Annotated in this window: 93 protein-coding genes; 53 read left to right on the top strand and 40 right to left on the bottom strand. The window is 60.3% G+C overall.

From position 1 onward, the window contains the following. Positions 1–165 precede the first annotated feature (165 nt). The 3 genes from rpe to SIAM614_RS27285 form a co-directional block, all read right to left on the bottom strand. Entirely contained in the window at positions 166–837 is a 672-nt protein-coding gene (gene rpe / locus SIAM614_RS27295; RefSeq protein WP_006939558.1) for a ribulose-phosphate 3-epimerase, read from the bottom strand. A 120-nt stretch (positions 838–957) separates the two neighbouring features. Further along, complete coding sequence (locus tag SIAM614_RS27290; RefSeq protein ID WP_006939556.1) at positions 958–1,740, bottom strand: DUF2259 domain-containing protein; 783 nt, start codon at positions 1,738–1,740, stop codon at positions 958–960. Positions 1,741–1,826: 86 nt separating this feature from the next. Then, positions 1,827–2,792 carry a sodium:proton symporter gene (locus SIAM614_RS27285; protein ID WP_040441283.1) on the bottom strand — a complete coding sequence of 322 codons (966 nt, stop codon included), beginning with the start codon at positions 2,790–2,792 and terminating at the stop codon, positions 1,827–1,829. Between the two features lie 100 nt (positions 2,793–2,892). On the opposite strand from SIAM614_RS27285, the gene SIAM614_RS27280 reads away from it, so the two are divergent. Further along, positions 2,893–4,161, top strand: a complete 1,269-nt coding sequence (locus tag SIAM614_RS27280) for an NAD(P)/FAD-dependent oxidoreductase (protein WP_006939551.1) — start codon at positions 2,893–2,895, stop codon at positions 4,159–4,161. Between the two features lie 75 nt (positions 4,162–4,236). Here the strand turns inward: SIAM614_RS27280 and SIAM614_RS27275 are convergent, their stop codons facing one another. After that, complete coding sequence (locus SIAM614_RS27275; RefSeq protein ID WP_006939550.1) at positions 4,237–4,716, bottom strand: Lrp/AsnC family transcriptional regulator; 480 nt, start codon at positions 4,714–4,716, stop codon at positions 4,237–4,239. Positions 4,717–4,863: 147 nt separating this feature from the next. Between SIAM614_RS27275 and SIAM614_RS27270 the strand changes: the two genes are divergently transcribed. Then, positions 4,864–8,385 carry an indolepyruvate ferredoxin oxidoreductase family protein gene (locus tag SIAM614_RS27270; protein ID WP_006939549.1) on the top strand — a complete coding sequence of 1,174 codons (3,522 nt, stop codon included), beginning with the start codon at positions 4,864–4,866 and terminating at the stop codon, positions 8,383–8,385. A 136-nt stretch (positions 8,386–8,521) separates the two neighbouring features. On the opposite strand, the gene SIAM614_RS27265 is transcribed toward SIAM614_RS27270, so the two are convergent. Continuing rightward, positions 8,522–8,752, bottom strand: coding sequence for a hypothetical protein (locus SIAM614_RS27265; protein WP_006939548.1), 231 nt, complete (start codon positions 8,750–8,752; stop codon positions 8,522–8,524). 450 nt (positions 8,753–9,202) lie between these two features. Here SIAM614_RS27265 and SIAM614_RS27255 point away from each other — a divergent pair, with 450 nt between their 5' ends. Continuing rightward, entirely contained in the window at positions 9,203–10,288 is a 1,086-nt protein-coding gene (locus SIAM614_RS27255; RefSeq protein WP_006939546.1) for a DUF2336 domain-containing protein, read from the top strand. A 158-nt stretch (positions 10,289–10,446) separates the two neighbouring features. Beyond that, positions 10,447–12,858, top strand: coding sequence for a mechanosensitive ion channel family protein (locus tag SIAM614_RS33400; RefSeq protein WP_006939545.1), 2,412 nt, complete (start codon positions 10,447–10,449; stop codon positions 12,856–12,858). A gap of 117 nt (positions 12,859–12,975) precedes the next feature. On the opposite strand, the gene SIAM614_RS30910 is transcribed toward SIAM614_RS33400, so the two are convergent. Beyond that, a complete protein-coding gene (locus SIAM614_RS30910; protein WP_198137418.1) occupies positions 12,976–14,859 on the bottom strand; it encodes a caspase family protein in 1,884 nt (627 codons plus the stop codon). Positions 14,860–15,206: 347 nt separating this feature from the next. Between SIAM614_RS30910 and SIAM614_RS27240 the strand changes: the two genes are divergently transcribed. The 12 genes from SIAM614_RS27240 to SIAM614_RS27185 all read left to right on the top strand — a co-directional run bounded on the left by SIAM614_RS27240 (position 15,207) and on the right by SIAM614_RS27185 (position 27,576). Then, on the top strand, positions 15,207–15,773 hold the full coding sequence (locus SIAM614_RS27240) for a hypothetical protein (RefSeq protein ID WP_050789505.1): 567 nt from the start codon (positions 15,207–15,209) through the stop codon (positions 15,771–15,773). A 183-nt stretch (positions 15,774–15,956) separates the two neighbouring features. Continuing rightward, a complete protein-coding gene (locus SIAM614_RS30905) occupies positions 15,957–16,832 on the top strand; it encodes a glycosyltransferase family 17 protein (RefSeq protein ID WP_006939542.1) in 876 nt (291 codons plus the stop codon). A 67-nt stretch (positions 16,833–16,899) separates the two neighbouring features. Then, on the top strand, positions 16,900–17,232 hold the full coding sequence (locus SIAM614_RS32615) for a hypothetical protein (protein ID WP_006939541.1): 333 nt from the start codon (positions 16,900–16,902) through the stop codon (positions 17,230–17,232). 72 nt (positions 17,233–17,304) lie between these two features. Then, positions 17,305–18,183, top strand: a complete 879-nt coding sequence (locus SIAM614_RS27225) for a LysR substrate-binding domain-containing protein (protein WP_006939540.1) — start codon at positions 17,305–17,307, stop codon at positions 18,181–18,183. A gap of 208 nt (positions 18,184–18,391) precedes the next feature. Further along, positions 18,392–19,165, top strand: coding sequence for an amino acid ABC transporter substrate-binding protein (locus SIAM614_RS27220; protein WP_006939539.1), 774 nt, complete (start codon positions 18,392–18,394; stop codon positions 19,163–19,165). Between the two features lie 99 nt (positions 19,166–19,264). Beyond that, positions 19,265–19,945, top strand: a complete 681-nt coding sequence (locus tag SIAM614_RS27215) for an amino acid ABC transporter permease (RefSeq protein WP_006939538.1) — start codon at positions 19,265–19,267, stop codon at positions 19,943–19,945. After that, positions 19,942–20,697 (top strand): amino acid ABC transporter ATP-binding protein, encoded by a 756-nt coding sequence (locus tag SIAM614_RS27210; protein WP_006939537.1) that lies wholly within the window; start codon positions 19,942–19,944, stop codon positions 20,695–20,697. The genes SIAM614_RS27215 and SIAM614_RS27210 overlap by 4 nt, the downstream gene beginning before the upstream one ends. 315 nt (positions 20,698–21,012) lie before the next feature. Further along, positions 21,013–22,023, top strand: a complete 1,011-nt coding sequence (locus tag SIAM614_RS27205) for an ArsR/SmtB family transcription factor (RefSeq protein WP_050789506.1) — start codon at positions 21,013–21,015, stop codon at positions 22,021–22,023. A 1-nt stretch (position 22,024) separates the two neighbouring features. Then, a complete protein-coding gene (metF, locus tag SIAM614_RS27200) occupies positions 22,025–22,939 on the top strand; it encodes a methylenetetrahydrofolate reductase [NAD(P)H] (RefSeq protein WP_006939535.1) in 915 nt (304 codons plus the stop codon). 183 nt (positions 22,940–23,122) lie between these two features. Further along, entirely contained in the window at positions 23,123–23,407 is a 285-nt protein-coding gene (locus SIAM614_RS27195) for a hypothetical protein (protein ID WP_006939534.1), read from the top strand. Between the two features lie 78 nt (positions 23,408–23,485). Then, on the top strand, positions 23,486–27,214 hold the full coding sequence (gene metH, locus SIAM614_RS27190) for a methionine synthase (protein ID WP_006939533.1): 3,729 nt from the start codon (positions 23,486–23,488) through the stop codon (positions 27,212–27,214). A 218-nt stretch (positions 27,215–27,432) separates the two neighbouring features. Next, positions 27,433–27,576: a hypothetical protein gene (locus tag SIAM614_RS27185; protein ID WP_157140120.1), complete on the top strand. Its 144-nt coding sequence runs from the start codon at positions 27,433–27,435 to the stop codon at positions 27,574–27,576. 132 nt (positions 27,577–27,708) lie between these two features. Here the strand turns inward: SIAM614_RS27185 and SIAM614_RS27180 are convergent, their stop codons facing one another. Together SIAM614_RS27180 and SIAM614_RS27175 are read right to left on the bottom strand one after the other, a co-directional pair. Further along, a complete protein-coding gene (locus SIAM614_RS27180; RefSeq protein ID WP_006939531.1) occupies positions 27,709–28,350 on the bottom strand; it encodes a LysE family translocator in 642 nt (213 codons plus the stop codon). Positions 28,351–28,472: 122 nt separating this feature from the next. Continuing rightward, positions 28,473–29,159, bottom strand: a complete 687-nt coding sequence (locus SIAM614_RS27175) for an ArsR/SmtB family transcription factor (protein WP_006939530.1) — start codon at positions 29,157–29,159, stop codon at positions 28,473–28,475. A gap of 92 nt (positions 29,160–29,251) precedes the next feature. Here SIAM614_RS27175 and SIAM614_RS27170 point away from each other — a divergent pair, with 92 nt between their 5' ends. The 5 genes from SIAM614_RS27170 (at position 29,252) to SIAM614_RS27150 (ending at position 32,709) form a co-directional block, all read left to right on the top strand. After that, positions 29,252–29,584: an NIPSNAP family protein gene (locus SIAM614_RS27170; RefSeq protein ID WP_040441295.1), complete on the top strand. Its 333-nt coding sequence runs from the start codon at positions 29,252–29,254 to the stop codon at positions 29,582–29,584. Next, complete coding sequence (locus SIAM614_RS27165) at positions 29,581–29,925, top strand: antibiotic biosynthesis monooxygenase family protein (RefSeq protein ID WP_006939528.1); 345 nt, start codon at positions 29,581–29,583, stop codon at positions 29,923–29,925. Before SIAM614_RS27170 ends, SIAM614_RS27165 begins: the two co-directional genes overlap by 4 nt. A 10-nt stretch (positions 29,926–29,935) precedes the next feature. Beyond that, positions 29,936–30,856, top strand: coding sequence for a DMT family transporter (locus SIAM614_RS27160; RefSeq protein WP_006939527.1), 921 nt, complete (start codon positions 29,936–29,938; stop codon positions 30,854–30,856). A gap of 75 nt (positions 30,857–30,931) precedes the next feature. Next, complete coding sequence (locus SIAM614_RS27155) at positions 30,932–31,354, top strand: (R)-mandelonitrile lyase (RefSeq protein WP_006939526.1); 423 nt, start codon at positions 30,932–30,934, stop codon at positions 31,352–31,354. A gap of 212 nt (positions 31,355–31,566) precedes the next feature. Continuing rightward, positions 31,567–32,709 (top strand): FAD-dependent oxidoreductase, encoded by a 1,143-nt coding sequence (locus tag SIAM614_RS27150; RefSeq protein ID WP_006939525.1) that lies wholly within the window; start codon positions 31,567–31,569, stop codon positions 32,707–32,709. 6 nt (positions 32,710–32,715) lie between these two features. Here SIAM614_RS27150 and SIAM614_RS27145 read toward each other — a convergent pair whose 3' ends face one another. Both SIAM614_RS27145 and SIAM614_RS27140 read right to left on the bottom strand, forming a co-directional pair. After that, positions 32,716–34,164, bottom strand: coding sequence for an ATP-binding protein (locus tag SIAM614_RS27145; RefSeq protein ID WP_006939524.1), 1,449 nt, complete (start codon positions 34,162–34,164; stop codon positions 32,716–32,718). Continuing rightward, positions 34,161–34,889: a response regulator gene (locus SIAM614_RS27140; RefSeq protein WP_040441281.1), complete on the bottom strand. Its 729-nt coding sequence runs from the start codon at positions 34,887–34,889 to the stop codon at positions 34,161–34,163. The genes SIAM614_RS27145 and SIAM614_RS27140 overlap by 4 nt, the downstream gene beginning before the upstream one ends. Positions 34,890–35,123: 234 nt before the next feature. On the opposite strand from SIAM614_RS27140, the gene SIAM614_RS27135 reads away from it, so the two are divergent. The 3 genes from SIAM614_RS27135 to SIAM614_RS27125 all read left to right on the top strand — a co-directional run bounded on the left by SIAM614_RS27135 (position 35,124) and on the right by SIAM614_RS27125 (position 38,160). Beyond that, the gene (locus SIAM614_RS27135; protein WP_006939522.1) at positions 35,124–36,308 is read left to right on the top strand and encodes an EF-hand domain-containing protein; all 1,185 of its coding nucleotides are present in this window, start codon (positions 35,124–35,126) and stop codon (positions 36,306–36,308) included. Positions 36,309–36,498: 190 nt separating this feature from the next. Then, a complete protein-coding gene (locus SIAM614_RS27130; protein WP_006939521.1) occupies positions 36,499–37,497 on the top strand; it encodes a hypothetical protein in 999 nt (332 codons plus the stop codon). A gap of 195 nt (positions 37,498–37,692) precedes the next feature. Further along, on the top strand, positions 37,693–38,160 hold the full coding sequence (locus SIAM614_RS27125; RefSeq protein WP_040441292.1) for a GFA family protein: 468 nt from the start codon (positions 37,693–37,695) through the stop codon (positions 38,158–38,160). Positions 38,161–38,173: 13 nt separating this feature from the next. On the opposite strand, the gene SIAM614_RS27120 is transcribed toward SIAM614_RS27125, so the two are convergent. Beyond that, positions 38,174–38,551 (bottom strand): VOC family protein, encoded by a 378-nt coding sequence (locus tag SIAM614_RS27120; RefSeq protein ID WP_006939519.1) that lies wholly within the window; start codon positions 38,549–38,551, stop codon positions 38,174–38,176. Between the two features lie 132 nt (positions 38,552–38,683). Beyond that, positions 38,684–39,592, bottom strand: coding sequence for an ABC transporter substrate-binding protein (locus SIAM614_RS27115; protein WP_006939518.1), 909 nt, complete (start codon positions 39,590–39,592; stop codon positions 38,684–38,686). Between the two features lie 95 nt (positions 39,593–39,687). Here SIAM614_RS27115 and SIAM614_RS27110 point away from each other — a divergent pair, with 95 nt between their 5' ends. The 7 genes from SIAM614_RS27110 (at position 39,688) to SIAM614_RS27080 (ending at position 48,801) form a co-directional block, all read left to right on the top strand. After that, complete coding sequence (locus SIAM614_RS27110) at positions 39,688–40,677, top strand: FecCD family ABC transporter permease (RefSeq protein WP_006939517.1); 990 nt, start codon at positions 39,688–39,690, stop codon at positions 40,675–40,677. Then, on the top strand, positions 40,674–41,696 hold the full coding sequence (locus tag SIAM614_RS27105) for a FecCD family ABC transporter permease (protein ID WP_006939516.1): 1,023 nt from the start codon (positions 40,674–40,676) through the stop codon (positions 41,694–41,696). Before SIAM614_RS27110 ends, SIAM614_RS27105 begins: the two co-directional genes overlap by 4 nt. After that, complete coding sequence (locus SIAM614_RS27100) at positions 41,689–42,531, top strand: ABC transporter ATP-binding protein (RefSeq protein ID WP_006939515.1); 843 nt, start codon at positions 41,689–41,691, stop codon at positions 42,529–42,531. Before SIAM614_RS27105 ends, SIAM614_RS27100 begins: the two co-directional genes overlap by 8 nt. Before the next feature lie 41 nt (positions 42,532–42,572). After that, on the top strand, positions 42,573–44,069 hold the full coding sequence (gene xrtT / locus SIAM614_RS27095; RefSeq protein ID WP_006939514.1) for an exosortase T: 1,497 nt from the start codon (positions 42,573–42,575) through the stop codon (positions 44,067–44,069). Continuing rightward, positions 44,066–46,384 (top strand): VIT and vWA domain-containing protein, encoded by a 2,319-nt coding sequence (locus SIAM614_RS27090; protein WP_006939513.1) that lies wholly within the window; start codon positions 44,066–44,068, stop codon positions 46,382–46,384. The genes xrtT and SIAM614_RS27090 overlap by 4 nt, the downstream gene beginning before the upstream one ends. 66 nt (positions 46,385–46,450) lie before the next feature. Next, positions 46,451–47,173 carry a response regulator transcription factor gene (locus SIAM614_RS27085; protein ID WP_006939512.1) on the top strand — a complete coding sequence of 241 codons (723 nt, stop codon included), beginning with the start codon at positions 46,451–46,453 and terminating at the stop codon, positions 47,171–47,173. Then, the gene (locus tag SIAM614_RS27080; RefSeq protein ID WP_006939511.1) at positions 47,170–48,801 is read left to right on the top strand and encodes a sensor histidine kinase; all 1,632 of its coding nucleotides are present in this window, start codon (positions 47,170–47,172) and stop codon (positions 48,799–48,801) included. The genes SIAM614_RS27085 and SIAM614_RS27080 overlap by 4 nt, the downstream gene beginning before the upstream one ends. Here the strand turns inward: SIAM614_RS27080 and SIAM614_RS27075 are convergent. Next, positions 48,779–49,675 (bottom strand): LysR family transcriptional regulator, encoded by an 897-nt coding sequence (locus tag SIAM614_RS27075; protein WP_006939510.1) that lies wholly within the window; start codon positions 49,673–49,675, stop codon positions 48,779–48,781. The genes SIAM614_RS27080 and SIAM614_RS27075 overlap by 23 nt on opposite strands. Before the next feature lie 174 nt (positions 49,676–49,849). Here SIAM614_RS27075 and SIAM614_RS27070 point away from each other — a divergent pair, with 174 nt between their 5' ends. Beyond that, positions 49,850–50,470: a glutathione S-transferase family protein gene (locus tag SIAM614_RS27070; RefSeq protein ID WP_006939509.1), complete on the top strand. Its 621-nt coding sequence runs from the start codon at positions 49,850–49,852 to the stop codon at positions 50,468–50,470. 97 nt (positions 50,471–50,567) lie between these two features. Continuing rightward, positions 50,568–52,220 carry a pyridoxamine 5'-phosphate oxidase family protein gene (locus tag SIAM614_RS27065; protein WP_006939508.1) on the top strand — a complete coding sequence of 551 codons (1,653 nt, stop codon included), beginning with the start codon at positions 50,568–50,570 and terminating at the stop codon, positions 52,218–52,220. A gap of 14 nt (positions 52,221–52,234) precedes the next feature. Here SIAM614_RS27065 and SIAM614_RS27060 read toward each other — a convergent pair whose 3' ends face one another. Further along, entirely contained in the window at positions 52,235–52,615 is a 381-nt protein-coding gene (locus tag SIAM614_RS27060; RefSeq protein ID WP_006939507.1) for a VOC family protein, read from the bottom strand. A 707-nt stretch (positions 52,616–53,322) separates the two neighbouring features. Between SIAM614_RS27060 and SIAM614_RS27055 the strand changes: the two genes are divergently transcribed. Both SIAM614_RS27055 and SIAM614_RS27050 read left to right on the top strand, forming a co-directional pair. Beyond that, the gene (locus SIAM614_RS27055; RefSeq protein ID WP_006939506.1) at positions 53,323–54,453 is read left to right on the top strand and encodes a type III PLP-dependent enzyme; all 1,131 of its coding nucleotides are present in this window, start codon (positions 53,323–53,325) and stop codon (positions 54,451–54,453) included. Positions 54,454–54,463: 10 nt separating this feature from the next. Further along, positions 54,464–55,015, top strand: coding sequence for a GNAT family N-acetyltransferase (locus tag SIAM614_RS27050; protein ID WP_006939505.1), 552 nt, complete (start codon positions 54,464–54,466; stop codon positions 55,013–55,015). 171 nt (positions 55,016–55,186) lie between these two features. Here the strand turns inward: SIAM614_RS27050 and SIAM614_RS27045 are convergent, their stop codons facing one another. Further along, complete coding sequence (locus SIAM614_RS27045; RefSeq protein ID WP_157140118.1) at positions 55,187–55,717, bottom strand: hypothetical protein; 531 nt, start codon at positions 55,715–55,717, stop codon at positions 55,187–55,189. Between the two features lie 106 nt (positions 55,718–55,823). On the opposite strand from SIAM614_RS27045, the gene SIAM614_RS27040 reads away from it, so the two are divergent. From SIAM614_RS27040 to SIAM614_RS27030, 3 genes are all read left to right on the top strand, one after another. Then, complete coding sequence (locus SIAM614_RS27040) at positions 55,824–57,209, top strand: homospermidine synthase (RefSeq protein WP_006939501.1); 1,386 nt, start codon at positions 55,824–55,826, stop codon at positions 57,207–57,209. Between the two features lie 175 nt (positions 57,210–57,384). Next, positions 57,385–58,500, top strand: coding sequence for a helix-turn-helix transcriptional regulator (locus SIAM614_RS27035; RefSeq protein ID WP_006939499.1), 1,116 nt, complete (start codon positions 57,385–57,387; stop codon positions 58,498–58,500). Between the two features lie 346 nt (positions 58,501–58,846). Next, positions 58,847–59,374 (top strand): cytochrome b, encoded by a 528-nt coding sequence (locus SIAM614_RS27030; RefSeq protein ID WP_006939494.1) that lies wholly within the window; start codon positions 58,847–58,849, stop codon positions 59,372–59,374. Between the two features lie 47 nt (positions 59,375–59,421). On the opposite strand, the gene SIAM614_RS27025 is transcribed toward SIAM614_RS27030, so the two are convergent. From SIAM614_RS27025 to SIAM614_RS27015, 3 genes are all read right to left on the bottom strand, one after another. Continuing rightward, positions 59,422–61,248, bottom strand: a complete 1,827-nt coding sequence (locus tag SIAM614_RS27025) for an adenylate/guanylate cyclase domain-containing protein (protein WP_040441289.1) — start codon at positions 61,246–61,248, stop codon at positions 59,422–59,424. Between the two features lie 116 nt (positions 61,249–61,364). Beyond that, on the bottom strand, positions 61,365–63,179 hold the full coding sequence (locus tag SIAM614_RS27020; protein ID WP_006939489.1) for an adenylate/guanylate cyclase domain-containing protein: 1,815 nt from the start codon (positions 63,177–63,179) through the stop codon (positions 61,365–61,367). A 192-nt stretch (positions 63,180–63,371) separates the two neighbouring features. Further along, positions 63,372–64,910, bottom strand: coding sequence for a SulP family inorganic anion transporter (locus tag SIAM614_RS27015; RefSeq protein ID WP_006939488.1), 1,539 nt, complete (start codon positions 64,908–64,910; stop codon positions 63,372–63,374). Between the two features lie 686 nt (positions 64,911–65,596). On the opposite strand from SIAM614_RS27015, the gene SIAM614_RS27010 reads away from it, so the two are divergent. The 3 genes from SIAM614_RS27010 to SIAM614_RS27000 all read left to right on the top strand — a co-directional run bounded on the left by SIAM614_RS27010 (position 65,597) and on the right by SIAM614_RS27000 (position 68,700). After that, the gene (locus SIAM614_RS27010) at positions 65,597–66,340 is read left to right on the top strand and encodes a type 2 periplasmic-binding domain-containing protein (protein WP_157140117.1); all 744 of its coding nucleotides are present in this window, start codon (positions 65,597–65,599) and stop codon (positions 66,338–66,340) included. A gap of 117 nt (positions 66,341–66,457) precedes the next feature. Next, a complete protein-coding gene (locus tag SIAM614_RS27005) occupies positions 66,458–67,636 on the top strand; it encodes an aminotransferase (RefSeq protein WP_006939483.1) in 1,179 nt (392 codons plus the stop codon). A 35-nt stretch (positions 67,637–67,671) separates the two neighbouring features. After that, the gene (locus SIAM614_RS27000) at positions 67,672–68,700 is read left to right on the top strand and encodes an asparaginase (protein ID WP_006939477.1); all 1,029 of its coding nucleotides are present in this window, start codon (positions 67,672–67,674) and stop codon (positions 68,698–68,700) included. Between the two features lie 158 nt (positions 68,701–68,858). Here the strand turns inward: SIAM614_RS27000 and SIAM614_RS26995 are convergent, their stop codons facing one another. Continuing rightward, positions 68,859–69,308 carry a GNAT family N-acetyltransferase gene (locus SIAM614_RS26995; RefSeq protein WP_040441276.1) on the bottom strand — a complete coding sequence of 150 codons (450 nt, stop codon included), beginning with the start codon at positions 69,306–69,308 and terminating at the stop codon, positions 68,859–68,861. A 12-nt stretch (positions 69,309–69,320) separates the two neighbouring features. Here SIAM614_RS26995 and SIAM614_RS26990 point away from each other — a divergent pair, with 12 nt between their 5' ends. Together SIAM614_RS26990 and SIAM614_RS33395 are read left to right on the top strand one after the other, a co-directional pair. Continuing rightward, positions 69,321–70,121, top strand: coding sequence for a dimethylarginine dimethylaminohydrolase family protein (locus SIAM614_RS26990; RefSeq protein WP_006939475.1), 801 nt, complete (start codon positions 69,321–69,323; stop codon positions 70,119–70,121). A gap of 245 nt (positions 70,122–70,366) precedes the next feature. Beyond that, the gene (locus SIAM614_RS33395) at positions 70,367–70,495 is read left to right on the top strand and encodes a hypothetical protein (RefSeq protein WP_267871954.1); all 129 of its coding nucleotides are present in this window, start codon (positions 70,367–70,369) and stop codon (positions 70,493–70,495) included. Between the two features lie 589 nt (positions 70,496–71,084). Here SIAM614_RS33395 and SIAM614_RS26985 read toward each other — a convergent pair. After that, positions 71,085–72,455 carry a TIGR03808 family TAT-translocated repetitive protein gene (locus SIAM614_RS26985; RefSeq protein WP_081455365.1) on the bottom strand — a complete coding sequence of 457 codons (1,371 nt, stop codon included), beginning with the start codon at positions 72,453–72,455 and terminating at the stop codon, positions 71,085–71,087. A 181-nt stretch (positions 72,456–72,636) separates the two neighbouring features. Next, positions 72,637–73,110 (bottom strand): YHS domain-containing (seleno)protein, encoded by a 474-nt coding sequence (locus SIAM614_RS26980; RefSeq protein ID WP_006939472.1) that lies wholly within the window; start codon positions 73,108–73,110, stop codon positions 72,637–72,639. 203 nt (positions 73,111–73,313) lie between these two features. Here SIAM614_RS26980 and SIAM614_RS26975 point away from each other — a divergent pair, with 203 nt between their 5' ends. Then, positions 73,314–73,892 (top strand): TetR/AcrR family transcriptional regulator, encoded by a 579-nt coding sequence (locus tag SIAM614_RS26975; protein WP_006939469.1) that lies wholly within the window; start codon positions 73,314–73,316, stop codon positions 73,890–73,892. Positions 73,893–74,127: 235 nt separating this feature from the next. Here the strand turns inward: SIAM614_RS26975 and SIAM614_RS26970 are convergent, their stop codons facing one another. Together SIAM614_RS26970 and meaB are read right to left on the bottom strand one after the other, a co-directional pair. Further along, positions 74,128–74,739, bottom strand: a complete 612-nt coding sequence (locus SIAM614_RS26970; RefSeq protein ID WP_006939465.1) for a pyroglutamyl-peptidase I family protein — start codon at positions 74,737–74,739, stop codon at positions 74,128–74,130. Continuing rightward, complete coding sequence (gene meaB / locus SIAM614_RS26965) at positions 74,736–75,734, bottom strand: methylmalonyl Co-A mutase-associated GTPase MeaB (protein ID WP_006939463.1); 999 nt, start codon at positions 75,732–75,734, stop codon at positions 74,736–74,738. Before meaB ends, SIAM614_RS26970 begins: the two co-directional genes overlap by 4 nt. Positions 75,735–75,911: 177 nt before the next feature. Here meaB and SIAM614_RS26960 point away from each other — a divergent pair, with 177 nt between their 5' ends. Further along, on the top strand, positions 75,912–76,949 hold the full coding sequence (locus tag SIAM614_RS26960; protein WP_006939461.1) for a phytanoyl-CoA dioxygenase family protein: 1,038 nt from the start codon (positions 75,912–75,914) through the stop codon (positions 76,947–76,949). Between the two features lie 233 nt (positions 76,950–77,182). Here SIAM614_RS26960 and SIAM614_RS26955 read toward each other — a convergent pair whose 3' ends face one another. From SIAM614_RS26955 to SIAM614_RS26930, 6 genes are all read right to left on the bottom strand, one after another. After that, positions 77,183–77,773 carry a DUF1131 family protein gene (locus SIAM614_RS26955; protein ID WP_006939459.1) on the bottom strand — a complete coding sequence of 197 codons (591 nt, stop codon included), beginning with the start codon at positions 77,771–77,773 and terminating at the stop codon, positions 77,183–77,185. Positions 77,774–77,937: 164 nt separating this feature from the next. Next, entirely contained in the window at positions 77,938–78,519 is a 582-nt protein-coding gene (locus SIAM614_RS26950) for an LOG family protein (RefSeq protein ID WP_006939458.1), read from the bottom strand. A gap of 106 nt (positions 78,520–78,625) precedes the next feature. Beyond that, entirely contained in the window at positions 78,626–80,014 is a 1,389-nt protein-coding gene (locus SIAM614_RS26945) for a dipeptidase (protein WP_006939456.1), read from the bottom strand. A gap of 150 nt (positions 80,015–80,164) precedes the next feature. Beyond that, positions 80,165–82,072, bottom strand: coding sequence for a mechanosensitive ion channel family protein (locus tag SIAM614_RS26940; protein WP_006939454.1), 1,908 nt, complete (start codon positions 82,070–82,072; stop codon positions 80,165–80,167). A gap of 121 nt (positions 82,073–82,193) precedes the next feature. Next, positions 82,194–83,141, bottom strand: a complete 948-nt coding sequence (locus tag SIAM614_RS26935; protein ID WP_006939452.1) for a cation transporter — start codon at positions 83,139–83,141, stop codon at positions 82,194–82,196. 8 nt (positions 83,142–83,149) lie between these two features. Beyond that, positions 83,150–84,709 (bottom strand): helicase HerA-like domain-containing protein, encoded by a 1,560-nt coding sequence (locus SIAM614_RS26930; protein WP_006939450.1) that lies wholly within the window; start codon positions 84,707–84,709, stop codon positions 83,150–83,152. Positions 84,710–84,930: 221 nt separating this feature from the next. On the opposite strand from SIAM614_RS26930, the gene SIAM614_RS26925 reads away from it, so the two are divergent. Beyond that, the gene (locus tag SIAM614_RS26925) at positions 84,931–85,323 is read left to right on the top strand and encodes a DUF2780 domain-containing protein (RefSeq protein ID WP_006939448.1); all 393 of its coding nucleotides are present in this window, start codon (positions 84,931–84,933) and stop codon (positions 85,321–85,323) included. Positions 85,324–85,368: 45 nt separating this feature from the next. Further along, positions 85,369–85,776: a DUF4332 domain-containing protein gene (locus SIAM614_RS26920; protein WP_006939446.1), complete on the top strand. Its 408-nt coding sequence runs from the start codon at positions 85,369–85,371 to the stop codon at positions 85,774–85,776. Between the two features lie 213 nt (positions 85,777–85,989). Here SIAM614_RS26920 and SIAM614_RS33140 read toward each other — a convergent pair whose 3' ends face one another. Beyond that, complete coding sequence (locus SIAM614_RS33140) at positions 85,990–86,691, bottom strand: helix-turn-helix domain-containing protein (protein ID WP_006939443.1); 702 nt, start codon at positions 86,689–86,691, stop codon at positions 85,990–85,992. 498 nt (positions 86,692–87,189) lie between these two features. Between SIAM614_RS33140 and SIAM614_RS26910 the strand changes: the two genes are divergently transcribed. From SIAM614_RS26910 to SIAM614_RS26900, 3 genes are read left to right on the top strand one after another with little or no spacing between them, the layout of a single operon-like run. Beyond that, entirely contained in the window at positions 87,190–89,202 is a 2,013-nt protein-coding gene (locus SIAM614_RS26910; protein WP_006939442.1) for a methylmalonyl-CoA mutase family protein, read from the top strand. After that, on the top strand, positions 89,199–91,364 hold the full coding sequence (gene scpA, locus SIAM614_RS26905) for a methylmalonyl-CoA mutase (protein ID WP_006939440.1): 2,166 nt from the start codon (positions 89,199–89,201) through the stop codon (positions 91,362–91,364). Before SIAM614_RS26910 ends, scpA begins: the two co-directional genes overlap by 4 nt. A 37-nt stretch (positions 91,365–91,401) precedes the next feature. After that, on the top strand, positions 91,402–91,827 hold the full coding sequence (locus SIAM614_RS26900) for a GFA family protein (RefSeq protein WP_040441273.1): 426 nt from the start codon (positions 91,402–91,404) through the stop codon (positions 91,825–91,827). 9 nt (positions 91,828–91,836) lie between these two features. Here SIAM614_RS26900 and SIAM614_RS26895 read toward each other — a convergent pair whose 3' ends face one another. Next, positions 91,837–92,151: a hypothetical protein gene (locus tag SIAM614_RS26895; protein WP_006939436.1), complete on the bottom strand. Its 315-nt coding sequence runs from the start codon at positions 92,149–92,151 to the stop codon at positions 91,837–91,839. Between the two features lie 161 nt (positions 92,152–92,312). Here SIAM614_RS26895 and SIAM614_RS26890 point away from each other — a divergent pair, with 161 nt between their 5' ends. After that, the gene (locus SIAM614_RS26890) at positions 92,313–92,699 is read left to right on the top strand and encodes a YkvA family protein (RefSeq protein ID WP_006939434.1); all 387 of its coding nucleotides are present in this window, start codon (positions 92,313–92,315) and stop codon (positions 92,697–92,699) included. Here SIAM614_RS26890 and SIAM614_RS26885 read toward each other — a convergent pair. Both SIAM614_RS26885 and SIAM614_RS26880 read right to left on the bottom strand, forming a co-directional pair. Beyond that, complete coding sequence (locus SIAM614_RS26885; RefSeq protein ID WP_006939433.1) at positions 92,696–92,917, bottom strand: helix-turn-helix domain-containing protein; 222 nt, start codon at positions 92,915–92,917, stop codon at positions 92,696–92,698. The two genes, SIAM614_RS26890 and SIAM614_RS26885, sit on opposite strands and share 4 nt — an antisense overlap. 248 nt (positions 92,918–93,165) lie before the next feature. Next, positions 93,166–93,747 (bottom strand): hypothetical protein, encoded by a 582-nt coding sequence (locus SIAM614_RS26880; RefSeq protein ID WP_006939431.1) that lies wholly within the window; start codon positions 93,745–93,747, stop codon positions 93,166–93,168. A gap of 179 nt (positions 93,748–93,926) precedes the next feature. Here SIAM614_RS26880 and SIAM614_RS26875 point away from each other — a divergent pair, with 179 nt between their 5' ends. Then, a complete protein-coding gene (locus tag SIAM614_RS26875; protein WP_006939429.1) occupies positions 93,927–94,682 on the top strand; it encodes an outer membrane protein in 756 nt (251 codons plus the stop codon). Positions 94,683–94,784: 102 nt separating this feature from the next. Here the strand turns inward: SIAM614_RS26875 and SIAM614_RS26870 are convergent, their stop codons facing one another. From SIAM614_RS26870 to SIAM614_RS26850, 5 genes are all read right to left on the bottom strand, one after another. Further along, positions 94,785–96,140 (bottom strand): TRAP transporter large permease, encoded by a 1,356-nt coding sequence (locus SIAM614_RS26870; protein ID WP_006939428.1) that lies wholly within the window; start codon positions 96,138–96,140, stop codon positions 94,785–94,787. A gap of 3 nt (positions 96,141–96,143) precedes the next feature. Then, complete coding sequence (locus tag SIAM614_RS26865) at positions 96,144–97,478, bottom strand: TRAP transporter small permease subunit (RefSeq protein ID WP_006939426.1); 1,335 nt, start codon at positions 97,476–97,478, stop codon at positions 96,144–96,146. A gap of 96 nt (positions 97,479–97,574) precedes the next feature. Continuing rightward, the gene (gene dctP / locus SIAM614_RS26860; protein WP_006939425.1) at positions 97,575–98,681 is read right to left on the bottom strand and encodes a TRAP transporter substrate-binding protein DctP; all 1,107 of its coding nucleotides are present in this window, start codon (positions 98,679–98,681) and stop codon (positions 97,575–97,577) included. Positions 98,682–99,002: 321 nt separating this feature from the next. Next, a complete protein-coding gene (locus SIAM614_RS26855; protein WP_040441287.1) occupies positions 99,003–99,665 on the bottom strand; it encodes a haloacid dehalogenase type II in 663 nt (220 codons plus the stop codon). Positions 99,666–99,786: 121 nt separating this feature from the next. After that, a complete protein-coding gene (locus SIAM614_RS26850; protein WP_006939423.1) occupies positions 99,787–100,221 on the bottom strand; it encodes a VOC family protein in 435 nt (144 codons plus the stop codon). Positions 100,222–100,533: 312 nt separating this feature from the next. On the opposite strand from SIAM614_RS26850, the gene SIAM614_RS26845 reads away from it, so the two are divergent. Continuing rightward, positions 100,534–101,391 (top strand): branched-chain amino acid aminotransferase, encoded by an 858-nt coding sequence (locus SIAM614_RS26845; protein ID WP_040441285.1) that lies wholly within the window; start codon positions 100,534–100,536, stop codon positions 101,389–101,391. Between the two features lie 9 nt (positions 101,392–101,400). Here SIAM614_RS26845 and SIAM614_RS26840 read toward each other — a convergent pair whose 3' ends face one another. Together SIAM614_RS26840 and SIAM614_RS32810 are read right to left on the bottom strand one after the other, a co-directional pair. Then, the gene (locus SIAM614_RS26840) at positions 101,401–102,579 is read right to left on the bottom strand and encodes a YbfB/YjiJ family MFS transporter (protein WP_006939420.1); all 1,179 of its coding nucleotides are present in this window, start codon (positions 102,577–102,579) and stop codon (positions 101,401–101,403) included. A 221-nt stretch (positions 102,580–102,800) separates the two neighbouring features. Further along, positions 102,801–103,057, bottom strand: a 257-nt coding sequence (locus SIAM614_RS32810; protein ID WP_208984109.1) for a hypothetical protein, incomplete at its 5' end; no start/stop codon positions are given.

The following is a 103,057-nucleotide window of genomic DNA, read 5'->3' as shown; positions in this document are numbered from 1 at the left end:
CCCCCCCCCCCCCAACACCTCATCCTGAGGAAGGCCGGAGGCCTGTCTCGAAGGATGGGCCGCTTGCTCAACCTGTCACAGCGTCTTCGCTAAACAACAGCGGTTGCCTTAAAGGCACTTAACCTACGACGGTACCTGGGCACTCGATAACAACTAGCGCCGCCCTCAAGCCTCTTCCGCAGCCTTCCGGATCGCCGAGATATTGCCGGCATAGCTTTCCACCGTGCCGCCTTTGAAGACCGCTGAGCCTGCCACCAGAACATTGGCACCGGCTGCTGCGACGAGGGGGGCGGTTTCGGGGGTGACGCCGCCGTCGATTTCGAGATCGATCGGGCGGTCGCCGATCATCTGGCGGATGCGGCGGGTCTTTTCGACCTGGGACTGAATGAACTTCTGGCCGCCGAAACCCGGGTTCACCGTCATCACCAGAATGAGGTCCAGCCGGTCGAGAACATATTCGAGGACGCTTTCGGGTGTGGACGGGTTCAGCGAGACGCCGGCTTTCTTGCCCAGATTGCGGATAGCCTGCAGCGAGCGGTCGAGGTGCGGGCCGGCCTCGGCATGAACGGTGATGATGTCAGACCCCGCCTTGGCGAAGGCTTCCAGATAAGGATCGCAAGGGGCGATCATCAGGTGGGTGTCGAAGACCTTGTCCGTGTGCGGGCGCAGTTTGGCGATGACATCCGGGCCGAAGGTGATGTTCGGCACGAAATGGCCGTCCATGACGTCGAGATGGATCCAGTCGGCACCTGCTTCCACCACGTCGCGGACTTCCTGGCCGAGTTTGGAAAAATCGGAGGCGAGGATGGAGGGGGCAATCTTGATGTCGCGCGGCATGGCAAACTCCCGGACAGGCCAGACGGGCCGTTATCGTTCCGTTTCTGATGATGCCGCCGCGCTAGCACTTCTGGTGCGGGCGGGCAAGATGCCCGCGCCCACCTCAATCGGTTTAGACGCTCAAAGCCGGCCCGTTATCGCCAGATATCTGCGATCCGGCCCTTCGAAACCGAGGCTGTCCATCTGAATGAGGATGGCAAAGACCGGAGGGGCTTCGTCGGGAAAATGGGTAACGATGCGCTCGATCCGGTAGGCGAGCGGGCAGCGCCGGCTTTCGGGCAGGCTGTTGTCCTCGTTGAGGATGCGGGTGACGCCATTGTGGATCATGGTCAAGCGGAAGCCTTTGGTTTCGGCGCCGTAGCTCTGGCACTGGGCATTCGGCAACGGGTATTCCGACAGGGTGAGGTCGATTGGATCGTCACCTGACAGGAAGGTGACGCGCGGGGCGACAAGCATCTTGTGAGGATCGGAGGTCAGTTCCGTGCGTGGGTTGAATCCGATGGTCTGGCCTTTGCCGGCAATGGCTTTTTCCTGAAGCAGCGGCTGGGCGGCAAGACGGTTCTCCGCGCGTGTTTCGGACAAGGCATCGTCTGCCGCTTCACCCAGGCCGGTGTCGACATCCTTGCGCAGGCGGAAGGGCGACGGCGGCACCCAGGTGTCGCCGATCACGTCGACAACGAAGATTTCCGAATAGGGAAAGCCGGAGCCATCCTGCACGCCGTATTGTTCGAAGGCGAAGAAGTCGCCGTGTCTGGAAAAGCCGAGAAGCTGAAGCTCGGCAGTGTCTCCGGCAAGGGCTGCCGGAGCGAGGCCGGCACCAGCCAGAAGAAGCGTTGCGACACACAGGAGACGACGGCCTGCGGAAGCGGTCAGGGTTTTGACGGTGGATGGCAGAACGGGCACGGCGTTTTCCTCATGCGAGAAGTTTTGTCTGGCGAGATGCTTGGTCTGGCAAGGGGTAAGCCTAGCAGGTTTGCCTGTCAGCTGGGCTACGTCACAGTTTTGACGTTCAGACGGCAGAAAACGCGTACAAAGGGCTTCAGGAACAGCGGCAGGATATAGATCGGAAACTGGCCGACCGCGAACCAGAGCCAGGTGAATTCCGGAAGCGTGCCCCCAAAGGCGGCAACCATCAGCCCCATGTTGCGGGTGCCGCAGGTGTGGGCGATCGCGTAGGCGTCTTCCCGGGTGGCCGGTGAGAACAGCAGCAGGCTGAGCGCGATCTGCACCAGCGCAAGGCAGAAGGTGAGGGCGGTCAGGCCCAGCGTGAACAGCGGCTTTTCGGCAAAACTCGCCGCGACACCGTCCATCGCGGCGATCGCGAACACCAGGAGCAGAAGCACGTTGAGACCGCTGATGTGGTGGGACGAGCGTGCCAGACGCTCTTCACCGGCGAGTTTTCGAAAGGCAATCGAGACGGCAAAGGCACCGGCGAGCAGAAGCGAGAGCTGGACGGCAAGACCGCCGACGCTGAGAGGCAGCGCGGGCCCCAGGATCAATTCGCCGATGAAAGGGGCCGTCAGCGGGGTGATGATCAGGGCGGCAACGGAGAGCGCAAGGCTGAGGGTGCCGTCAAGGCCGAGCAGATAGATAAAGGCCGGAGCCGCCATCACCGGCGGCGCGGCTGTGGCGATGAACAGGGCCAGCATGACGTCAGGGCCGAGCGCCTGCAGGCCCGACAGATCGATCAGGAGCCAGGTCAACAAGGGAGCGCCCAGCATCATCCACAGGAGAGCGGCAATCAGAAGGCCCGGCCGGCGCAGGCGCATCCTTATGGCAAATGTGTCGACCCGCAAAAAGGCCAGGGTCAGCAGGCTGAAGACGGCAACGGTTAGGTAGGGCCGCATATAGGCCGAGAGGGCCGGCAAGGCCATGCCGATGAAAATACTCACAGCAAGGGCAGCGGTTCCGTTGCGCCCGATCCATGCCAAGCCTGCACCACACCATCGAATCATCTTAAGTTGTCCTTTGACCGCGAGTTGTGGCAGGCACTTCCGCGCCTCTTAAAGGATCCGGACCCTTGACGCCAGATATACGGCACGGTCCGGAACAGGCATGACAGCAAAAAACAGGCAAATGCAATCCTTCGACGTGATGGTGCTCGGTGCCGGTATCGTCGGCGTGTCGACGGCACTGCATCTGCAGCGGCTGGGCCTTTCGGTTGCCCTGATCGACCGCAAGCACCCGGGAGAGGAAGCTTCCTTCGGCAATGCCGGTATTGTCCAGCGCAATGGTTTTGTGCCGCATGCGGTGCCGACGCAGCCGCTGAAGCTTCTGGGGATCCTGTTCGGCCGCTCAAGCGCCGTTTCCCTGGATATCGCGACGGTGTTTCGCCTGCTGCCATGGCTGCGCCAGTTCCATGCCGCCGGAAGCGCGCGGGGTGTTGAAGCCTATTCACGGGTGGTTGCCCCGCTGCGTGCCTTCGCTGTCGAAGAACACCTGGATCTGGCACATGCAACCAATGCGGACCGCTTTTACCGCCAGGGGGGCTGGCTGCATCTTTACCGCTCGGACGCGGCCTTTCAGGCAGGCGATTTCGAACGGCAATACGCAAGGGTGTTCGGCGTTGCCTACCGGGAACTTTCGGCGGGCGAGATCGGATCTCTGGAGCCGGGCCTGTCAGCAAAGGGACTGAGAGGCGTGCATTGGCCAGAGAGCTGCTCGGTGTCCAATCCGGGTGCCGTGGTCGATGCCTTCTGGCGGAACTTTGTCTATGAAGGCGGCGGGTATTTTCGCGCTGATGCCCGGAAGTTAAAGCAGGAGCGCGGTGGCTGGGAAATCGAAGGGGAACTGGGAACGGTGTTCGCCCGCCAGGCCGTGGTCGCTCTTGGGGCATGGTCGACGGATCTGCTGGAGCGCCTCGGGGAAACTTATCCGTTTGCGGTCAAGCGCGGTTACCACATGCATTACCGGCCGCTGTCGGGGGCATCGCTGTCGCGTCCGGTGGTGGACGTCGAGAATGGCTTTGCCCTGACACCGACCGACAACGGCATACGGCTGACGACGGGTGTGGAGCTGGCCGAACGTGACGCCCCGCCCAACCCGGCAATCGTCAAACTGGCGAAGCGCCGGGCAGAAGAGCTCATTCCGCTCGGCCGGGCGTTGCAGGACCAGCCATGGCTGGGCAGCAGGCCGTGCCTGCCGGATTCTCTGCCGGTGGTCGGGCCGTCCGCGAAGTTTCCGGGGCTGTGGCTGAATTTCGGTCACGCCCACGACGGCTTCACGCTTGGGCCGGTCACTGGACGCCTGCTGGCCAGCATGATTGCGGGCAAGCAGCCATTCCTGGATCCGGCCGGACTGTCGCCGCTGCGCTTCGCCACGTGATCCGAAAGGCCGGATGTCAGGCGCGCTTCAGGTTGGAAGACAAACCTGAAGATGCGTGATTTGCGCAGTCAGAGGTCAGCTTTCGCGCAAGGGCAGGGCGACGGTGTCTTTCACCGTATTGACGACGATGCGCGACTGCACGTCGGAGACGAGCGTATTGTCCAGCAGCTTCAGGCGCAGAAAATTGTCGTAGGTTTTGATATCATCGGTCACGACCTTGATAAGGTAGTCGACGGCACCGGTGATGCGCTCGCAGGTAACGACCTCGGGCCAGTGATGGACCAGCTTGTCGAAGGTTTCCATGTTCTCGCGGCTGGGAACCGCAAGCTTGACGAAGGAATAGGCCACGAAGCCGAGCCCCACGGATTCGCGGTCGATAATCGCAGTGATCTGGCGGATGATTCCCTGTTCTTTCAGGCGCTTGATTCTGCGCCAGCAAGGGGTTTGGCTCATGCCCGCTTCCTTTGCCACTTCGGCGATGGAGAGCGAGGCATCCCGCTGCAGCACTCGCAGAACACGTATGTCCGACGGGTCGAGAAGATATTTATCTGTCATTGGATATTTTAGGAATTTTTATTCTGCCTCTGGGTGATTAGCCGTGACGATAGCACAGAAATTGCCTGAGAAAAGGATGATATTACCTTCTATGTGAGGTTGCCGCGCGGGGACATTGCCCCAGATGTCGGTTGAGGAGGAATTCGGATGAATGTGCACATGCCAACCGTAACCCTGGAAGACAAATATGTCGCCACGGAGGGACGGGTCTATCTGACGGGCATACAGGCGCTTGTCCGGCTGGCGCTCGATCGGGCGCGCCTGGATCAGTTGGCCGGCCTGAAGACGGGCGGCTTCATTTCCGGTTACCGGGGGTCGCCGCTTGCCGGTTACGACACCGAGCTGATGCGGGCCCACCGCCACCTGAAGGGATATGACGTCGTCTTCAAGCCGGGCGTCAACGAAGAGCTGGGCGCGACTGCCGTCTGGGGAAGCCAGAAGCTGCGCGGCGAGGGTGGTGTCGGACGGGCGACCGCTTACGATGGGGTCTTCGGGATCTGGTACGGCAAGGCGCCGGGTGTTGACCGTGCCGGTGACGCACTGCGCCAGGCGAATGCGTCGGGCACCGACCGCAACGGCGGGGTGCTTGCGCTTGCCGGCGACGACCACCTTGCAAAATCCTCGATCCTGCCGGCGCAGAGCGAGTTCTATTTCGAGCACGCGGAAATTCCGGTTCTGAACCCGGCCGACATTCAGGACGTTCTGGACTATGGCCTGCACGGGCTGGAAATGTCCCGGTTCACCAGCCTCTGGACGGCCCTGATCTGCGTGGCCGATACGATGGACGCTTCGGCGACCATCAACATCTCCCCGGACAGGCTGCGCATGGTCCGTCCGCTGGAAGGCGACCCGCGCAAGGACTATCACCAGAACCGCGATCTGCTTCTTGGCAACCGCCTCGAAACCGAGCGCCTGGTGCGTGACCTTCGCATCCCGGCAGCTCAGGCCTATGTGCGTACCAATGGTCTGGATCGTGTCACCTTCGGCACGAGAACCAATCCGAAATACGGCATCGTGGCGTCGGGCAAGGCCTACCGGGATCTGCTCCAGGCACTCGATCTGATGGACATTACCGAGGACTTTGCCAAGGCGCTGGGCCTTGGGGTCTACAAGGTGGCGATGAGCTGGCCGCTGGAGCCTCTCGGCCTGCGAGATTTTGCCCGCGGCGTCGAGCGCCTGCTGGTGGTCGAGCACAAGCGCGCCTTCATGGAAAGCCAGATCAAGGAGATTTCCTATCATTGGCCGGAAATGAGCCGGCCGGAAATCTGGGGCAAGCGCCGTCCGGACGGCACGCCGTTCCTGTCGGATGTGCTTGAGCTTTCCGTTGCCGAGCTGATCGAAGGCCTGATGACCTGGCTGCCGGAAGATGTGGTTTCGGAAGAAATGCGCGCCGTTGCCAACCGCATGACCAAGCAGGCCATGTGGGCCCAGGGCCATGCGGAACGCGCGGCCCGTATTCCCTACTTCTGTTCCGGTTGTCCCCATTCCACATCGACCAGGACGCCGGAAGGCTCGCGCTCGATGCCGGGAATCGGCTGCCATGCCATGACAGAAATGGCCGGCCGGACGACGGAAGGCCAGATCGCCATGGGCGGCGAGGGTATCCTTTGGGTCGGGCAGCAGCCCTTCTCCGGCGACAGCCACGTCTTTGCCAATGTCGGCGATGGCACCTATTTCCACTCCGGCATCCTGGCGATCCGTCAGGCGCTCGCCTCCAACGTGCCGATCACCTACAAGATCCTCTACAACGACGCGGTTGCCATGACCGGCGGCCAGAAGGTGGACGGCCAGCTGAGCGTGCCGCAAATCACCCGCCAGCTGGAAGCCGAAGGCGTCGAGCGCATCGCCATCGTATCGGAAAACCCCGAGACCTACGGCTCCTGGTCGCCGATCGCACCGGGCACCAAGGTGTATCATCGTGACGAGCTGATGGATGTGCAGACTGAAATGCAGTCCTTCAAGGGCGTGTCCGTGATTGTTTACGACCAGACCTGTGCCGCGGAAAAACGCCGCCGGCGCAAGCGCGGCCAGTTTCCTGATCCGGACATGCGCCTCTTCATCAACGACCGGGTGTGTGAAGGCTGCGGCGACTGCTCTGTGCAGTCCAACTGTCTGTCGGTCGAACCGCTGGCAACGCCCTTCGGTGAAAAGCGCGTCATCAACCAGTCGAGCTGCAACAAGGACTTTTCCTGCATCAAGGGGTTCTGCCCGTCCTTTGTCGAGATCAATGGCGCCGCGCTGAAAAAGCCGAAGAAGGCGGATATCGACATCGACACCCTGGTCGAGGCCCTGCCGCAGCCGACACTTGCCTCGCTTGATCGCACCTGGAATACGCTGGTGGCCGGTATCGGCGGCATGGGTGTGACCACCATCAGCGCCATCCTGGCGATGGCGGCCCATGTGGACGGCAAGCAAGCCTCCACGCTGGACATGACCGGCCTTGCCCAGAAAGGCGGCCCGGTGACGTCTCACGTGCGCTTTGCCGCCGGTAACAAGTCCATCGAGGGGCCGCGGGTTCCAGCTGCCAGCCTCGATCTTCTGATCGCAAGCGACATGGTGGTGGCCGCGAATGCGGATCAGCTCTCGCTTGCCCACCGTGGCCACACGATGACGGTTGCCAACTCCAAGGTAGCCCCGACTGCGGAATTCGTGCTGAAGCAGACGCTTTCCTTCGACGAAAAGCAGATGGACGACGCTTTGCGCAAGGCGTCCGGAACCTATCTGCCGGTCAACGCAGCCGATATTGCCGAGAAACTTCTGGGCGATGCCATCTACGCCAACATGCTGCTGGTCGGTATGGCGTTCCAGAGCGGCGCACTTCCGGTGTCGGATTATGCCATCGAAACCGCGCTGGAGCTCAATGGCGCTTCGGTGAAGAACAACATCAAGGCATTCCGGGCCGGCCGTGTGCTGGCCGCCGATCCGGAAAAGCTTCTGAAGGCGCTTCCACGCGAAGCCAAGCCGCGTGTCTTTACCGTTGACGAGAAGATCGCCTTTAACGCGCAGGAGCTGACCGCCTATCAGGACGCAGCCTATGCGCAGCGTTATCTGGATCTGGTCGGCAAGGTGAAGGCCGCCGATGAAGCGCATGGAACAGGCACGTTGCGCCTGACGCAGACGGTTTGTGACATGCTGTTCAAGCTGATGGCCTACAAGGACGAATACGAAGTTGCGCGGCTTTACAGCGATCCCGCCTTCAAACAGAAGATCGCGCAGCGCTTCGAAGATCCGAAAAAGCTGAAGGTTCATCTGGCGCCGCCGTTCCTCGCGCATCGCAAGGACCCGAAGACCGGCCGTCCGCAGAAGATTGCCTTCGGTCCCTGGATCTTCTCCGCCTTCAGCTTCCTGGTGAAGTTCAAGGGGATGCGCGGCAAGTGGTACGACCCGTTTGGCCGTACGGCGGAACGCAGGACCGAGCGCGCTCTGATCAGTCAGTATGAAGCTGATATTGCCGACATCCTCAAAAGGCTGCCGGAAGCCCAATACGGGCTGCTGGTGGAGCTCGCCCGGGTTCCCGATCTTGTCCGTGGCTTTGGTCCGATAAAGGATGCCAACATCGAAACGGCCGCTGAAAAGCGCCGTGTGCTGCTGGAGCAGCTCAACAGAAGCAACGATGGTGGTTCGGACAACAAGACCGGCACCAAGGAGTTTCTGGCAGCAGCCGAATAAAGGCTCACCAGAAAAGCAAAAACCGGCGCCGCAGGGTGCCGGTTTTTTTGTGCGTTTCTTGCTGCAGAGGCGCAGGTCAGGGAAGCGTGTGACTGGACACCCGCATCCCTGACATCGAGACGTGCCCGTCGATAGTCTAGCTGCAGGGGCCGCTGATGATCGGCCTGCGCCTGTTTTCCTCCCGGGCTCTCAAGCCGTTGTCGCTGAGAACGTCCTGCAACAGGTCGTCCGGAATGGGGTGGCGACGGGATGGCCGGGAAAGCAGATTGCCAAGCGACCGTCGCAGGAAGGCCACCAGCCGGGAAAGGCCTCGGGTTCTTGCTGGAAGTGCGGCGGCTGTGCGGGGAAAATGGAGGATGGAGGACATAGCAGTTTCCAATAAAGAAATGTCTTACTTTCTTTATTTGGGAGCTGTTTCGTGCTGCGTCAATAAGGAAAAGAAAATATTTCTTTATCCAACGATTGCGCCCAGACGCCGAAGCTCTTCAGGTGTCCTGAAGCTCGGTATGTGTGGTTCTGCAAGTCATTAATCCTGGTTGCCAGACCCGTTCATATTGGCTCTCGAAAAGTTTTTCCGGGAAAAAATATTCAGATTCCGATGCTGTGAAAAAAGCGGTTTCCAGGAAGTCGCTCCTGATAAAAGATATTATTTTTCAGTTAGATATGGTAGGTGCGTGCGATATAGTTAGAATTAATCTCGAGTTTTACAAAAAGACGATTACATTCTGGAAAAGCGCGTTTCGACCTTCTTTAAAACTCATCGTCATTTTCTGTACCAACGCCAAACCGGCACACTTGTGAAAATTGGTAATGAAACATGACTGAAGCGTTGAAAACAGAACTGGTAAACTTCTCGGAGCTGACCGGTGAAGCTGGCAGCGCCCGGAGGGCCGAACTGGCCCGGCATGTCGCCACCCTGTTTGCCCTGACCTCCGACCGCTGCTCAGACGAGCAGGTCGACATATATGACTCCGTTCTTCTGCGGCTTGTCGACATGGTGGAAGATGAAGTCCGCCGCTATGTTGCCGACCAGATGTCCAGCCTGAGGCGCGGCCCGGAAGAAACGATCCGCCGTCTGGCCGATGACGAGATCGAAGTGGCCGAGCCCATCCTGCTGCGCTCGACCGTGCTGCGGGAAGCCGATCTGATCAAGATTGCCGAAAAGCGCGGCAACGCGCATCGGTTCGCCATTGCACAGCGGGAGGTCCTGTCCGAAGAGCTGACCGACGTGCTGGTGCGCCGCGGTGATCTGAAGGTCAAGCGCAAGGTGGCCAGCAATGATGGCGCCTGCCTGTCGGATGCTTCGATCATGGCTCTGATCAGCGATGCGGCCTCGGATGCGACGCTGCAGCTCTCCCTGAGCGAGCGTGCGGATCTGGCTGAAGCCCATATCGCCAGCTTGATCTCGGTTGCCAGTGAAGAAGTTCGCCGGAAGCTGCATGCGGCCGGCCGGAGCCACGAAGCGGAGCGGGTTGAAGAAGCCGCCGACATCGCCGCACAGCGCATGTCCAACCAGTATTGGCTTGGCCGCTATGACTTCGAGACCGCACGCAGCCGTGTGATGCTGCTGGCAAAGCGCGGAATGGTCAATGAGGCGGCCTTGCGCCGGTTCGCCTCGGAAGACCGTTTCGCAGAGGCGGTTGCCACATTTGCTTGGCTGGTGAGATGCGGTGTCGAGGAAGTCAGCCACTGGATGGTGCGGCCGGATCCGGAGCCCTTCGTGATCCTTGCCAAGGCGTCCGGGTTCTCGTCCATCACCGTCGGTTCGCTGCTGTCCATCGGCCCGTGGCGTCACCGCCTGACACCGGACGTGCGCAGCGAAGCCATGTCCATGTTCGAGCGCATGACGATCGCCGAAGCCAAACGCAAGATGGCACATTGGAACAACACCGTTCTCAATTGATAAAATCCAGCAAGGCGCCTCCTGCCTGCTTGGGCCCGGTTCGAATGGATCGGGCCTTTTCTTTTTCTGCCTCGTCCGAAAGGCCGGTTTCCTTTCAATAGGCCCCGATCCATGCCAGAAATGAGCGGACATTTTTCGCGACTCGTCCTGGGGTTGATATGCGCTTTTCACACCAAACCATTCGCCGGTCCTGTCTGACCATCGGTGGCCGTGGGAGGCCCGGCAAGACGGTCTGTCTTCTGTGCGGTTTTCTCGCGCTGTTCCTGTGTCTGGGAGGTCTGCCGCCCGAAGCGCAGGCGCAGGGCATTCCCGGGCTGTTTTCCGGGGCGGCTTCCTCCAAAGCAGAAACAGGCACTGGCAGCGCGGCTGCCGACAAGACGGCAACTGGAGAAGCGCAGCCGGAAGCGGGCGGTGATGCCGCACCGGATGACGGCGCGGGAGCAGGAGCGAGCGCGCTTCAGACCGTGGACGAGTTCACGGACAATGCCGTCAAGGCCCGGGACGTTCTGAAGGCCATCGTCCAGAAGATTCCGGAGATCGAGGACGTGATGGTTGAGACCTTGCGCGCCCAGGGTGGCGAGCGGGGCCTTGGCTGGCTGCCGACGACACTCGTGGACATTCTGATTGCCGTGGTGCTGGGCCTTGTGGCATCGGCCCTGGTGAACCGCTGGGGCCGGCGGCAATTCGCGTCGTGGTATCAGCCGGATGCAACGACGCGTGCCGGCAAGATCATCTATCTTTACGCCCGTGCAATCCTGATGTTCATCGGCGTTGGGCTTTTCTTTGCAGTTGCAGCCGGTGTCTTTCTACTGATCGGAACCGGTATCGGGGCTTCCAACAAGACGGCGCTGGTGATCGTCGGGACCCTGGCGGTGTTTCTGGCTTTGCGGGTCGTCTGGCTGAACGTGCTGGCACCGGATGCGGAAGCCCACCGGCTGGTGGCGCTCTCCACCCAGGAGGCGCGGGGGCTCTACCGGGCGCTGCTCGCCGGTACTGCCATTTCCCTTGCGGCGGTTGCCTTCTGCCTCTGGATGGAACGGCTGGGCCTGTCGCCAGACGTTCATAAACTGGCGTTGATTGCGGCTTCCGCGCTGTCGATGGTCATCCTGTCCGGCATCGCGATCGTGTATCGCCAGGTGATTGCCCGTTTGATCCGGGGCGAGAAGGGCCCTGAAGCGCCACTCTGGCACAGGGTGCTGGCCGGTACGTGGCACTATATCGCCGTTGCGTATTTCTTTTTCGCCTGGGGTATCTCGGCGGTGCGTATCCTGCTCGACCTGCCGGATGCCGTCGGGCTGGTCGCTGCACCGCTGGAAGTGATGCTCATGGCGGCGGTGGCCTATGGCCTCTTGATCCTGGTTATCGACCGGGTCCTGCTGCCACGGCTGGACACGGCTGCCGAACAGGAAAAAATCGCTCAGGGCATCCAGCGCACCGAAACGGGCGAGGCCGACGAGCAGGACATTGCCAGCGCACTGGCGCAGGCGCGTGCGGAAGCCGCCGAACGGGAGGCGCGGCGCTCGCCGTTCCGCGATCTGTTCGACCGTGGGGCCACCATTCTCGTCGTGTTTACCTCGGTGGACGTGCTGGCGTCCAAATGGGGCTTGCCGCTGGCAGGCAGCGACTCGTTGATCGGGTCCTTCGTCGAGGTTCTGCTGGTCATGTTCCTCGGCTACATGGCCTATGAAGCCGTCAAGATCGTCATCGACCGGGAAATCGCGAAGGAAGCGCCGGCGGAAAAGGACGAGGAGGCGGAAGTCGGTGGAACCGGCGAAAGCCGGATTTCGACCTTGCTGCCGATCTTCCGCAATTTCCTGCTCATCACGATTGTCGTCATCGCTTCGATGGTGGTGCTGTCGCAACTCGGCGTGAACATCGCTCCCCTGTTCGCCGGTGCCGGTGTCGTCGGTCTGGCGGTCGGCTTCGGGGCACAGACCCTGATCCGGGATATCTTTTCGGGCGCTTTCTTTCTGATCGACGATGCGTTCCGCAAAGGGGAATATATTGATATCGGCACTGCCAAGGGCGTCGTTGAAAAAATCTCGATCCGGTCGATGCAATTGCGGCACCACCGCGGTGCTCTGACAACGGTTCCCTTTGGCGAGATACAGAAAGTGGAGAATTTTTCGCGCGACTGGGCCGTGATGAAACTTGCGTTCCGCGTGACCTACGACACCGACGTGGACAAGATGCGCAAGATCATCAAGAACTTCGGCAAGGAGCTGCTGGAAGACGAGTATTTCGGCCCCATGTTCCTGGCGCCGCTCAAGTCTCAGGGCATCATGTCGATGGAAGACAGCGCCATGATCGCGCGCGTCAAATTCACAACCAAGCCCGGCAAGCAGTTCGAGCTTCGCAAGGTCGTTTATGCTGGCCTGCGCGATCTGTTCGAAAAGAACGGCATCCGGTTTGCCCATCGGCAGGTGACCGTACGTGTTGCCGGGTCCGGCGACGAGGAAGAGACACTGTCGCCGGCAGCCAGGGAAGCTGCCGCGGCAGGGGCTGCCGCGGCAGGGATGTTGGGCGAGGAGGCTGGGGAAGGCGGCGAGGGAGCGGGGGACCGACTTTAGGCTGTGGTCCATGAGGAAGATCATTTGGTTTGAGGCTGACCAGTCCGGTTACTTCCGCAGGACGTGAAAAAGGCGTCATCCGCATCCTGGAAATCCGTATCAACCGCGACTAGTTTTCTACTCATCCGCATATTGAAAGAGCGCCTGCAGGGACTGGTCACCAATCTGGCCGTCAATCTTGCCTTGATAGACCCCGGCTTCCTTCAAACGGCGTTGTACCTCCTTGTTGAAGGACAGCGGGTAGGTGCCGGACCTGGTCAAGAACCAGAATTCCGCCTCGATCCTTCCGCCGGATTTCAGCGCTTTCATGAGCCAGTCGACGGCGATTTCCTGCCGATCGCTCTTGAATGTGCCATTCAGGTATTGAAGGGCGAGTTCCCGCATGGCAATCGGGTCGTCAGCCGCAGCGGCCTGTTCCAGCAGCTCCCGGGCCCGGTCGATGTTTTTGTCTCCGCCACGCCCTTTGAGATACATCCAGGCAAGGTTGGTTGCCGCCAGCCCGGCATCGTCCGATTCCAGCGCACGCTGGTACCAGTGGCGGGCCTTGAAATCGTTTTGCGCAACGCCTTCCCCCCTGTCATAGGCACCGGCGACATAAAACGCGGCTTCCGGATTGCCAGCTTCAGCGGCCTTTTGAAACCACTCGAACGCCTTCGCCTCGTCATAGTCGACAAGGTTGCCCTCGTTATAGCTATGCGCGAGCAGGGTCATGGCCCTGGCGTTGCCCAGACGGGCGGATTTCTGCAGAAGCCGCAGGGTTTCTTCCGGTTGCCATTCGACGCCCTTGCCAAGCTCATAGGCGACGGCCAGTTCGACCATGGCGTCGGTGTTGTTGAGTTCCGCCGCCTGGCGGTACTGACGGGATGCCTCGGCCTCGTTGCCCGAGCGGTCGAGGACCTGGCCGTAAAGCAGCCGGAGCTGGGCGGCGTTGGGAAAGAGCGCGACCGCATCAAAACAGGCTTGCACCGCTCCTTCGGGAACGCCGGGACCGATATCTGTGTTTTCGATCGCCAGGCACGTCTTCACCTGCGTTGAAGCTGACTGCCGCGCCCTGGCATTCTGGTTTTCCGAAATCGAGGGATGCTTGTGCCCGAGGGCTTTGTTCAGCAGTTTCAAGGCGTCCTTGGCGAATTGCCCGTCCGGATAGCGTTCCAGATAAAGCCGGACTTCCTCCGGCCTGTTGGCGTACCGGACGGCTTCCCACAGGGCTTCTTCGCTCGACGCAAGTTCCAGTTTGCCCTGTTCGGTGGGGTTGAATGTGAAATCCAGAACAAGGGATGAATTTTCCCAGGGTATCTGGGCACCTTCCGTGGTTTCAATCACATCAGTTCTCACCCGCCGCAGCATGCGGGCAACGTCCAGATCAGGGGTGGAAATATGCTTCAGCAGTGCCTTTGTGAAGGGGCTGTTTCCGTCGGTTCCGTCAAGGGCGACATTGCCCGGCTCCGTTGCATAGGCGATGAGTGTGCCTGGACCGGCATCGACCCGGGCGAGGCCCTGGCCCACCTCGACCGCTCTTGTGCCCATGGAGCGGGCCAGACCGGGCGCGAATGGATTGTCCCGGCAGGCGTCAAGCAGAATGATCCTGGTTATGGCCGAGCCGTCCATTTGTTGCAGGAGCGATTTGACGGCGATCAGCTCGGTGCTGATATCACTTTCTTCCTGCAGATGGGCATCAGAGGGAACCAGATAATTCTCGCCAGCGACTTGAATTCCGTGCCCGGCGTAGAAAAACAGTGCGACGTCGGCCCCTTCAAGGGATTTGGAAAACATCCGGATCGCTTCCAGAAATGAGGAGCGCTGCAGATTTTCCTGTTGCAGGACCTCAAAATTCAGGCCTTTCAGGGCTTCACCGAGTTTCCTTGCGTCGTTGACTGGGTTTTCCAGCGTGCTGGCCGAGGTATAGGCCCCGTTCCCCACGATCAGCGCGACGCGCTTTTCGGCATGTGCAGAAACCGTGAAAAGCAGGACGCTGAAAAAGATGAAAATTGATCTTGTCACGAGGCCGCGTTCGAAAAACACCTGACCACTCCCTGGCAAAAGGCTTCGTCAATCATTGCGTCAAACATGTGCGTCAATCATCTGTACTGGCGGAAATAAGGCCTCCGGAGTTCCTGAAATGGGAAACGAAAGCGCCAGCATCCGGATTTAAGCGGCTTCACGTTGCGGAAGCAAGCCAGTCGGAGGAGCTCTGCCGGCAGTAACAGGCCTCGCTTGCTCGCCTGGCGTGACATTCGGAACACTTCGCCTTGCCCTTGGTGTTTCGCAGGACAGAAAGTGACACTTGCGGCGAGACCGACATAATGGTGTGCTTCATTTGTCAGGTCGCCATCGTGAAGGGGGGAAGGATGCTGAAACAACTGCTTCTGGGAGGCGCGCTTGCCGCCGGTCTGTCGTGTCAGGTTCTGGCAGGCCCTCTGCAGGACAAGGTGGGCGAGGCCGAGGCGGCGCTTGAAGCGGGCAATGGCGGAGAGGCGATTGCCGTGATGCGGCAGGCCCTGTTCGACATCTGGTCCAAGGCGTCCCTCTCCATTCCCACCGCGCTGTTCGTCAGGGCTCCAGCCGATGGCTACGGCATCTATACGCCCAGAGCCGACGCGGCCTTTGCACCGGACGAGGCGCTGCGCATCTATCTGGAACCGGTCGGCTTTGACTGGAAGCAGCAGGATGGTCTTTACACATCCCTTCTGACAGTCGATTTCGACCTCGCCTCACCGGATGGCAAGGTGCTTGCCGGACAGAAGGGGTTTGGCCGGTTCGACTTCAAGAGCCATGTGCCCAACACCGAATATATGGCCAACCTGACGCTGAATGTCAGCGGGGCACCTTCGGGCGACTATGTGCTGGAACTCACCGTGAACGACGAATACAGCGGCAAGACAGCCAAGGTCCGGATGCCCTTCTCTATCAAGTAAGAGGGGCGGACATCAGGGCGAGGGGGAAGAGCAGGCGCATTTGTGCCCCAAGTGCGTGGACCTCTTGAATGAAATCCGATATCGGTCCCGGCAGGCACCAGAACGGGCCGGCGACGTCATGGACTGCGATCCGGCAGCCCGGCCTCACCGACGCCTTGCTGATCTAGGAAACCGGGCGCACGCATGAAGCTCTACGACTGTTTTGTCTTCCATAACGAATTCGACCTTCTGGAAATCCGCCTGCGGGAAATGGGCGACCAGGTCGATTATTTTGTGCTGGTGGAGGCAAACCAGACGCAACGTGGCGGTCCGAAGCCCTTCTATTTCGCGGAAAATCGCGAACGTTTTACACCCTGGGCCGACAAGATCATCGATCTTCAGATCGCGTTCCCCGATGAATTGCCACCAGCGCTCGGCGTTTACAAGAACAGGCGCAAGGCGGATTGGGAACGGGAGAACTATCAGCGCAATTGCATTGCGCGGGCGCTTGAGGAGTGCACGCCGGACGACTTGATCCTGCTGTCGGATGTGGACGAGATCGTGCGGGCGGACGTTCTGCAGAAGGTGCTGGAAGACAAGCTCTACAAGGGACGCTTGCTGGTGTTCGAACAGAGCCTGCACAAACACCATCTCAACCGCATCGTTCCGGGCAAGACCTGGCTGCTGGGCTCGCGGATGATCGAAAAAAAGTATCTGACAACGCCGCAGCAACTGCGCCGGACCAAGGCCCGGATGACGAAAAAGTCCTATGTGCCGGGGGTTGTCGCGCAGCCGCTTCTCAGGATCCGCAACAACAACCTGTCAGGCATCAGCCGCCCGGTGACAATCCTGCCCGATGCAGGCTGGCATTTTTCCTCGATGGGAGGCCTGGAAGCGTTCCGGACCAAGCTCAATTCCGTTGTCCACGGTCAGACCGTCGATACCAGCGACATCGAGAAGCTCTACAGCCGGGAACTTGTCGGCACCGCGCTTATCCCGCGCGACGGTCTGCCGGGCTGTGTGCGTGAGGGACGTTTCGATCACATGCTGGACCAAGGTCCCGCGCCTGCGAAAAACTGAGAAGTTCAGCCGAGTTCTGTCTGCGGTGTTCTGAAACCAGGACCGGCTCTGCAGGTGGGCGCAAGGTTTGCAGATCCGTCCGGCTTATTCCGAGATCCTGCAAGACACTGTCCGGCGCGTGCCAGTAAAGGTGCGCGCGCTCGGCATTGAACCGGCGCCGGGCCTGCCACGCAGCCATAGCCGACAGGATTGTTTCAAGCAGAGCTTTTATGTGACTTTTCCGATCACTCACATTGCGATTGCAAGCGGGTCTGTGCAACTGTGCGCAAGAGCTGTCGGGCTCGTCTTGACACCGCAAGACTTGCTTTCTGTTTTGAAAATCAATCAATTTCATGAGCTTCATACTCTTCGACGGAGTTTTGACCCCGGCACTATGACGGCGGAGGGCTTTGTCGCCTAAGGAGAAGTTCTCTTTTCTTTGTGAGTTATTTTCACATAATGGAGACGTGAGAATCGATCTGGGGACCTGGTCATGAAACTGCCGCCGCTATCCGCGCTGCCGGCATTCGAGGCGACTGTCCGGCTCGGGTCCATGAGTGCGGCTGCCGAGGAACTGGGCCGGACCCATGGCGCCGTCAGCAAACAGCTGGCCCATCTGAGCGAGCTGGCCGGTGTTGCACTGTTTCACAAGAGCGGGACCGGCGTTGCCCCGACGGCCGAGGGGCTGATGCTGGCAGAAGCCGTCCGGCCGGCACTGACCCGGCTGGAACATGCCTGGCACGATGTTCAGCGGCGGGCGGAAAGTCCGGAGCTCGACATTGCGGTCAGCGCAACTTTTGCCATGCGGTGGCTGATGCCGCGCATGCCCCGGTTCTATCAGCGCCATCCCGATGCCCAGGTCAATTTCCGCATGAACGGCAAGGTGCGCCTGACCAACTCCGATTTCGACCTGATGTTGACCTGGGACCGGCTGCGCTGGGAATTCGGCGAACGGAAGGACATCGTACGTCTGGGAGACGTCGCCTTTGGGATCGTGCATGCCCCTGGATTGAAGACCGAGCGCCGCGACAAGATCTTCAAGGTGCATAATCGCTGTGTGCAGCAACTGCCGGGCGATGTCTGGGGCGCTTACCAGCGCCAGACGGGGATTACCGTCGAAGCGGACAGCAAGACCGCCTATGAACACACCTTTCTGGTGATCGAGGCGACCCTTGCCGGTTTTGGAGCGGCCCTTGTCGAGCGGCGTCTGGTCGAGGAAGAACTTGCGGACGGCCGTCTGGTGGCCCCTTTTGGGTTTCTGAAGATCGAAAACGGCTTCGGCGCCATTCTGCCGGACCAAAGCCACCGCCACAGGCTGGCGGAGGCCTTCCTCGAGTGGCTGCGGGAAGAGGCGGCGACCACGCCGCTTTAGGATGTGGGCCAGCAAAAGAAAGGTGACGTCGGGGATTGCAGACCTGCGCGGTCGGCGCTGCTGCCGGTCTTCTGCCGCGTGCTGCCGATCCTTGAATTGGGAGCAAATTATTCTCCCTGTTCCGGTTTTTTCGGTCTTTCTTCTCCTGCATTCGCTTGCGCGTTCTGACACTAAGGCCGCTCACTCATCATGCCGGAAAGGAATTGATATGAGCTGGTTCAAAGCGATTGCTACGGCAGCAGTTCTGCAGGCGCTGACTTTTTCTGCCGCGCAGGCGGGCGAAAACCTGGATGCGATCAAGTCGGCGGGCGTCCTCAAGATCGGCACTGAAGGCACTTACGCGCCCTTCACCTTTCACGACGGGGAAGGCAAGCTGGTAGGCTTCGACGTCGAGATCGGCGAGGCGGTTGCCGAAAAGCTCGGCGTGAAGGCGGAATTCATCGAAGGCAAATGGGACGGGCTGATCGCCGGACTGGACGTCGAACGCTATGACGTGGTGATCAACCAGGTCGGCATTACCGACGCCCGCAAGCAGAAATACGATTTCTCAGATCCCTATATTGCTTCCAAGGCCGTGCTGATCGTTCGCGACAGCAATGACGACATCAAGGGATTCGAAGACCTGGACGGCAAAAAGGCGGCTCAGTCCTTGACCAGCAATTTCGGCAAGCTGGCGGTAGAAGCCGGTGCGGAACTGGTCGGGACGGACGGGTTCGACCAGTCCATCCAGCTGGTGCTGACGCGCCGCGCCGATGCCACCATCAACGACAGCCTGTCCTATCTGGACTTCAAGAAGCAGAAGCCGGATGCGCCGGTGAAAGTTGTCGCCGAGAAGGCGAATGCCGACCATTCCGGCATTCTCGTGCGCAAGGGGGACCCGGAACTGGTTGCCGCCCTGAATGAAGCTCTGGCCGACATCAAGGCGGACGGGACCTACCAGGCGATTTCCGACAAGTACTTCGGTCAGGACGTGTCCAACTGACATGAGGCGGCCCGGTACACACAGAGGTGACCGGGCGCCCATGCGAACAACGAACAGCGCTTGGCGTTCGCGCCGGGCGCGTTTTTTTGGAGCTTCATCGTGCCTCACTGGCTTCAATTGATGATCGATTCCCTGCCCACGCTTCTGTGGGCCGGGGTCAAGTTCACCATTCCGCTCACACTGCTGTCCTTTGCGCTGGGGCTTGGACTCGGTTTGACGACGGCCGTTACGCGCCTGTTTGCACCGCTGCCGCTGGTGCTGCTTGCACGGGGGTATGTCTGGGTCTTTCGGGGAACACCGCTGCTGGTGCAGCTTTTCGTGATCTTCTATGGTCTGCCCAGCATCGGCATTCTGCTGGATGCGTTTCCCGCCGCCCTGATCGGCTTCACGCTGAATGTGGGGGCGTATTCGTCCGAGATTATCCGCGCTGCGATTTCGTCCGTGCCCAAGGGGCAATGGGAGGCGGCGTTTTCCACCGGCATGACATGGCGCCAGGCTATGCTGCGCACGATCCTGCCGCAGGCCGGGCGCGTGGCGGTGCCACCGCTGTCGAACACCTTCATTTCGCTGGTCAAGGATACGTCGCTGGCCGCTGCCATCACGGTGCCCGAGCTATTCCAGTCGGCGCAGCGCATTGTTGCCACCACATATGAGCCGTTGATCCTCTACATCGAGGCGGCCCTGATCTATCTTGCCATGAGTTCCGTGCTTGCCTGGCTGCAGGAGCGGCTGGAAGTCCGGTTTGCGCGATATGGCGGCATGCTGGAGACCTCAAGATGATCGAGCTTTCCAATATCGAGAAAAAGTTCGGTGACGCGCTTATCCTGGACGATATCTCGCTGCGCTTTCCCGAAGGCAGCGTCACGGCGCTTGTCGGCCCATCCGGCGGCGGCAAGAGCACGCTGCTGCGCTGTATCAATCTGCTGGAGATCCCGACTTCCGGCAGTGTTCAGGTCGGCGATCACAGGATCACCTTCAAGCCAGGTGCGGCGGTGCAGCAGGCATCGGTTCAGAAGATCCGCTGTGAAACGGGTATGGTGTTCCAGAATTTTCAGCTCTTTCCGCACAGGACAGTGATCGAGAATGTGATGGAAGGCTTGCTGGTGGTTCAGAAATGGCCCCGTGAAAAGGCCCGGCAGCGGGCATTGGACCTGCTCGACAAGGTCGGCATGTCGCACAAGACCGATGCCTGGCCGGCGAATCTCTCCGGCGGTCAGCAGCAGCGTGTCGCGATTGCCCGCGCACTTGCGCCGTCGCCGAAGGTACTGCTCTGCGACGAGCCGACTTCCGCGCTTGATCCGGAACTGGCCGGTGAAGTGGTGGACGTGCTCGGCCAGTTGGCGCGGGAAGGGACCACGATGGTGATGGCGACTCACGACCTGCGTCTGGCATCGCAGATCGCCAATCACGTTGTCTTTCTGGAAGCAGGGCAGGTGGTGGAAACAGGGGACGCGGAGGCGATCTTCCGCAATCCCGAGCGTGAGCGCACCCGCCGTTTCGTTTCTTCCATCAACGCCGCGCAGACGCTTTAGGCCAGAGCTCGCGCTTCCGCAGAAGCGGGAGAGTGCCGGTCTGAAACCGCCGTGTAAAGCCCGGGCAGCCGCCCGGGTGCAGGCGAAGGGCGGCGACGGTGGTGCGCCGTTCACGAAGCTGCCCTGCTCCATTTGTTCCGATGTTCCTACTCGGTAGCTGGAAGCGGGCAGCTCGACTTTTCCTTCTCCCTGTTTTCCTCTCTGTCTCGATTTCGACGAATACGAACCAAACGGTGTCGCATTTGTTTTGATCGCTTGCATGGCGCTTCAGTTTCATATAAAGATATCTTTATATCGACATTGATGGCGAAGCAGATGACCGAAGAACAGACCCTGTCCGTTGACGATACCCTGGCCGCCCTGAGGGCGGTGGGTGAGGCAACGCGCCTGAGACTGATTGCGCTTCTGGCGGAAAGCGAGCTGACTGTGAAGGATGCGACTGCGATCCTCGGTCAGAGCCAGCCACGCATTTCGCGTCACCTGAAGCTGCTGGCCGAAGCCGATCTCATTCAGCGGTTCCCGGAAGGGGCCTGGGTCTACTACCGGCTGGCGGATGGCCCGGAAGGCCAGCTCGCCCGCGATCTTGTTGCCCGTATTTCCCGGGAAGACCCGGTGCTGGCTGCGGATCAGGAGCGGTTCCAGGCGATCCGCAAGGCCAAGGCGGATGAAGCCGCGGCATATTTCGCCGCCCGCGCGCTGACCTGGGACCGGGAACGCTCGCTGCATGTTTCGGAAGACGATGTCGAGACAGCGATGCGAAAGGCATTGGGCGACAAGCCGTTCCAATCGTTCCTCGATCTGGGCACAGGCACCGGCCGACTGCTGGAAGTGTTCGCCGACCAGTATGTCACGGCGCTCGGTGTCGATGCCTCGCATGACATGCTTGCGGTTGCTCGTGCAAATCTCGCCAAGGCCGGGCTGACAAACGCTCAGGTTCGCCACGGCGACGTTTACGCGCTGAACGTTCCGCCACGGTCGTTCGATGTCGTGGCGATCCACCAGGTGCTGCACTTCCTGGACGAACCGGCGAGGGCCCTCAACGAGGCCGCCCGTGCGCTGCGTCCCGGTGGCCGCCTTCTGATCATCGATTTCGCTCCGCATCAGCTGGAGTTTCTGCGCGAGAAACACGCGCACCGCCGTCTGGGCTTTGCCCATGATCAGATGGAGCGTTGGCTTGAAACGCTCGAACTGGACCTGGAACAGGTCACCGATCTTGTTCCGGGAGACGGCAATGACACCAACCTTACTGTAACCCTTTGGCTTGCGCGTGACCGCCGAATTGTCACCGACCTGCCTGCCCGAGACACGTCCCGAGAGGTCGCCTAACATGACAGCCTTTTCCAACCGCCGGTCTCATCAGGCCGCACCGTCGCCGATCACGGCTTCGTTCGAGTTTTTTCCGCCGAAGTCCGACAAGATGGCCGAGACGCTGTGGCAGACGGTGCAGCGGCTGGCGCCGCTCAGCCCGTCCTTCGTGTCCGTCACCTATGGCGCCGGCGGCTCTACCCGTGAGCGCACGCACCGCACCGTCGAACGGATCCTGAAGGAAACCGAGCTCGCACCGGCCGCGCATCTGACCTGTGTGGGTGCAGCGCGCAGTGAAATCGATACGATCGTCAAGGATTATTGGGATCTGGGTGTGCGCCATCTGGTGGCGCTGCGCGGCGACCCGCTCGACGGCATCGGCTCGCGCTATGTGCCTCACCCGGAAGGTTATGCCTATGCCTCCGATCTGGTGGAAGGCGTCAAGAAGATCGCCAATTTCGATATTTCCGTTTCCGGTTATCCGGAAAGACACCCGGAAAGCGGTAACTGGCAGAAAGAGATCGACAATCTGAAGCGCAAGGTCGATGCTGGGGCAGACCGGATCATCACCCAGTACTTCTTCGACAACGACCTGTTCGACGATTACCTGGATCGGATTGCGGCTGCCGGCATCAACATTCCGGTGATCCCGGGCATTCTGCCGATCCACAATTTCGAACAGACGATGGTGTTTTCCGCCAAATGCGGAACGTCCATTCCGCAGTGGCTGGCCCGGCGCTTTGCCGGTCTGTCCAATGACCCGGAAACCCGGAAGCTGGTCGGCGTTTCGGTTGCCTGCGAACAGGTGATGGACCTTGTCGACCGCGGCATCAACGACTTCCACTTCTACACCATGAACCGGGCCGACCTGACGTTCGCCATCTGTCACATGCTGGGCATGGGCAAGCCGGAAACCAAGGAAACCCTCGCAGCCTGAGGGACGCGAGGCAACCGGGCCGGGGACTGAACCGAGCTGGCGTTTTTTGAATGAGAGCGGGTTCCCCCACCCCTGGTCCTTTGCCCGTCATTGGGTCGGGGTCGGGGGGGCATCCGCGCAGCCGAGACAAGCTGCAGTGTTCGGAACAGGAATGGTCGGAAACAAAGCGGGAAGCGGAGCGAGATGATCAAGTTAAGCACTGCCGATGCCATTGAAACGACCGCTTATGCGGTGCTGCGGGAGAAGGGGTTCGAGCTTCATGTCGTTGACATGGGCGCGGACAAAAATCGTCTGATCGTCGCTTCAGACAAGGACCATGAGTTCCGAGGCCATTCGGCGCTCGAAATTCTGGGGCTGCTGGCCGTCTATGAGGCCCGCGGCGACGACTGGCACCCGACCGATGACGACGTTCACAGCCGCACCAAGTTCTGGGACGCCTCCTACAACGATACCGATCGCGATAGCTGACGCGCTGTCCGGTCGCCAATTTGAAATCGCGCCGGCCAGAGCCGGCCAAACCAACAGATATTTCCGGAAGGAAACCCCGTGATCAAGTCAGACGCCTTCGAGCGCCTCCGTGACCTCGCCAAGACCCGTATTCTCGTCCTTGACGGTGCCATGGGCACGGAAATCCAGCTTCTGAAACTGGACGAAGCGGCCTATCGCGGCGACCGCTTCAAGGACTGGCCGAGCGACATCAAGGGCAACAACGATCTTCTGAGCCTGACCCAGCCGGACGCGATCCGAAAGATCCATGTCGACTATCTGGAAGCCGGTGCCGACATCGTCGAGACCAACACCTTCTCCTCCACGACGATTGCCCAGGCCGATTACGGCATGGAAGAGCTGGCCTATGAGCTGAACTTCGAGAGTGCGAAACTCGCGCGCGAAGCCTGCGACAAGGTCATGGCGCAGGATCCTTCGCGGCCGCGCTTCGTGGCCGGTGCCCTCGGCCCGACCAACCGGACGGCATCGATCTCGCCAGATGTGAACAATCCGGGCTACCGCGCTGTTTCCTTTGACGATCTTCGCATCGCCTACGCCGAAGCCACACGCGGGCTCATTGCCGGTGGCGCGGATATCATCCTGGTTGAAACCATCTTCGATACGCTGAATGCCAAGGCGGCCTTGTTTGCCGTTGATGAGGTCTTCGAGGAAACCGGCAAGATCCTGCCGGTGATGATTTCCGGTACGATCACCGACCTTTCGGGCCGGACGCTTTCCGGTCAGACGCCGGAAGCCTTCTGGAATTCTGTCCGCCACACGAACCCGCTGACCATCGGCCTGAACTGCGCACTTGGCGCCAAGGAAATGCGCGCCCATGTGGACGAACTCGGCCGTGTTGCCGACACACTTGTCTGCGCCTATCCGAACGCCGGGCTGCCGAACGAATTCGGCGAATATGACGAGAGCCCGGAACATATGGCGGGCCTGATCGAGGAATTCGCCTCCGCCGGTCTCGTCAATGTTGTCGGCGGCTGCTGCGGCACCACGCCTGCGCACATCAAGGCGATCGCCGAGGCTGTTTCGGACAAGAAACCGCGCGAGATACCGGAAATCGACGTTCACATGCGTCTGTCCGGCCTGGAGCCGTTCGTGGTGACGAAGGAGACCAACTTCGTCAACGTCGGCGAACGGACCAACGTCACCGGCTCGGCCAGGTTCCGCAAGCTGATCAAGGAGGGTGACTACCCGACCGCGCTCGAGGTTGCCCGCCAGCAGGTGGAAAACGGCGCACAGATCATCGACATCAATATGGACGAAGGCCTGCTCGATTCCGAGGAAGCCATGGTCACGTTCCTGAACCTGGTGGCCGCCGAGCCGGATATCGCCAAGGTGCCGATCATGATCGACAGTTCCAAGTGGACGGTCATCGAAGCGGGTCTCAAGTGCATTCAGGGCAAGGGTGTCGTGAACTCCATCTCGATGAAGGAAGGTGAAGAAGCCTTTATCGAGCAGGCGAAGAAAGTCCGCCGTTACGGCGCCGCGGTCGTCGTCATGGCCTTCGATGAGAAGGGGCAGGCGGACACTTTCGAGCGCAAGACCGAGATCTGTGCGCGCTCCTACAAGATCCTGACCGAAAAGGTCGGCTTTCCGCCGGAAGACATCATTTTCGACCCGAACATCTTCGCTGTTGCCACAGGCATCGAGGAACACAATAACTACGGCGTGGACTTCATCGAGGCGACCGGCTGGATCCGCGAGAACCTGCCGCACGCCCATGTGTCGGGCGGCGTGTCGAACCTGTCGTTCTCGTTCCGCGGCAATGAAGCCGTGCGCGAGGCAATGCACTCTGTCTTCCTTTACCACGCCATCAAGCGCGGCATGGACATGGGCATCGTCAACGCCGGCCAGCTTGCGGTCTACAACGATCTGGAAACCGAGCTGCGCGAGCTTTGCGAGGACGTCGTCCTCAACCGGCGAAAGGACAGCACCGACCGGATGCTGGAAGCGGCCGAGCGCTGGAAAGGCGAGGGCGGAAAGAAAAGGGAAGCCGATCTCACCTGGCGCACCTTGGGTGTTGCCAAGCGCCTGGAACACGCGCTCGTTCACGGCATTGCCGATTACGTGGAAGAAGACACAGAGGAAGCCCGCCAGGCCTTCGACCGGCCTCTTCATGTGATCGAAGGCCCGCTGATGGACGGCATGAATGTGGTCGGCGACCTCTTCGGCTCCGGTCAGATGTTCCTGCCGCAAGTGGTCAAGTCTGCCCGCGTCATGAAGAAGGCGGTCGCCTATCTGATGCCGTTCATGGAAAAGGAAAAGGAAGAACTGGGCCAGACGGGTCATTCTTCCGCCGGCAAGATCCTGATGGCGACGGTGAAGGGCGATGTGCACGACATCGGCAAGAACATCGTCGGCGTCGTGCTTCAGTGCAACAACTTCGAGGTGATCGATCTCGGCGTCATGGTGCCGGCAGCGAAGATCCTCGATACCGCGCGTCAGGAAAAGGTCGACATGATCGGGCTGTCCGGCCTGATCACGCCGTCGCTGGACGAAATGTGCCACGTTGCCGCCGAACTGGAACGTGAAGGGCTCGACGTGCCGCTTCTGATCGGCGGGGCGACCACGTCCAAGATCCATACGGCGGTGAAGATCCACCCGAACTATGCCCGCGGACAGGCAATCTATGTCACCGATGCGGGCCGGGCTGTCGGTGTTGCCTCCAAGCTGATGAGCGAAGGCGGCCGCGCGCCATATTATGCCGATGTGCGCGCCGAATATGCAGATATTGCCGAGAAACATGCGGCCGGCCGGGGTGCGCAGCAGCGCACCTCGCTGAAAGCCGCGCGGGACAACGCCTTCAAGGCAGACTTCCAGGGCAAGCAGCCGGTGGCGCCGAAAAAACCGGGGACGACCGTCTTTGACGCGTTCCCGCTGGAAGAGCTCGTACCGTTCATCGACTGGACGCCCTTCTTCTCCACATGGGAGATCAAGGGCCGTTATCCGGCGGTGCTGACTGACAATCGCTATGGCCCGGCCGCAAGGGCGCTTTTCGACGATGCCCGGCGCATGCTGGACGAGATCGTGGAGAAGAAGCTGCTGACGGCACGCGGGGTCGCGAGCCTGTGGCCGGCCAACGCGGTTGGCGATGACGTGCGTGTCTTCACCGATGAGAGCCGCAGCGATACGCTGGCGACCTTCCACACGCTGCGTCAGCAGATGACACGGAGCGCGGGCGGCCGCGCCAATATCGCTCTCAGCGATTTCGTTGCGCCTGTGGACAGCGGAATTTCCGACTGGATCGGCGGTTTTGCGGTGACGGCCGGTCATGGCGAGGACGAGCTGGCGGCACGGTACGCCAGGGAGTCGGACGACTACAACAAGATCCTCTCCCAGGCTCTGGCGGACCGTCTGGCGGAAGCCTTCGCCGAGAAGCTGCACCAGATCGTGCGGACGGAGCTTTGGGGCTATGCGGCGGATGAGAGCCTGTCCATCGAGGACATCATCGCGGAAAAATACCAGGGCATTCGCCCGGCGCCGGGCTATCCGGCCCAGCCGGACCATACGGAAAAGGATACATTGTTCCAGCTGCTCGACGCTGAACGCCTGACCGGCATTCAGTTGACCGAGAGCAAGGCCATGCTGCCGGGCTCTTCCGTTTCCGGGCTCTACTTCGGCCATGCGGACAGCCACTACTTCGGCGTTGGCAAGATCGAAAAGGACCAGGTCGAGGATTACGCCGCACGCAAAGGTTGGGACCTGGCTTATGCCGAACGCTGGCTGGCTCCGATTCTCAATTACGACCCGGCCCGGATGGTCGCCGCCGAGTAATTTCGAAGCCTGTTTCCAGTTTGAAAACGATAGCCTCCCGCGTGCCGCATGCGGGAGGCTATTTAATTTCTGCAACGAATTAAATGACGTAAGAAAAATAACGCAAATTTTTGAGAATATGCACATTGTGCGCTCTTGTAATGTGCACGCAGTGCGCTAACATATGCTCTATCAGGTGAGTGCCGATCAAGGTTCTGCGCACACCAAAGGAGAAAAACATGACTGTGCAAATTGCCAAGATAATGCTGGTTCAGCATCGCCAGGACTACAACCGGGACCGCCTTGCGTGGTTGCCGTCACGGCTTTACCGCTCCTGGCGTGAAGCTCTGCCTAAGGTTCAGGAGACCATTCGGTCTCTTTGAGCTGGGCCGCACCCCGAATTTGGCCCCAAGAAGCAAGAACAAGATCACCGGGCGCCTCGTTAGCCCCAGGCGTCTGCCCACACTTCAAGAAAAGCCCGGCTTCGGCCGGGCTTTTTGTTTGTTGGCGGGGGATCAGGTTCTGCTGAGAAGGAGCTTCACGCCGGCAAAGGCGAAGAAGCATCCGAGCAAGGTCTGAATACCGCGACGGGCCTTGCCGTAGATCCTCACCATGAACGGGGTCGAGAATGCCAGCGCGTAGAGCATGTGGATTGCGGTGGACAGGAGGAAGGTCCCCAGGACGATGACCACGGCGACCCATCCAGGTGCCCCAGGCTGCAGGCCGAGCGAGATGACGGCGATCCAGGCCAGTGCGGCCTTCGGGTTGGTCATCTGAATAACGTATCCGCGGATCAGGTAACCGGCAGGGGAGCGCCTGCCGCCGGCAAGTTCCCGTGCGCTGGTATCCTGAGCGGAGCGGGCTGCCCGGAACGCCTTGAAGGCCAGCCAGAGCAGATAGAACCCTCCGGCGATCTTGATTGCCGTCAAGGCCGAAGCATAAGCCCCCAGCAGGGCGGAGAGCCCGAGCACCGTAAGGGTCGCCCACGTGAGCGACCCGAAGGCAACACCGAACGCCAGTGCGAGGCCGGACGTACGTCCAACGCTCATCGACGTTCCCATGACCGCGAGAACATTCGGGCCCGGGCTGAGAATTCCCAAGAGAAAGGCGGAATAGGCGAGAAGGATTCCAGGCAGATACGTCGAATACGGGTCCATTGCGATCTCCTTGAACGTTCATGGCGATCATAGGGAGCGAATGCAGGTAATTGCTTCGGTGATGGTCGAACTATGTGGGTCGGAAGGCACCACCCTCTGCCCGAGTTGCCTGTGGCCGCTCCCTAAACCTGAAACAGCTTCTTCAGCTCAGCCTCGCCTTTCGGCGAAACATGCACGATCCGACTGGAGGGTTCCTGGCGCAGCCAGCCGCTGTCGGTGAAGCGGGTGAGAAGCGCGGCACCCAAACCGCCAGCCAGATGGTTGCGCCGTTCGCTCCAGTCCAGGCATGCGCGACACAAAGGACGGCGGCTTGCAGAGAGCGTATCCAGATCAATGCCGATGCTTGAAACGAAGCCGGCCCCGTCGTCTGTCAGGGCGATGCCGCCCTTGTCCGTCGAGACGGCGAGGAACCCGCGCTTCTGCAGGCTGTCGAAAATGCGCACCGCCATATCGCCGGCCAGATGGTCGTAGCACACGCGGGCAGCCCGCATCTGCGGGTCTCTGGGGCCGGTACGCGTGCGCAGATGGCCCTTGCGGGCGGCAAGGCCCATGACGGCTTCCAGCACGGCCCCGACCTCCGGGCCTGCCAGGGTGAAATAGCGGTGCCGGCCCTGTTTGGCCTGGGTCAGCAAGCCGCCTTCCATCAGTTTCTTTAAGTGCGAGCTGGCCGTCTGGCCGGTGATGCCGGCTTCGGTTGCCAGTTCCGTCGCTGTCAGGGCCTTGCCGCTCAAAAGCGCACACAGGATGTTGGCGCGGGCCGGGTCGCCCATCAAGGCGCCGATGCGCGCAATGTCCGGTCCATCCTTCATCAGTCGCTCTCCATGGTTCGATCCGTGTCGAAGCATTGCAGACATGGGCCGTGTCACACAAGGCCATCGACACTAGCCTGAAGGAGATTTCGGTGATTACCTGTTTCATCCGCTATCACATCGACCCGACGAAAAAAGCAGCCTTTGAGCAATATGCCCGGAACTGGGGGCAGGCGATCCCGCGGTGCGGTGCGGATCTGATCGGCTATTTCGCCCCTCATGAAGGGTCGACAACGCTCGCATATGGCGTCTATTCCATCGAAAATCTTGCCGCCTATGAAGCCTATAGGGCGCGGCTTGCCGCGGATCTGCTGGGGCAGGAGAACTACGCCTTTGCCATGCAGGAAAAATTCATCTTGCGGGAAGACCGCACGTTTCTGAAACTGGCCTCCGCACCGCATGCCCTGGGAGAGAAACTCAAATGATTGCCGTCATCTTCGAAGTGATCCCGCATGCGGACAAGAAGCAGGCCTATCTGGACATGGCCGCCGAGATGAGGCCCCTGGTCGAACAGGTCGACGGGTTCCTGTCCGTCGAGCGGTTCCAGAGCCTCACCAATCCGGAAAAACTGCTTTCGGTATCCTTCTTCCGGGACGAAGCCGCGCTGAACGAGTGGCGTCAGTTGACCCAGCATCGCAAGGCACAGCGTGCCGGGCGGAACAGCTATTTCAAGGACTACCGGCTGCGCGTGGCGCAGGTGCTGCGCGACTATGGCATGGAGGAACGCGACGAAGCGCCTGCCGACAGCCGCGACGCGAACGGTTGAGCAGTCAGCCATGCCAAACAGATCGATCGAACTGGCGCTGCTGGGCGTGCTCGCCCTGCTCTGGGGCTCGTCCTACATGTGGATCAGCCTGGCGCTGCCATCCTTTCCCCCGGCGACGCTGATTGCCATCCGCGTGTTGCTTGCAGCGCTGGTGCTGCTGGCGATCATGGCCGCAAGGGGCATTCGCCTGCCGCTCGACCGGCGGAACTGGAAACAATTCTTCATCCAGTCACTGGTCAACAGTACGGGCCCCTGGCTGATGCTGGCCTGGGGGCAGCAATATGCCGGAACGGCGGTCTCCAGCGTGTTGAATTCAACCTCGCCGCTGTGGGTGTTCGTCTTTTCGTTTGTGTTGCTGAACCGGGGCGAAAGGCCAGGCACCCGGCAACTGACCGGTGCCTTGTTCGGTTTCGCCGGCATCGTGCTGATCGTCGGTGTCGGTGCGCTTGAGGATATCGGCAGGAACCTCGTGCCGCAGCTCGTTGTCCTGTTCGGCGCCGCGCTCTATGGCATCGCCGCCCTGCGTGGCCCGGTTTTTGCCGGGGTGCCGCCCATCGTGACGGCCGCCGGAACGCTCATCTGCGCGTCGGCCGTGCTTGTTCCGGGAAGCCTCGTCATCGACCGGCCCTGGCAGTTGACGCCGGATGCAACGGGTGTCGTCGCCGTGCTGACACTCTCCATTGCCTGCACCGCACTGGCCTTCCTGATCTACTTTCGTCTTTTGAACACGCTCGGCGCAATGGGAACAGCCAGTCAGGCCTATCTGCGCTCCGGTGTTGGCGTGTTCCTCGGCGTGGTATTTCTTTCAGAGACGCTGGATCTGGAAACCTTTGCCGGAATATGCCTTGCCATTTTCGGGGTTGTTCTGATCAACTGGCCACGTGCGGCGAAACGGCACGACGTTTCGGCTCCAGTACCTGCCTCCAAATGACATGGGTATCCGGCCGGCAGGAAACTGGACGGCCCAGCCCGCGCGCATGGTGGCAGAGAGTTGCGAGGAGGTGTCATGAGTGTCCTGACCGTTTTTGAGGCCGGTTCCCGGCCGTCACGACGTGCAAACCCGGACTATTTTACAGGAACGGTCTGGCAGGATCCGGTGATCGAGGCTCCCGCGCCTGCGCGGGTGCGTGCGCTGCAGGTCACATTCGAACCCGGTGCGCGTACCAATTGGCACACGCATCCTCTCGGGCAGACCCTTCAGGTGCTGCAAGGAGCAGGCTTCGTACATCTGTGGGGACAGGAAAAGCTGTCGATCCTGCCGGGTGATGTCATCTGGATCCCGCCGGGCGTCAAGCATTGGCATGGCGCCGGGCCAAATACGTCGCTAGTCCATCTGGCCATTCAGGAAGAGCTGGATGGATCAACGGCGGAGTGGCTGGAGCCGGTTGACGAGGCGACTTATGCCGGCGGCATTCAGGCACGGCGCTGAGGAAATCCAGCCGAGGTTTTCCCGGTTGCCGCAAATCGGCGCCGTCGCTTTTCGGCGTATGGCGTGATTGAACGGCTTCCCAAAAAGATCCCCTGACACCTTATTTTGAAGCAGGGGACAGGCAATGCGGGGCCTGCAAGACACACCGCATATTGTGCTGGCATGCAGACTCTGGTCAAAAAGGATGTTTCTTTTCGTAAAGTGATTGCCGGATGAACATAGCCATTGTCGGAGCCGGGATCGGAGGTCTGGCCACAGCCATTCTTCTGGAGCGTCTCGGTCACCGGATTTCCCTCTTTGAGCAGTTCCGCAAACCTGTTCCCATCGGTTCGGGCCTGATGATCCAGCCCGTGGGTCTGGAAGTGCTGAAAATGGCGGGGGTCGCGGACTCGGTCCTGAAACACGCGACGCCGGTGAAGCGGGTGCTCGGCAGGTCGGCGCAGACAGGACGGCGGGTTCTCGACGTCGACTATGGTGCGGTTCCGGGGCTTGGCATTCACAGGGCCGCGCTGTTTTCCGCGCTTTATGAAAAGGTGCTGACGCGCGCGCTTTACTGGCACACGGATTGCCGCATAACCGGTCATGAAGACGGCAAGCTCCGCTTTGGCGATGGCCGTTTTTCTGAGACCTTCGATCTGGTCATCGATGCGTCCGGTGCGAATTCGGTTCTGTCGCCTCTCCAGGCCCGGCCGCTGTCCTTCGGGGCAATCTGGGGAACGGTCGACTGGGTTTCGGACAGTTTGCCGGAGGATCACCTTTCCCAGCGCTATCGCCGGGCCGACTGCATGATCGGGGTGTTACCGGTGGGGCTCGTCCCGGGGCAGGTTCGGCGGAAGGGGGCGTTCTTCTGGTCTCTTCGCCAGGATTCCTATGAAGACTGGCTCAAAGGCGGGCTGCCGGCCTGGAAGGACGAGGCCTTGGCGCTCTGGCCCGAGGCCGGCCCGTTTCTGGAGCAGATCACCGACCCGGAGCAGATGACGATGGCACGTTACAGCCATGGCACCTTGCGCCAACCCTGGGGAGACAGGATTGCCTTCGTCGGCGATGCTGCGCACCGAGCAAGTCCGCAGCTCGGGCAGGGGGCCAACATGGCGCTTCTGGATGCAGCGGCCCTGGCGAAGGCGTTGGAAACCTTGCCGCTTGACCAGGCGTTACCTGCCTATGGCAAGGCCAGGCGCTGGCATGTTGGGGTGTATCAGGCTTTCAGCGCGATGTTCACGCCAGCCTATCAAAGCGACAGCAGGTTGCTGCCAGTCCTGCGCGACAACGTGCTGTTTCCGCTCAGCCGCATTCCGCCTGTTCCCTCGGTTCTGTCGCATCTGATTTCAGGAACGCTTGTGCCGCGCGGCATTTGATCCAATCTATTTGCCCGCCCCAAGAGGCAATCGGATATCGGCCTCAAGACCGCCCTCCGGTCGGTTCTTCAAGTCGATCCGGCCGCCGTGGGCATGGATGATCGACCGGGTGATCGCAAGCCCCAGCCCGATGCCGCCGGTTTCATCGTTGCGGGATTCTTCAAGCCGGACAAAAGGTTCGAAGACGTCCTTCAACCTTTCCTCGGGAATGCCCGGGCCTTCGTCCGTAATCCGGATGAGCGCTTCACCGGCGGATCTGGCCGCGTGAACCGAAACCCGATCTCCATAGCGGATGCCGTTTTCGATCAGGTTCCTGAGGGCCCGTTTGAGGGCCATCGGACGGCAGGGCAGCACGATGCGGCCTTCCGTTTCCACGGAACACTGGTGGCCAAGGTCCTGCTGGTCACCTGCAAGTGCCTCCAGAATTGCCCCAAGGTCTGCGTTTTCCGCGTTTTCCGTCTGGGCATCGTCCCGGGTGAAACGCAGCGCAGCTTCGGTCATCGCGGCCATTTCTTCCAGGGTTTCGATCATCTTGTCGCGGTTTTCCTCGTCCTCGATGAACTCAGCCCGAAGGCGCAGCGAGGTGATCGGGGTTCTGAGGTCGTGACTGATGGCGGCCAGCATCCGGGTCCGGTCCCTGACGAAACGGGTCAGGCGGTCCTGCATGTCGTTGAAGGCGCTCGTCAGGGAACGGACTTCGCTCGGTCCGCTGGGCGTCAATGGCTGCTGCTGCTCGCCGCGGCCGAATTTTTCGGCAGCCACGGACAGTTCCTTTAGCGGGCGGGTCACGCGGCGGACGGCAAAGCCGATTATCAGTACCATCAGCAGCACCGTTATCGACAGTTGTACGAGCAAAGGCAGAAAATCCCCAGCGGGCGGGCGGTAGCTGGTGGCGACATTTAGCCAGCGTCCGTCGCTCATCCGGATAGACAGCGACAGGTCTTCCGGCTTGTTCATGATCTTGCGCAGGTTCGAGGGACGTTCGTGCCGGGGCACATCACGCCATCTCGGCGGATCGTCATCATCATCCGCTTCGCGGCCGCGCGGTCCGCGCCTTTCGTCGGCAAGGATATTGAGATGTACGGTCTGGCCGTGTTCCAGCCGGTCGGCCATGTAGCCCTGCAGGCGTCTTTCGAAACGGGATTTACCTGGCGCGGGCGCCAGCGGCGTATCGCCAAGCCAGAAAACCGCGAACCGGCTGCTGCTTGCCACGAGGATCCGGTCCTGCAGGTTTGCGGGCGTGTCTTCCATCAGCTCCGCGAGGGAGACCGCGCGCGACAACAGGTTGTCGCGGGCCGCCGCCACGAGTGCGATGCGCCGCTCGTCCTGGAAGATCCATATACTGAATGCCTGCGCCGCGACGATTGCTGCAAGCAGCAGGATGATGAGCTGCGAGGCGAGGGTGCTCGGCCAGAGACGGGCGAGAATCGGGCGGGGCGTCGGGCTCGTCGTCATTCAGCCGGGTCTTTCACGTCGGCGGTGAACATATAGCCACCACCCCAGACGGTCTTGATCAGCTTGGGGTCCTTCGGGTCGATCTCGATCTTTCGGCGCAGACGGGAAACCTGGTTGTCGATGGACCTGTCGAAGACGGCGGGGGTTCTGCCGGTGGTCAGATCCATGAGCTGATCCCGGTTGAGCACCATTTTCGGACGCTTGAGGAAGGCGCACAGAAGTTGAAATTCACCGCTGGAAAGGGCCACGGACGTGCCTTCGGGATCCAGCAGTTCGCGCCGGGAGACGTTCAGCGACCAGCCGTCGAAATGAAGCCTGTCGTGTTCGATCGGATCGCGCTCCTTCGGCACAAGCGAGGTGCGGCGCAGGACGGCGCGAATGCGTGCCAGCAGTTCGCGGGGGTTGAACGGCTTGGTCACGTAATCGTCGGCACCGATTTCCAGACCGATCACCCGGTCCGTATCGTCCGCCATCGCGGTCAGCAGGATAACGGGCATGGAGCCGGTTTCCACCAGATGGCGGCACAGGGACAGTCCGTCTTCGCCCGGCATCATGATATCGAGCACGACAAGATCGATGGATGCGGCCTTCAGGGTCTTGCGGGCCTGTGCGGCATTTTCCGCCACCGTCGCGCGCAGGCCGTTCTTGATGAGGTAGCGTGCAAGCGTTTCACGGATGTCGCGGTGATCGTCCACCACCAGGATATGCGGGCTTGGATCGCTCAAGGGTCTCTCCAATCTGGCCGGCAAGGGATGCTGTCAATCCGGCCGGCGCTGTGATCCTTCTGTTTCTAGGGCAAAAATAGTCTCAGGAACGCGCTTGTGCGACCGGAACTTGTAACAAAGTGTGTCGCAGTGCCCATCCGGGACACATGGCGACACTTCGGGCCCATTCGGACGGTATTCCTGCGACAATTGCTGCCTACCTTCAGCTCATCAACGAACCAAGGAGTTGTTGGAATGAAACCGTTCAAGAAGATTGCAATTGCCGCCCTGGCTGCGAGCGTCGCGGGAACCGCGCTGACGGCCGGCCTGTCCGCTTCCGCCCAGAACGCGACTGCAAACCAGGACGGGGGGCAACGAATTCAACAGAACGACGGTCCGCGTCTTGCGTTCATGGATGGCCGCGGCGGTCCGGAACAGGGCTTCGGCCGGGGTCATGGCATGCGTGGCGGAAAGCAACGCGCCGAACGCCTGTTCGAACGTTTCGACGTCAACGAAGACGGCGTCATCACCAAGGCGGAAATCGAGGAAGTCCGGACACAGGAATTCGCATCGGCCGATACGGACGGCAATGGCGAGATCAGTCTGGAGGAATTCAAGGCCGCGTTTCTGACCCGTTCCAACGACCGCATGGTCAGGGCGTTCCAGTTCATGGATCGTGACGGCGATGGCACGGTAACCCAGGAAGAAGCGGATCTTCTGGCCAACCGCATGTTCAACATGCTGGACCGTGACGGCAATGGTTCCGTGGAGCGCGTTCGCGGCCCGCGTGGGCCTATGGCGGACGACGACGATCGCGGCCCGCGTGGCCCTATGGCCGGCGATGATGATCGTGGTCCGCGTCGCCCGATGGCCGCTGATGACGATCGCGGTCCGCGCCGCGAAAGGGCGGAGCGGGGCGAGCGCGGTGAACGCGGCGGACGTGGTGACAATGACTGGCGCGATGGCCGCCAGATGGGACGCGGTGGCCCCCATATGGAACGCGGCGGTCATGGCGGCCCGGGTGGCATGTTCCTGGCCATGTTCGACACCGATGCCGACGGCAAGGTGAGCCGTGAGGAATTCGATACCAGGCGCGCAGCGCTGTTCGCACTGGCCGACACGGATCAGAGCGGTTCCTTCACGCTTCAGGATTTCGGTCCGCTGTGGCTCGCGATCAACGAGAACCGTGTCGTTGACATGTTCCAGCGTGCCGATGCCGATGGAAGCCTGGGCATCACTGCCGAAGAACAGAAGAAACATCAGGACCGCATGCTGGAACACGCTGACCGCAACAACGACGGCGTGATCACCAAGGCCGACTTCAGAGGTGGTCGCAAAGGTGGCCACGGCCCGGACAGGGGCATGCACCGGGGTGACGGCTGGAAGCATGGCCGGGGTCCTGGCGAAGGCCAGGGTCCGGGGCAAGGTCGCCGTGGCTGATCTGGCGCTTAAGACCTGCAATCCTCCGGCCTGCTAGCCTGGCCGGAGTGGTTGACCGCCCAAGCGCCCCAATCCCGTGGGCGGGCAACAGAGAAGGGAGCCGTCCCTCGCGGCTCCCTTTTTCAATCTGCTTTAGAGGAACTTCAAGAAATGTCGGCAATAGTCGTTCCGGTTTTTCAAAGGGAACATCATGGCCAAACCGACATTGAACGATTTCGTGACTGCCCGAATTGCGGCGGGACATCTCAGCGAGGACGATGTCATCAACGTACGCCGCTACGTTTACGGCGACATGGCAGTGTCTCTGGAAGAGGGGGAGGCCCTGTTCCGACTGAACAATGCCAACATCAGCTATCACGACACCTGGTTTGAGCTCTTTCCCGAAGCGATCCTCGATATTCTGGTGCATCAGGCTAAGCCTGAAGGCTATGTCTCGGAGGACAAGGCCACCTGGCTGATCGACCAGATTCTGGCCGATGGCCACATCTGCGGCAAAACCGAACTGGACGCGGTGCTGCATGTGCTGGAGAAGGCCCGCGACGTGCCGGAGAAACTGGAGCAATTTGCCCTGCGGGCCGTGGCGGACAGTGTCATAGCCGGCGAAGGCCCGACGCGATCGGGAACACACCTGAAGCCGGGCGTCATCGCCGATGCTGAAGTAGAGCTGCTGCGCCGAGTGCTTTATGCGAGTTCCGGTAGCCGGGGTGTTGCCATTTCCAAGGCTGAAGCCGAAGTCCTGTTCGATCTGAACGATGCCACAGTGGAAGCGGAAAATGCCCCTGCCTGGTCGGAGCTCTTTGCCAAGGCGGTTGCAAATTTCGTGATGGCCATGTCCGGCTTCACGCCACCGCCCCGCAAGATTGCGCTTGAACGGGAAAACTGGCTCGAGCAACCGGGCGGATTTGACGGCGGCCTCGGTGGGTTTTTCAAGAAGATGTTCAGCGGCGGTGTCGGTGGCATTCGAGACGCATATGGCGACAAGCCGGACCCATTTGCCGCTCGTGGAAACGAATTGCTTGCGGAAATCGCTGCCAATGAGGTGGTGACGGAAGAGGAAGCGGCCTGGCTGGTCAACCGCATCGGCCGCGACGGCATATTGCATGAAAACGAAAAGGCGCTGCTGCGCTTCATCCGGGAGGAAAGCCCGAATATTCATCCCGCGCTCATGCCGCTTCTGGAAAAGGTCTGACAGAAAAGCAGACCGGCATCTGTAGCGCCGCCACATTCTGTCCCGGCTTGAGCCGGGGCTTGCCTTATCCGTTTTGTTTCGTGTGGTAGGCAACGCCGAGGCAACTCATTGAAGGGCCCTTGAAAACGGGTCCGTTGCCGTACAAGTTGCGGTTGCCGTTGGCTATAGGGCTAGCTGAACCAGATGGAGCCGGAAATGACACAACAGACTTTTTCACTCAAGGGAACGTGCCGTTGCGGTCACACGAGCTTCGAGATTTCCGCGCAGCCGCTGATCACCTCTGCCTGCCATTGCAGAGGGTGCCAGCAGATGAGTTCCAGCGCCTATTCCCTGACCGCGATCATGCCGGCCGACTCTTTCAAGGTGACGGAAGGAACGCCGGTTAAGGGCGGTTTGCAGGGACCTGAGGCGGAACATTATTTCTGCCCGGACTGCAAGACCTGGATGTTCACGCGCATTCCGGGCTACGACGAAATCGTCAATGTCCGCTCGGTCCTTCTGGAAGACCTTCGCTGGACAGAACCCTTCATGGAAACGATGACTGCCAACAAGTTGCCCTGGGTCGAAACGCCCGCAAGGCACCGCTACGAAGGCTTTCCGCCACCGGCTGACTTCATGAAGCTGATGGGCGAATTCGCCGCCCACCAGCAGGTGACCAGATAGCAGGTCGGTTTGGTCAGATTGCCTCCGCGACGTCGATCCGGTTGCCATCCGGATCGGCGAAGACGAAGGCTCTGAGGCCGTAGTCCTTGTTCTGGAGGCGTTTGACGATGCGCAATCCATGGCGCTCGCAGGCCCGGCAGGCGGCGTCGGCGTCGGACACCATCATGTGGGCCTGATTGAATGACGGAGCCCGGTAGCCTTTCTGGAGTGTCAGGTGCAATTCGGCTTCGTCCTTTTTCAGGATCATGAAGCCAACTGGATCGCCGTTTTCGAACACTTTTTCCAGGCCGAAAATGTCCCGGTAGAGCGCATGGGAACGTTCGATATCACTTACGCCAAGTGTTGCGGCGATGCGGCCGAGCCGCAGCCGCGAGGGAGTGTCGGAGGTCATGGCTTACCCTTCTTTTTTCAATGACGGACAGCAAGGAAGCCGGTCGGTGCCGGTGAGAACCCGCTGATCCGCAATCTCAGGGCGGTGCCTGTGTCGGAACGGCTTCCGCTGGAGCGGAAGCCGGATTGTTTTCTAGTCGAGACCGTAAATGCCGGCAATGTCCTGAAGCATCAGCTTTGCTGCCAGGATGCCACCGGCCGTGTTCCAGATCGCATCGCTGACCTGGTGCACCTTGCCGGCCTTGACGGCGGAAAGGGACTGCCACAGCGGATCGGCAAGCACTTCTTCTTCCAGGGACGTGCCTTTGCCATCGCCATTGTCATAGGTGAAATAGAAGATCCGGTCGCCATCCATGTCCGGAATGCTTTCCTTGCCGGTGCGGATAGCGAATTCTTCCACATTCTGGTTGGCCGGCCGGTGAAAGCCGATGTCTTTCAGAAGCACACCGGAAAAACTGTCGAGCTGATAGATGCGGATCTGGCCGGGAACGAAGCGGATCACCGAGACTTCCTCGTTGAGGTGGTCACCAAGTTTCTCCCGCAGTTCCGAGACAGACGCATCGTAATCGGCGATGGCTGCATCCGCTTCCTGCTCCTTGCCGAGGGCTTCGGCATATAGGCGGAAGTTGATCTTCCAGTCGCCGCGCAATTCCCTGGACATGACGGTCGGCGCGATGGCGGTCAACTGCGGATAGATTTCCTCGTGCCGTTGTTTGTTGGCCAGTATCAGATCCGGCTCGAGGGCCGCGACCAGTTCCAGGTTGATTGCGCTTTCCATGCCGACGGGTTCCGCGCCTTCCATGGCATCGGAAATGTGATCCCACCAGGGATCACCTTGCCAGGAGTTGGCTGCGCCCACTGGCGTTACTCCAAGTTCCAGCAGAGCTTCGGTGCCTTCATTCGTCAGGACGACAATCCGTTTCGGCGCGTCCGGCACCGTGACGGTGCCCATGCTGTCGGTGATGTCGCGGGCAAGAGCGGGGCTTGTCGCGAGCATCGCAAACAGGGGCAAGGCACACAGCAGGCGTGACCAGGTCTTCATTAGAATTCCTCCAAAAAGTTGACTATTTGCCTCCAGTATTAAATCCGTGTATGGACGGGCCGAAGATTTGTCAATCGGAGGAGAGAGGAAGGCGCATGAGGCGGACGGCGATTGCATTGTGTCTGGCGCTGTGTGCGGCTGTCGTCTTCAGTCTGCATGCCGGTTTGACGTTTTATACGCCTCAGACGGTCTTTGCCGCGCTTATGGGGGGCGAGGGCGCCGATGCGCTGATCGTGACGACGCTGCGTCTTCCCAGGACCGCAATCGGCGTGGTTTGCGGGGCTTCGCTCGGTCTGTCCGGCCTGCTGATGCAATCGGTCACGCGCAATCCGCTGGCCGAACCCGGCCTGCTCGGTGTCAATGCGGGCGGTGCGCTGTTCGTGACCTTCGGAGTGACGGTCTTCGGCGTGGCAAGCCTTGCCGGTATCGGCGTTGCGGCGGTGATGGGAGCGCTGGCGGCAACGGCCCTGGTGTTTTCGATTTCAGCGTCCACTGGCGGTGCAGGCAATCCGGCAACCACGTTGCTGGCCGGCTTTACCGTTGCCGCTCTGCTGGCGTCCTTCACGCAAACCTTGCTCCTGATCGATGAAACCGCACTCGAAACGCTGCTGTTCTGGCTGTCGGGCAGCTTTTCCGACCGGCCAATCGGGCTATTGCAACTCGGGGTGCCGCTGCTGCTCATTGGAGCCGTGGGCAGTTTCCTTCTGGCAACGCCTTTGGACGTGCTGCGTCTGGACGATGCCAGTGCCCGGTCGGTCGGGGTCAATGTTGGTGTGGTCAGGCTGGCAGCGCTTGGGCTTGCGGCCCTGCTTGCGGCAGGTGCGGTGGCCATGGCCGGGCCGGTGCTGTTTCTGGGGCTGGTTGCCCCGCATCTGGCGCGCCGCCTGACTGACGGCGCCTTGCCGTCGACACGGCAGTTGATCGTCCTCTCTCTTCTGATGGGAGCCCTGATTGCGGTTCTCGCCGATATTCTGGCGCGCATCATCGTTGCGCCGGGCGAAGCGCCGATGAGTGCCGTTCTTGCGCTCGTCGGTGTGCCGATGCTGATACATCTGCTGCACAGGCGGAAAGGGCTGGCGGCATGATGGCAGGCGTTTCCGCCCTCGTTCGGCTGCTGCCGGTCATGCTGCTCGTGTCTGTGCTGACGCTGGCAGCAACAGGCATCGGCTCCAGCTTCATGCCACCCGATCGCGTGGTGGCAGCCCTAGCCGGGCAGGGCAGCCGCATGGACGAGGTGATCGTCTGGACACTTCGCTTGCCCCGCGTCGCCCTTGCCATACTGGCAGGAGCCGCGCTCGCCCTTGCCGGTGCCTTGCTGCAGCGGGTCGTGCGCAACCCGATGGCATCGCCCTCCGTTCTGGGCATTACCGACGGCGCGGCGGTCGGCGTGGTGCTGTTCTTGTGGCTGTTCTCTGACCAGGCGAACAATCTGACCGTTTCCATTCACTGGCAGCCTCTGGCCGCCATTGCCGGGGCGGCGGCGTTCGGTGCCCTGGTGATTGCGCTTGCTTCTCTTGACCGGGGAAGCAGCAAGCCGCTGAAGATCATCCTGTATGGTATTGCCTTGGCCGCACTCGCCAAGGCAGCGGTCACTCTGCTGATCATTCTGGGCCCGGTCTACCGGGCCAGTCAGGCGCTGACCTGGCTGACGGGCTCTGTCGGAGCTGCGCATTGGCAGGATGTCCTTGCGGTTGGCCTCGGACTTGCCGCGGTCATACCCGTTTTGCTGCTGCAACGGCTCACCATCCGGCAGCTTGTGCTGGATCCGCAAAGTGCGGCCGTGAGCGGACTGTCGCTGGACAGGGCGCAGGTCTGCCTGCTGGCGGTTGCGGTTTTCCTGACAGCCATGGCGACGGCCCATGTCGGTGCCATCGGGTTCGTCGGTCTGGTTGCGCCGCATGTGGCGCGGATCTTTCACGGTCAGTTCCGGTCCGGATATCTGTTTTCCGTGGCTCTGACCGGGAGCTTCCTGGTGCTGGCGGCCGACACGCTTGCCCGGATCATCGCGCCGCCGCTGGAACTGCCCGCAGGCGCCCTGACCGCGCTCGTCGGTGCGCCGCTGTTTCTCTACCTGCTTGTAAAAGGACGGCAATCCCATGCCTGACACTCTGGCCAGTCTCGACCGTGTCAGCGCCGCTTATGATGGTGCTCCTGCGCTGAACGAGGTCTGCCTCGACCTGCCCGATGGCAGGATCATCGCCTTTTGCGGACCAAACGGCAGCGGCAAGTCGACGGCACTCAAAGTGATGCGCGGATTGCACCGGCCGGATGGCGGGACAGTGGAAATCGCGGGCAGGATGCTTGGTGACTGGACACAGAAAGATCTGGCGCGCCAGGTTGCCATGCTATCCCAGTCGCCCGACGCCCCGTCCGACCTTTCCGTCGGCGATCTGGTGCTGATGGGACGGTTCGCCCATCGCAGCCGGTTCGGCGGCCCGTCGGCCGCGGACAGGGCAGCCTGCGACCGGGCACTGGACATCACCGAAATGGCGGACCTGAAAGGCCGGGCGCTGGCGCAACTTTCCGGCGGCCAGCTCCAGCGGGCCTGGGTGGCCATGACACTGGCGCAGGATGCACCGCGGATCTTTCTGGATGAGCCGACCAATCATCTGGACATTGCCCATGCGTTTGAACTGCTGGATCTCGTCATGCACCTGAGCCGCTCCGAGAACCGAAGCTTCGTCATTGTTCTGCATGATCTCAACATGGCCATGCGTTATGCCGATCATGTGGTGTTGTTCGAAAAGGGACGGATTGCAGCCAATGGGCCGACGACAGAGGTCTTGACGGAGGAGATCATCTCTTCCGTCTTTGGGATCGACTGCAGGATCATGCCTCTGGACGGTCTGGAACGACCGGTCATCGTATCCTGGGGCAAAGCCTCCGGGGTGGGCGTTTCCGGGCAGGCGAGCGGCAAAATGCGCAAAATCTGCACATAGGCTGACAAGGGCCTGCAAGCGGGCTTGGCACAACAGGTGCCATGACCCGCCTGGCAAAATCTTCCCCGCCCTCTCTGGCCTTTCTCCTGGCCTCGCTGATCCTTGCCTATGAGCCGCTGCGCTGGCTGATCGGCACCTGGACCGATCCGTCCTATCCATCGACCGGCGCGCTCTATCTGGCCGCGCTGGCGGCTTTGGCGTTCTGGTCGCTGACGAGCCCGGTCCGGCAGAACTCGATTGGCCACAGGCAGATGGCCGTTCTGCTTCTGCTGGGTTCCGCGCTGATCCGGCTTGCAAGCCAGGTTCTGGCGATCAACGTGATCGGCGGAGTGGCGCTGGCAATCGATGTCTTTGCGCTGGCGACCCTGTTGCGAACAGGGGAGAGGCTGCGGGCCGTTTCGCCATTCTGGCTGTCCGTCCTGTTTCTGTTCACGCTGCCGGTCGAGCGCATTCTCCAGAGGCTGCTCGGCTATCCGCTGCAGGAACTGTCGGCAAAACTCTCCTGCGGCGGCCTTGGTCTTTTCTTTTCAGACCTTTCCTGTTCGGGCATCCGGATCGACCTTGCCGGCAAGGACGTTCTGGTGGACCTGCCGTGTTCGGGCACATCCGGGCTGATGCTGGCCATGGCCTTTCTGGTCATCCTGAATGCGCTTTACCGGCCGAACCTGCTGACGGCGGCGCTGTGGACCGGACTTGCACTGGGGCTGAGCCTCATCGGCAATTCCTTGCGCATTTCCTTGCTTGCCGTCGGCATTGCCTATCCAGGAAATGTCTTCGGGGCCGATGTCATGGCGCAGCCGCTGCACGACCTTATCGGCTATGTGACGCTTCTTCTGTCGATGGCTCCGGTGCTGGCTTTCTACAAGCCACGCCCCGCTGAGTGGAGAGCTTCCCGGGCTTTCTTCAATCTGCCGGTCATGTCGCGGCCCATGCGGAAAATGTGCGCTCTGGTGTTCCTGAGCCTTGCCCTTTTCATCGTCAGTCTGCCGCGGCAGGCCCTCGATGTGTCGGCTTCAACCCGGCCGCAACCTCTGCCTTTGACGCTGGCGGGTGAGGTCGGGGTCGACGAAGCCCTGTTGCCCATCGAGGAGCACTATTTCCGTCAATATGGCGGCCAAGCCCAGAAGCGGCGTTACGGGCCGATGGCCCTGACGCTGGTGCATACGTCCTCGCCGCTGCGCCACCTGCATGCGCCGGACGATTGCCTGCGCGGGCTCGGCTTCAACGTGACCTTCCTTGGTTCCCGTTTTGAACCTGTCCCGACAGCGCTCTACCGCGCCCGGTCGGAAACCGGAGGCGACTGGCGGGTTGCCGTCACATTCACATCCAGCACCGGTGAGACGACCCACAACGTCGCCGAGGCGATCTGGCTGTGGCTGAAGCGGCCCGGCACCACCTGGACCAGCATCCAGCGGATCACGCCCTGGACACTGGACGAGCCGCGACGCGCCGCCTTCGAGGCTGCTGCCGGGGCCGCGCTTGATCTCAACACCCGCACGTCCGGCATTGCCCCCGACCAAAAGGAGAAACGCATATGACGTTCCTGTCCAAATTGGCGTCTGCCAGGTCTCTAAAGTTAAATCTGGCAGCACCGCTGGTCATTGTCCTCGGCACGCTTTCAACGCTGCCAGCTTCCGCCGAGCCTGATCTCGACGATCTGTCGGGCACCGTGGTTGCCTCTGCTGGCGGCAAGGAGATCCATCTGCCGCTTCTGAAAGCCGATTACAGGGTCGAGGTTGACGGTGATGTCGCCCACGTGGAGCTGACGCAGACTTTCCTGAACCCGACCAAACTGCCACTCAATGCGACCTACCTGTTTCCACTGAACCAGAAGGCTGCCATCCACGCCATGCGGATGGATCTCGACGGCGAGACCATCGTGGCGCGGATGAAGAAGAAGGAAGATGCCGAAGCAACCTTCGAGAAGGCAAAACGGGAAGGCAAGGCCGCGGCCCTTCTGACGCAGCACCGGCCCAACATGTTTACCCAGGACATCGCCCATCTGATGCCTGGCCGCCCGGTGAAGGTGACGCTGGAATACGCCCAGAGCGTTCCCAAGATCGATGGCGCTTATGAGCTGGTGATGCCGATGGTGGTGGGGCCGCGTTATGAAGGGCCGGGCGCACAAGCCGTCCTCAAGCCGTCGCAGAACCTTGAGGACAAGCGTGGCGCTGAGGATGACGGTCCTGGATATGGCGACATTGAATACCCAAGGGACGGATCTGTCTCTGCTAAACCTGCAGCGTTCACGCACAGCGAAACAGTTTCCGGCTGGCAGATCGACAGGCTTCCGGCCTATCCCAAGGTCATCGGGCAGAACGCTCCAAAGGAAATCGATCCGAAACGGGTGTCGCTGGAGCTTGCTCTCAAGGCACCGATGCCTGTCTCGCGGCTGTCCAGCGATACCCATGCACTGGAGGTTTCCAGCAAGGGCGACATGCAGACAGTCCGCTTCAAGTCCGGCAGGGCCATCGACAACCGGGATTTCGTGTTGCGTTACGAGCTTGCCGCTCAGAGCGATGTCGCCGCCGGAGTCTCGTCCCGGTACGAAGCCGATGGTGGTGGTTATTTTTCGCTGCTGATCGAGCCGCCGAAACTGCCGGCCGAAGACATGATCGGCCAGCGCGAGCTTGTCTTTGTGCTGGATACATCCGGGTCCATGAGCGGTCAGCCGATTGAAGCGAGCAAGACCTTCATGACGGCGGCAATCAAGGCCCTGCGCCCGGATGATTATTTCCGCATTCTCCACTTTTCCAACGACACATCCCAGTTTGCCGGACAGGCTGTTCTGGCGACCGAACGAAACAAGCAGAAGGCCTTGAAGTTCGTGGCAGACCTTTCGGCCGGTGGCGGGACGGAAATCAACCAGGCCGTCAACGCCGCCTTCGACCAGGCGCAGCCGGACAACACCACCCGTATCGTTGTCTTCCTGACCGATGGTTATATCGGTGATGAGGCGACCGTGATCAAAAGTATCGCGAACCGCATCGGCAAGGCGCGCATCTATGCCTTCGGCGTTGGCAACTCGGTCAACCGGTTCCTGCTGGACGCGATGGCCACAGAGGGCAGGGGCTATGCCCGCTATGTCGCTTTGGGAGAAGACGCCGGCGAAGCGGCGGAAGGTCTTGCGGCAAACCTGAAGACGCCGCTACTGACGGACATTTCCATCGACTGGAACGGTCTCAAGGTCGAGGGACAGAGCCCGGCCCGGATTCCGGATCTGTTCGAAGGTGGCTCGGTGCGCGTGATGGGGCGATACACCGCCGGTGGCAGGCACACGATTTTCATCAACGGTCTGGTCAACGGCCATGCAGCCAGGTTGCCGCTTGAAATCGACCTGAAGTCCTCTGTCGATGGCAGTGCGGTTTCCAGCCGGGCCCTGCCATTGATCTGGGCGCGCGAGCAGATTTTCGACAAGGAGCGCGCCTATACGATCGGTGGCAGCACCGACACGCAGCTAAAGCAGGAAATCGTCGATCTGGGCCTGACCTATTCGCTCCAGACCCGGTTTACGTCCTTTGTCGCAGTCTCTGAAAAGGTGGTGAATGGCGCGCCGGCGACAGCCTCTCACCGAAACGTGCCCTTGCCGCAGGTTGCAGGCGTTTCGACCAATGCCTATCCGTCACTGAACCTTTCGGGCAGTTCCGCGCCGGAGCCGGAAGGCATACTGGGTGTCATGTTGGTTCTTCTGGCTGTGGCTGCCCGTTTCCGGCGTCAACTGGCAATTAGCTTCCGCAGATTGCGGGACAGGGTTCGGGGTTTCCGGTCCCGTGGTGAGGAGGCCAAGCCACGTGAGCTGGATCTTGCCTTGCCGCGCACATTGCGCCGCGATGGCTGGTGGCTGGAAACCTGACCCGCGCTTCGCTATTGGTAACGCTTCCGCAGGTAACTGCGGGAGCCATTTTTCGGGAAGAAACATTTGCCAGGTCAAACCATTCTTGTTGTCGATGACGACCCGCATATCCGGGACGTCATCTGTTTCGCGCTCCAAAAAGCGTCCTACGTGTTCGAAGTCGCCGCCGACGGAAAGGAAGCGCTCGACAAGGCGCTTTTGTGCAATCCGTCCCTGATCGTTCTGGATATCGGCCTGCCGGAAATGGACGGGCTGGACGTCTGCCGGCATCTGCGCCGCACGTCCGAGGTGCCGATCCTGTTTCTGTCGGCACGCGATGACGAGATCGACAGGATCGTCGGGCTGGAACTTGGCGCGGACGACTATGTGACCAAGCCTTTCAGCCCGCGCGAGCTGATTGCACGGGTCGGCGCGATTCTTAAACGCTATGGTGGGCTGACGGCTGCCCAAACAGATGAGGATCTTCCCGCGCTACGTTTCGGCGCGGTTGAGCTTGACCGGTCGCAGCGCCATGTGAGCGTCGCTGAAACGCCGGTGACGCTGACGGCCATCGAGTTCGATATCCTGGCCACCCTGCTGGCCCGGCCGAAGATCGTCTTCACCCGGGAGCAGATCCTGCAGAGCGCCTATCGGGACAATATCCACGTTTCCGACCGCACCATTGACAGTCACATCCGCAACATCCGCGCCAAGCTCGGCAGCGCCGGTTGCGGCGATGCCATAGAGACAGTGCATGGCGTCGGCTTCCGGCTCGGGCCGTGCCGGGTGGAGGCTGGGAACGGCGGATGATTTTGTCCCGCACCTTCCGAGACAAATGGCGGCCGCCGCTGTCCCTCGTGGTGGCGGGGGTTCTCGGCATCATGCTGCTGGTGCCGCTCGCCGGGATCGCCTTCTTCCGGGTCTATGAAAACCAGCTCATCGAGACGACGGAAGCCGAACTGATCGGCCAGTCCGCGGCGATTGCAGCGGCAACGGCACAGCGTCTTGAGGAAGTCGGGAAGGACGGCCTGCCGTTGGGAGCAGAGGTCGCCAGGGCGGCCGAGGTGCCGGGCAGCCGCAGCATCTATTTGCGCCAACCGGGTGGAAGCTGGGCGCCGCAGCTTCCGGAACTGGATCTGACACGCACGCCGGTTCTGCCTCGCCGCAAGGCTCCGCAGCCTGCCGGCGTCCCGCCGCATCCGGCATATCTGGAAGCGGGACAATCCGTGGACCGCATTCTGCTGGAGACGCAGAAGAAGACACTTGCCGGGTTTCGGGTGCTCGATTTCAATGGTGTGATCATCGCCGGGCGTGAGGATATCGGTCTGTCTCTTGCGCATGTGGAGGAGGTCAAAAAGGCGCTTACCGGGCGCTATGCCTCTGCGCTGCGCGAGCGCATCGTCGACAATCCGCAGCCGATCTATTCCATCAGCCGGGGAACAAGCGTTCGCGTTTTTGTCGCAATGCCGATTATCTTGAACGACAGGGTTGCCGGCATCGTTTATGCCTCTCGAACACCCAGCAATATCCTCAAGGAAATGTTCCTGAAACGCGAGGCTGTGTTCTGGGTGGCGGTCTTCGTGCTGGCCGCGACATTCGTCGTCGGCTTTATCTTTGCCCGCGCGATCACCGGGCCGATCAAGGCGCTTACCCGCCGTTCGCTTGCCATCGGCAACGGCGACCGGGAGGCCTTGAAGCCGCTGGCCATTCACGGCAACCGCGAGATCCATGCGCTGTCGGAAAGCATGCTGGGCATGTCCCGCAAGCTGTTCGAACGTAACGACTATATTTCCACCTTTGCCAATCATGTAACCCATGAGCTGAAGACGCCTCTCACGGCCATTCAGGGAGCGGCGGAACTGCTGCAAGATGGCGGCGGCGATCTCAGCCCCGAGGAACGCGACAAATTTCTCGGCAATATCCTGCGCGATACGGAGCGGGCATCGAAACTGCTCAACCGGCTGCGCGATCTTGCCCGCGCCGACAGCGTCGAGATCGGTGGCAGTTGCCGGCTGAGCGAGGTCGCTGCCGCGCTCAAACATCGTCTCGAGGGTCTGGAAATCGACCTGACCAGCGAGGCGGACCTGCCGATGTCGCCGGAAAATGCCCGGATCGTCTTTGAGAACCTGATCGACAATTCCCGCCGGCACGGCGCTTCCAGGGTCGCAATCATTCCCGAGCAGGCGGGGAAAGGCCTCACCGTTCAGGTGAACGACAATGGTGAGGGGATTTCCGAGGGAAATCAGGGCCAGGTCTTTGATCTGTTTTTTACCACCCGGCGGGAAAGTGGCGGCACCGGCATGGGACTTGGCATCGTGCAGGCTCTTCTGAAGGCCCATGGCGCATCGATCCGCCTGCTTCCGAGCGTTGATGGCGCTTCCTTCGAGCTGTTCTTTCCTGTGAGGCCGTCTCCGGTCAGTCCGGCCAGCGGGAGCTGAACTCTGCCGCCAGATGCTCGATCAGGGCGCGCACACGCCGGGTCAGGTGTCTGTTGGGGGGATAGAGCGCATAAAGGCCGAAGGTGTCTGTCTCATAGTCCGGAAGTACGCGCTCCAGCCGCCCGTCTTTCAACGCGTCCTCGATGGCATACAGCGGCGCGATGGTGATGCCGAGACCGCCCATTGCCATGTGGGCCAGAGCGCCGGGCGAGTTGGAGCGGACGGCTCCTGACAGCCGGACGACATGCTCTTCGCCCCCGCAATGAAACCGCCAGATGTTGAGTTCCGTCTGGTTGCTGTCGACAAGACAGACATGGGTCGACAGGGCTCTGGGATCCTGCGGTCTGCCATGCCGCTTCAGATAATCCGGCGAGGCGCACAGAACCAGCGGCATACCGGCAAGCTTGCGGGCGATCAGGGTGGAGTCCCGCAAGGCACCGATGCGGATCGCCAGGTCGAGACCTTCTTCCACCAGAGCAAGTCGGTGGTCTGTCAGCCGCATGTCCAGTTCAACATCCGGATGTTTGCGCAGGAAGGGCACCAGCGCCTCGCTCAGCCGTGTGCTGCCGAAGCCGGTCGGTGCGGTCAGTCTTATCTGGCCTGCCAGTGCGCCCTGACGCTCGCGCACGAGCGAATCCAGATCATCGAGCTGTTCCAGGATCGGCCGGCAATGCTCCAGATAGGCAGCTCCGACATCGGTCAGGGAAACACTGCGCGTGGTGCGGTTGAAGAGCTGTGTCTTCAACTGGCCTTCCAGGTGCTGCACGTATTTGCTGACCAGTTTCGTCGATAGGCCAAGGCGCCGCCCGGCTGCGGTGAAAGACCCTTCCTGCGCCACAGCCACAAAGGCCCGCATGGTTTCGATCTTGTCCATCTCTGTTGTCCTCGGTGGATGCAGCGCGTCAGGTTATTGTCTTCGAATTGTACATAATCATTGAATGAATTCGAAGATTATTTCCAATCAGGGCGAGTGACATATTGCGGACAGCGGACCGAACCAAGGCGCTTCGGCCGCGGAAAGATTTTTAAAGCTAAGAGGAAGCTGGCGATGTCCACCGCAATCAAGATCCACCGTTTTCCGCTCTCCGGCCACTGCCACAGGGTGGAACTGTTTTCGAGCCTTACCGGCATCAACTACGAGCTTGTCGAAGTCGACCTGGTCAACGGCGAGCACAAGCGCGACCCGTTCCTGAAACTCAATCCGGTAGGCCTCGTTCCGGTCATTGAAGACGGCTCGACCGTTCTGGCGGATTCAAACGCGATCCTCGTCTACCTGGCCCGCAAATATGCGCCGGACTGGCTGCCGACAGATCCGTATCTGGAAGCGGAAGTGCACCGCTTCCTGGCCTTTGCCGCCGGTGAACTTGCCAGCGGACCGGGCGCGGCACGTTTGATCACGGTCTTCGGAGCGCCGCTTGACGCGGAACGCGCGAAGTCTGTTGCCAAGGTGGCTTTTGATAATCTGGAAGCCCATCTCGATGGTCGCGAATGGCTCGTTGGAGACCGTCCGACGATCGCCGACATCGCCATCTACAGCTATACGGCTCATGCGCCGGAGGGCAATGTTTCGCTGGAACCCTATCCGCGCATTCGTGGTCTTTTGAAGCGCGTCGAGTCCCTGCCGGGTTTTGTTGCCATGCCGGCGAGCAAGGCAGGCCTTGCCGCCTGATTTCTTGACGAATGTTGAGCGGGACCGGGCGCACCGCGGGCGTGCCCGGTCCCGTCGCTTTTTCTCCCACGCATCTCCAGCCCAAGAGGAAACCAGGATGTTGAAGACGGATGCAGCCGGGAACCGGCCGGAAAACCGCTCGCCCTTTCACGATGGCGAAAGACAGGTTCAGGAGCGCCTTGGCGAAAGGAATGTCGAATTGTGGGCGCGCGGTGCTATCCGCGAGTCCATGCCCGATCAGCACCGCGCGTTTTTCGAGGCGCAGATGTTCATGGTCGCATCGGCAAGAGATGCCGATGGCCGCCCGTGGGCGACGATCCTGGAAGGCTGGCCGGGATTTGTGCGCTCGCCCGACGCACGGTCGTTGACAGTGGCCGCGCAGCCGGTCGAGGGCGATGCGCTGGAGGGCGCTTTTTCCGAAGGAGCCGATGTCGGGTTCATCGGCATTGAGCTTGCGACCCGGCGGCGCAACCGGGTGAACGGCAAAATCTCGCGTGCGGGGGCAGAAGGCTTCGGCTTCTCGGTTGGCCAGTCTTTCGGAAATTGCCCGCAATACATCAGGGCGCGGGATGTCCGCTGGAGTGCAGAGAAAACCACGGCCAAGGCCCAACGCAGCGCCATACTGAGTGCGTCGCAGCAGCAGTGGATCAAGTCGGCAGATACGTTCTTCATCGCAACCGGGTACCGGGGCGAGGGGGATGATCCGGCTTTCGGCATGGACATCAGCCACCGCGGCGGCGAGCGTGGTTTTGTCGAGGTGCTGGGTGACCGCACCCTGCGGTTTCCGGACTATGCCGGCAACCAGTTCTACAACACTCTGGGCAACATCCAGAACGACCCGCGCACCGGTCTGCTGTTTCTGGATTTTACCACCGGCAGTCTGCTGCAGATGACGGGCCGGGCGACGATAATCTGGGACAAGGTGGAAGCGGCGAAGGTTCCCGGTGCACGCCAACTGGTGTCGTTCGAAATCGAGAGCATCGTCGAACTGACGTCCGCGCTTCATCTGCGTTGGCAGAGAGATGCCGATGCGATCCGGTCCTTGCGTCTGGCCTCCAGGCACAACGAAAGCGCGGATGTGACGTCGTTCGTATTCGAGGCACGCGATGGCGGGGCGTTGCCAGCGTTTCGGGCCGGCCAGCATCTGCCGCTGGAACTCCATCTGCCAGGCGGCTTTGGCAAGGTTCAGCGGAGTTACTCGCTCTCCGGCGATCCGTCCGACGGCCGCTACCGGATATCCGTGAAGCGGGAGGCGCAAGGGCTGGTCTCACGCATCCTGCACGATGTCTTTCCGGTTGGCGGCTTTCTGGATGCCGGAAGGCCGTCTGGAGATTTTGCCCTGCCAGACGCAAAAAGCCCGCTTGTGCTGGCAAGTGCGGGCATCGGCATCACGCCGCTCCTGAGCATGCTGCATCAGTTGGCTGGCGAGGAGGGAACGCGTCCTGTGTGGTTCGTGCATAGCGCCCGCGACGGCGATCATCATGCCTTCCGAAAGGAAGTGCAGGCCCTGGCAAAGGACAAGCCGAATGTTCAGATCATAACCCACTACACCCGTCCGCTGCCGTTGGATGTTCCGGGTTATGACTTCGATCATGCCGGCCGGATATCGGCTGCCGGTCTCGTGGCCCTTTCGGGGAGGGCAGACACCCGGTACCTCCTGTGCGGACCCGCGGCCTTTCTGGCGGAACTGGAGGAGGGACTGCAGCGCGAGGGCGTGCTGCAGGAGCAAATCCGATTCGAGTCGTTCTAGGTTCGGCCCAGACCTCAGTTCTCCGGGGTGAAGTCGACGTGGATATGGTTGCCGTCCGGATCCCAGACATTGATGGCAACTGTTCCCGTGCCGGGCTGAACGGAGCGGCGGTAACGTTCGCCGCGTTCTTTCAGCCTGGCTTCGAAAGTTTCGAGGCCGGACGCCGTGAACGCGAAATGCTCCAGCTTCAGCTTGGTTTCGGCCCCGGTGGCCTCCGGTCCTTCCATGCCGACCAGATGAATGGCTGCATCTTCGCCCGCGTAGAGCCAAGCCCCGGGAAAGGCAAAGTCGGGGCGCGGGCCCGGTTTCATTCCCAGAATGTCGCCATACCAGGCAATCAGCTCGTCGAGCCGCGTGGTGCGCAGATTGACGTGGTCGAGTTTCCCGATCTTCATGCGATTGCCTTTCCCGACAGGCTGATTTGGTCTGGTGGATGTTGGAAGTTTTGTCTGGCTGCTTGCTGTTCGCGAGTCAATGACGCAAGGCGCTTGGGGGCATGGGCAAGACAGGGAAAACGCCTGCCGGAACTGTCACAATTTTTACGAAATAGTTAAAGCCGGGCAAGGCTTTCGGGTCGAAAGGCGCCTTGACCGGTTCGACATGAAAAAAACAGTCTGCAACTGGAAATTTCCTATTGCATCAGGGGGCGAACGGGCGCATATACGCCTTGCCCAAATTCGCACGTGCCCGTGGTCGTCCATGGGATGTCGAACAAGACATCTCTTAAGGGACCGCTGCCAGACAATCCGCCAAGGGGCGGGGCAGTTGAAATCCGGACGGCTTAAAGCAACGACGTAAGAGGGCTTTTTTGGTCTCTGCCGGGGTATCCAACCTCCGGCGTCACTGAAGAGGCACTTGTTACATCATTGCCCGACGTGCGGTTCGGTTCTCCCGATCCAATCAACGGCATTTCCCGACGCGGGAAAGCTTTGTGCTGCTTGGCAGTCGCATCGCCCAACCGTCGCTGCAGTCAACCCGGCCTCCGGTTCCATCCCGGGGGAGGCCCGGTGCGCTTTGCAGCACCCTGCGACGTGAACGCAGCGCGCGAGCCAAGGAAATATGCGCGCCTGCGGCTGAGATTGAGAAAGAGGGAACCTTCCCAATGAGCGACCGTATCCGCGATTTCCTCCGCCGACGTGACGAAGATGGCCCGTGCGTTGTTGTCGATCTCGACATCGTGCGCGACAACTTTGAAGCTTTTGCCAAGTCCCTGCCGGACACCTCCGTTTACTACGCGGTGAAAGCCAACCCGGCACCTGAGATCCTGTCGCTCCTGGAAAGCCTCGGTTCCTCCTTCGATTGCGCCTCTGTCGGCGAAATCGAAATGGTTCTGGCAACCGGTGCATCCGCAGACCGCATTTCCTACGGCAACACCATCAAGAAGGAGAAGGACATTGCGCGTGCCTATCAATATGGCGTCCGCCTCTTCGCCGTCGACTGTGTCGAAGAAGTTGAAAAAATCGCCCGCGTTGCCCCTGGCTCCAAAGTCTTCTGCCGCGTCCTGTGCGACGGAGTCGGCGCCGAATGGCCGCTCTCCCGCAAGTTCGGCTGCGACCCCGAAATGGCGCCCGACGTCCTCGAACACGCGCACCGGCTCGGCCTTGTTGCCCACGGCGTCTCCTTCCATGTCGGCTCCCAGCAAGCCAACCTCACGGCGTGGGATCTCGCTCTCGCCATGGCAGCAGGCGTTTTCCAGGAAATGGCGCTCCGCGGTATCGAACTGAAAATGGTCAACATGGGTGGGGGCTTCCCGACCCGTTACCTGAAAGACGTCCCGGGCGTTTCGACCTATGGCGAAGCGATCTTCCAGGCGCTGTGCAAGCATTTCGGCAACCGTCTGCCGTCCACCATCATCGAGCCGGGCCGCGGCATGGTGGGCAATGCCGGCATGATCGAAGCTGAAGTCGTTCTGATTTCGCGCAAATCCGCCAACGACGACGTGCGCTGGGTCTATCTCGATATCGGCAAGTTCCACGGCCTGGCCGAAACCATGGACGAGGCAATCCGCTATCCGATCCGCACCCCGCGCGACGGCGACATCACCGCACCTTGCGTGCTGGCCGGCCCGACCTGCGACAGCGTCGACGTTCTTTACGAAAAGACGCCGTACGAACTGCCGGTGAGCCTGTCCATTGGCGACAAGGTGCTGATCGAGGCTTGTGGTGCCTACACCACGACCTATTCCACGGTCGGCTTCAACGGCTTTGCGCCGCTGGCGTCCTTCGTCATCTGAGGCAAGTGCCATGATTGATATTGTGGACGAGGCGCCGGATCACACCGGCGCCCGCGAGGGTCTGCTTGACCTTTGCTTCGGTGAGGACCGCTTCAGGAAAACCTCCGAGCGTCTGCGTGAAGGCCGGCTTCCGGTCTTCGCATTTTCTGCGATCGACGAATCTGGCAAGCTAGTCGGAACGGTAAGGCTCTGGTCTGTGGCGGACCGCAACAGCTCACAAAGCTTGTTGCTCGGACCCCTTGCCGTCGATCCTGGCTGCCGGGGGCTGAAGGTCGGAGACCGCTTGATGCGGCACGCCCTCAACCAGGCAGCCATGCATGGCCACGGGTCGGTGATCCTGGTCGGCGACCAGCCGTATTACGCGCGCTTCGGATTTGTAGCTGGTCTTCTCGACAAGGTCGGCCTGCCGGGCCCGGTGGACGATCACCGGTTTCTCGCCCTGGAGTTTGCTTCCGGGCATATTGCCGGGCTGGAAGGCGTTCTGTCGGCGGCCGGCTTGCCGGACCCGATGGCAGTGCCAGCGGCGCGGGATGATGTTTTCTCGGTGTCGCAAACACTCTGAAGTTCAGGATATGAAAAATGGCGGCGGCGGACTTTTTCGCCGCCGTCTCTTGTTTTTTCAAGCAAAGGCCTGTCTTTTGCTCACGAGGTCCTGAGAAGATCGTTTGTCTTTCCTTGAATAAACTGCTTTCAGGAAGACTTGAAATTCCTGCAGAAACCAGCCACACGTTACTTAGGCGCAATTAGTGCGCTTTTCTGTATGAAGGATACCCCAATGGGCCGGACCCTCCGGATAAGGCGAGGGCGGCATATCGGATAGGATTGGAGTTACGCATATGACCGACGACACCAACGACGGTGCGCCGAAGAAACCGGCGGCAAAGACCGCTGCAAAGCCGGCCTCACGGCGCAAGACAACAACGCGCGCGGCTGCGTCCAGACCTGCCGCCGGAAAGCCGGCAAACTCCAAATCAACTCCTGCAAATTCGACGTCTGGCAAAGCTGCGGCTACCAAGACAACGTCCGCCAAACCGGCCGCAGCAAAAGCGGCTCCCGGGAAGGCTTCAGCCGGAAAGCCGGCCACCGTCAAGGCCACCGCAAAAGCGCCTGTAAAAGCTTCTGGGGCATCAAAGTCTTCTGCGACCAAACCTGCGGCAAAGAAGCCGGCGGCATCGGTCGCGAAAGCAGCACTTGCCAAGGCAACAGATAAGAAAACCTCAGCCGGGACAGCGGGGAAACCCTCGGACAGAAAAGCTGGTGCCACCAAAGCTGCTCCGGCGAAATCCGCCGCTTCGAAAGCTCCAGTAGCCAAGGCCGCTACTGATTCCGGAAAGGGCCCTATTCACGGCACCATCACCGGCCCCCTCGTGATGATCGGTCTCGGTTCCATCGGCAAGGGAACGCTGCCGCTGATCGAGCGACATTTCAACTTCGACAAAAACCGGTTCACCGTGATCGACCCGGTCGATGCCGATGCCAAGCTTGTCACGGACCGGGGCTACAGGTTCGAAAAGGTTCCGCTGACACCTGAAAACTACAAGGACGTTCTCACACCCTTGCTCACCGAGGGTGAGGGGCAGGGCTTTGTGGTCAACCTGTCAGTCGACACCTCATCGCTGGACCTGATGAAGTTTTGCCGCAAGTTGGGTGTGCTTTACATCGACACGGTGGTCGAGCCCTGGCCGGGTTTCTACTTCGACGACACCGCGACAGCGGCCGACCGCACCAACTACGCACTGCGCGAAGCCGTGCGCCGGGAAAAGAAGAAGAACCCTGGCGGCACCACGGCGGTCTCCTGTTGCGGGGCCAATCCAGGCATGGTGTCCTGGTTCGTGAAAAAGGCTCTGGTTGATATCGCAACCGATACCGGCGTCAAATTCAAGGAGCCGACCAGCCAGAAGGGCTGGGCGAAGCTGATGAAGAAGGTTGGCGTCAAGGGCATACACATCGCCGAACGCGACACCCAGCGTGCCAAGGAACCAAAGCCTTTCGGCGAATTCTGGAACACCTGGTCGGTGGAAGGCTTCCTGTCCGAAGGCTTCCAGCCGGCTGAACTTGGCTGGGGCACGCACGAAACCTGGAAGCCCGCGAACGCCAAAAAGCACAAGAAGGGCTGCAAGGCCGCGATCTATCTGGAACAGCCGGGCGCCAACACCCGTGTTCGGACGTGGTGCCCGACACCCGGCGCGCAATATGGCTTCCTGGTCACGCACAATGAGGCGATTTCGATCGCCGACTATTTCTCCGTGCATGACGGCAAGAAGGTCAGCTACCGCCCGACCTGCCACTATGCCTATCATCCGGCAAACGTCGCGGTGCTGTCGCTTCACGAGCTGTTCGGCTCTGCCGGCAAGGTTCAGGAGACCCTGCATGTTCTCGATGAGAGCGAACTGCAGGATGGTATCGATGAACTCGGCGTTCTGCTCTACGGCCACAAGAAAAATGCCTACTGGTACGGCTCTCAGCTGTCCGTAGAGGAAGCTCGGGAGCTTGCGCCGTATCAGAACGCGACGGGTCTGCAGGTGACCTCGGCCGTTCTGGCCGGCATGGTCTGGGCGCTGGAGAACTCGGAGGCCGGTATCGTCGAGACGGACGAGATGGACTACAAGCGCTGCCTCGAGATCCAGTTGCCGTATCTTGGCCCGGTGAAGGGCTATTACACCGACTGGACGCCGCTTGAAGGGCGACCGGGCTTCTACAAGGAAGACATCGACACCAAGGATCCCTGGCAGTTCCGGAATATACTGGTGCGTTGACGCGAAACTCAATTCCTGTTCAATATTGGCCGCCGGGTAACCCCGGCGGCTTTTTTATTGATTTGTGGGTTTCAGGAAGGTTTCGGTTTTCGAAACTTTGTGACCATCACAACATTCCTGAAATATATATTTGCTGAATATGCCTCGCAGGCAGCAATTATGCGATGAGGGCCAGGTGAGACTTGATCAGGAAAGATTGAACGCTGCGATCCGGGGCCTTTATGAAGCGGCGGTCACGCCAGAGTTCTGGAAACCGGCCCTGGAAGAGGTAACCGACGCTCTTCAGGCAAAGAGCTGTCATTTCTTCTCCAACAACCTGGCCGAGGTGCGCGACGATCTGTTTGTTACCGTGCGGATGGATCCGGATTTTCATAAGGACTACATGAACACCTACGCTGCTCTCGACGTCAGATTTCCGCGCATTATGGATGGGCCGATCGGCAAGGTTCTGCACGGGGATCTGCTGTGGACGGAAGAGGAGCGGCTGGCCAGTCCCGTCTATCACGAAAACCTGCTGCCGTTCGAACTCTACGAGGTCACAGGCGCCCAGCTTGCCATGCCCGGCAGGCTAAGCTGGCTCGGCTTTTCGCTCTATGATGAAGAGCCTTGGCAAAAGGATCAACTCGACGCTCAACAACTTGTTCTCGGCCATACACGGCAGGCCTTGCGAATGCACCTGACGCTCGCAGAGGCAAAAGCCAACGCGGACACGCTCGGCGATCTTCTGGCGGCACGCGGACAAGGTGTGATCCTGATCACCGCGGACGGCAGGATCATCTTTGCGAATTCACAGGCGGAAGCCCTGCAGCAGGAGCAGGTTTTCAAAATGAGCAGCCGGGGTCTTGTCTTCCGGGACAGGGGCTTGAACCGGCAACTCGCGCTCGCTCTGGAAGCGCTTCACTTCCGCTCAGGCGTTCCCTCGGGCGAGATCGTCACGCTTACCGAGACCACGGACCATCAGATCGGTGTCCGCTTTCTGCCCGTACCTGGAGGGATCGGTGGAAGCGGCTCTCTGCTGGCAGTCCTGTGTATTCCGCTGCACATGCAGCACGGGCCGGACTCATCGGAGATCAAGCAATTTGCCGGCCTGTTCCGACTGACGCCCTCCGAGGAGCGTGTGGTCGGGGCAATCGCCGCAGGGCAGGATCTGTCACAACATGGCCGCGAACGGAACATCTCGCTTGATACGGCCCGAAAACACCTTAAAAACGCAATGGCCAAGGCCACTTGCCGCTCGCAAAAGGATCTCTTGCGGCTGGTCGAGCGGTTTTGCTTCTTCCGTCTTCGCTGACAAAAGTCCCTGTGGCCTGTAGATTACCTGTCGTCTCCGGCGGGCTGCGCTGCCTTTCCATGTCGTTTTGCGCGGGTTTGCCGGTTTCGCCGCGCCCGGATGTGTTCGGCTGGGTTATGCAGTGTCGCCCGTCACAGGGTTCTGGACATGGGGCAGGTAAGATGAGGACGTACCGGCGCTGCCGACCACTTCAAACGCTGAGGACGACAGTAGCCGTTTAGCGCACCCGCAAAGGGAGTGGCCGATCGCGAAAGAACCGGGCGCCCCATGACGAACAGCCCCCTGCTGACAGGAAAAAAGGACAATAACAGTGCTGACTTCCCCGGAAACGACCTCACAAACGTCCGTGCACCCGCTTGCACCCGAAAGCCGTCACGCCGGAACGACCAGGATCCTGCACTGGATAATTGCTACTCTTGTTCTGGCGACGTGGCCGCTGGGCTATGTCATCAAGTTCGTGAAGAGTGAAGTGTCGCTGGATTTCTACCTGCTGCATGAAAGCTTCGGCTTTCTGGTGCTCTGGCTGATGCTCGTCCGCGTGGGCAACAAGATTGTCGCCCACAAACCGGAAGAGGAAGGGCCCGCCCTGGAGCGGATGGCTGCTGCCACCGTTCACGGGTTGCTCTATCTTTTTCTGATTGTCATGCCGGTGAGCGGATTTCTGGCGACGAATGCGCACGGTTTCCCGCTGAGCTGGTTCGGCATCATCCCTGTCTGGAGCCCGATCGGCAAGTCGCCGGACATTGCCGGAACGCTCTCGGCGATACATTCCTGGAGTGCCTGGGCGCTACTGGTCTTGTTTGCCCTTCACATCGGCGCAGTTGTGTTCCACCACGTTCTGAGGCGCGACCGGACCCTCTACAAGATCCTGTAAAGTTCACTCAGCGGAACAGGTTGGCTGGTCCCGGCCGGAGGCGGGTGTCAGCCGATCAGCCGCACGACCTCCAGCGGCTCGACCCTGCCTTTGACCTGGTGCAGGCCAATCGGACGGCGCTCAAGGGTGCTGTCGAGGCGTTTGGCGATCTCGCCTGAGACGAGGATCACCACGTCGGCACTTGCGTCGATCTCCTTGCCGAGGCTTTCCAGACGGGAGGCGGCATTCACCGTGTCGCCGATCACCGTGTAGTTGACTCGCTCAGGCGCACCGATATCGCCGACGACAAGAGGGCCCATGTGAAGGCCGATGCGGATGCGCACCGGTGCCTCGCCCCGGGCGATGCGTGCCTGATTGTCCGCCCTTATGGCCCGCGCCATTCCGATTGCGGCGCGTGCAGCAGGCTCTGCCGGGTTTTCCAGCCGCTCCGGAGCGCCCCAGAACGCCATGACGCTGTCGCCGATGTATTTGTCGATTGTGCCGCCTTCCTTTGTGATTTCCGCACCCAGCATGGAAAGATGATGGTTCACGAAAGCAGCCGTTTCGGTCGCTGTCATACCTTCGGAGGCGGAGGTGAACCCGGCGATGTCGGTGAACATCACAGCGACCTCCCGTTCCTCCGGCGGTGCTTCCGCACGGCCCTCACGCAGAAGCTTCCGGACGAGCGTTTTCGGCACGTAGCGGCTGAAAGCGGTCAGGCCGCCGACCATGGAGTTGAAGCCGTTGGCCAGATCGTCCAGTTCGCGGACAAAGCTGCCGGGCAAATGCTCCGCGGCGTCCAGTTCCAGATCGGCAACGGCTCGTGCTCCCAGGGCTGCCCGGCGGATCGGCTGGCCTATGCGATGGGCCAGAAAACCGGCGCCGACCAGGGACAGGCCAAGCAGCGCAATGCCGATCAGGATGGCATCGGTCAACTGCTCAAGCGGTTGCTCCAGAATTTCTGCCGGAAAATGAGCGCCAATGGAAAGCGGCAGCCCGGTCGGGCCAAGATCCGGGCTCTGTATGACGACAAATCTCCTTTTGCCAAGGGCATCGTAACCGGCACGCATTTCGTGCCCCGGGCGTATGCCGTAGGCCGATGCATCGACCGGCTCGGTTGATCGCAAGGTTTTCAGAAAGGAGTCCGGGACGTTCTCGAGATCAATCAACGGATGGGTCGGCGACAGAAGGTTGAAAACTTCCGGCAGCGCCGGATGTGCGATCAGGCCGTAACTCTGTGGATTGATCATGAACACCTGAACCAGTCCGGTGGAGATGTCGCTTGTGACCTCCGACAAGCGCTCCATGGACATGGCCATGAGAACCAGCCCCTCGTATGCGCCGCCCTCAGGCCCTGGGGAAAGGATCGGTTGAACGTGGGCAATGTAGGTGTGCTGGCGCTGGGGGTAGAAGGCCGGCCCGGACCAGAAGGGGGCGGTCTTTTTGCTCGAAGAGGATATCAGACCTACAAGCGCGTGGGTTTCGTCGGTTTTGGGCACAAATTGCGGCACAAGAATACCGTCGGCGCGGCCCCGGTCGACCTGTATGAAATTGCCATTCTTGTCGGCAACGATGACAAAGGAGACATGCTCCATGGCCGAAAGCACGCCGAACATATATTCGGCGACCTCCTGCGGGCGGCTCATCAGGATGCTGCCGGAGGCCAGGGCGTCCACGGTAAAGGAACTGGCTTCCTCCACCGCTTCGATCTGGGCGGCGAAAGCCTGGTCCAGGGAATGCATGCCCGAGTTGATCAGCGATCCGCCCAGGTTGCGCACCACCTTTTCGGATGTTGCTGCCTGAACGATCAGCACAAGCGCTGCGGTCATGAAGACAAAACCGCCGATAACCGTCGTGAGTGTCGGCGTGATGTGAAGGCGCCTGTTGAGGGGCAAGTGTCTGGCCTGCGGACTGAATTTCAATTCATTACCCATACCGCGATAACGTCTTGAGGCAAAGCGCGGGGAAATCGGCCAAACGGGTAACTGCAAGGATCATCGACGGCGGCGGGTTAGCCGCGCAAACGGACTACTTCGACCGCTTCCGATTTGCCTTTGACCTTGTGCGGACCAATGGCCTCCTGATCGATCGTGCTGTCGAGGCGTTTGGCGATCTCGCCTGAGACGAGGATCACCACGTCGGCACTTGCGTCGATCTCCTTGCCGAGGCTTTCCAGACGGGAGGCGGCATTCACCGTGTCGCCGATCACCGTGTAGTTGACTCGCTCAGGCGCACCGATGTCGCCGACCACAAGCGGGCCCATGTGAAGGCCGATACGGATGCGCACCGGTGCCTCGCCCCGGGCGATGCGTGCCTGATTGTCCGCCCTTATGGCCCGCGCCATTCCGATTGCGGCGCGCGCAGCAGGTTCTGCCGGGTTTTCCAGCCGCTCCGGAGCGCCCCAGAACGCCATGACGCTGTCGCCGATGTATTTGTCGATGGTGCCGCCTTCCTTTGTGATTTCCGCACCCAGCATGGAAAGATGATGGTTCACGAAAGCAGCCGTTTCGGTCGCCGTCATGCCTTCGGAGGCGGAGGTGAAGCCGGCAATGTCGGTGAACAGCACCGCGACCTCCCGTTCCTCCGGCGGGGCATCTGCTCTGCCTTCGCGCAGGAGTTTGCGAACGAGTGTCGCCGGAACGTAGCGGTTGAAGGCTTTCAAGCCGCCGACCATGGCATTGAAGCCCTTGGAGAGATCATCCAGCTCCCGGATGATGCTGGTGGGCAGGGGGGATACAGCCTCAAGGTTCAGGTCTGCCACTTCTCTGGCTGCAACCGAAGCCCGTTGCACCGGCCTTGCGATCCGCCGTGCCAGCAAAACCGCGCCCAGCAGGGACAGGACAAGCAGTCCGCCGCCCACAAGAAGCGCCATCAGCAATTGCCTGAGCGGCTGATCCAGGTACTCGGCAGGAAAATGCACGCCAATCCTGACCGGAAGCCCCAGCAGGTTTTTGTTCTTCTGCTCCAGGATCACGAACCGTTTGGCGCCGTCTGGATCAGTGCCGGAATAGATGTCGAGGGCCTCGGAAATGTCGAAGGACGCCTTGTCCACCTTCGGCATATCGTTGAACCCGGCCAGAAAGGCATCGGGAAGCCGGGTGACATCGAGCAGCGGCATATCCTTGCTTAGGTCGCCAAAGGACTTGTGAAGGTCCGGATGGGCGACGATTTCGTCCGATCCCTCCTTCATCAGGAACACGGTTATGTCGTCCGTGGAAACATGCCAGGTGATTTCGGACATTCTGTCGAGTGACATGCCGATCATCAGGCTGCCACGATAGGTCTTTCCCTCATGGAGCGGGCGCACGAAGACGTAGTAGGTGTGCTCCCGGTTCGGCATATAGAACGGCTCGCTCCAGAAAGCGCCTGTCTGTGTCTTGGCGCGTTCCGACAGGGGCACGAGGATCGGGATATCCTTCGCCAGGTTGACGTCGCCGCCCAGCAGCTTGCCATCCGCATCGCCCCTGTCGACATCGACGCCCTGGCCGTTTTCATCCACCAGCACAAGAAAGGACACCTGCTCCATGGGGGCAAGCGCACCATAGAGATAGGACAGGACGAGGTCCGGATCGTCGAGCGGCAGCTCCTTGCGCTGATAGGTCAACCGGGTGAATTCGGCGGTTTCGGTGACGGCGTGCAGTTGCTCGACAAACGCGGTTTCCGCTGCATCCATACCGATGTCGACCAGTTCGCCGCCCATTCGCCTGACGACTTCCGATGAGGTGACAGCCTGTATGATCAGGATGGCGGCCGCAGTTATCAGCACAAAGCTGCCGATGACGGTCGCAAGGGTCGGCGTGATGAAGAGTTTCCTGCGTGCTGCCACTGTGACGTCCTGTTCGTGCGCTATTTCGTCTTCATTTATGGGTCCACACCCCAGGCTCGTATCTGTTTCAAATTACGCGCCGCGGAGCAACCGGGGAGCATCTCCGAGCTCCAGAAACCTGCCTCAAATGCAAAAAAGACCCGCACGGCCGATGCCGTGCGGGTCTCATGAAACGATGCCTTGAAAGGCGCGTCAGGTGGTTTTTTCCGCCCGGTCAAACCTATGACCGTAGTCCACGGCGATTTCGTAGTCGGGGTCTTCAAGAACCGAGACTTCAACAAGATTCCCGGCCTTGTCCAGAAGCTTCTTGCAGTCCGGAGACAGATGGCGCAGGTGCAGGCGCTTGCCGGCTGCGAGGTACTTCGAGGCCAGTGCATCGATCGCTTCCAGGCCGGAATGATCGACCACGCGGCTATCGATGAAGTCCACGACAACGTCTTCAGGGTCGTTCAGCGGATCGAACAGGTCGGTAAAGCCGGTGGCGGAGCCGAAAAACAACGGCCCGCTCAGACGGTAGACCTTCCAGCCTTCCTTGCTGGTGCCGATGCGGGCCCGGATGCGGCTGGCGGCGTTCCAGGCATAGGCGAGCGCGGAGATAATCACGCCGACAACGACAGCGACCGCAAGATCCGAGTAGACGGTGACGCAGGTGACGATGACCATCACGAGCGCGTCGATCGGCGGGATCTTGTGCATGATCTTCAGGCTGGTCCAGGCGAAGGTGCCGATCACGACCATGAACATCACACCGACCAGCGCCGCGACCGGGATCTGTTCGATCAGCGGTGAAGCGATGACAATGAAGGACAGCAGGAAAAGAGCTGCGGAAATGCCGGAGATCCGGGTGCGTGCACCGGATTTCACGTTGATCATGGATTGGCCGATCATGGCGCAACCGCCCATGCCGCCGAAGAAACCGGTCACCACGTTTGCCGTGCCCTGCGCAAGGCATTCCTTGGAAGCACCGCCTTTGGTGCCGGTCAGGTCGGCCACCAGGTTCAGCGTCAAAAGGGACTCGATCAAGCCGATGGCAGCCAGGATCACGGCATAGGGAAGGATGATCTGCAATGTGTCGAGCGTCAGCGGCACCATGGGAATGTGGAACTGGGGCAGTCCGCCGGAAATCGAGGCCAGATCGCCGACCGCGCGGGTGTCGAGATTGAAGCCAAGCACGAGCCCGGAGACAACGAGAATGCCCGCCAGCGGCGCGGGAAAGGCCGATGTGATCTTGGGCAGGAACCAGATGACGGCCATGGTGAGCGCGATCAGGCCGAGCATCAGATAAAGCTGAGAGCCCGTCATCCAGGTCAGTCCGCCGGAGCCATCGGGAACCTTGAACTGGCCGAGCTGCGCAAGGAAGATGACGATGGCCAGGCCGTTGACGAAGCCGAGCATGACCGGGTGAGGGACCATGCGAATGAACTTGCCCCACTTCAGCAGGCCCACAACGATCTGGATCAGGCCCATCAGCACCACGGTAGCGAAGAGGTATTCCACACCGTGCAGGCTGACGAGGGAGACCATCACCACGGCGAGGGCGCCGGTCGCGCCGGAGATCATGCCGGGGCGTCCACCGATGCAGGCGGTGATCAGGCCGACAAAGAATGCCGCATAGAGACCCACCAGCGGATTGACGCCCGCAACAAAGGCGAATGCCACGGCTTCGGGGACAAGCGCCAGGGCGACGGTCAGCCCGGCGAGGAGTTCGGTTTTGATGCGGGACGCATCCATTTTCAACGGTTGTTCAGGCGCAACGGCCTCCGCGCGTGCTGACACGGGCTGCTCCGGATATTTGGTGTGGTTTTTAGGTCAGCGCCAATCCATGCCCGGATTTCCACTTTTGACCTGGATCAAGTTGCCATCTTCTAATCGATTTTTTGCAATGCAGCAAGGCAGGCTACTGAGGAACTGGCCTGCGTTGTTCAGAGTTCTTGCAGCCTGAAGGGAGATTGCGTGAGATCCTCGGGCAGTAGAAACCGAAAAAGTGGATGTCTTCTCCAGGTGGACTGCAGGTGGAAAGGCTATAGCTTCTCCACTTTATTGTATGTTTTCGCGGAACATTCTTAATCTGCTTTCGAGGCGCGTCTGGTCAAACAAATATCATCTCGTTCTTATCGTTCGAAAATCTGCTCTTTTAATTTGCAGTTTCCATTTTCTGTTGCCGCGTCGGCAATTGACGCGTGGGTGGGCTGGTCTCGCTCCGCAGGGCCGGCTCCGAAAGCTGTACGGACGCGCCAGTCACATACACGTTTTTGGATATTCTCATTAGAATTTACCACCGCAATGCAATCAGGTTGCAAACCCCGCAAATTGTCCCGTAGGGTCATTGCATCAGATGTTGGATTGCTGAGGACGTGGCCGCAGTCAAACTGCAGATGTTGAACGAACTTGTCATGGCAGCAGCTCAAGGAGGCGCAATGCATCGGCTCATCTTCTGCTCCATGTTGAGCGTTTTTCTTTTTATCTCCAGCGCCCGGGCTGAGGAAGTTCTTAGACTATCCGGTTTTGAAGCTCCCAATCTGACGCCCGTTGCAGAGAAAATCCTCGCCAAGGCCTATTCCGAACTCAGCATTCGAATTGAAACAGTCATAAGCAACCCGCAAAGGGCGCTGCTGGATGCAGCTTCCGGCAAGACCGATGGTGAACTGGTTCGGGTGAAGGCCGTCGGAGCCGACCACAGCAGCCTGTTGCGCGTCGATGTGCCGGTTATTGTGGCGCGTACCTTTGCCTATGCGAACAAGCGTCAGCTTCGTGGCAAGTCTTTCAAGCAACTCCGGCATTTGCGGGTCGGCCATGTCTCCGGTGCGCGGTTCGCCGCGGAACTGGCAGACGGGTTTGCCGAGATCTGGACTGCCGACACTGCGGAACAATTGTTCGAAATGCTACGGCGTGACCGCGTCGATCTCGTCATTGCCGGGGAAGGCACCGCACGTCGCGTCATTCGGGACAAAAAGCTGGAGGGTGTTTTTCCGTTAAGGCCGTCTTTGCACGAGGTCGCGTTCTATCACTATCTGCATGAAAAACATGTCGATCTGGTGCCAAAGATCGAAGCCGTTCTGCGAAGGATGCTTTCCGTGCCGGCGGGTGAGGAAACCGATGAGGCGGAGGAAATGGCACCGGGGCAGGATGGCAATGTTCTGCACAGGACCGGCTGGAGCTGACGAACCAAGGCCTCCGCTGCGCCTCCTCCGGCGTTTACCAGCAACCCGTTCAGATGAAAAAGCTCGACGGCACACGCGGCTGGGATTAGAACCGGCAAAAGACGCTCGGGAGGAACCATGAAGCCGACCAATCCGGTCTTCACCGGCATTGCCACTACTGTTTTCGAGACGATGTCGCGGCTTGCCATGGCGCATGGCGCGGTGAACCTCGGACAGGGGTTCCCGGATGTCGACGGGCCTGCGGATATCCGGCAGGCTGCTGCCGATGCGCTGCTGCAGGGCCCGAACCAGTATCCGCCCATGCTGGGGTTACCGGACCTGCGCCAGGCCGTTGCAGAGGCCAATCGCCGCTTCTACGGTCTGGAGGTCGATCCGCAGACCGAAATCATGGTCACGTCCGGAGCCACTGAAGCGCTGGCGGATTGCATCTTCGCGCTGGTGTCGCCGGGGGACGAAGTCGTTCTGATCGAGCCGCTCTACGATTGCTATCTGCCGCTGGTGAAACAGGCCGGTGGCATCCCGGTGCGCGTCAGGGTGACCCCGCCGAACTGGTCCCTCGATGCAGATGCGCTTCGCGCGGCTTTTTCCGACAAGACCAAGGCGGTCCTGATCAACAACCCGATGAATCCGACAGCGAAGGTGTTTTCGGATCAGGAGCTGGAGTTGGTCGCGTCTCTCTGCCGGCAGTACGATGCCTATGCGATCTGTGACGAAGTCTATGAGCATCTCGTCTTTGACGGACGCCGGCACAGGCCGCTGATGACGCTGGACGGCATGCGCGAACGCACTGTGCGGATCGGCTCCGCGGGCAAGACTTTCTCTCTGACCGGCTGGAAGGTGGGCTATATCACCGGTCCGGCCGCGTTGATGGACCCGATTGCCAAGGCGCACCAATGGGTGACATTCACCACACCGCCTCACTTGCAGAAGGCTGTTGCCTATGGGTTGCGCAAGGACGACAGCTATTACGAGGGATTGGCGCAAGACCTGGCGGCAAAACGCGACCGCATGGCGGCAGGTCTCGCGGACCTCGGCTTTTCCGTTCTGCCTTGCAACGCGACCTACTTCCTGACGTGCGGATTTGAAGGACTGGGGCTTGGCCGAAACGATGTCGAGGCATGTGAAACCCTTGTCACCGCCGCCGGCGTTGCGGCTGTCCCCGTGTCTGCCTTCTATGGTTCGGACGCGCCTTCGGGCTATATTCGCTTCTGTTTCTGCAAGCAGGATGCCGTGATTGACGAGGCGCTGTCCCGTCTTGCCGCATTTTTGACTGCGGCCCGCGCCGAATCCGCTTAGCCTGACATTATGAAACCCTGGAAATGAGAAACTTCATGGACAATCCGGCTCTGGTCGACGTTACCCGCGGCTCTGTGATCGAAAGCCTGCATCGGGGCAGCATCGCAATTGTCGATAGCGCCGGAAAGCTCGTTTTCGGTATCGGCAATGTGGATGCCCGCGTATTTCCGCGCTCCGCCATCAAGGCGCTTCAGGCCTTGCCTTTGGTGGAATCGGGCGCTGCAGAAGCGCTTGATTATTCCGACGCGGAACTGGCGCTTGCCTGCGCCTCGCACAATGGCGAAGAAGTTCATGCCAATTCGGCGCGGGTCATGCTGATAAAAGCTGGCCTTGCGGAAGATCATCTGGAATGCGGCCCGCAGTGGCCGCAGCGCATGGAAGATGCCGCCAAACTGATCCTTGCAAATGAGACGCCCTGCGGCCTTCACAACAATTGCTCTGGCAAACACGCCGGTTTCCTTGGTCTGGCCAAGGTCATGGGGGTCGAGACGCGTGGCTATGTGAATGCGGATCATCCCGTGCAGCGTGAAGTTCGCAACGTGATGGAGCAGATGACCGGGGATACTCTGTCGGAAGATGTGTGCGGCACGGATGGTTGCTCAATCCCGACTTACGCTTCGCCTTTGCGCAGCTTCGCCCGTGCCTTCGCAGCCTTCGGGACCGGCGAGGGACTGGAGCCGCTGCGGGCCGAGGCCGCGGAACGGTTGTTCGATGCCTGCATCAACGAGCCTTACATGGTCGCCGGCACAGATCGTTTCTGCACTCGGGTGATGGACGCTTTCCGTGGCCGAGTCTTTGTGAAGACCGGCGCTGAGGGCGTCTTCTGCGCGTCCATTCCGGAGCTTGGCTTCGGCGTTTCGCTGAAATGCGACGACGGCGCGACCCGAGCGTCCGAAGTGATGATGGCAACCGTTCTTGAGGCGATGCTGGAGCTCAATGACGACGAGGCTGCTTTGCTCGACGGACTGGTCAACCCGCCGATCCTGACCCGGGTCGGTATCCAGGCCGGTCATATCAAGCCGCGTGAAGAGTTTCTGACAGAGTTGAAGGCGGCATTGCCCTGAGATATCCGGCCTTAGCTGGCCAGTTCACAAACCTCCCCTTGAAGGGTCGCAAACGCGGCGTCTCACAGGAGGGGCCAAACATTCGAGGAAACGGGCTGCATTCGTGACGGACGCGATGGTCCTTCTCGAATGCGGGTGTGGTCAGGATCTTCCGTTACTTAAAGGTCCTTCGACATCAAAACCTTGTTGCCATTTCTTTCCATTTCACTCCAGCCAAGATGGGTGTAGAGCGCGATATTCTCCGGCATGCCTATATGGGTTGCCAGATGCATCGCGCGCGCCCCGTTCTTCCCGGCAAATGCCTCGGCCGCTTCGATCAGACGTCGGCCGACGCCCCGGCCCTTGACGTCCGGATCGACGGCAAGGTTCATCAGATGTGCGCTGGTACCGCTGAGACCCAAAATGGCGCAGCCGATGATCCTGTCCGCGAATTCGGCGACGAAGACATGGTTCTGTGAGATGTCTGCGGCGATGCCGGCGGAGACGTCGGGCAAGTCCGGCAGGGTTGATTTTACCGGTGCATAGGCTGCGTCGATGCACGCTTTCAGGCGCGGTGCGTCTTGCAATTTCGCCCTGCGGATGGCTGGTTGAGCGCTTGTTTTTGTCACTGGAGTATTCTCATGGCCCATCGTCCCGGTCTGTCCTTCCACTTTACTCATGCGATAACCCGTACGCCTGCCGACAGTGTGGCCGACGGTATCCGGGCGGTGGATACTGGCAACCCGAGCGGCGAGAACTTCCGGGCAGAACATGAGCTTTATGTGCAAGCGTTGCAAGAAGCGGGACTGACCGTCGACGTTCTGCCACCGCTGGAAGCTTTTCCGGACAGCTGCTTTGTCGAAGACCCGGCTTTCTGTCTGCCGGAAGGGGCTATTCAGCTGCGGCCGGGCGCGGCCAGCCGTGCTGGGGAAGGCGCTGAGATCCGCGCCGCGCTGGAAAGCCGGTTCGGCAAGGTTGTCGAACTGCCGGGTACCGGTCATGTCGATGGCGGCGATATCCTTATGCTGGATGATGTCATCCTGATCGGCCTGTCCGCCCGTACCGATCGGGAAGGCGCTGATGCCTTTGCCGGACTGCTGGGCGAATGGGGGTACAAGGCTGAAGTTTGCGAAACGCCGGAAGGCGTGCTGCATTTCAAGACGGCCTGCTCCACCCTTGGAGATGGCGTTATCCTGGCGACCAAGGTGATGGCGGACAGCGGCTTTTTCGGCGACCGTGAAATCGTGGTCGTGCCGGAAGGCGAAGACTATGCTGCTAACGTCATCCGCGTGAACGATGTGGTGATGGTGCCGGAAGGCTATCCGAAAACCCAGGCTGCCATCGAGGCGGCCGGTTTTACAACCGTCATTCTGCCGACCCACGAAGCCCGCAAGGTCGATGGCGGCCTGTCCTGCCTGTCGCTGCGGTTTGCGCTGGACTGATTGCTCACGATCTTTGCGAGGTCTGAAACCCGTTCATCTCGATCCTGGGAACGCGCGGAAGCGCGATCTCCTTGGTCATGCCATGGCTCATCATGGCATCCGCGCCGTTCCGTTTCTGCCTGAACGGCCTTCGTTTGAGGCGCTGTCACGGCATGGATTGCAGGGTCAAGCCCTGCGATGACGGGGATTGAGAAGTGGTCGGCCTTTTGGCTTAAGATGCGTATTGCGCTGGCTGGATCTAAGCCTTGAGCGTTTCCATCCCCCTCGTCACGCCATGGCTTGACCATGGCATCCACGCCGGTGCGTTTCTGCTTGAGCGGCTTTCGTTCGAGGCGCTGTCACGGCATGGATTGCAGGGGCCAGCCCTGCAATGACGGGGATTGAGAAGTGGCCTGTCTTTTGGCTTAAGATGCGTATTGCGCTGGCTGGATCTAAGCCTTGAGCGTTTCCATCCCCCTCGTCATGCCATGGCCTGACCATGGCATCCACGCCGGTGCGTTTCTGTTTGAGCGGCCTTCGTTCGAGGCGCTGTCACGGCATGGATTGCAGGGGCCAGCCCTGCAATGACGGGGATTGAGAAGTGGCCTGTCTTTTGGCTTAAGATGCGTATTGCGCTGGCTGGATCTAAGCCTTGAGCGTTTCCATCCCCCTCGTCACGCCATGGCTTGACCATGGCATCCACGCCGGTGCGTTTCTGTTTGAGCAGCCTTCGTTCGAGGCGCTGTCACGGCATGGATTGCAGGGGCCAGCCCTGCAATGACGGGGATTGAGAAGTGGCCTGTCTTTTGGCTTAAGATGCGTATTGCGCTGGCTGGATCTAAGCCTTGAGCGTTTCCATCCCCCTCGTCACGCCATGGCTTGACCATGGCATCCATGCCGATCCGTTTCCACTTGTACGGTTTTTACCTTAGGCCTGGAGGAAGCGGTCGCCGGCAAGTCTTGGAGGATGAGCGTGTTTTGCGGTCAGGCAGCCACCTGATTGCCGTGAACGGTGAGATTGCTGAATTCAGAAACATCGTTCAGTTCGCCTGTTGCTTTTTCGAGCCAGCGGAAGCCGTTGATGGCGCCTTGTTTCGAGCCCTGGACGATGTTGTTTGTGATCACGGCGGCGCCCGCCCCGTCGACCACGGTAACGGCAATGCCGGTGCCGCAGTCCCGGATCACGTTCTGGGAGGCTGCGATGTTGCGCATGTAGGGGCCCCAGCCGAGCATCAGGCCGAATTTCGGCGCGCCTTCGACCACATTGCCGGTCAGCGTTGTGTCCGCTTCAACCGCGATGCCGATGCCGAAGCCGGCGACTTCCGGCGGATAGGGGCCTTCCTTCTTGATGTTGCGGATCAGATTGCCGGAACAGACCGCCAGGTGGCCGCCATCCATGAAGTTGGCGATGGATATGCCGATCGTGCCACCGTCGACGATATTGTTGGCAATGATCGCTCCCTGAAAGCCGAATTCGGAATAGATCGCGGTTTCGCCGGAACGAAGACAGGAATTGCCGATGATCTGGACGTTGGAGCCGGCATTGGAGCGGATCGCTGAGAAAGCGCAGTCCGCGACACGGTTGTTGGAAACCATGACGCCATGGGCGCGGAAGACATTGATACCGTTGCCGAACTGACCGGTGCCGCCGTAGCGGGCGCCGATGCGCTCCACCCGGTTGCCGCAAACGATCGTGCCGTCTTCCCCTTCACGCCAGCGGTGCACCCAGATGCCGCCATTGGCACAGTCGGCCACCGTGTTGCCGGTGATGGCAAGGCCCTCGGCCTCGTTCGAGCGCAGGCCGGCTTCGGCAGCACCGGAAATCCGGCAATTTTCGACACGGCCTGAACAGCGGTCCAGCAAAAGCCCCATCTTGGAAGAACCGGTGATCTCGCAATTGTCCAGCGTGACGTTCCTGACGCCGATGAAATGGAGCAGTCCTTCGGTGAAATCGCCGATGGAGCGATTGGCGCCGTCGAAGGTTATGCCGGTCAGGCCGACGTTGGACACGTCCTCGGCGCGGATCAACTGGCCGCCACCACCCTGATAGACAAGCCGTGTCCTGCCGGGAACGCCCACAATCAACGTGCCGGAAGGCAGGCGCAGGTTGGCGACCGGGTAGGTGCCGGCTGGGAGGAACAGGGCGCGGCCACGCTCGACTGCCCGGTTGACGGCATTTTGAAACTGGGCGCTTTGGTCGTCGGCGGCATTGGGCAGAAGACCAAGTTCCTGGGAATCAATAGAGCCGCGCAGGTCGGCAACCTTCATCTGGGCCGTGGCGACTGTCCCGGAAAGACACAAAGCTGTCCCGGCTAGAAACGCGCGGCGGTTCAGTTTCGAAAGGTTACGTGTCATCGGTCCGGCCAATTGCTCGCTTGCGTCCCGGATTGGGATGCGTCTCAGGTATCTGTGGTTGAAAACGCAAGAGCCGTGCCGGATTGACCTTCGGGCAACAGTTGAGAGGGCACATAAAAAACCGGCCAGGCACAAGGCCTGGCCGGTCAGTTAACCGATCTACAGGGGCAGAAGAGACCGGTCAGAGGCTGCTCGGGTCGACTTTTTCCAGACCCACCCAGTTTTCATCGGCCTTGGTGATGAAGCCCGGGATGTCCTTGTTCCAGCGTTGCTGGATCGACGGCGCGAGGTTGAGGTAAAGCTTGTTGTCGACGATCTTCCACAGGTCCGGATCACCATCGACCTTCACGCCCATGGCAGCGCCAAAGGCACAGAAACCGCCGTATTGCGGCAGGTACTTTTCCGGGTTCTGCTTGAAGAGTTTACGGTTTTCTTCAGAGGCGAAGCGGTAGGTGGCGCCGTTATGGACTTCGGTGATGGAGATATCACCGTCCTGCGGAGCACCATTGACGAAATAGGAGACCGGGTCGACACCGCGAAGGGCGAGGCCCGTTATGGTGGCGTTGACATCGAAACCGGCGCCGAAGGCGCTGGAAACCAGACCGGTGACAACGACAAGAGCCGCGACCGAGCCGCGAATGAAGTTTGCAAACATTTAGAAACACTCCCGAGGGGTTGAACTTGTCCGGCGAAGAGGTGCTCAAGCGATGGTGAAATCGGAACCGATTGGTTCCTAATCGGCCGCACTTGACCAACCCTGCCGGTGGTTCCTACATAGAGTTAGGAACCGAATGGTACAAAACACAAGCGCGTGACACTCTGTTGAGGATTTCGTGAAGCGGCTTGACGGGAGACAGAATGGCAAGACCACGGGAATTCGATGCCGATGAGGCACTGGAAAAGGCCATGGAACTGTTCTGGGACGTTGGCTACGACGAAGCCTCTCTGTCCGAGCTGCTTGGTGCCATGGAGATCACCAAGGGCTCTTTTTACAAGGCCTTCCAGGACAAGCAGTCGGTCTATCTGGCAACGCTCGACAGGTATAACGATCAGGTGGTCAGCAACACCGTCGCCTTCCTGGGCGACCCGGCAGAAGGCACGGGTGGGGACCGCATCCTCGCCCTGTTCGGTCGCATCGCCGATCTCGCGCAGAAGGAGGGGGACAGGCTGGGCTGCTTTTTGTGCAATGCCCTGGTCGACAAGGCAGGTGGGGCCGAGGCGGAAGCAAAGCTGCAGGCCATGACCAGACGTCTGGAAAACGGATTTTACCGCGCGCTTCAGGATGATGGGCTTGAGGAAACGGAAGCACGCGGCACAGCACGCGGCATTCTGACGGCCTACTTCGGTCTGCGGGTTCTCGGCCGGGCGGGCCTATCCGCCGACATGGCGTCCGACTGCATCCGCCAGGTCGAGCGGATGCTTGGGCGTATGCGTTGAGGCGGGGTCAGGAGCAGGTGGTTTGTTGCGGCTCGGGGTCTTTGAAGTCCTGAAATACTGAATTTCCGGAAGCCAAATACCACCTCATCCTGAGGAAGCACGAAGTGCTGTCTCGAAGGATGGGCGACACATTCCGGAGCAAGCGGCCCATCCTTCGAGACGGGCTTTCAGCCCTCCTCAGGATGAGGGAGAAGGGATGAGGGGAAAGTTCTTCAGGAGTGTGAGCCGAGCCCCCCTATCGCAAGCGCCTTGCCAGTTCCCGAAGTATCCTCACAGCGGCTTCCTCGATGACGGGGTAGGCCGGTCTTGTGTCGCGCGGGCCTTTTGGCAACGCGGGAACATGAACGAAGATGCTGGCGATGCCCGAGCCGATCGAATCCCATAGCGTTGCGTTGCAGAGATAGGTTCCGGCATTGGTGGAAAGCCGCGCCGGCGCGCCGGCGGCAAGAGCTGCATCGCGCAGGGCTGCAGCGGGCAGGATTGAATGCCGCGAGCGTTCTTGTGAAACCGCCAGTTCTGGCCTCACCGGTGCCTTGCCCAGGGCATCGGGGCGCACGCGTACGGCCTTGTTGACGGCCCTTGTTTCAATGTTGATGGTTCGCCGCGTGCCGTCGACGCCGAAATGCACGATGGCGTCCGGCAAAAGGGTCGTGCGCAGCCGGTCGGTGACCTCTTCACGCCCCGCCCAGGTGGTCGGCAGGACATGAAAGACGAAGTCGACACCGGACTGATGTGCGCCCATGCGCTTGGCCAGCCGCCGCATAAGCCGCTCCGTCGGATTGACGGGCGCCCCGGGGAACGGCGAAAAGCCGGTGACCAGAACGGTCTTGCGATCAGATGTCTTCATTCGCCAAGCCCCATCAAGGTGGCCAGTTCATCGACTGCGAGCGAAACGGCCGTCTTGCCACCGCGCACTTCTTCTTCCAGCGATTTGAGACGCTCGGCCGTGCGGGTGTTCGTTGTGAGCGCTTCCATCATGCGCTGCTGAAGCATGTCCCACATCCAGGCGACCTGCTGGCGGCTGCGTTTTTCATGCCATTCACCGCTGGCCTGCGTGCGCTCGCGGTAGACGGTGATCTGATCCCACAGGTGATCCAGGCCCTCGTTGGCAAGGCCGGACACCGTAATGACGGGCGGCGTCCACGTTGGCGACTTGGGGGCCAGAATATGCAGGGCGGCACGGTAGTCCGAGGCCGCGGCGCGTGCACGGTTTGCACCGTCGCCGTCTGCCTTGTTGACGGCGATCATGTCGGCGATTTCAAGAACTCCCTTCTTGATGCCCTGAAGCTCGTCGCCGGCACCGGGCAGCATCAGGACCAGGAAGAAGTCGACCATGTCGGCAACCGTCGTTTCCGATTGGCCGATGCCGACAGTCTCCACCAGGATCACATCGTAGCCGGCCGCCTCGCACAACAGCATGGTTTCCCGCGTCTTTGCGGCAACCCCGCCGAGGGTACCGGCGGAGGGCGAGGGGCGGATGAAGGCATTCGGGTCGACGGCAAGCTGCGCCATGCGCGTCTTGTCGCCGAGGATCGACCCTCCGGTGCGGGTGGAGGAGGGATCGACCGCCAAAACGGCAACCCTGTGCCCGGCCGCCGTCAGGTTGGACCCGAGCGTATCGATGGTGGTAGACTTGCCGACGCCCGGCACTCCGGTAATCCCGACCCTGAGCGCGTTGCCCGTCAGAGGCAGCAGGTCCTGGATCAGGTGCTGGGCCAGGCGGCGGTGCTCGCGCTTGCGCGACTCCACAAGCGTGATGGAGCGGGCCAGCGCCGCGCGCTGTCCGGCTTTCAGACCGTCCGCCAGCTTGGCGGGGTCGAGATTTCGTGCCGTTGTCGTCATGCCTCAAGGTGTTAGCGCAGGATTCGGCAAAGGTCACTGTCGCCAAAGGGTGAAGACGCATCGATGATGCATCCGTAAGCCGCTCCCCCCGCGCCGAACGGCATGGAAACATTGAACCCCGCAGGCAAAAACGTGTTAGATACACGCCACTTCGATGCAATTCATTTTTGGTGCTGCATGACACCCTTGTCTTATCTGAAAGCCCCGTTCTGGGTTCTGGGTCTCGCCGGAACCGACAAGTCCCCGCGCAAGAACCCGCTGCTGGGCAGCGAGCGGCTGAATACCTGGGGGCTGCACAAGAAACGGGTGAAACTCGCTGCCGATCTGGCCGCGCACAGACGCGCGAAGCTGGCACATCTGGTGGACCGGGAGCAGCAGGCGTTCTTCGATGAAAACGGCTATTTCCTGGTCAAGGACTTCCTGCCGGAGGAAACGTTCCGCCAGCTCAAGGAAGAAGTGTTCAACCAGCCATTCGAATCGCGGGAGATGCGTCAGGGGCAGGCGGTGACACGGATGACCCTTCTGCCGCCGGACGTGCTGCGCAGAAACGCGGCGTTGGCTACGGCTGTGCGCGATCCGCGCGCGATCAACATGATCCGCTATGCCGCCTCACAGGGTGGGCAGCCGCTCAACTTCATCCAGACGGTTCTTGTCGAACCGCTGAAGGTGAAGAAAAAGGACCCGCAGTCCGATGCTCACGCCGACACGTTCCACGCAACGTCCAAGGCCTGGCTGTTCCTGCAGGATGTCGGCGAGGAGGATGGACCGTTCTTCTTTGTGCCGGGCTCGCATAAACTCACCAAGGAGCGGCTGGAATGGGAGTATGAATGCTCCCTGACCGCGGCCAAGGACCTGAGGTCCCACCATGCCAGCGGCTCGTTCCGCATCAAGGCGGATGAGCTTGCCTCCCTGGGCCTGCCGCAACCAAAGAAGATGGCCGTGCCGGAAAACACGCTGATCGTGGCCGATACCTTCGCCTTCCACGGCCGCACGCCGTCGGACAAGCCGACTGTACGTTCAGAAATCCACTGGCACATGCGCCGCAACCCGTTCCTGCCGTGGACCGGCGGCGACATCAAGGCACTGCCGGGTCTCAAGGATCGCGGTATGCCAGTGTTGATGGATCTTGCCGATGTTGCGGAAAAGACCCTGAAACAGCGCAACGTCTGGCGCAAGGTCGGCGAAGTCATGGTCCGCTCCCAGCCGCATGTGTGAGGGCTGAGGTGAGCCGGTATAGGCTTGCAGTACTTTCTAGCGCCACCTGATATTCACAGATGTCACTTCACAAACGGCCTCATCCTGAGGAAGCGCGATAGCGCTGTCTCGAAGGATGGGCGGCAAGCACCTACCTTTGCGGCCCATCCTTCGAGACGGACCTGACGGTGCTCCTCAGGATGAGGGGGAAATTGGGGGCGTTCTGTCGGAATGAGCCTAGCCGGTCGTAACCGTCAGCTCTTCGGTGTCCAGAGGATCCGCTGGAGCTGGGCATCGAACAGGTCGTTTTCGGCCGGCAGGCGGTCGAACGGGCCGCCGTAGCCCGGGATTGCGTAGACCAGTTCCACGTTCGGGTGGCCATCGGAATGGCAGATTGCCATGCCGCGCCAGAGGTTCTGGCCAACGCGGCAATCAGCACGCGAGGAGCCGATTTCGGAAAAGGTCATGCCGATCCGTTCGCCGTTCGGGCCCTGAAGATGATGGGTCACACCGTGGACGGTGCGGACCTTGCCGTTCTGTCCCTTGAAGACCTGCAACACCTGAAACCCGTCGCTGTTGAAAGCGGCCAGAGCCCATTCGGTCGAATTCTCGTTGGCTGTCTGGATGCCTTCGGTGGTGAAACCGGGCAGGGCGGCCTCGATGGCTTTCTGGCCGTATTGGGTCTCACCGGTAATGCCACCGACATGATCTTCTGAGATCTGCACCAGGGTGATGTCGGAGGTTCTGACCAAGCGCCCGGATGTGCCGTCCAGATCTGACGTCGGGGCGCAGGCCGCTCCTGTAAGTGCGAAAAGGCAGGCAAGACCGATGGCAGTTAGACGCATATTGATACTCGGGCTGATTTGTCTGCGCCGAAGTGCGCAGAAGCGATACGGGATTTACCAAGTAACGTCTTGTTTGCAAAGAGAGCGATGACCCCTGTGGACAGTTCCGGGCTTGGCCCGGCAAGTGCCGCAAGGGCTTCAAGGCCTTTGCATTTTCTTGCCTGTCAGGTTTCGTCCCGGTTGATCCATTTGGGGGCGGAAGGCGGCGCATAGTTCTCAAACTGGCGGATCATATCCAGCGGAGAACTGGCGATCTGCACCATGTCGCGCATCACCTGTTTGGTGAAACCCTGCTCGGTCTGGTGGTCGAGGAAGGTGACCAGGTGATCGTAATAGCCTTCGGCATTGAGGAAACCGCAGGGCTTCTTGTGATAGCCGAGCTGCCCCCAGGTCCAGACTTCGAAAATCTCTTCCAGCGTGCCAACGCCGCCAGGAAGCGCAATGAAGGCGTCGGAGAGATCGGCCATCATCGCCTTGCGTTCATGCATTGAATCGACAAGGTGCAGCTCGCTCAAGCCTTCGTGGCCGATTTCCTTGTCCTGAAGCGACCGCGGCAGCACGCCGAGTACCTTGCCCCCGGCCGCAAGCGCGGCATCGGCAACGGTGCCCATCAGGCCAACCTTGGCGCCGCCATAGACAAGCGTATAGCCCTGTTCGGCGATGACGCGTCCCGTGTCACGTGCAACATCTGCATATGCCTGGAGCGCGCCATAGCTGGAGCCGCAAAAGACGCAAATGGATTTCATGTCTGTTCTCCGGTAGCTGACGCGAAATGGGATGCCAGCAGGATAACTTGTTCGTAGTCAATTCCGAGGCACGCGGAGGTTTCCATCCGCGTGCCGATTTTCAGGTTTAGTCCTTGGCCAGTTCATCAAGGACACGGGCCCAGGAACGGATGCCCTTGTGGAAGCTGGTCAGATTGTATTTTTCGTTTGGCGAGTGGATCTGGTCGTCTTCCAGACCAAAGCCGATCAGCAGGGAATCCATGCCCAGCTTACGCTTGAAATCACCAACAATCGGGATCGAGCCGCCCATCCCGGTCAGCGCGACGTCCTTGCCCCATTCGGCCTTGAGGGCTTTCTTGCCCTTTTCAAGGGCCGGCATCGCAAAGTCGAGCCGGAGAGCAGGGCTGCCATCCTTGGCAATGAAATCCACCGTGCAGTCGGCCGGAACTTTCGAGCGCACGTAGGCGCGGAACGCTTCCTGGATCTTGTCCGGATCCTGATCGCCGACAAGGCGGAAGGTGAACTTGGCATGAGCTTCGGAAGGGATCACGGTTTTGGAACCGGCTCCCTGGTAGCCGCCCCACATGCCGTTCACTTCAACGGTCGGCCGGGTCCACAGGTGTTCAAGCGGCATGCGGTCCTTTTCACCACGCGGATATTTCAGGCCGACGTCGCCGAGGAATTCTTCCACCGAGAAACCGAGCTCGTCCCACATCCTGGTGACTTCTTCCGGCATGTCGATGACACCGTCGTAGAAACCGGGCAGGGTCACCTTGCCGTTCTCATCGTGCAGACCTGCAATGATCGAGGCGATGATGTGGTTCGGGTTTTGAGCCGAACCGCCATAGGAGCCAGAGTGCAGGTCACGGCTGGCCGCCTTGACGATGACTTCGTCCCCGACCATGCCGCGCAACATGATGGAGATTGCCGGCGTTTCCGCGTCCCACATGCCGGTGTCGCACACAAGCGCGAGATCGCAGGTGAGTTCGTCCTTGTTGGCATCCAGGAAGGGATGAAGGGACGGCGAACCGGATTCTTCCTCACCTTCGAAAAGGATCGTCACGTCGAGCGGCAGGTCGCCGGTTTCTTCCAGATAGGCGCGGGCAGCTTCCACGAAGGTCATCAACTGGCCCTTGTCGTCGGCGGAACCGCGGGCAACGATGATCTTGCTGCCGTCCGGCTTTGTTTCGATGGCCGGGTCGAACGGGTCGCGCTTCCAAAGGTTCAGCGGATCGACCGGCTGAACGTCGTAGTGGCCGTAAAAAAGCACGTGCGGGCCCGGCTTGCCCGACTTGCGGTGGCCGACAACCATCGGATGGCCGGTCGTGTCGCGCACGGATGCTTCAAAGCCGATGTCGTTCAGTTCTTTCGCCAGCCACTCCGCAGCCTCGCGGCAGGGGGCCTTGAAGGCCGGGTCGGTGGAAATGCTCTTGATCTTGAGGAGGTCGAACAGACGGTCGAGGCTATTGTCGAGATTGGCATCGATGCGCGCCAAGACCTTGTCGATGGAACTCATGACGGATCCTTGAATTTTTGAACAAATAGGAGCGGAGGCCCGATGGACTCGGACGATGTGAGAAGGTCCTAACAGGCCATATCGGCGCGCTGAGCGCAATTGCTATTCTTGAAGCTGAAACCAGTCAGCAGCTTGCCGGACGCAGAAGCGTCAGGCGGCCTGCGTCTCTCCATTATCGCCGGCAGGGCTGCTATCACCGGCGGCCTGTCCATCCTGAAGACCCTTGTCGCGGGACAGATAGACAGTCGACGACGGATAGGCGATTTCCGACCCGTTTGTCTCAACGATCTCCCTGATGCCGAACAGCAGTTCTTCCTGAATTTCAAGGAAGTCGGCCATGTTGGATGCCTGCACATAGGCGTAAACGTCGACCGTAACGGCATAGTCGTCAAAGCTGATCAGGCGGACGCGCAGCGGGTCTTCGACCACCTTGTCGTGTGCCTCAAGATAATCATGGATCGCAGCCAGAACACGCTTCAGAGCTTCCTGGCTGGTTTCGTAGCGCAGGCCGAGCTTGTGGCGGAAATGAAACTGGTCGCGGTAGCTGTAGTTGATGATTTTCCGTTTGGCGAGGTCGGCATTGGCAACGGTGATGAGCGTCCGGTCAAGCGCCCTGATGCGGGTGGACCGGATGCCAATGGATTCCACTGTGCCAGCCAGATCGTCAAACTGGCAGAACTCGCCCACCCGCACCATCCGGTCGGCATAAAGAATGATCCCGCCGATCAGGTTTTCAATCGTCGGCTGGGCGGCAAGGGCAATGGCCAGACCGCCGACGCCGAGACCTGCGATGACGCCATAGATCGGAATGCCGATCTGGGTAGCGCCGTACCCCAGCACGATCAGCGCAATGCCAAGGGAGAAGACCCGGAAACCCGTGCGCAGCAGACTGACGTCGAGACCGTCCCTGGCAGCTCCGGAGCTGCTGGAGAACCAGACGTAGAAGAGCTGCAGGATCTGGTAGACCATCCAGGCCGTGGCCGACCAGATGATGGCCGTGCTTACCGTGCCGATGGCCACGAGAGGCGTGCCGGTGATGTTGATCTGGTCTTCGCACAGATAGCGGAAAAGGCTTGCGGCAAGGATCACGAGGATCGGATTGAGGATTGCATGGACGATACGGGTGCCTTCATGCACCGAGACCGCGCGCATTCTGCGCCAGCGCACGTAATACCCGAGCACGATCGCATAAAGCGCGAGCAGGCCGATGAGCGCGAGCCACTGCCAATACGCCTGGTCGGCAAAGTGCTGATGCAGGAAGTCGGGACCGGCTTCGATCACATCATACCAGAGCGGTGCAACTAGATTGCCTGGGGTGTAGATGTAATATTCGAAGAGGTCTTCCCCCCTGTCGGCCTTGATGGGCAGCACGCGGACAACGGCATAGTCTTCCGGAATGCGCTCGACGGAGGATTTCGAAAACAGGTACTGGCCGTGCCGTTCTCCGGTGTCCTGTCGTATCAGCGTGATGCTGGTTCCCGGGATCGTCCAGTGTTCGGGCAGGCTGGACTGATCGCCGGTCTTGTTGGAGCTGCCGGCAGGCGAGCCGGGAATGTCTTCAAAGAGGGGCGCCGGGATCCTGTCCAGGATCTCCTGAAGCTGCAGCGCGATCTCGACGCTGGCGTTTTCGCGCGAAGTTACGGGGATGTCGCTCAGGTCGAAGGTTTGCGCTGCCTTTGAGAGGAGCGCCTCGACCAAAACCAGTTTTTCCTGTTCTTCGTCCGACAGGAACAGCCGGTTGCTGTTGTCATAGCTGTCCCGGACCGACATCCAGAGCGTGTTCACTTCGTTCATGATGTAGACGAAGCTTTCCAGGGTCGCACGCGGGCTGGACGTGTCGGGAGGTGAGATCGGGTTGTCGCGCAGGTATTCACGGGCCAGGGCGATCCGTTCCTGATCCAGCTTACCCACGCGCTCCTGGCTCACGACAGCCGCCGGGTTGGGCTCCTGTGCCCAGGCCCCTGAAGCCCCGGTCAAGACAGCGGTTACCAGTGACAGCAGAAACAGCAGATGCAGCAGCGGCGTGACAGGGCGCTGGTGCAGGCGCCCGGTTTTCAAGTGCGGTTGTGGCCGGAATACTCGGTTAAGCATGATGCCCCATCTACCCGTTGTTTCGGCTACAGCCATAACGGGAAGGGGTAACCATCCTGTTACCCGGGGGAAATTTAAGCCATCCGTATTATTTGGGATCCGCTTTGGTGGAATCGCTTGTCGTCAGGACGACTTCTACCCGGGCCGGTCCGATGGCATCTTCAAGCCGGGTTGAGAGCAGGTCTCGGAACTGGTCTATTTCCTCTGCAAGAACCGGTTTCTTCGGATCGAGATAGACAGCCACCCAGTGCATGCGTCCGGCCTGGAGAACGGCGGCCCGGTGAAGACGATAGCCTTTTTCGCGGGCAAGGTTGCGGGCTGCACGGGCAACCTTGGCATAAGTGCTGCTGGGCGCACTGACGCCGGCAAGATCGGCCAGTGTCGTGCGGAACGTCGAAAGCGGCTGCCAGATGATTGCCAGGATCAGCAAAAGAACGATGACCGCATCGCCGATCGGGACGTAAGGGCCGAGGATCGTGCCTTCCAGATAGGGCAGAGAGAGCAGGGCAGCCCCTGAACCGACGCTGAGCGCGCCGTCGATGAGCGCGGCGCGAGCTTCAGTCTTCAGGATCGCGCTGCGCCGGCCGGTGTTTCTGTAGGCGCGGTGAAAATTGGCTGCAAGGCCAAGACAGATGCTGACGATGACAACCGCGTAAACCGCAATCGGCCCGAACACCAGTTGCGGCACGACGCCCCCGGAAAAGAACGTCCAGATTTTCGAAATGGAGACGAAGGCCGCAAAGACCAGCACACCGATCAGGATAAGGCTTCGGAAGGTGACGTAGAGCACCTCGTCGAAATCGTGTCCCCAGGGCCTGGAGCGTGTCGGCGGCAGGCCGACCCTTGCACCGATGCGGGCGGCGGCAATGGCGGAAATGAAGTTGACCGCCGAATAAAGCCCATCCACCAGCATGGCGTCGGACCTGGATGCCCAGGCGGTCAAGAGGCCGGCAGCAGCCATGAACAGGTTGGCCCATTTGCCGACGCCAAGCGCTTTGCGCTCGATTGCCAGGTTTCGGGCCGCATTTGCCGACATCGCTTGATCTAGTTGCCTCTTTTCAGGGATCCGAGCAAGCCGCGCACCAGTGCCCGGCCAAGTGAAGAGCCTAAGCTTCTGGCGGCGGACTTCAGACCTGCTTCCAGAACCGTGTCACGCTGTCCACGGCGATTGCTGCGCCGCTCCCGGCTTTCCTGCCGGGGTCTGTCATCGCGTCCGAAGTCGGGAAGCTGGAAGCCGGAACGGGAGCGGCGGGGCTCGCCGTGCTTTTCGGCGTAGCTGTCTTCCTTTTCCCGGCGCCGCTGTTCCTGCCGCTGGGCCTCTTCCGCGCGGCCCAGCAGTACCTCGTAAGCGGACGTTCGGTCGCGGGTGCGCTCGTACGTGCCGAAGACCGGGCTGGACTGAATCAGCGCACGCCGTTCAGCCTGGGTGACCGGACCAAGCCGCGAACAGGGAGGACGGATCAGTGTGCGCTGAACAACCGATGGAATGCCTTTGCCTTCCAGAGTCGAGACCAGGGCTTCGCCGACGCCAAGCTCGGTGATCACCCGTTCGGTGTTGAGATCCGGATTGGGGCGGAAGGTTTCGGCTGCCGCCCGCACGGCCTTCTGGTCGCGCGGGGTGAAGGCGCGCAGGGCATGCTGGATACGGTTACCAAGCTGGGAAAGCACGGTCTCCGGCACGTCCAGAGGGTTCTGGGTGACGAAATAGACACCGACGCCCTTGGAACGGATCAGCCGGACAACCTGCTCCACCTTCTCTATCAGCGCCTTGGGCGCATCAGAGAACAGAAGGTGCGCTTCGTCGAAGAAGAACACCAGTTTCGGTTTCTCCGGGTCGCCGACTTCCGGCAGTTCCTCGAAGAGTTCCGACAGCAACCAGAGCAGGAACACGCCGTAGAGCCGGGGAGCGGACATGAGTTTGTCGGCTGCAAGGATATTGACGACGCCGCGTCCGTCCGGCGCGGTGCGAATGAAATCACGGATGTCCAGTGCAGGTTCCCCGAAGAAGTGTTCACCGCCCTGACGCTCCAGCACCAGAAGCCGGCGCTGGATAGCGCCGACCGAGGCCTTGGAGACATTGCCGTAAATGGTGGAAAGCTCAGACGCCCGCTCTGCCACATGGGCGAGCATGGCCCTCAGGTCCTTCAGGTCCAGCAGCAGCAGGCCTTCATCGTCGGCCAATTCGAACAGAACGTTCAGAACGCCTTCCTGGGTGTCGTTGAGTTCCAGCAGGCGGGCGAGAAGCAGCGGACCGATTTCGGAAACAGTGGTGCGGATCGGGTGGCCCTGCTCGCCGAGAAGGTCCCAGAAAACCGCAGGATAGGCTTCATAGGTATAGTCGGCCGAAATCCCGACATCGCTGGCGCGTTTTTCCAGAAAGTCCTTGGAAACGCCAGCGGTCGCAAGACCTGACAGGTCGCCCTTGATATCGGCACAGAAGACAGGAACACCGGCTCTTGAAAAGCCTTCGGCAAGGATCTGCAGCGATACCGTCTTGCCCGTTCCGGTGGCTCCGGCAATCAAGCCGTGGCGGTTGGCGAGCTTGAGCGTGAGGGTTTCTTCCCTGGTGCTGGACCCAATGAAAATACTGTCTTTCGCCGTCACGTTTGTCCCCCGAATCCCTGCATCTTGCCGCAGCCTAGTGCCTTTCGCGACGAGATTGAAACATTCTGTTGCCAGGTGACGGCACGCAAGTGCGCGGGGCGGATGCGGCATAGTCAAGCAGAACGGGAATTGGCCATCGACGTAGGCACCTTGAGGCTTGTATAGAGGAGCCAAACAGGCGCCTGATGACTTGGCGCCAGACATTTGATCAGGAGATTTTCATGGAAGAGCTCATCAACCGGATCATGGCGGCTGCCGGCATTGAAGAAGATGTCGCAAAGAACGCTATTGGCATCATTCTGGGCTTCCTGAACAAGGAAGGTCCGGAAGACAAGATGGAGCTCATCTTCGATGCACTGCCGGGGGCGAAAGAACTGGTGGATGCGCGGGCCGCGGCAGGCTCCGGCGGCGGCTTTCTAAGCGGCCTCGGAAGCATGATGGGGGGCGGCATGGGGGCCATGGCCGCACTGAATGAGTTGACCAATGCGGGCCTCGACATGGATGGCGTGCAAAGTGTTGTCAAAGAACTCGTCTCCTATGCTAAGGAAAAAGCCGGGGACGATGTTGTGAATGAAGTGGTTTCACAAATTCCGGGGCTGAGCCAGATCGTTTGACTGTCCCAAGGTTCGGTTGCCGGTTGATTAGGGAGTTCTGAGCGCATGTCTTATTCCATCGATGAAATCGAAGGTATCGGCCCGGCCTATGCTGCAAAGCTTGGTGAAGTCGGCATCAAGACGACGGAAGCCTATCTGGAACGTGCAAAGGACCCGAAAGGTCGCAAGGCACTTGAAGAAGCAACCGGCATCGACGGCAAGCGGATCCTCAAGTGGGCCAACATGGCGGATCTGATGCGCATCAGCGGTGTCGGCGAGGAATATTCCGAACTTCTGGAAGCGGCCGGTGTCGACACGGTGAAGGAACTGAAGCATCGCAATGCCGCCAACCTTGCGGAGAAGATGCAGGAAGTGAACGAAGCCAAGAAGCTCGTTCGCCAGGTACCGAGCGAAAGCCAGGTCTCGAAATGGGTCGAGCAGGCCAAGGAATTGCCGCCGATGATGACCTATTGAGGTCGGCAAACCGCATTACGAGACGACAAAAGGCGTGCGGACAGCGCGCCTTTTCCTTTTGGTGGTTGGCCTGTTGACCTTGCTGCCCGAAGCGCGGACTGGACACGGTCTGATCTGAGGGGGGGATTGTCCGGTTGTGCGCCAGGACAAAAAAAGGCGCACCGAAGTGCGCCCGTTGTTAGCTGCAAAAAGCCGTTGGCTCAGGAAGCGACGTCAGACGCTGATCTGGCCGTAACGAAGCGCTTCGACCACGGTATGGGTCTTGTTCGAAGCGTTCAACTTGACGCTGGCATTCTGCAGATGAGCGTGGACGGTCCGCTGCGAAATGTCGAGCACGTCCGCGATTTCGCCAGCTGTCTTGCCATAGGCGGTCAATTCCAGAACCTTGCGCTCCCGGGTCGACAAGGCGCCCGGCCGCTGCCCGGAAATCACGCCGAGTTCGCGAAGGCGCGAGAAAGCGGCGGCTGCCAGAGCTTCCAGGTTCGACAGATCGTACTTGTTGACCTGAAGAGCTGGGCCGCTCGCAAATACGAAAGCCTGGAAAGGATAAAGCTCCGTCACGGGGATGACGAGGACCTGGCTTCCTTCTCCCGCAGATGCCAGAAGGTCGGAATGCTCCATGTCGCCAGCGGAGATTGTCCAGACGCGAGCCCGGTTGGAGCCGAGGCCAAGCATCAGGGCGCTGTCATTTGCAGAAAGCGAAGTGCTTTCAATTCCGTCATTGCGTTGATCGGGCCACCGGAACCTTTGAACGAGATTGTCGATCGGACGGTTCGGCATTGGCAAGCCTGTTATCAGGATATGCGTTGCCCCCATGCGGCGAAGGTTCGATTCCAAGATATCGAGCACATGATGGGCGGCATTTGCTTCCGAGATTGCTCTCAGTTTGCTCTTCAGTTCCGTTTGATCAAGCATTGTGCACATCCTTTGCGGCTTGGATTGCCGCTTCTTTGCGGGTGTCCGAACGCGTGCCGGATCAGCCGCTGATGGGTGATAACCGTGACCGCCAAACCTATTCCGGTGAGTGTCGGACCTCGGTGCCGCGCATTTGTTATGAGGGTAGAATTTCCCATGCGTCAGCAGCTATACGCTACAATACAATTGATGATCGTACCAATAGGGAAAACTGGCAAAATTAGCTTATTCCGCCAAAAAATTGACAAGTTGCCGCCTAGAAGAAGTCGAAAAGTCTTTTTGCGAAGTGTTTAACGTCTTCGTAAGCGTAGTTCGAAAAACGTATTTCGTAGAGAAATTTATTTTTTATACGTCTAATTAATTCTACCAGTGATTCGCAATTCGAAGTTGTTGCGGGTTCAACTTGGCTCGCTCTTGTGGTCTTCAAAACCTTACCCATTCTGCTGAGTTGCCAAGCTTCGGGGCCAGGGACTAAAACGGGGCCAGGGAGTAAGTGCCATGCCGAACAGCTTTACCGGACCTGACAGTTTCTATTCTGCCGATGCGGATGCCTGGTGGGCGGCCGTTGACAAGGCCCTGAAAGGCAGTGCCCGGCAGAAGCTCTACGGAAAGACCGATGACGGACTGGACATCGCCCCGCTTTATGAGCGCAGGACAGACAGTCCCGCCCGCGCTCTCAGGGCCGCCGCCGGTGACTGGTCCGTGGTTCAGCGGGTCGATATTCCCGACCCTGCCGAGGCAAATGCGCAAATTCTGGAAGATCTGGAGGGAGGCGCGAGTGGCCTCGATCTGATTTTCCGCGGTGCGGCCGCTGCCTACGGCAATGGCATCCGGGTTGACGACCTTTCCGGCCTCGATCGGCTGCTTGATGGGGTCGAGCTCGATCTCATCGATGTGCGCTTCGAAGCAGGACGGGAAAACGTCGAGGTATTTGCTTCCATTCTGGCTTTGATTGAAAAGCGCGGGATAGATCCCGTGGGCGTTCGCCTGACTGCCGGGTTCGATACCACTGGCTGGGTGGCGGCCAACGGTGTCGCGCTGGCCGACATGGAAAACGCCTACAGACATTTCCGCGACATGGTGGTTTCGGCTCATGATTTCGGCAGCCCGGTGCGGGCCCTGAAGGCCGATGGCCGCATCTGGCATGAAGCAGGGGCAACGCCCGCACAGGAGCTTGCCCTGACGCTGGCGTCTGCGACAGCACATTTGCGGTTGCTGGAGGGCACAAGGCTGGCGCCCGAGCAATGGGCTGACAGAATTTCTTTCAGCCTGATTGCCGAAGCCGATCAGATCGGAACGATTGCCAAGGCCCGCGCCATCCGGGCGCTCTGGGCGTCTGTTCTGGATGGGGCAGGGCTGCCGCAGGCTGGTCTGCCGCTGCATATGTCGACATCCTACAGAATGCTGACGCGCCGGGACCCCTGGGTCAATCTTCTGCGCAACACGGTGGCAACCTTCGCTGCGGGCGTCGGCGGGGCCGACAGTATCTGCGTTCTGCCGCATACGCTGGCCGTCGGGCTTCCCGACGGGTTTGCCCGCAGGCTTGCCCGCAACACCCAGACGATCCTTCTGGAAGAAAGCAACCTTGCCAGAGTGATCGATCCGGCGGCAGGTTCGGGTGCCATTGAAGACCGGACGGACAGTGTTTGCGAGGCAGCCTGGGGTCTGTTCCAGGAAATCGAAGCGGCCGGGGGGCTGTTCGAGGCGGTACGCACCGGTCTGGTGCACCAGCGGGTCAGCGCCGCCAGAGCCAGCCTTTCCAAGAATATTGCCACCAGAAAACGTCCGATCACCGGCGTGAGCGAGTTTCCGGATCTCGCGGAAAAGAAAGTTGCCGTGCTGAAGTCCAGCGAAGAGAACCTTGCCGGTGTAAGCGGGCCGCGCGAAGACCTGCCGGAACCGGGCGATGGCGAACGCTTTACCGTTCTTCGCAAGCTTGCCCTTGAGGGGACGCCGTTGAATGAGCTGGGCATGCGGCTCGACCTTCTGCCACGCGACTACTCCCTGCCGAAGCTGGAGACAGCGCGGATTGCAGAACCTTACGAGCAGTTGCGCGCCAGGGCCGAAGCGTTCGAAAAAGCCGCTTCGAAGGCACCTTCCGTGTTTCTGGCCTCTCTGGGAAGCCTTGCGCAGTTTTCAGCCCGTGCCACCTGGACGGCAAACGCTTTTGCGGCCGGCGGGGTGACGTCCGTAGGACCTGCCGTCTATGCCTCGCTCGAAGACCTTGTCGCGGACTTCCGCAAAAGCGGTGCGGTGCTGGCCTGCCTGGTTTCCTCCGATGATGCCTATGAGGCGCAGGCGGAAGACGCTGCTCAAGCCCTGAAAGCGGCGGGCGCTGCTTATCTTTACCTTGCAGGCCGACCGGGAGAGCGGGAAGATGCCTATCGCAAGGCCGGTGTGGATGCCTTCGTCTTTGCCGGTTGCGATCTGCTGGCCCTTTTGAAGGATGCATTTGACCGGCTGGAGACCCGTGAAGGGGTCGAGCTGACAGATCTGGAGGTCCAATCATGAGCAGGATCCCGAATTTCGCCGACAAGCCGTTCCGGAAAATCGTCAAGGCTGCCGACGCAGGCACACAGGAGAGCTGGCAGACGCCGGAAGACATCATGGTGCCTCCGGTCTATGGCGCGCAGGATCTTGAAGGTCTGAAGCACCTGGACACGTGGCCCGGGCTGCCGCCGTACCTGCGCGGTCCATACCCGACAATGTATGTCCAGCAGCCCTGGACCGTGCGCCAGTACGCCGGATTTTCGACGGCTGAGGATTCCAATGCCTTTTACCGGCGCAACCTTGCCGCCGGTCAGAAGGGCCTGTCGGTTGCCTTCGACCTTGCCACCCACCGGGGATATGACAGCGATCATCCACGCGTTTCCGGCGATGTCGGCATGGCGGGTGTCGCGATCGATTCCATCTATGACATGCGCACGCTCTTTTCCGGCATTCCGCTGGACAAGATGAGTGTCTCCATGACCATGAACGGCGCGGTGCTGCCGGTGCTGGCGCTCTACATCGTGGCTGCGGAAGAGCAGGGCGTTGACCAGAAGTATCTTTCGGGCACCATTCAGAACGACATTCTGAAGGAGTTCATGGTCCGCAACACCTATATCTACCCGCCCAAGCACTCCATGCGGATCATCTCGGACATCTTCAAATACACGTCCCAGAACATGCCGCGTTTCAATTCGATCTCCATTTCCGGCTACCACATGCAGGAAGCAGGGGCGACGGCGGATCTGGAGCTGGCCTACACGATTGCCGACGGCATCGAATATGCTCGCGCCGGTGTCGCCGCAGGCATGGACATCGACCAGTTCGCACCGCGGCTGTCGTTCTTCTGGGCCATCGGCATGAACTTCTTCATGGAAGTGGCCAAGCTGCGCGCCGCGCGCCTGATCTGGGCGACATTGATGGAAGAGAACTTCCAGCCGAAAAACCCGAAATCCCTTTCGCTGCGCACTCATTCGCAGACCTCCGGTTGGTCGCTTACGGCGCAGGATGTCTTCAACAACGTCATCCGTACCTGCGTGGAGGCCATGGCCGCAACGCAGGGGCACACCCAGTCGCTGCACACAAACGCGCTGGACGAGGCGCTGGCTCTGCCAACCGACTTCTCCGCCCGGATCGCCCGCAACACCCAGCTTTTCCTGCAGCAGGAAAGCGGCACGACGCAGGTGATCGATCCCTGGGGCGGGTCCTATTATGTCGAGAAACTGACGGCCGACCTTGCCGAGAAGGCGATGGCGCACATCCGCGAAGTGGAAGAACTCGGCGGCATGGCGAAGGCCATCGAAAAGGGCATTCCGAAGTTGCGCATCGAGGAAGCAGCCGCCAAGACCCAGGCGCGGATCGACAGCGGTGCGCAGACGGTGGTCGGCGTCAACAAGTTCAAACCGGACAGCGAGCAGGCGATCGACGTTCTGAAGGTCGACAACGCTCAGGTACGCGCGGCCCAGATCGACAAGCTCAAGCGGCTGCGTGAAGAACGCAATGAAGCGGAGACCCAGGCCGCTCTGGAAGCCCTGACGCGATGTGCGGCGTCGGGTGAGGGCAATCTGCTGGATCTGTCCGTGAAAGCCGCACGGGCAAAGGCGACCGTGGGCGAGATCTCGCTGGCGATGGAAAAGGTCTTCGACCGGCACAAGGCCGAAATCAAGTCGATTGCCGGGGTCTACAAACGGGAGGCCGGGGCCATGTCCGGGACCATCGAGAAAGTCCAGAAGCTGGTGGAAGCCTTTGAGGAAAACGATGGCCGCCGGCCGCGTATCCTTGTGGCCAAGATGGGCCAGGACGGTCACGACCGCGGCCAGAAGGTGATTGCCTCCGCATTTGCCGATCTCGGTTTCGACGTCGATATCGGTCCGCTGTTCCAGACCCCGGAAGAAGCTGCACGGCAGGCCGTTGAAAACGATGTTCACGTGGTCGGCGTGTCATCGCTGGCGGCAGGGCACCTGACGCTGGTGCCGGCCCTGAGGCGGGCTCTGGCCGAGGAAGGCCGGGAAGACATCATGATCGTGGTTGGCGGGGTCGTGCCGCCGCAGGATTATGACGAACTCTACAAGTCCGGTGCGGCCGCGATCTTCCCGCCAGGAACGGTGATTGCGGAAGCGGCCATCGGGCTGATCGGCAAGCTGAACGAACAGCTCGGCTACGGGTCCGCCGAAGCGGCGGAATAAACCCATGACATAGCTGCGGGAGCCGGGGAGATGCTTCGTGAGTGAGACACTGACCGGAGGCTGCCTGTGCGAGGCCGTGCGCTACAGGTGTGAGGCGGCGCCCAAGCTGACCGTTCATTGCTATTGCACGGATTGCCGGAAACTGAGTGGAACCGGGCATTCGACCCATACGGTTTTCGATGAAGATGCCTTTGTCCTGACTGGCGAGGTGACCGAATACGTCAAGACGGCAGATAGCGGGCGCACCATCAACCGGCGTTTCTGTCCGGTCTGTGGAAGCCCGGTGTTCCACACACGCACGGCTATGGAGGGGCTGGTCGTTATCCGGACATCGACCCTGGACACCCCGGAAGCCGTCAAGCCGACACGGGCGATCTATGTCTCGCGCGCAGTGTCGTGGGATACGGTCGACACGAGCCTGCAATGCTTTGAGGAAATGACACCGCAGGCGCCTCAAGGTTGACGATGTCGTTCAGTTTTCCTCAGCGCCATGAAACTCATGGAGCGGAACTGGCGGTTCCAGGTACATGCCGAACAGATAGGGGCCCATACGCCAGTGGATTTCGGTAAAGACGCGGGTGAGGTCCTTGTCGTCGTCGATCAGAATACGGTCCGGCACCGGCAGATCCGGATCCTGCACGACAATGCCGATGTCTCCATTTTCGAGATCGTATAGGGTGCATTCGCTCAAAAGCGTACAGTCTAGATTGAGCAGCTTGCCGGATCGCAGCCTCGCTCTTGTTGCAGGCACCGGCCTGCCTTCAAGGGGATAACTCGATCGTGTCATGGCTGAAGACTGCTCGCTTGTTCGAACCTGTTGAAATTACGGATGACGTTTTAGGCAGGGAAGCTTGCGCAGGACTGGAAGGAACATCCGTTTGAAGATGCTTGCACCGGCATTGCATATGGCGGGGCCTGCATAGTGGAGGCGACCACACGCGGTCTGTCATGCTGAGGGATGCCATCAAAACCTGGGCGAAGCGTATCAAGCGCGATCTCCATGCCCTTTATCTGGCTGGCCGCGACCCGAGGGTACCCTGGTATGTGAAGCTTCTGGCCGTCGCGACGGCGGCCTACGCTCTCTCACCCATAGATCTGATACCGGACTTCATTCCGGTGATCGGTTATCTCGACGATTTGCTGCTCGTGCCGCTTGGCATCTATCTGGTGGTGAAACTCATTCCGCCGCAGGTGATGGAGGAATGCCGGGCGGAAGCTGACAGAAGACAGGACAGTCCGCCTGGCAGCCGGACTGCGGCAGGGCTGGTCCTGTTGGTCTGGGCGGGTACGTTCCTGGTGGTGATGGTGTGGATCTGGCGGCTTCTTTCAGCCTAACCGTCCGACGTTTTGTCCGGCTCGTAGATCAGGAGGTCGCCGGGCTGGCAATCCAGGACATCGCAGATCTTTTCCAGAGTTTCGAAGCGGACGCCTTTTACCTTGCCGGACTTGAGCAGCGAAACATTCTGCTCGGTAATGCCGATCCGTTCGGCCAGCTCCTTGGACCGCATCTTTCTGCGGGCGAGCATTACGTCCAGTTCGATGATGATGGGCATGATGGGATCCCCGGCGCTGTCGCTAACTTGTTTTTCGATTTTGTTCTGCGAGCTGGACAGCCTTTCCGCATGATCGGTGTGCGCAGGGCGTGAGTGTCCGGAGAATCACTCCTGATATTTCACAGCCCTTATGCGCTCCGTCAACAATCCATTGTGCCTGCGGAGCCTTCCGGGCTGTGAACGGCGCCCCGCCGGGAAGGCCGGCAATGTTCTTATAAATGGTCATCCGGTGTCCTCCGGGGTTCGCCTCAAATGAACTGCTGGTTCTCGTCCGCAATGAGGGCTGCTTCGCGCAGGATCCAGCCGAACAGAAGCATCAAAGCGCCAAGGACGAAGAAGAAGATCTCTCCACCGTCCAGACTGACGTCGACTGCTCGCTGACCTGGAGGGAAATCATAGGTCAGGATGATGGAGCCGATCGGATCGCTGATCAGATCGAAGACCGCGAACACGATCAGCCAGATGCCGAAGGCAAAGACATTTGCCAGGGTCTTCGGCGAAAAGAACTCCATTCGCTGAAACCGCTTGAAAACCTGACGGATATTCCAGCCGACCGCCAAAACCAATCCGAAGGCTATTGCCGCCAGCACCGATATGCCGATGCGCTGCACCTGCGGAATGTCACCCAGCATGCGTTCCGTGTCGGCAACATCGAAGGTTTCTTCTGCGCCGATCATCAGGTCGTTCGGCAGGGCAATGCCAATCGTGATGACCAGGCCCAGCACAACAAGGATCAGCAGGATGAAGGTAACGGCCCATTTCATGAACGCGGATACCCGCCTTATCCGCGTCAGCCGTTTTTCCCGTTCCGCCCATTCAAGTTCGCTCATCGCTCGCTCCGCATCGTGTCATTGCGGCGTCGTGTCTAGTTCATTTGCCCGCCGAACACAAATCCAAAACATTGCTATTGACAAAAAAATTATTGCATTCATTTTTTAAATTATCGTTTTGCATTAATTTTTTAAATTTGTGAGGCGATGAAGTTGTCCTACATGAAGTGAGATCACTGATGGTAAGTTCCTTTGCCAATTGTGTTTTTCGTGCGCCTCCGACTATCGGGCGGCGGCGCTCCCTGCGGCATGCCGGGGTGATCCGGCGCTTCCTCAGAAGCCACTGGTTGTTGGAGCCGCTGGTGCTTTGCGCGGTTCTGGGAGTGCTTGTCGTGGGGGCGAACGCCGCCGATCTCGACACCTATGAGACACCCCTTTACGCGCCAACGCCGCAATCGCTTTGGGCAGGACCTTATCTCGGGTTTGAGGGCGGCGTCTCGCAGACGGTGACCGAGCTCAAGTCGGGCGGCCGGACAAAGGACTTTTCAAGGGTCGACGCAGCGTTTGGTCTCTTCGGCGGCTACAACTGGGAAGTCTCGCGCTTCGTCCTGGGTGTAGAAGGCGGAGCGGCTTATCTCGGGGCACGTGAAAAGGGCACCCATCCGACGCTTGGCGCTATCGAGACAGGATCCAAATGGACCATCAATGCGAAGGCCCGGGTGGGGATGCCGATCAAAAACGTCATGCCTTATCTCAGCCTGGGCATTGCTGCGACAGAACATAGCCTGAAGGCAAACGGGACGGAGAGAAACTCTGTTTCTGTCGGCCCGGTGCTTGGTGGCGGTGTGGAGGTTGCCGTCATGGATGCGTGGCACCTGCGCGCTGACTATTCATTGACCGGAATTCTGGACGAGACGGCCAGATTTGGCGGCACGAAGGTGGACCAGACGGCCGGAAACCACAGGCTCATGATCGGCCTCTCACGCTCATTCTGATCTGCTTTCTCGGGAACCCGCTGGCCACGTTCACCCGGCGGTACGGAATGGCTGCGCTCTTCCCACTGAGCGCAGCCGTTTCCTTTTGTCGTTTTTGCGCCGCTACCCGTAGACCAGGTTCGGTAGCCAGGTGATCAGCCCCGGGAACAGCATGCACAGAGCCAGGCCGAGAACCTGCAGAGCCAGGAATGGCAGGGCAGACTTGAAGATGTCTGTCATCGGGATGTCCGCCGGAGCGACGCCGCGCAGGTAAAAGAGCGCGTAACCGAACGGTGGCGACAGGAAGCTCATCTGCATGTTGACGAGGTAGAGAACACCGAACCACAGCACCAGATCGTCCGGGCTGTCGAGTCCGAAGGATGCAGCTCCGAGCGCCTTGATGATCGGTACGAAAATCGGCACGCAGAGGAGCAGGATGCCGACCCAGTCCAGGAACATGCCCAGGACGACCAGAACAATCTGCATGATGATCAGGATGCCCCACGGGCCGAGGCCGGTTGCTTCCAGGGCGCCTTGGACAAACTGCTGACCGCCTTCCAGCACATAGAGACCGACGAAGATGGTCGCGCCGAACATGATCCAGATCACCATGGCCGAAGCTTTCAAGGTGGTCAGTGAGGCTTCGCGCAGTGTCTGCCAGTCGAGATTGCGGTGGATGGCGGCCACGACGATGGCGCCGAAGGTGCCGATCCCGGCAGCTTCCACCGGAGTTGCGACACCGGTGAAGATCACACCCAGCACGATCACGATCAGTGCGATCGGAGCGGACATGTTCGACAGCAGCCGGATCTTTTCCTTCAAGGGAATGCGCTCTTCCTCGGGGATCGGCGGCCCCTTTCTGGGATCGATCATGCAACTGACGATCACATAAAGGATGTAAAGCCCGGACAGCAGCAGGCCGGGTATGACCGCGCCGATGAAGAGCTCACCGACGGATTGTTCGGCCACCACGGCATAGATGATTGCCAGGATCGAAGGCGGGATCAGGATGCCGAGCGTTCCTCCGGCCATGATCGAGCCCATGGCGATCTTGGGATCGTAGTTTCGTTTCAGCATGGCGGGCAGGGCGATGATGCCCATGGTGACCACGGCTGCCCCGATAACCCCCACCATGGCCGCCAGAACGGTGGAGGCGATGATGGTGGCAGCCGCCAGGCCGCCTTTGACGCCGCCGAGCACCTTGTAGATGACATCGAACATGTCGTTGATGATGCCGGCCCGTTCCAGCATCGATGCCATGAAGATGAACAGCGGGATTGCCGAAAGCTGATAGTTGGTCATCAACGGAAAGATGCGGGAGGGCACGATGTTGAGCGCCCGTTCGTCGCCAAGGACGAACAGGAACACACAGGCGAGCCCTCCGGTGACGAAGGCCAGCGGCAAACCTGCCATGAGCAGGACCAGCAGCGAGCCGAACATGATGAGTGTCAGCCACTCAATTCCGATTTCAAGTCCCATGGATCAAGCCCTGCCCATCACTGCGCGGATGTCCTGCGCGAATTTGGAAATTCCCTGGAGCACCAGCAGCAACCCACCGAGCACCATGACCCACTTCATTGGCCAGAGCGGCACTTCCCATTCGTTGAAGCTGATTTCGCCCCAGCGGATATTCGGGTCGGTCCACTGGGCAAGGTTCCAGCTTGCGACCACTTCGCTGAAACCGATCTGGCCTCGTGCCCAGTCCGAAACCAGCGAGTTGCCGGAGGGAACCGCGATGGCATCGAACGCGAAGATCCAGGAGGTGACCAGCAGGGTGCCGGCGAAGATGAAGAAGAAGACGGATGTCAGCAGATCGACAATTGCCTTCCGGCGCGGCGAGAGCGGCGCGTAGAAGACATCGACCCGTACGTGGGATTCCGTCAGCATGGCGTAGGATCCGGCGATCAGATACTGCATGCCGAACATGAGATACATCGCCTCGTGAGCCCAGTTGGTCGGGCTGCCGAAGACGTAGCGGCTCATGACTTCGAAGTAGTAGACAAGAACGGCGATCACCGCCCAGTAGCTGACAAACTCGCCACAATAGAGCGACAGCCGGTCGATCCGGCCGGTCCAACCGGACGAGACGTGATCGGCATCGTCCTTGCGCTCGGCTTCTTCCAGCTCCTTGAGCTTCTTTTCAGCTTCGCTGAGTTCCGGGTCCGGGGGCAGGTTCTCGTTGGCTTTCGAGACCAGCCGGGGCAGAAGCAGTGCGTCCAGGGCAACGCCAGCCAGCAACAGCCAGAAGGCGTATTTGGCAACATTGCCCCAGAAACCGAGGGTTTCGCGTGCTGTTGCCACAGCCGGGCGAGCGGTCTCCAGAGTTGCCTCAGCCTCGGCAACCCGGGCCTTGCCCTGTTCAACACGTTGTTCGGCGCGCTGGACGTCCCGTTCTGCACGTCGCTTGGCAAAGCTGCCTTCTTCGGCCTGTGCTTCCGCATCGGCGAGCTTCTGACGCAAGGCAGGAAGATCGGCTTCTGCGGTCTTCACCCTTTCGCCTTCGCGCTCCAGTGTGCGCTCCGCCTGGCGCACGGCGTTGGCCATGTCCGAGACGACTGCACGCGCATCCTGGCTTTGCGCATTGGCGTAAAGGATCAGCACGAAAACCGGGATATACACCAGGCCGATCAGGCTTTTCAGGTAAAGCCTGTGCAGGCCCAGAATGCCGCCGGTCACAAGGATGAAATAGCCGAGCACCAGCGAGTAGCGCCGCTCAGTCCGCTTCGGCCGCTTGGCAAGGGCTGCGGCGATCAGCGGAAAGATGATCAGCCCCAGCCAATAGGCCCAGTGCGGCAGGGTAAAGTCCAGATGAGGCATGCCTCTCCCTTCCCCAGGGGAAACAAGCCCCTGTTGAGTTGAACAGGACCCGCGCGGCTGGCCGCGCGGGTCCGTTTCCCGAGACGTCGTCTGGGATCAGAGGTCGAGTTCGAGGCCTTCGACCTGCTCCGGCGTGACGTAGCCGAGCGAACCGGACATCATGTAGTCGAGCTGGATCTTGAAGAGGCGCGCGCTGTCCTTGTCCCGGTTCGCATAGTTGAACCAGATGGGGACGGCGACTTCGGTCATCAGCTCGACATCGTCCTGACTGAGCCGGGTGATTTCGGTGCCATCGGCTTCGAATTTCGCCCAGGCCTCCTGGTCTGCCTTCTGGATGGCCGCATGGTGCATGTCAGAATAGACGTGTGTTTCCATTTCGACGAACTGCTGCATCTGCGGGCTGAGGGCATTCCAGGCATCCATGCCAACGGTGATGTCCATCAGGTCGACCGGCTGATACAGCGACATGAAGCCCGGAGGGCCCATGGAAATGTATTCGGTGACCTGGCTGAAGCCGAGGGCATAGTTGACTGCCGGACCGACATAGTCGGCGACGTCGATCGTGCCTTTTTCAAGTGCGGGGAAGATTTCCGATCCCGGAAGCACCGTCGTTTCCGCCCCGATCTCGGTGAAGACTTCAGCGACCATGCCGCCAGGCAGACGCATCTTGCGACCGCGGAAATCGTCGATGGAGCGGATCGGTACCTTGGAGTGAATAATGTTGGGGCCGTGATGTACCGGTCCGACAAACACCATGTTCTGGGCTGCGTAGAGTTCACGGGCGATTTCGAGGCCGCCGAGGGAATAGTAGAACACGTCCCATTCGTGCGGGTTGCGCATGCCGAGTGGATAGCTCGTCAGGAAGGTGGCCGCGGGAATGATGCCCTGGGCGTAGATGGTGAACGGATTGACCGCGTCGAGAACGCCGTTTTTTACGGCGTCGTACAGCTGGAAATCGCCCACCACGTCATTTGCGCCGAACGGCTGGAAGGCCAGCTCGCCGCCGGTTTTCTCGACGATGGTTGCGCACCAGTCCTTGAAGATCTGCAAACCGGCACCGCCTGGCCAGGACGTCTGGATTTTCCAGGTTGTCGTCTGGCCTTGTGCCGATGCGATATGCGGCGCTGCGAGTGTCGCTGCTCCAACCGTTCCGGCACCTGCGAGCGTCTGCAGGGCCTGCCTGCGAGTCGTAAGTTGTTTCATGGTATCCTCCCAAATAGGTCTGGGAGCAAATGAGCGATCGCGTAGGGGTGTTTGAACGCCCCTTCTTCTTCGCGGTGACAAACCAGCAGTTTGTGTTCTTAAGCAGTTGTTTTGTAACTGGTTCGGGATGACCTCGAGGAAGTCTGTCGCTCTTCTTTTCCTCCCAACCAAGAAGAGGATATTACACTTACAGAATCCTGCAACCTTGCCAGGCGCTCAAAACATCTTTTCCTTGTTGGAAAAAATGTGAGGAACTGTTTTGAAAATAGAGAAGCTCCAACCTGGCTTTGCCATTCCTTCCTCGAGGGGAGGTGCGGCGGGTCAGCCGAGAGTGGCAAGTCCCGTCAGATCGACCAGCACCGCTTTGGGAGAAAGGTCCGGGTATTCGTCCGGCATGCCCATGCGGTTCATCCACACCGTGCGGAACCCGAACGCGGTCGCGCCCGCAATATCCCACCGGTTGGATGACTGGAAGGAGACCTCTTCCGGATAGATCCGGAAATGGGTCGTGACCATTTCATAGACCTGCGGATCGGTCTTGAAGGTTCGAAGGTCATCGACGGAGAAGATCTCGTCAAAGAGCTCGGTCAGACCGGCGGCCTTGGCGGCTGCCTCCAGCATGGCCGGAGACCCGTTGGAAAGGATCGCGATTTTTGCACCGGTCGCCTTCAGGTTGGTCAGGACCTGCGGCACTTCCGGATAGCAATCAAGTTCCCAATAGGCGCTCAGAAGATCCTCGCGCAGCGACTTGTCGGCGGAAGGCACCAGGGCGAACGCGGTGTCCAGGCCTTGCTGGGTCAGTTCCCAGAAGTCCAGGTATTTGCCCATCAGGGCACGCACCCAGGAATACTCAAGCTGTTTTTCCCGCCAGAGCGACGACAGTCTCTGGGCATCCGGGCCAAGTTTTTCCGCATGTTTGCGGACGGCTGCATGCACGTCGAACAAGGTTCCATACGCATCGAACACGTAAGCAGCATGCGCCATCTTCAAGACCTCCAAGTCCTTTCACGAAACCGCGGAAGAGAACAGCCTGCGGCCTCCTGCGTCAAGCGCGGCAATCTGCGACAAAGGACGCAGGCACGACTTTTCCCGCTATTGTGCCCTGTTATTGGACTGGAGGTAGCGTGATTGTACCGTTCTCTTCCACCGGCCAGAATGGGTTATAGGCAATCTCGAGCAGGTGGCCGCCGGGCACTTCCACATAGGAAGAGTACCCGCCCCAGAAAGCTTTCTGGGGTTCCTTGACCGGTCTTGCACCCGCAGCGAGCGCTTTCAGGAAACTCTCGTCGACTTCGGCTTCCGACCTGCCGTTCCAGGCGAGGGTGACCGCACCGGTGGGGCTGTCGGTCACGGGGCGTCCGATCTCCTCTTCCAGCGAGGTGCGGCCGTAAAGGGCAAACACGCTGCCAGGAACCTGGAAGAACACCACTTCGGGGCCTGGTGAGGAATGAGCCTGCCATCCCAGACCGTCTTCGAAGAACCGACGTGCTTCGGCGACGTCTTCAACCACGAGTGTCGTGACGGAAATGCGCTGTTCCATCCTGCCCTCCCAAGATTAAAGGAAGAACATATAGAGAACTTTGTGCGGCGAGAGTCAATGGTCCGGATGCAGATCCGGCGCGCTCCAGCCAGACCAGGCGGGTAGCTCGCACCTCGTCATTGCATCGAAGAGATAGGAAAATTTATATCAGCATTTGTTCGTTTTTGGTGATTTCCATTCCGATCACATCGGATTTTGCGAAGAAAGACAGCAACTTTTCGGATTTTGGCGGCAAGCTATTGACCTGCCGAGATGGTAGGTGTTGTTTCGGCGAACGAACTGCACAACCGCAGCGCTGAAAAGGGAAGAGACATGAGCGGATGGAGTGACACCTGGACCTGGATCGACGGGACTTGGCACGAGGGCAATCCACCGATCATGGGCCCGCGCACGCACGCTTCCTGGCTCGGCTCCAGCGTTTTTGACGGCGCCCGCTTCTTTGAAGGCGTGATGCCGGACATCGATCTCCACTGCAAGCGCGTCAACGACAGTGCCGTTGCGCTGGGAATGAAGCCCACCATGCAGGTGGGTGAAATGGTCGAACTGACCAAGGAAGGCTGTGCGAAATTTGGCGGCGACCAGCAGGTCTACGTCAAGCCGATGTACTGGGTCGAGAGTGACGGACCCGGTGTGATCGTGGGCGATCCCGACAGCACGCGGTTCTGCCTGTGCCTGTTCGATGCGCCGATGGCGCCCAAGGATGCGGCCATGAGCATTACGCTGTCGCCGTTCCGCCGCCCGACGGTCGAATGCATGCCCGTCAACGCCAAGGCCGGTTGCCTTTATCCCAACAACGCCAGAGCCATGCTTGAGGCCAAGGGGCGCGGCTTCGACAACGCGGTTGTCCGCGACATGCTTGGCAATGTTGCCGAGCTGACGTCGGCCAATATCTTCATGGCCAAGGAAGGCAAGGTGCATACGCCGGTTCCAAACGGCACTTTCCTGAACGGCATTACCCGCCAGCGCGTGATTCAGTTGCTGCGGTCGGTCGGCTATGATGTGTTCGAGCGCACCATGGACTATGGCGAGTTTCTGGAAGCGGACGAGATCTTCTCGACCGGAAACTATAGCAAGGTGACGCCGGTCAAACGGATCGAGGAGCGTGACTTGCAGCCGGGCCCGATTGCGGCCCGCGCAAGAGAGCTCTACTGGGAATTCTCTCACGCCTGAGCGGGAAGTTCATCTGACGACCAGTGCCGCGGCAACCACAAGAGCTGCGGCGGCCGCCAGAGAGGAAGCGGTAAAGGATCCTGTCAGATGGTGCATCTGGCCCGCGACCCAGGGACCCGCCATTTGTCCGACACCAAAACTTGCCGTCAGAACCGCCAGCATCTGACGCACTGCCGCCGGACCATCCCCACTGACTTCGCGCCGGGCCTCCATCAGGCCAAGCGCCGTTATGCCCACAAAGGTTGCCCCGAGAAGCGCTGCGCCTATCAGGAAAAGCGCGGGGGCGGCGGTGATGGCCGTCAGGGCCACGCCGGCCGCTTCCAGAATGCACGCAAGCGCAAAACCCTTTCGGGTTCCCAGCCGCAAGGCGATCCTGTTCCAGACGTAAACCGAAGGGGCGGCGGAGAGGCCGACCGTCAGCCACACGTATGCTTCGGTCGACTGAAGCGCCGGATCGGCACGTGCAATCGTGTTGATGAAGGTTGCGGTGATGACGTAGCCGAAACCGAACAGGCCATAAGCCAGTATCAGACGGATGCGGCTCGCGGAACCGAAGGGGGACGATTGGGGAGCGGCAGGTGAGGTCTGCACCGGTGCTGGACCAGGCACGGACACCGGACCAGCCGGCACCAGAACGGCGGCAACCAGCAGAAAGCAGAGCGTTGCCGCACCGCTTGCCAGCCAGAGCATGCGCCAATCTGCCCCCAGATGAGCAAGCAAAGCCACCAGGACGGCGGAGAAGGCGATGCCGCAGCCGACTCCGGCGAAGTGGAGTGCGCTCAACCCGCCGCGCCCGGCGGCAGTCAGCCTTTCCAGGATCAGGCTGGTGGAAAAGACCAGCGCAAAGGCACTTGCCACGCCGCTGGCAAAACGGATCAGCAGGAACAGCGGTAAAGCAGTGGTCAGTGCCATCGCGGCGCTGGTGAGAGCGCTGGCGATCAGCCCGCCGAGAAACCACATGCGGGGATTGCCGGGCAGGGACCTGGAGGCGCCGGCAAGCGCTCCGGCCAGATACCCCAGAAAGTTAGCCGACGCGATCAACCCCGCATCGTCGGGCGGCATCGACAAGCCCGCGGTCATGAAGGGCAGGATCGGGGTATAGACGAACCGGCCGATCCCCATTGCAGCGGCAAGGGACAGCAGGCCGCCGAAAGCCAGTGCGACGGGATGGCGTGGTGTGGCTGGCATGGTTTCCGATGGTAAGGCGATAGATGATGGATGGGGGAGGCTGACTGGCCGTTGTGGCTATCTTGCACGAATGAGCCGGATTGTCATTTGCGAGAGGCCGCAGCCGAAGGGGGCAAGTCTGGCGAGGATTGGCGAGGGGTATTGCTGTTCAGACCGGTCCCAGAAACACAAAAGCCCCGCAATGCGTCCATTGCAGGGCTTTTTGCTACAAGAGCGTTGGCTCAGTTGCTTGTGCGAACCGGCTGAACGACAGGAGAGACCAGGCGGGTATTGGTGCGTTTGGCCTTGCGCAAGGCATTGGCTCGCATCGACTTGGCCTTATAGCCGGGAATCTGGGTCATACTGGCCTTATGGACGCCGTCACAGTGATCCAGGCTTTCGCCGTAGCAACTGTTCGGGTAGCCACTGGTCTTATCGTTACACCACGAAATCCAGTTGTTGTAGCATTCTCCAAGATTACTTCCGTCACTGGGGGCTG

It is taken from the genome of Roseibium aggregatum IAM 12614 (genome assembly GCF_000168975.1).
Classification (GTDB): domain Bacteria; phylum Pseudomonadota; class Alphaproteobacteria; order Rhizobiales; family Stappiaceae; genus Roseibium; species Roseibium aggregatum.
The sequence above is the reverse complement of the archived record's forward strand: the minus strand, read 5'-3'. Positions and strand labels throughout refer to the sequence as shown.

What these genes read in the sequence shown, in the direction of transcription:
- rpe (WP_006939558.1), bottom strand. Translation starts at nt 837, where the DNA reads ATGCCGCGCGACATCAAGATTGCCCCCTCCATCCTCGCCTCCGATTTT.
- SIAM614_RS27285 (WP_040441283.1), bottom strand. Translation starts at nt 2,792, where the DNA reads ATGATTCGATGGTGTGGTGCAGGCTTGGCATGGATCGGGCGCAACGGA.
- SIAM614_RS27280 (WP_006939551.1), top strand. Translation starts at nt 2,893, where the DNA reads ATGACAGCAAAAAACAGGCAAATGCAATCCTTCGACGTGATGGTGCTC.
- SIAM614_RS27275 (WP_006939550.1), bottom strand. Translation starts at nt 4,716, where the DNA reads ATGACAGATAAATATCTTCTCGACCCGTCGGACATACGTGTTCTGCGA.
- SIAM614_RS27270 (WP_006939549.1), top strand. Translation starts at nt 4,864, where the DNA reads ATGAATGTGCACATGCCAACCGTAACCCTGGAAGACAAATATGTCGCC.
- SIAM614_RS27265 (WP_006939548.1), bottom strand. Translation starts at nt 8,752, where the DNA reads ATGTCCTCCATCCTCCATTTTCCCCGCACAGCCGCCGCACTTCCAGCA.
- SIAM614_RS27255 (WP_006939546.1), top strand. Translation starts at nt 9,203, where the DNA reads ATGACTGAAGCGTTGAAAACAGAACTGGTAAACTTCTCGGAGCTGACC.
- SIAM614_RS33400 (WP_006939545.1), top strand. Translation starts at nt 10,447, where the DNA reads ATGCGCTTTTCACACCAAACCATTCGCCGGTCCTGTCTGACCATCGGT.
- SIAM614_RS27240 (WP_050789505.1), top strand. Translation starts at nt 15,207, where the DNA reads ATGCTGAAACAACTGCTTCTGGGAGGCGCGCTTGCCGCCGGTCTGTCG.
- SIAM614_RS30905 (WP_006939542.1), top strand. Translation starts at nt 15,957, where the DNA reads ATGAAGCTCTACGACTGTTTTGTCTTCCATAACGAATTCGACCTTCTG.
- SIAM614_RS27225 (WP_006939540.1), top strand. Translation starts at nt 17,305, where the DNA reads ATGAAACTGCCGCCGCTATCCGCGCTGCCGGCATTCGAGGCGACTGTC.
- SIAM614_RS27220 (WP_006939539.1), top strand. Translation starts at nt 18,392, where the DNA reads ATGAGCTGGTTCAAAGCGATTGCTACGGCAGCAGTTCTGCAGGCGCTG.
- SIAM614_RS27210 (WP_006939537.1), top strand. Translation starts at nt 19,942, where the DNA reads ATGATCGAGCTTTCCAATATCGAGAAAAAGTTCGGTGACGCGCTTATC.
- SIAM614_RS27205 (WP_050789506.1), top strand. Translation starts at nt 21,013, where the DNA reads ATGACCGAAGAACAGACCCTGTCCGTTGACGATACCCTGGCCGCCCTG.
- metF (WP_006939535.1), top strand. Translation starts at nt 22,025, where the DNA reads ATGACAGCCTTTTCCAACCGCCGGTCTCATCAGGCCGCACCGTCGCCG.
- SIAM614_RS27195 (WP_006939534.1), top strand. Translation starts at nt 23,123, where the DNA reads ATGATCAAGTTAAGCACTGCCGATGCCATTGAAACGACCGCTTATGCG.
- SIAM614_RS27185 (WP_157140120.1), top strand. Translation starts at nt 27,433, where the DNA reads ATGACTGTGCAAATTGCCAAGATAATGCTGGTTCAGCATCGCCAGGAC.
- SIAM614_RS27180 (WP_006939531.1), bottom strand. Translation starts at nt 28,350, where the DNA reads ATGGACCCGTATTCGACGTATCTGCCTGGAATCCTTCTCGCCTATTCC.
- SIAM614_RS27175 (WP_006939530.1), bottom strand. Translation starts at nt 29,159, where the DNA reads ATGAAGGATGGACCGGACATTGCGCGCATCGGCGCCTTGATGGGCGAC.
- SIAM614_RS27165 (WP_006939528.1), top strand. Translation starts at nt 29,581, where the DNA reads ATGATTGCCGTCATCTTCGAAGTGATCCCGCATGCGGACAAGAAGCAG.
- SIAM614_RS27160 (WP_006939527.1), top strand. Translation starts at nt 29,936, where the DNA reads ATGCCAAACAGATCGATCGAACTGGCGCTGCTGGGCGTGCTCGCCCTG.
- SIAM614_RS27155 (WP_006939526.1), top strand. Translation starts at nt 30,932, where the DNA reads ATGAGTGTCCTGACCGTTTTTGAGGCCGGTTCCCGGCCGTCACGACGT.
- SIAM614_RS27150 (WP_006939525.1), top strand. Translation starts at nt 31,567, where the DNA reads ATGAACATAGCCATTGTCGGAGCCGGGATCGGAGGTCTGGCCACAGCC.
- SIAM614_RS27145 (WP_006939524.1), bottom strand. Translation starts at nt 34,164, where the DNA reads ATGACGACGAGCCCGACGCCCCGCCCGATTCTCGCCCGTCTCTGGCCG.
- SIAM614_RS27135 (WP_006939522.1), top strand. Translation starts at nt 35,124, where the DNA reads ATGAAACCGTTCAAGAAGATTGCAATTGCCGCCCTGGCTGCGAGCGTC.
- SIAM614_RS27130 (WP_006939521.1), top strand. Translation starts at nt 36,499, where the DNA reads ATGGCCAAACCGACATTGAACGATTTCGTGACTGCCCGAATTGCGGCG.
- SIAM614_RS27125 (WP_040441292.1), top strand. Translation starts at nt 37,693, where the DNA reads ATGACACAACAGACTTTTTCACTCAAGGGAACGTGCCGTTGCGGTCAC.
- SIAM614_RS27120 (WP_006939519.1), bottom strand. Translation starts at nt 38,551, where the DNA reads ATGACCTCCGACACTCCCTCGCGGCTGCGGCTCGGCCGCATCGCCGCA.
- SIAM614_RS27115 (WP_006939518.1), bottom strand. Translation starts at nt 39,592, where the DNA reads ATGAAGACCTGGTCACGCCTGCTGTGTGCCTTGCCCCTGTTTGCGATG.
- SIAM614_RS27110 (WP_006939517.1), top strand. Translation starts at nt 39,688, where the DNA reads ATGAGGCGGACGGCGATTGCATTGTGTCTGGCGCTGTGTGCGGCTGTC.
- SIAM614_RS27105 (WP_006939516.1), top strand. Translation starts at nt 40,674, where the DNA reads ATGATGGCAGGCGTTTCCGCCCTCGTTCGGCTGCTGCCGGTCATGCTG.
- SIAM614_RS27100 (WP_006939515.1), top strand. Translation starts at nt 41,689, where the DNA reads ATGCCTGACACTCTGGCCAGTCTCGACCGTGTCAGCGCCGCTTATGAT.
- xrtT (WP_006939514.1), top strand. Translation starts at nt 42,573, where the DNA reads ATGACCCGCCTGGCAAAATCTTCCCCGCCCTCTCTGGCCTTTCTCCTG.
- SIAM614_RS27090 (WP_006939513.1), top strand. Translation starts at nt 44,066, where the DNA reads ATGACGTTCCTGTCCAAATTGGCGTCTGCCAGGTCTCTAAAGTTAAAT.
- SIAM614_RS27080 (WP_006939511.1), top strand. Translation starts at nt 47,170, where the DNA reads ATGATTTTGTCCCGCACCTTCCGAGACAAATGGCGGCCGCCGCTGTCC.
- SIAM614_RS27075 (WP_006939510.1), bottom strand. Translation starts at nt 49,675, where the DNA reads ATGGACAAGATCGAAACCATGCGGGCCTTTGTGGCTGTGGCGCAGGAA.
- SIAM614_RS27070 (WP_006939509.1), top strand. Translation starts at nt 49,850, where the DNA reads ATGTCCACCGCAATCAAGATCCACCGTTTTCCGCTCTCCGGCCACTGC.
- SIAM614_RS27065 (WP_006939508.1), top strand. Translation starts at nt 50,568, where the DNA reads ATGTTGAAGACGGATGCAGCCGGGAACCGGCCGGAAAACCGCTCGCCC.
- SIAM614_RS27060 (WP_006939507.1), bottom strand. Translation starts at nt 52,615, where the DNA reads ATGAAGATCGGGAAACTCGACCACGTCAATCTGCGCACCACGCGGCTC.
- SIAM614_RS27055 (WP_006939506.1), top strand. Translation starts at nt 53,323, where the DNA reads ATGAGCGACCGTATCCGCGATTTCCTCCGCCGACGTGACGAAGATGGC.
- SIAM614_RS27050 (WP_006939505.1), top strand. Translation starts at nt 54,464, where the DNA reads ATGATTGATATTGTGGACGAGGCGCCGGATCACACCGGCGCCCGCGAG.
- SIAM614_RS27040 (WP_006939501.1), top strand. Translation starts at nt 55,824, where the DNA reads ATGATCGGTCTCGGTTCCATCGGCAAGGGAACGCTGCCGCTGATCGAG.
- SIAM614_RS27015 (WP_006939488.1), bottom strand. Translation starts at nt 64,910, where the DNA reads ATGGATGCGTCCCGCATCAAAACCGAACTCCTCGCCGGGCTGACCGTC.
- SIAM614_RS27010 (WP_157140117.1), top strand. Translation starts at nt 65,597, where the DNA reads ATGCATCGGCTCATCTTCTGCTCCATGTTGAGCGTTTTTCTTTTTATC.
- SIAM614_RS27005 (WP_006939483.1), top strand. Translation starts at nt 66,458, where the DNA reads ATGAAGCCGACCAATCCGGTCTTCACCGGCATTGCCACTACTGTTTTC.
- SIAM614_RS27000 (WP_006939477.1), top strand. Translation starts at nt 67,672, where the DNA reads ATGGACAATCCGGCTCTGGTCGACGTTACCCGCGGCTCTGTGATCGAA.
- SIAM614_RS26990 (WP_006939475.1), top strand. Translation starts at nt 69,321, where the DNA reads ATGGCCCATCGTCCCGGTCTGTCCTTCCACTTTACTCATGCGATAACC.
- SIAM614_RS26985 (WP_081455365.1), bottom strand. Translation starts at nt 72,455, where the DNA reads ATGACACGTAACCTTTCGAAACTGAACCGCCGCGCGTTTCTAGCCGGG.
- SIAM614_RS26980 (WP_006939472.1), bottom strand. Translation starts at nt 73,110, where the DNA reads ATGTTTGCAAACTTCATTCGCGGCTCGGTCGCGGCTCTTGTCGTTGTC.
- SIAM614_RS26975 (WP_006939469.1), top strand. Translation starts at nt 73,314, where the DNA reads ATGGCAAGACCACGGGAATTCGATGCCGATGAGGCACTGGAAAAGGCC.
- SIAM614_RS26970 (WP_006939465.1), bottom strand. Translation starts at nt 74,739, where the DNA reads ATGAAGACATCTGATCGCAAGACCGTTCTGGTCACCGGCTTTTCGCCG.
- meaB (WP_006939463.1), bottom strand. Translation starts at nt 75,734, where the DNA reads ATGACGACAACGGCACGAAATCTCGACCCCGCCAAGCTGGCGGACGGT.
- SIAM614_RS26960 (WP_006939461.1), top strand. Translation starts at nt 75,912, where the DNA reads ATGACACCCTTGTCTTATCTGAAAGCCCCGTTCTGGGTTCTGGGTCTC.
- SIAM614_RS26955 (WP_006939459.1), bottom strand. Translation starts at nt 77,773, where the DNA reads ATGCGTCTAACTGCCATCGGTCTTGCCTGCCTTTTCGCACTTACAGGA.
- SIAM614_RS26950 (WP_006939458.1), bottom strand. Translation starts at nt 78,519, where the DNA reads ATGAAATCCATTTGCGTCTTTTGCGGCTCCAGCTATGGCGCGCTCCAG.
- SIAM614_RS26945 (WP_006939456.1), bottom strand. Translation starts at nt 80,014, where the DNA reads ATGAGTTCCATCGACAAGGTCTTGGCGCGCATCGATGCCAATCTCGAC.
- SIAM614_RS26935 (WP_006939452.1), bottom strand. Translation starts at nt 83,141, where the DNA reads ATGTCGGCAAATGCGGCCCGAAACCTGGCAATCGAGCGCAAAGCGCTT.
- SIAM614_RS26925 (WP_006939448.1), top strand. Translation starts at nt 84,931, where the DNA reads ATGGAAGAGCTCATCAACCGGATCATGGCGGCTGCCGGCATTGAAGAA.
- SIAM614_RS26920 (WP_006939446.1), top strand. Translation starts at nt 85,369, where the DNA reads ATGTCTTATTCCATCGATGAAATCGAAGGTATCGGCCCGGCCTATGCT.
- SIAM614_RS33140 (WP_006939443.1), bottom strand. Translation starts at nt 86,691, where the DNA reads ATGCTTGATCAAACGGAACTGAAGAGCAAACTGAGAGCAATCTCGGAA.
- SIAM614_RS26910 (WP_006939442.1), top strand. Translation starts at nt 87,190, where the DNA reads ATGCCGAACAGCTTTACCGGACCTGACAGTTTCTATTCTGCCGATGCG.
- scpA (WP_006939440.1), top strand. Translation starts at nt 89,199, where the DNA reads ATGAGCAGGATCCCGAATTTCGCCGACAAGCCGTTCCGGAAAATCGTC.
- SIAM614_RS26895 (WP_006939436.1), bottom strand. Translation starts at nt 92,151, where the DNA reads ATGACACGATCGAGTTATCCCCTTGAAGGCAGGCCGGTGCCTGCAACA.
- SIAM614_RS26890 (WP_006939434.1), top strand. Translation starts at nt 92,313, where the DNA reads ATGCTGAGGGATGCCATCAAAACCTGGGCGAAGCGTATCAAGCGCGAT.
- SIAM614_RS26885 (WP_006939433.1), bottom strand. Translation starts at nt 92,917, where the DNA reads ATGCCCATCATCATCGAACTGGACGTAATGCTCGCCCGCAGAAAGATG.
- SIAM614_RS26880 (WP_006939431.1), bottom strand. Translation starts at nt 93,747, where the DNA reads ATGAGCGAACTTGAATGGGCGGAACGGGAAAAACGGCTGACGCGGATA.
- SIAM614_RS26875 (WP_006939429.1), top strand. Translation starts at nt 93,927, where the DNA reads ATGGTAAGTTCCTTTGCCAATTGTGTTTTTCGTGCGCCTCCGACTATC.
- SIAM614_RS26870 (WP_006939428.1), bottom strand. Translation starts at nt 96,140, where the DNA reads ATGGGACTTGAAATCGGAATTGAGTGGCTGACACTCATCATGTTCGGC.
- SIAM614_RS26865 (WP_006939426.1), bottom strand. Translation starts at nt 97,478, where the DNA reads ATGCCTCATCTGGACTTTACCCTGCCGCACTGGGCCTATTGGCTGGGG.
- dctP (WP_006939425.1), bottom strand. Translation starts at nt 98,681, where the DNA reads ATGAAACAACTTACGACTCGCAGGCAGGCCCTGCAGACGCTCGCAGGT.
- SIAM614_RS26855 (WP_040441287.1), bottom strand. Translation starts at nt 99,665, where the DNA reads ATGGCGCATGCTGCTTACGTGTTCGATGCGTATGGAACCTTGTTCGAC.
- SIAM614_RS26850 (WP_006939423.1), bottom strand. Translation starts at nt 100,221, where the DNA reads ATGGAACAGCGCATTTCCGTCACGACACTCGTGGTTGAAGACGTCGCC.
- SIAM614_RS26845 (WP_040441285.1), top strand. Translation starts at nt 100,534, where the DNA reads ATGAGCGGATGGAGTGACACCTGGACCTGGATCGACGGGACTTGGCAC.
- SIAM614_RS26840 (WP_006939420.1), bottom strand. Translation starts at nt 102,579, where the DNA reads ATGCCAGCCACACCACGCCATCCCGTCGCACTGGCTTTCGGCGGCCTG.